This is a genomic window from Nocardia sp. NPDC058499, assembly GCF_042719915.1.
GTDB lineage: Bacteria > Actinomycetota > Actinomycetes > Mycobacteriales > Mycobacteriaceae > Nocardia.
The window spans coordinates 1-113,298 of the sequence record NZ_JBHXMZ010000006.1 but is presented as its reverse complement, the minus strand read 5'-3'; the positions used below and the strand labels follow the sequence as shown (position 1 = coordinate 113,298).

General features: G+C 67.7%; 108 protein-coding genes, 2 pseudogenes and 1 riboswitch (1 of these 111 only partly in view). Of the genes and pseudogenes, 56 read left to right on the top strand and 54 right to left on the bottom strand.

Annotated features, from left to right (window positions below; all coding sequences use genetic code 11):
- Together ACFWPH_RS19525 and ACFWPH_RS19520 are read right to left on the bottom strand one after the other, a co-directional pair.
- Positions 1-1,175, bottom strand: the 5' portion of a protein-coding gene (locus ACFWPH_RS19525) for a glutaminase (protein ID WP_378752892.1). The gene continues 100 nt to the left of window position 1, outside the view; 1,175 of the gene's 1,275 nt are visible here — the first part of the coding sequence; the start codon lies at positions 1,173-1,175; its stop codon lies beyond the left edge, outside the window.
- A gap of 23 nt (positions 1,176-1,198) precedes the next feature.
- Entirely contained in the window at positions 1,199-1,417 is a 219-nt protein-coding gene (locus ACFWPH_RS19520; protein ID WP_378752890.1) for a hypothetical protein, read from the bottom strand.
- Here ACFWPH_RS19520 and ACFWPH_RS19515 point away from each other — a divergent pair.
- Complete coding sequence (locus ACFWPH_RS19515; protein ID WP_378752888.1) at positions 1,416-1,823, top strand: hypothetical protein; 408 nt, start codon at positions 1,416-1,418, stop codon at positions 1,821-1,823. The genes ACFWPH_RS19520 and ACFWPH_RS19515 overlap by 2 nt on opposite strands.
- A 104-nt stretch (positions 1,824-1,927) precedes the next feature.
- On the opposite strand, the gene ACFWPH_RS19510 is transcribed toward ACFWPH_RS19515, so the two are convergent.
- The 3 genes and pseudogenes from ACFWPH_RS19510 to ACFWPH_RS19500 form a co-directional block, all read right to left on the bottom strand.
- The gene (locus tag ACFWPH_RS19510) at positions 1,928-2,692 is read right to left on the bottom strand and encodes an enoyl-CoA hydratase/isomerase family protein (protein WP_378752887.1); all 765 of its coding nucleotides are present in this window, start codon (positions 2,690-2,692) and stop codon (positions 1,928-1,930) included.
- Positions 2,692-3,960 carry an acetyl-CoA hydrolase/transferase family protein gene (locus tag ACFWPH_RS19505; RefSeq protein WP_378752885.1) on the bottom strand — a complete coding sequence of 423 codons (1,269 nt, stop codon included), beginning with the start codon at positions 3,958-3,960 and terminating at the stop codon, positions 2,692-2,694. The genes ACFWPH_RS19510 and ACFWPH_RS19505 overlap by 1 nt, the downstream gene beginning before the upstream one ends.
- Positions 3,961-4,346: 386 nt before the next feature.
- Positions 4,347-5,468: pseudogene (locus tag ACFWPH_RS19500) on the bottom strand (CaiB/BaiF CoA transferase family protein); the annotation flags it as partial.
- An 81-nt stretch (positions 5,469-5,549) separates the two neighbouring features.
- Here ACFWPH_RS19500 and ACFWPH_RS19495 point away from each other — a divergent pair.
- The 6 genes from ACFWPH_RS19495 (at position 5,550) to ACFWPH_RS19470 (ending at position 13,321) form a co-directional block, all read left to right on the top strand.
- On the top strand, positions 5,550-7,100 hold the full coding sequence (locus tag ACFWPH_RS19495) for a class I adenylate-forming enzyme family protein (protein WP_378752883.1): 1,551 nt from the start codon (positions 5,550-5,552) through the stop codon (positions 7,098-7,100).
- 314 nt (positions 7,101-7,414) lie between these two features.
- Positions 7,415-8,167, top strand: coding sequence for an SDR family NAD(P)-dependent oxidoreductase (locus ACFWPH_RS19490; RefSeq protein ID WP_378752881.1), 753 nt, complete (start codon positions 7,415-7,417; stop codon positions 8,165-8,167).
- Positions 8,168-8,337: 170 nt separating this feature from the next.
- A complete protein-coding gene (locus tag ACFWPH_RS19485) occupies positions 8,338-9,321 on the top strand; it encodes an MDR family oxidoreductase (RefSeq protein ID WP_378752879.1) in 984 nt (327 codons plus the stop codon).
- 13 nt (positions 9,322-9,334) lie between these two features.
- Positions 9,335-10,528 (top strand): MaoC family dehydratase N-terminal domain-containing protein, encoded by a 1,194-nt coding sequence (locus tag ACFWPH_RS19480; RefSeq protein ID WP_378752877.1) that lies wholly within the window; start codon positions 9,335-9,337, stop codon positions 10,526-10,528.
- A gap of 220 nt (positions 10,529-10,748) precedes the next feature.
- Positions 10,749-12,446 carry a class I adenylate-forming enzyme family protein gene (locus ACFWPH_RS19475; protein ID WP_378752875.1) on the top strand — a complete coding sequence of 566 codons (1,698 nt, stop codon included), beginning with the start codon at positions 10,749-10,751 and terminating at the stop codon, positions 12,444-12,446.
- A 158-nt stretch (positions 12,447-12,604) separates the two neighbouring features.
- Positions 12,605-13,321, top strand: a complete 717-nt coding sequence (locus tag ACFWPH_RS19470) for a histidine phosphatase family protein (RefSeq protein WP_378752873.1) — start codon at positions 12,605-12,607, stop codon at positions 13,319-13,321.
- Between the two features lie 145 nt (positions 13,322-13,466).
- Here ACFWPH_RS19470 and ACFWPH_RS19465 read toward each other — a convergent pair whose 3' ends face one another.
- From ACFWPH_RS19465 to ACFWPH_RS19440, 6 genes are all read right to left on the bottom strand, one after another.
- Complete coding sequence (locus ACFWPH_RS19465) at positions 13,467-14,579, bottom strand: acyl-CoA dehydrogenase family protein (protein WP_378752871.1); 1,113 nt, start codon at positions 14,577-14,579, stop codon at positions 13,467-13,469.
- Complete coding sequence (locus ACFWPH_RS19460; protein ID WP_378752869.1) at positions 14,576-15,781, bottom strand: acyl-CoA dehydrogenase family protein; 1,206 nt, start codon at positions 15,779-15,781, stop codon at positions 14,576-14,578. The genes ACFWPH_RS19465 and ACFWPH_RS19460 overlap by 4 nt, the downstream gene beginning before the upstream one ends.
- A 1-nt stretch (position 15,782) precedes the next feature.
- Entirely contained in the window at positions 15,783-16,562 is a 780-nt protein-coding gene (locus ACFWPH_RS19455) for an enoyl-CoA hydratase/isomerase family protein (protein ID WP_378752867.1), read from the bottom strand.
- Between the two features lie 5 nt (positions 16,563-16,567).
- Positions 16,568-17,512 carry an acyl-CoA dehydrogenase family protein gene (locus ACFWPH_RS19450; protein WP_378753522.1) on the bottom strand — a complete coding sequence of 315 codons (945 nt, stop codon included), beginning with the start codon at positions 17,510-17,512 and terminating at the stop codon, positions 16,568-16,570.
- A 565-nt stretch (positions 17,513-18,077) separates the two neighbouring features.
- Positions 18,078-19,298, bottom strand: a complete 1,221-nt coding sequence (locus tag ACFWPH_RS19445; protein ID WP_378752865.1) for an acyl-CoA dehydrogenase family protein — start codon at positions 19,296-19,298, stop codon at positions 18,078-18,080.
- 60 nt (positions 19,299-19,358) lie between these two features.
- Positions 19,359-20,006 (bottom strand): TetR/AcrR family transcriptional regulator, encoded by a 648-nt coding sequence (locus ACFWPH_RS19440; RefSeq protein ID WP_378752863.1) that lies wholly within the window; start codon positions 20,004-20,006, stop codon positions 19,359-19,361.
- 36 nt (positions 20,007-20,042) lie between these two features.
- Between ACFWPH_RS19440 and ACFWPH_RS19435 the strand changes: the two genes are divergently transcribed.
- The 6 genes from ACFWPH_RS19435 to ACFWPH_RS19410 all read left to right on the top strand — a co-directional run bounded on the left by ACFWPH_RS19435 (position 20,043) and on the right by ACFWPH_RS19410 (position 26,126).
- Complete coding sequence (locus ACFWPH_RS19435; protein ID WP_378752861.1) at positions 20,043-21,344, top strand: acyl-CoA dehydrogenase family protein; 1,302 nt, start codon at positions 20,043-20,045, stop codon at positions 21,342-21,344.
- Positions 21,341-22,357, top strand: a complete 1,017-nt coding sequence (locus tag ACFWPH_RS19430; RefSeq protein ID WP_378752859.1) for a phosphotransferase family protein — start codon at positions 21,341-21,343, stop codon at positions 22,355-22,357. Before ACFWPH_RS19435 ends, ACFWPH_RS19430 begins: the two co-directional genes overlap by 4 nt.
- A complete protein-coding gene (locus ACFWPH_RS19425) occupies positions 22,354-23,130 on the top strand; it encodes an enoyl-CoA hydratase-related protein (RefSeq protein ID WP_378752857.1) in 777 nt (258 codons plus the stop codon). The genes ACFWPH_RS19430 and ACFWPH_RS19425 overlap by 4 nt, the downstream gene beginning before the upstream one ends.
- The gene (locus ACFWPH_RS19420; protein WP_378752855.1) at positions 23,115-24,104 is read left to right on the top strand and encodes an NADPH:quinone oxidoreductase family protein; all 990 of its coding nucleotides are present in this window, start codon (positions 23,115-23,117) and stop codon (positions 24,102-24,104) included. Before ACFWPH_RS19425 ends, ACFWPH_RS19420 begins: the two co-directional genes overlap by 16 nt.
- Positions 24,105-24,371: 267 nt before the next feature.
- A complete protein-coding gene (locus ACFWPH_RS19415; protein ID WP_378752853.1) occupies positions 24,372-25,358 on the top strand; it encodes a hypothetical protein in 987 nt (328 codons plus the stop codon).
- Between the two features lie 204 nt (positions 25,359-25,562).
- On the top strand, positions 25,563-26,126 hold the full coding sequence (locus ACFWPH_RS19410; protein ID WP_378752851.1) for a dihydrofolate reductase family protein: 564 nt from the start codon (positions 25,563-25,565) through the stop codon (positions 26,124-26,126).
- A 115-nt stretch (positions 26,127-26,241) separates the two neighbouring features.
- On the opposite strand, the gene ACFWPH_RS19405 is transcribed toward ACFWPH_RS19410, so the two are convergent.
- Together ACFWPH_RS19405 and ACFWPH_RS19400 are read right to left on the bottom strand one after the other, a co-directional pair.
- A complete protein-coding gene (locus ACFWPH_RS19405) occupies positions 26,242-26,535 on the bottom strand; it encodes a hypothetical protein (RefSeq protein ID WP_378752849.1) in 294 nt (97 codons plus the stop codon).
- Positions 26,498-27,394, bottom strand: a complete 897-nt coding sequence (locus ACFWPH_RS19400; protein ID WP_378752847.1) for a bile acid:sodium symporter family protein — start codon at positions 27,392-27,394, stop codon at positions 26,498-26,500. The genes ACFWPH_RS19405 and ACFWPH_RS19400 overlap by 38 nt, the downstream gene beginning before the upstream one ends.
- A 220-nt stretch (positions 27,395-27,614) precedes the next feature.
- Positions 27,615-27,773: riboswitch (FMN riboswitch) on the top strand.
- A 75-nt stretch (positions 27,774-27,848) separates the two neighbouring features.
- On the opposite strand from ACFWPH_RS19400, the gene ACFWPH_RS19395 reads away from it, so the two are divergent.
- Positions 27,849-28,298, top strand: coding sequence for a 6,7-dimethyl-8-ribityllumazine synthase (locus ACFWPH_RS19395; RefSeq protein WP_378752845.1), 450 nt, complete (start codon positions 27,849-27,851; stop codon positions 28,296-28,298).
- On the opposite strand, the gene ACFWPH_RS19390 is transcribed toward ACFWPH_RS19395, so the two are convergent.
- The 5 genes from ACFWPH_RS19390 to ACFWPH_RS19370 all read right to left on the bottom strand — a co-directional run bounded on the left by ACFWPH_RS19390 (position 28,271) and on the right by ACFWPH_RS19370 (position 34,780).
- Positions 28,271-29,734, bottom strand: a complete 1,464-nt coding sequence (locus tag ACFWPH_RS19390) for an adenylate/guanylate cyclase domain-containing protein (RefSeq protein WP_378753520.1) — start codon at positions 29,732-29,734, stop codon at positions 28,271-28,273. The genes ACFWPH_RS19395 and ACFWPH_RS19390 overlap by 28 nt on opposite strands.
- A 305-nt stretch (positions 29,735-30,039) precedes the next feature.
- The gene (locus ACFWPH_RS19385; RefSeq protein ID WP_378752844.1) at positions 30,040-30,756 is read right to left on the bottom strand and encodes an ABC transporter ATP-binding protein; all 717 of its coding nucleotides are present in this window, start codon (positions 30,754-30,756) and stop codon (positions 30,040-30,042) included.
- Positions 30,749-31,522, bottom strand: a complete 774-nt coding sequence (locus tag ACFWPH_RS19380) for an ABC transporter ATP-binding protein (RefSeq protein WP_378752843.1) — start codon at positions 31,520-31,522, stop codon at positions 30,749-30,751. Before ACFWPH_RS19380 ends, ACFWPH_RS19385 begins: the two co-directional genes overlap by 8 nt.
- On the bottom strand, positions 31,519-33,513 hold the full coding sequence (locus tag ACFWPH_RS19375; protein WP_378752841.1) for an ABC transporter permease: 1,995 nt from the start codon (positions 33,511-33,513) through the stop codon (positions 31,519-31,521). The genes ACFWPH_RS19380 and ACFWPH_RS19375 overlap by 4 nt, the downstream gene beginning before the upstream one ends.
- A 19-nt stretch (positions 33,514-33,532) precedes the next feature.
- Positions 33,533-34,780 (bottom strand): ABC transporter substrate-binding protein, encoded by a 1,248-nt coding sequence (locus ACFWPH_RS19370; RefSeq protein ID WP_378752839.1) that lies wholly within the window; start codon positions 34,778-34,780, stop codon positions 33,533-33,535.
- A 291-nt stretch (positions 34,781-35,071) separates the two neighbouring features.
- Here ACFWPH_RS19370 and poxB point away from each other — a divergent pair, with 291 nt between their 5' ends.
- Positions 35,072-36,811 carry a ubiquinone-dependent pyruvate dehydrogenase gene (gene poxB / locus ACFWPH_RS19365; RefSeq protein WP_378752837.1) on the top strand — a complete coding sequence of 580 codons (1,740 nt, stop codon included), beginning with the start codon at positions 35,072-35,074 and terminating at the stop codon, positions 36,809-36,811.
- A gap of 155 nt (positions 36,812-36,966) precedes the next feature.
- Here the strand turns inward: poxB and ACFWPH_RS19360 are convergent, their stop codons facing one another.
- From ACFWPH_RS19360 to ACFWPH_RS19305, 12 genes are all read right to left on the bottom strand, one after another.
- The gene (locus ACFWPH_RS19360) at positions 36,967-37,590 is read right to left on the bottom strand and encodes a hypothetical protein (protein WP_378752836.1); all 624 of its coding nucleotides are present in this window, start codon (positions 37,588-37,590) and stop codon (positions 36,967-36,969) included.
- 94 nt (positions 37,591-37,684) lie between these two features.
- A complete protein-coding gene (locus ACFWPH_RS19355; protein ID WP_378752834.1) occupies positions 37,685-38,833 on the bottom strand; it encodes an acyl-CoA dehydrogenase family protein in 1,149 nt (382 codons plus the stop codon).
- 7 nt (positions 38,834-38,840) lie between these two features.
- The gene (locus ACFWPH_RS19350) at positions 38,841-40,004 is read right to left on the bottom strand and encodes a thiolase family protein (protein WP_378752832.1); all 1,164 of its coding nucleotides are present in this window, start codon (positions 40,002-40,004) and stop codon (positions 38,841-38,843) included.
- A gap of 234 nt (positions 40,005-40,238) precedes the next feature.
- Positions 40,239-41,084, bottom strand: a complete 846-nt coding sequence (locus ACFWPH_RS19345; protein WP_378753518.1) for an enoyl-CoA hydratase/isomerase family protein — start codon at positions 41,082-41,084, stop codon at positions 40,239-40,241.
- A gap of 5 nt (positions 41,085-41,089) precedes the next feature.
- Complete coding sequence (locus ACFWPH_RS19340; RefSeq protein WP_378752830.1) at positions 41,090-42,325, bottom strand: CaiB/BaiF CoA transferase family protein; 1,236 nt, start codon at positions 42,323-42,325, stop codon at positions 41,090-41,092.
- Complete coding sequence (locus tag ACFWPH_RS19335; protein ID WP_378752828.1) at positions 42,325-43,092, bottom strand: SDR family NAD(P)-dependent oxidoreductase; 768 nt, start codon at positions 43,090-43,092, stop codon at positions 42,325-42,327. Before ACFWPH_RS19335 ends, ACFWPH_RS19340 begins: the two co-directional genes overlap by 1 nt.
- Entirely contained in the window at positions 43,092-44,258 is a 1,167-nt protein-coding gene (locus tag ACFWPH_RS19330) for an acyl-CoA dehydrogenase family protein (protein WP_378753516.1), read from the bottom strand. Before ACFWPH_RS19330 ends, ACFWPH_RS19335 begins: the two co-directional genes overlap by 1 nt.
- A 144-nt stretch (positions 44,259-44,402) precedes the next feature.
- Positions 44,403-44,780 (bottom strand): hypothetical protein, encoded by a 378-nt coding sequence (locus ACFWPH_RS19325; RefSeq protein ID WP_378752826.1) that lies wholly within the window; start codon positions 44,778-44,780, stop codon positions 44,403-44,405.
- Positions 44,777-45,484, bottom strand: a complete 708-nt coding sequence (locus ACFWPH_RS19320; protein ID WP_378752824.1) for an ABC transporter ATP-binding protein — start codon at positions 45,482-45,484, stop codon at positions 44,777-44,779. The genes ACFWPH_RS19325 and ACFWPH_RS19320 overlap by 4 nt, the downstream gene beginning before the upstream one ends.
- Entirely contained in the window at positions 45,481-46,194 is a 714-nt protein-coding gene (locus ACFWPH_RS19315; RefSeq protein ID WP_378752822.1) for an ABC transporter ATP-binding protein, read from the bottom strand. Before ACFWPH_RS19315 ends, ACFWPH_RS19320 begins: the two co-directional genes overlap by 4 nt.
- Positions 46,172-48,298 carry an ABC transporter permease gene (locus ACFWPH_RS19310; protein ID WP_378752820.1) on the bottom strand — a complete coding sequence of 709 codons (2,127 nt, stop codon included), beginning with the start codon at positions 48,296-48,298 and terminating at the stop codon, positions 46,172-46,174. Before ACFWPH_RS19310 ends, ACFWPH_RS19315 begins: the two co-directional genes overlap by 23 nt.
- Before the next feature lie 6 nt (positions 48,299-48,304).
- Positions 48,305-49,678, bottom strand: coding sequence for an ABC transporter substrate-binding protein (locus tag ACFWPH_RS19305; RefSeq protein WP_378752818.1), 1,374 nt, complete (start codon positions 49,676-49,678; stop codon positions 48,305-48,307).
- 337 nt (positions 49,679-50,015) lie between these two features.
- Between ACFWPH_RS19305 and ACFWPH_RS19300 the strand changes: the two genes are divergently transcribed.
- The 7 genes from ACFWPH_RS19300 (at position 50,016) to ACFWPH_RS19270 (ending at position 55,950) form a co-directional block, all read left to right on the top strand.
- On the top strand, positions 50,016-50,546 hold the full coding sequence (locus ACFWPH_RS19300) for a carboxymuconolactone decarboxylase family protein (RefSeq protein ID WP_280416949.1): 531 nt from the start codon (positions 50,016-50,018) through the stop codon (positions 50,544-50,546).
- Positions 50,547-50,550: 4 nt separating this feature from the next.
- The gene (locus tag ACFWPH_RS19295) at positions 50,551-51,813 is read left to right on the top strand and encodes an aromatic ring-hydroxylating dioxygenase subunit alpha (RefSeq protein WP_378752815.1); all 1,263 of its coding nucleotides are present in this window, start codon (positions 50,551-50,553) and stop codon (positions 51,811-51,813) included.
- Positions 51,803-52,144, top strand: a complete 342-nt coding sequence (locus ACFWPH_RS19290; RefSeq protein WP_033245729.1) for a hypothetical protein — start codon at positions 51,803-51,805, stop codon at positions 52,142-52,144. The genes ACFWPH_RS19295 and ACFWPH_RS19290 overlap by 11 nt, the downstream gene beginning before the upstream one ends.
- Positions 52,145-52,146: 2 nt before the next feature.
- Positions 52,147-53,385 (top strand): amidohydrolase family protein, encoded by a 1,239-nt coding sequence (locus ACFWPH_RS19285; protein ID WP_378752813.1) that lies wholly within the window; start codon positions 52,147-52,149, stop codon positions 53,383-53,385.
- Complete coding sequence (locus ACFWPH_RS19280; RefSeq protein WP_033245731.1) at positions 53,369-53,785, top strand: nuclear transport factor 2 family protein; 417 nt, start codon at positions 53,369-53,371, stop codon at positions 53,783-53,785. The genes ACFWPH_RS19285 and ACFWPH_RS19280 overlap by 17 nt, the downstream gene beginning before the upstream one ends.
- Positions 53,786-53,931: 146 nt before the next feature.
- Complete coding sequence (locus ACFWPH_RS19275) at positions 53,932-55,047, top strand: acyl-CoA dehydrogenase family protein (protein ID WP_378752811.1); 1,116 nt, start codon at positions 53,932-53,934, stop codon at positions 55,045-55,047.
- 3 nt (positions 55,048-55,050) lie between these two features.
- Complete coding sequence (locus ACFWPH_RS19270) at positions 55,051-55,950, top strand: acyl-CoA dehydrogenase family protein (protein ID WP_378752809.1); 900 nt, start codon at positions 55,051-55,053, stop codon at positions 55,948-55,950.
- Positions 55,951-56,015: 65 nt separating this feature from the next.
- Here the strand turns inward: ACFWPH_RS19270 and ACFWPH_RS19265 are convergent, their stop codons facing one another.
- The 4 genes from ACFWPH_RS19265 to ACFWPH_RS19250 form a co-directional block, all read right to left on the bottom strand.
- A complete protein-coding gene (locus tag ACFWPH_RS19265) occupies positions 56,016-56,564 on the bottom strand; it encodes a hypothetical protein (protein ID WP_378752807.1) in 549 nt (182 codons plus the stop codon).
- Between the two features lie 328 nt (positions 56,565-56,892).
- Positions 56,893-57,402, bottom strand: a complete 510-nt coding sequence (locus ACFWPH_RS19260) for a hypothetical protein (RefSeq protein ID WP_378752805.1) — start codon at positions 57,400-57,402, stop codon at positions 56,893-56,895.
- A gap of 191 nt (positions 57,403-57,593) precedes the next feature.
- Positions 57,594-58,382 carry an enoyl-CoA hydratase gene (locus tag ACFWPH_RS19255; protein WP_378752804.1) on the bottom strand — a complete coding sequence of 263 codons (789 nt, stop codon included), beginning with the start codon at positions 58,380-58,382 and terminating at the stop codon, positions 57,594-57,596.
- A gap of 141 nt (positions 58,383-58,523) precedes the next feature.
- Positions 58,524-59,522, bottom strand: a complete 999-nt coding sequence (locus tag ACFWPH_RS19250) for an acyl-CoA dehydrogenase family protein (RefSeq protein ID WP_378752802.1) — start codon at positions 59,520-59,522, stop codon at positions 58,524-58,526.
- A gap of 185 nt (positions 59,523-59,707) precedes the next feature.
- Between ACFWPH_RS19250 and ACFWPH_RS19245 the strand changes: the two genes are divergently transcribed.
- The 9 genes and pseudogenes from ACFWPH_RS19245 to ACFWPH_RS19205 all read left to right on the top strand — a co-directional run bounded on the left by ACFWPH_RS19245 (position 59,708) and on the right by ACFWPH_RS19205 (position 68,779).
- Positions 59,708-60,364: a TetR/AcrR family transcriptional regulator gene (locus tag ACFWPH_RS19245; protein ID WP_378752800.1), complete on the top strand. Its 657-nt coding sequence runs from the start codon at positions 59,708-59,710 to the stop codon at positions 60,362-60,364.
- 48 nt (positions 60,365-60,412) lie between these two features.
- A complete protein-coding gene (locus ACFWPH_RS19240) occupies positions 60,413-61,267 on the top strand; it encodes an acyl-CoA thioesterase (RefSeq protein WP_378752798.1) in 855 nt (284 codons plus the stop codon).
- A gap of 31 nt (positions 61,268-61,298) precedes the next feature.
- The gene (locus ACFWPH_RS19235; protein WP_378752796.1) at positions 61,299-62,360 is read left to right on the top strand and encodes a dihydrodipicolinate reductase; all 1,062 of its coding nucleotides are present in this window, start codon (positions 61,299-61,301) and stop codon (positions 62,358-62,360) included.
- Positions 62,361-62,363: 3 nt separating this feature from the next.
- Positions 62,364-62,798 (top strand): nuclear transport factor 2 family protein, encoded by a 435-nt coding sequence (locus tag ACFWPH_RS19230; RefSeq protein ID WP_378752795.1) that lies wholly within the window; start codon positions 62,364-62,366, stop codon positions 62,796-62,798.
- A gap of 383 nt (positions 62,799-63,181) precedes the next feature.
- Positions 63,182-63,244, top strand: a pseudogene (locus tag ACFWPH_RS19225) (twin-arginine translocation signal domain-containing protein); the annotation flags it as partial.
- Between the two features lie 54 nt (positions 63,245-63,298).
- Positions 63,299-64,285, top strand: a complete 987-nt coding sequence (locus ACFWPH_RS19220) for an amidohydrolase family protein (RefSeq protein ID WP_378753514.1) — start codon at positions 63,299-63,301, stop codon at positions 64,283-64,285.
- Between the two features lie 41 nt (positions 64,286-64,326).
- A complete protein-coding gene (locus tag ACFWPH_RS19215) occupies positions 64,327-65,550 on the top strand; it encodes an FAD-dependent oxidoreductase (protein ID WP_378752793.1) in 1,224 nt (407 codons plus the stop codon).
- A 60-nt stretch (positions 65,551-65,610) separates the two neighbouring features.
- Positions 65,611-67,047 (top strand): FAD-binding oxidoreductase, encoded by a 1,437-nt coding sequence (locus ACFWPH_RS19210; RefSeq protein ID WP_378752791.1) that lies wholly within the window; start codon positions 65,611-65,613, stop codon positions 67,045-67,047.
- 37 nt (positions 67,048-67,084) lie between these two features.
- Positions 67,085-68,779 (top strand): CocE/NonD family hydrolase, encoded by a 1,695-nt coding sequence (locus ACFWPH_RS19205; protein ID WP_378752789.1) that lies wholly within the window; start codon positions 67,085-67,087, stop codon positions 68,777-68,779.
- Here the strand turns inward: ACFWPH_RS19205 and ACFWPH_RS19200 are convergent, their stop codons facing one another.
- The 3 genes from ACFWPH_RS19200 to ACFWPH_RS19190 form a co-directional block, all read right to left on the bottom strand.
- Complete coding sequence (locus ACFWPH_RS19200; RefSeq protein WP_378752787.1) at positions 68,780-69,685, bottom strand: AsnC family transcriptional regulator; 906 nt, start codon at positions 69,683-69,685, stop codon at positions 68,780-68,782.
- 356 nt (positions 69,686-70,041) lie between these two features.
- Complete coding sequence (meaB, locus tag ACFWPH_RS19195; protein ID WP_378753512.1) at positions 70,042-70,956, bottom strand: methylmalonyl Co-A mutase-associated GTPase MeaB; 915 nt, start codon at positions 70,954-70,956, stop codon at positions 70,042-70,044.
- A gap of 286 nt (positions 70,957-71,242) precedes the next feature.
- A complete protein-coding gene (locus tag ACFWPH_RS19190; protein WP_378752785.1) occupies positions 71,243-72,391 on the bottom strand; it encodes a thiolase family protein in 1,149 nt (382 codons plus the stop codon).
- 100 nt (positions 72,392-72,491) lie between these two features.
- Between ACFWPH_RS19190 and ACFWPH_RS19185 the strand changes: the two genes are divergently transcribed.
- The 3 genes from ACFWPH_RS19185 (at position 72,492) to ACFWPH_RS19175 (ending at position 74,847) form a co-directional block, all read left to right on the top strand.
- Positions 72,492-73,256: an SDR family NAD(P)-dependent oxidoreductase gene (locus ACFWPH_RS19185; protein ID WP_378752783.1), complete on the top strand. Its 765-nt coding sequence runs from the start codon at positions 72,492-72,494 to the stop codon at positions 73,254-73,256.
- A complete protein-coding gene (locus tag ACFWPH_RS19180; RefSeq protein ID WP_378752781.1) occupies positions 73,253-74,146 on the top strand; it encodes an SDR family NAD(P)-dependent oxidoreductase in 894 nt (297 codons plus the stop codon). Before ACFWPH_RS19185 ends, ACFWPH_RS19180 begins: the two co-directional genes overlap by 4 nt.
- A 191-nt stretch (positions 74,147-74,337) precedes the next feature.
- Complete coding sequence (locus tag ACFWPH_RS19175; RefSeq protein WP_378752779.1) at positions 74,338-74,847, top strand: pyridoxamine 5'-phosphate oxidase family protein; 510 nt, start codon at positions 74,338-74,340, stop codon at positions 74,845-74,847.
- Positions 74,848-75,251: 404 nt separating this feature from the next.
- Here the strand turns inward: ACFWPH_RS19175 and ACFWPH_RS19170 are convergent, their stop codons facing one another.
- Genes ACFWPH_RS19170 through ACFWPH_RS19155 form a run of 4 tightly spaced genes read right to left on the bottom strand, consistent with a single transcriptional unit; the run spans position 75,252 to position 79,490 of the window.
- Positions 75,252-76,019 carry an enoyl-CoA hydratase/isomerase family protein gene (locus tag ACFWPH_RS19170; protein ID WP_378752777.1) on the bottom strand — a complete coding sequence of 256 codons (768 nt, stop codon included), beginning with the start codon at positions 76,017-76,019 and terminating at the stop codon, positions 75,252-75,254.
- Between the two features lies 1 nt (position 76,020).
- Positions 76,021-77,109 carry an acyl-CoA dehydrogenase family protein gene (locus tag ACFWPH_RS19165; protein ID WP_378752775.1) on the bottom strand — a complete coding sequence of 363 codons (1,089 nt, stop codon included), beginning with the start codon at positions 77,107-77,109 and terminating at the stop codon, positions 76,021-76,023.
- On the bottom strand, positions 77,096-78,001 hold the full coding sequence (locus tag ACFWPH_RS19160; protein ID WP_378752773.1) for an acyl-CoA dehydrogenase family protein: 906 nt from the start codon (positions 77,999-78,001) through the stop codon (positions 77,096-77,098). The genes ACFWPH_RS19165 and ACFWPH_RS19160 overlap by 14 nt, the downstream gene beginning before the upstream one ends.
- Entirely contained in the window at positions 77,979-79,490 is a 1,512-nt protein-coding gene (locus tag ACFWPH_RS19155) for a class I adenylate-forming enzyme family protein (RefSeq protein ID WP_378752771.1), read from the bottom strand. Before ACFWPH_RS19155 ends, ACFWPH_RS19160 begins: the two co-directional genes overlap by 23 nt.
- 100 nt (positions 79,491-79,590) lie before the next feature.
- Here ACFWPH_RS19155 and ACFWPH_RS19150 point away from each other — a divergent pair, with 100 nt between their 5' ends.
- A complete protein-coding gene (locus ACFWPH_RS19150) occupies positions 79,591-80,658 on the top strand; it encodes a 2Fe-2S iron-sulfur cluster-binding protein (RefSeq protein WP_378752769.1) in 1,068 nt (355 codons plus the stop codon).
- A 131-nt stretch (positions 80,659-80,789) separates the two neighbouring features.
- Here ACFWPH_RS19150 and ACFWPH_RS19145 read toward each other — a convergent pair whose 3' ends face one another.
- Both ACFWPH_RS19145 and ACFWPH_RS19140 read right to left on the bottom strand, forming a co-directional pair.
- Positions 80,790-81,308, bottom strand: coding sequence for a DUF1772 domain-containing protein (locus ACFWPH_RS19145; protein WP_378752767.1), 519 nt, complete (start codon positions 81,306-81,308; stop codon positions 80,790-80,792).
- A 93-nt stretch (positions 81,309-81,401) separates the two neighbouring features.
- A complete protein-coding gene (locus ACFWPH_RS19140) occupies positions 81,402-82,496 on the bottom strand; it encodes a PQQ-dependent sugar dehydrogenase (protein WP_378752766.1) in 1,095 nt (364 codons plus the stop codon).
- A gap of 280 nt (positions 82,497-82,776) precedes the next feature.
- Here ACFWPH_RS19140 and ACFWPH_RS19135 point away from each other — a divergent pair, with 280 nt between their 5' ends.
- The 11 genes from ACFWPH_RS19135 (at position 82,777) to ACFWPH_RS19085 (ending at position 94,099) form a co-directional block, all read left to right on the top strand.
- The gene (locus ACFWPH_RS19135; RefSeq protein WP_378752764.1) at positions 82,777-83,562 is read left to right on the top strand and encodes a GntR family transcriptional regulator; all 786 of its coding nucleotides are present in this window, start codon (positions 82,777-82,779) and stop codon (positions 83,560-83,562) included.
- Between the two features lie 2 nt (positions 83,563-83,564).
- Positions 83,565-84,002 carry a phosphonate C-P lyase system protein PhnG gene (locus ACFWPH_RS19130; RefSeq protein WP_378752762.1) on the top strand — a complete coding sequence of 146 codons (438 nt, stop codon included), beginning with the start codon at positions 83,565-83,567 and terminating at the stop codon, positions 84,000-84,002.
- Positions 83,999-84,598 (top strand): phosphonate C-P lyase system protein PhnH, encoded by a 600-nt coding sequence (gene phnH / locus ACFWPH_RS19125; RefSeq protein ID WP_378752760.1) that lies wholly within the window; start codon positions 83,999-84,001, stop codon positions 84,596-84,598. The genes ACFWPH_RS19130 and phnH overlap by 4 nt, the downstream gene beginning before the upstream one ends.
- A 1-nt stretch (position 84,599) precedes the next feature.
- Positions 84,600-85,712: a carbon-phosphorus lyase complex subunit PhnI gene (locus tag ACFWPH_RS19120; RefSeq protein ID WP_378752758.1), complete on the top strand. Its 1,113-nt coding sequence runs from the start codon at positions 84,600-84,602 to the stop codon at positions 85,710-85,712.
- Positions 85,712-87,556, top strand: a complete 1,845-nt coding sequence (locus ACFWPH_RS19115; RefSeq protein WP_378752756.1) for an alpha-D-ribose 1-methylphosphonate 5-phosphate C-P-lyase PhnJ — start codon at positions 85,712-85,714, stop codon at positions 87,554-87,556. Before ACFWPH_RS19120 ends, ACFWPH_RS19115 begins: the two co-directional genes overlap by 1 nt.
- 5 nt (positions 87,557-87,561) lie before the next feature.
- Positions 87,562-88,299: a phosphonate C-P lyase system protein PhnL gene (locus ACFWPH_RS19110; RefSeq protein ID WP_378752755.1), complete on the top strand. Its 738-nt coding sequence runs from the start codon at positions 87,562-87,564 to the stop codon at positions 88,297-88,299.
- The gene (locus tag ACFWPH_RS19105; protein WP_378752753.1) at positions 88,296-89,525 is read left to right on the top strand and encodes an alpha-D-ribose 1-methylphosphonate 5-triphosphate diphosphatase; all 1,230 of its coding nucleotides are present in this window, start codon (positions 88,296-88,298) and stop codon (positions 89,523-89,525) included. The genes ACFWPH_RS19110 and ACFWPH_RS19105 overlap by 4 nt, the downstream gene beginning before the upstream one ends.
- Before the next feature lie 198 nt (positions 89,526-89,723).
- Positions 89,724-90,680 (top strand): phosphate/phosphite/phosphonate ABC transporter substrate-binding protein, encoded by a 957-nt coding sequence (locus ACFWPH_RS19100; protein ID WP_378752751.1) that lies wholly within the window; start codon positions 89,724-89,726, stop codon positions 90,678-90,680.
- Between the two features lie 50 nt (positions 90,681-90,730).
- Complete coding sequence (gene phnC, locus ACFWPH_RS19095) at positions 90,731-91,552, top strand: phosphonate ABC transporter ATP-binding protein (RefSeq protein ID WP_378752749.1); 822 nt, start codon at positions 90,731-90,733, stop codon at positions 91,550-91,552.
- Positions 91,553-91,558: 6 nt separating this feature from the next.
- A complete protein-coding gene (phnE, locus tag ACFWPH_RS19090) occupies positions 91,559-93,268 on the top strand; it encodes a phosphonate ABC transporter, permease protein PhnE (RefSeq protein WP_378752747.1) in 1,710 nt (569 codons plus the stop codon).
- Between the two features lie 21 nt (positions 93,269-93,289).
- Complete coding sequence (locus tag ACFWPH_RS19085) at positions 93,290-94,099, top strand: inositol monophosphatase family protein (RefSeq protein WP_378752745.1); 810 nt, start codon at positions 93,290-93,292, stop codon at positions 94,097-94,099.
- A gap of 226 nt (positions 94,100-94,325) precedes the next feature.
- Here ACFWPH_RS19085 and ACFWPH_RS19080 read toward each other — a convergent pair whose 3' ends face one another.
- The 3 genes from ACFWPH_RS19080 to ACFWPH_RS19070 are packed head-to-tail and all read right to left on the bottom strand — an operon-like array spanning position 94,326 to position 96,542.
- Positions 94,326-94,835 carry a carboxymuconolactone decarboxylase family protein gene (locus ACFWPH_RS19080; protein WP_378752743.1) on the bottom strand — a complete coding sequence of 170 codons (510 nt, stop codon included), beginning with the start codon at positions 94,833-94,835 and terminating at the stop codon, positions 94,326-94,328.
- 49 nt (positions 94,836-94,884) lie between these two features.
- Positions 94,885-95,328, bottom strand: coding sequence for a DoxX family protein (locus ACFWPH_RS19075; RefSeq protein WP_378752741.1), 444 nt, complete (start codon positions 95,326-95,328; stop codon positions 94,885-94,887).
- 41 nt (positions 95,329-95,369) lie between these two features.
- Positions 95,370-96,542, bottom strand: a complete 1,173-nt coding sequence (locus ACFWPH_RS19070) for a serine hydrolase domain-containing protein (protein WP_378752739.1) — start codon at positions 96,540-96,542, stop codon at positions 95,370-95,372.
- A 279-nt stretch (positions 96,543-96,821) separates the two neighbouring features.
- Between ACFWPH_RS19070 and ACFWPH_RS19065 the strand changes: the two genes are divergently transcribed.
- From ACFWPH_RS19065 to ACFWPH_RS19055, 3 genes are all read left to right on the top strand, one after another.
- Complete coding sequence (locus ACFWPH_RS19065; RefSeq protein ID WP_378752737.1) at positions 96,822-97,697, top strand: sigma-70 family RNA polymerase sigma factor; 876 nt, start codon at positions 96,822-96,824, stop codon at positions 97,695-97,697.
- Between the two features lie 188 nt (positions 97,698-97,885).
- Complete coding sequence (locus tag ACFWPH_RS19060) at positions 97,886-98,545, top strand: GAP family protein (RefSeq protein WP_378752735.1); 660 nt, start codon at positions 97,886-97,888, stop codon at positions 98,543-98,545.
- Positions 98,546-98,616: 71 nt separating this feature from the next.
- Positions 98,617-99,267 carry a Uma2 family endonuclease gene (locus tag ACFWPH_RS19055; RefSeq protein ID WP_378752733.1) on the top strand — a complete coding sequence of 217 codons (651 nt, stop codon included), beginning with the start codon at positions 98,617-98,619 and terminating at the stop codon, positions 99,265-99,267.
- 77 nt (positions 99,268-99,344) lie between these two features.
- On the opposite strand, the gene ACFWPH_RS19050 is transcribed toward ACFWPH_RS19055, so the two are convergent.
- On the bottom strand, positions 99,345-99,692 hold the full coding sequence (locus ACFWPH_RS19050) for a DUF6463 family protein (RefSeq protein ID WP_378752731.1): 348 nt from the start codon (positions 99,690-99,692) through the stop codon (positions 99,345-99,347).
- Positions 99,693-99,721: 29 nt separating this feature from the next.
- Between ACFWPH_RS19050 and ACFWPH_RS19045 the strand changes: the two genes are divergently transcribed.
- The 3 genes from ACFWPH_RS19045 to ACFWPH_RS19035 all read left to right on the top strand — a co-directional run bounded on the left by ACFWPH_RS19045 (position 99,722) and on the right by ACFWPH_RS19035 (position 101,681).
- Positions 99,722-100,327 (top strand): TetR/AcrR family transcriptional regulator, encoded by a 606-nt coding sequence (locus ACFWPH_RS19045; RefSeq protein ID WP_378752729.1) that lies wholly within the window; start codon positions 99,722-99,724, stop codon positions 100,325-100,327.
- A gap of 78 nt (positions 100,328-100,405) precedes the next feature.
- Positions 100,406-101,293, top strand: a complete 888-nt coding sequence (locus tag ACFWPH_RS19040; RefSeq protein ID WP_378752727.1) for a MerR family transcriptional regulator — start codon at positions 100,406-100,408, stop codon at positions 101,291-101,293.
- Between the two features lie 223 nt (positions 101,294-101,516).
- On the top strand, positions 101,517-101,681 hold the full coding sequence (locus tag ACFWPH_RS19035; RefSeq protein WP_378752725.1) for an alpha/beta fold hydrolase: 165 nt from the start codon (positions 101,517-101,519) through the stop codon (positions 101,679-101,681).
- A gap of 164 nt (positions 101,682-101,845) precedes the next feature.
- On the opposite strand, the gene ACFWPH_RS19030 is transcribed toward ACFWPH_RS19035, so the two are convergent.
- The 3 genes from ACFWPH_RS19030 to ACFWPH_RS19020 form a co-directional block, all read right to left on the bottom strand.
- Positions 101,846-102,778 carry an aldo/keto reductase gene (locus ACFWPH_RS19030; RefSeq protein ID WP_378752723.1) on the bottom strand — a complete coding sequence of 311 codons (933 nt, stop codon included), beginning with the start codon at positions 102,776-102,778 and terminating at the stop codon, positions 101,846-101,848.
- A gap of 104 nt (positions 102,779-102,882) precedes the next feature.
- Complete coding sequence (locus ACFWPH_RS19025) at positions 102,883-103,089, bottom strand: DUF397 domain-containing protein (RefSeq protein ID WP_378752721.1); 207 nt, start codon at positions 103,087-103,089, stop codon at positions 102,883-102,885.
- Positions 103,086-103,970, bottom strand: a complete 885-nt coding sequence (locus ACFWPH_RS19020; RefSeq protein WP_378752719.1) for a helix-turn-helix domain-containing protein — start codon at positions 103,968-103,970, stop codon at positions 103,086-103,088. The genes ACFWPH_RS19025 and ACFWPH_RS19020 overlap by 4 nt, the downstream gene beginning before the upstream one ends.
- Positions 103,971-104,309: 339 nt before the next feature.
- Between ACFWPH_RS19020 and ACFWPH_RS19015 the strand changes: the two genes are divergently transcribed.
- Positions 104,310-104,453, top strand: a complete 144-nt coding sequence (locus tag ACFWPH_RS19015; protein ID WP_231508744.1) for a hypothetical protein — start codon at positions 104,310-104,312, stop codon at positions 104,451-104,453.
- A 165-nt stretch (positions 104,454-104,618) separates the two neighbouring features.
- Complete coding sequence (locus ACFWPH_RS19010) at positions 104,619-104,807, top strand: hypothetical protein (RefSeq protein WP_378752717.1); 189 nt, start codon at positions 104,619-104,621, stop codon at positions 104,805-104,807.
- 181 nt (positions 104,808-104,988) lie between these two features.
- Here ACFWPH_RS19010 and ACFWPH_RS19005 read toward each other — a convergent pair whose 3' ends face one another.
- The 4 genes from ACFWPH_RS19005 to ACFWPH_RS18990 form a co-directional block, all read right to left on the bottom strand.
- Positions 104,989-105,750 carry an ESX secretion-associated protein EspG gene (locus ACFWPH_RS19005; RefSeq protein ID WP_378752715.1) on the bottom strand — a complete coding sequence of 254 codons (762 nt, stop codon included), beginning with the start codon at positions 105,748-105,750 and terminating at the stop codon, positions 104,989-104,991.
- A gap of 87 nt (positions 105,751-105,837) precedes the next feature.
- Entirely contained in the window at positions 105,838-107,013 is a 1,176-nt protein-coding gene (locus ACFWPH_RS19000; RefSeq protein ID WP_378752713.1) for a hypothetical protein, read from the bottom strand.
- A gap of 43 nt (positions 107,014-107,056) precedes the next feature.
- Entirely contained in the window at positions 107,057-107,554 is a 498-nt protein-coding gene (locus ACFWPH_RS18995) for a hypothetical protein (protein ID WP_378752711.1), read from the bottom strand.
- Positions 107,555-107,605: 51 nt separating this feature from the next.
- Complete coding sequence (locus ACFWPH_RS18990; protein ID WP_378752709.1) at positions 107,606-108,175, bottom strand: DUF3558 domain-containing protein; 570 nt, start codon at positions 108,173-108,175, stop codon at positions 107,606-107,608.
- Positions 108,176-108,598: 423 nt separating this feature from the next.
- Between ACFWPH_RS18990 and ACFWPH_RS18985 the strand changes: the two genes are divergently transcribed.
- Entirely contained in the window at positions 108,599-112,627 is a 4,029-nt protein-coding gene (locus ACFWPH_RS18985; RefSeq protein ID WP_378752707.1) for a toxin glutamine deamidase domain-containing protein, read from the top strand.
- 57 nt (positions 112,628-112,684) lie between these two features.
- A complete protein-coding gene (locus ACFWPH_RS18980; protein WP_378752705.1) occupies positions 112,685-113,206 on the top strand; it encodes a hypothetical protein in 522 nt (173 codons plus the stop codon).
- Positions 113,207-113,298: the final 92 nt, after the last annotated feature.

Genomic DNA, 113,298 nt, shown 5'->3' with positions numbered 1-113,298 from the left:
TCGTGTCCATCCAGCGTGAGCCGCCGCACGACCTCCAGCAGCATGCGCCGCCCCACGTCGTCGATCGAATAGACCATCGTGAGATCCAAAGCCACCCTGGCTTCTGCGGGCGCGGTGTCCACGGCCTCTCGAACTACTCTCTCGGCTGCGGCAAAGCCGATCCCGCCCTGCAGTTGGAGGACTCGGATCGCCTCCGGTCCACGGCCGGCGACGTGGTTCGACCGCACGACCGCGCGCGCCGCGGCCGGGACCTCCATCACGTGCAGACCCATATCGGCGGAAAACCGTTCGAACAGCGACACTCCGCGAACGCTGTTCCCGTGGCGGTCCAATCGTGGTGAGAACGTGGCGATGCCGATCTGGCCGGGCAACGCGCCGATCAGGCCCCCGGCCACCCCGCTTTTCGCCGGAATGCCGACCTGTGTCGCCCAGTCACCGGCCGCGTCGTACATTCCGCAGGTGGACATGACGCTCAGCACCTGACGCACCACCGGTTCGGGTATCACTCGCTCACCCGAGAGTGGATTGATCCCGCGGTTGGCCAGCGTCGCGGCCATCACGGCCAGGTCTCGCGTGGTGACGAGCACGGAGCACTGGCGGGTGTAGCCGTCGACGACGGCCCGCGGATCCTCGGTGAGGATGTCGTAGCTGCGAAGCATATGCGCGATGGCGAGATTGCGGTGCGCGTGCTCCAGCTCCGACGCGCACACCGCCTCGTCCATCGTCAGCCGGCGGCCGGCAAACGCCGAAAGGCCGCCCACAACCCGCTCCACGCGCTCGGCCGGAGTCAGTCCCGCCGGGCCGGCCAGCGCATGCACGGTGATCGCGCCGGCGTTGATCATGGGGTTGTAGGGGCGCCCGGTATCGCCCTCGAGGGCGATCTGGTTGAACGCCTCCCCCGACGGCTCGACATCGACTTTGGCGAGCACCGGGCCGAAACCGCGATCGGCCAGTGCCAGCGCGTAGGCGAACGGCTTGGAGATCGACTGGATCGTGAACTCGGTATCGATATCGCCGGCGCCGTAAACCACACCGTCGACGGTGGCGAAGACCGCGCCGAGGCGGTCGGGATCCGCAGCCGCGAGTTCGGGGATATAGCCCGCCGGCTCTCCGGAGGTGTCCGGCTCGACATCTCCGAGTGCCTCGGTCAGGTAGTCGGGAACGACCGATCGCATTCGTGCTCCTCCCTGCAGGCGTATCACCGAGCAGATCTCATGCCCGCTCCGGGTAGCGCGCGTGACCAGGTCTCCACCGAACCGACATACAGCGACCCGCTCTCCACCTCGGCGTCGAATTGTTCCCGGCGCAGCGGCGGCCGGCCGCGCAACGCGCCGATGCGGTCGTGGATTTCCCGGCACCCGGGGTAGAACAGCTCTTGTGCCTCGCCGTCGGTCGCGGCGATCCATACTCGGACCATGCATTCTCTACGCGCGGCAGTCCGGGACCTGGTGGATCGTTCGATCGAGGTCGGCGGCAGCACCGGGCACGGCACGGTGGTGATAAGCGCCGGTCCCGGCACCGTCCAATGGCTTGCCGAGTCCCGAGGCGTTTTCCATATCGAAGTCGTCGATCCCGCGGGGCCGCTGCGCCGAACGTTGTACCAGCGGTTGCGCCGCGGTAACCCCGCCGGGCCGACCGGGTTCACCGAGCGGGAACTTGCATTGCTGGCCGAACTGGGGTTCGTCACGGGCGAGGTGACCTACGAAATGCGCCCCGACGAGGCCGGACTCGACCCCGAGCAGATCCTGTACGTCCTCACCACTGTGCTGCACGATATTTTCCGGGTCCGCGACGCCGAGGGCTTCACGGCCGAGGTTTTCTGATTCTCAGCCGCTGCAACCCGGCCAGTGCCGCGCGCTCGTCGAAGCATGCTCCCGAGCGCGACCAGTTCAGGCGTCGTAGGGCAGCAGCGTGAAATGGCAGTTCATCACCCCGTCCAGCGCGGCTTCCGTTTTTCCGCGAACGCGGCGGGGCCTTCCTGGGCATCGGCGCTGCGGTAGGCGCGGGACGCGGCGTGCCGGGCCGCCGCCGAGGCCGCCGAGCGGCCCATCTCGGTTGCCAGCATGACGGTTTCCCGGGCCGCGCGCACCGACAGTGGCGCGCCGGCCAGGATCCGGCCGGCCAGGTCGAGCGCGGTATCGAGCAGTTCGCCGGGTTCGGCGAGCCGGTTGACCAGCCCGATCTCGTAGGCGCGCTGGGCGGTGATCGGGTCGCCGGTGAGCAGGATTTCCATCATGATCCGCTGCGGGATCATATGGATCAGCGGCGCGGCCCAGGGAGAGCTTCGGCCCACCTTCACCTCGGTGACCGCGAAGGTGGCGGTGGTACTGGCCACGCACAGATCGCAGGCCTGGGCGATCATCCAGCCGCCCGCGAAGGCGGCGCCGTTGACCGCGGCGATGGTCGGTTTGGACAGTTCGATGGTGTCGTAGGGCAGCGGGAACATATCGCGGGGTGGCTCACCCATGCGGGTCTCCACCATCTCCGCGAGATCCCCGCCCGCGCAGAAGGCTTTGCGGCCGGCTCCGGTGAGGATCGCGATCCGCAGGGCCGGGTCGTGTTCGAAGCGGTCCCAGGCGTCGAACAGGCCGGTCCGGATATCTTTGTCGAGGCAGTTGCGGCGGTCCGGGCGGTTCAGGGTGATGACCGCGATCCCGTCGGGCCGGGCGTCGAAGAGTACGGCGTCGGTCATCAGAATCCTCTGCGCTGGATCTCGAAAGCGGCCCGGTCCAGGTCTTCCCGGAAATCCGGGTGGGCGATGGCGATCAGCCGGCGGGTGCGTTCGGGCAGCGGGCAGCCGGTGAGTTCGGCGGCACCGAATTCGGTGACGATCACATCCACATCGCTGCGCGCGGTGGTCACCGGACCGGACAGCCGGCCGGTGATCCGGCTGACCGTGCCGCCTTTCGCGGTAGCGGGCAGCGCGATCACGGCGTGCCCGCCGCGGGAGCGGGCGCCGGCGCGGACGAAATCCACCTGGCCGCCGGTGCCGCCCAGGTACGCCGATCCGCTCTGTTCGGCGTTCACCTGACCGGTGAGGTCGACTTCCATCGCGGAGTTGAGGGTGACCAGTCCGTCGAGCCGAGCGAGGATCGCCGCGTCGTGGGTGTAGGAGGTGGGACATAACCGCAGTCCCGGATTACGGTCGGCGAAACGGTAGAGCCGGTCGGTGCCGATGAGGGCGCCGGTAACCGTCACCCCAGGATCGATCGGCTTGCGCGCGTTGGTGACGGCACCGGCTTCGATCAGGTCGACCACACCGTCACCGACCATTCCGGAATGGACACCCAGGTCCCGGCGGTCGGTGAGTAGGCGCAGGACTGCGTCGGGGACGGCACCGACGCCCACCTGGAGTACGGCACCGTCCTCGATGTAGGAGGCGACGTATTTCGCGATCTTTTCATCGGTGGGGCCGATCGCGGCGGGCGGGACCTGTACCGGGCTGCGCGAAACCCGGACCGCGCAATCGATCTCCTCGGCCCGCAGCCCTTCGCCGAGCGTGTACGGCACATGCTCGTTGACCTCGGCGATCACCACCCGCGCCCGGTCCACCGCGGCCCGGGTATGGTCCCCGATCAGCCCGAAACTGTGCCGCCCGTTCTCGTCGGCAGGACTGACCTGCACGAAAGCCACGTCGCAGCCGAGGGTTCCGGCCTCGATCATCGGGCCCACCCGGCCGACATGGCACGGGATGATGCCGAGCCGGTGTGCCCGGGTGAGGGTGCGCAGCGAACCGATGGCCCCCATACTCGACAGCGCGAACGATTCGGTGGATTCCGGCGTGAAGATGCCCGAGAAACTGGTGGCGACGAAAGCCGACAGTCCCCCGATCTCGCGTCCCTGCGCGATCAGTGCCTCGATCAGTGTGCTCGGTTCCCCGCATGCCTGACCGATCACGATCCGGTCGCCCGGCCGCAGGTATCGGCGCAGCTCCAGCTCACCGGCCTCGATCGTGTTCACCGGCGCTCCCCTCGGTCCGCCGGTACGGCCTGCGTACCGGCCGGCCGGTGCGCGCCCTCCCCTTTCGCCTCTCCCGCAGTTCTCGGAAGGGACGGCGAGGATCCCACCGAGCCGGGCTTCGGGGCCCCTCCTGGATCGCCGGTCTCGGCAGAACCAGCCGGCGCCGGAGAAACCCCGGCACGCGCGGGATCGGGCGACCCGGCCGGTCCGGCACACACGGCGGCACCGGACAGCGCCGGCGCCCCGGCGGCGGTACCCGTCGAATCGTGGGCGTGCCCGGGCTCCTCTGCCCGGCCGGTAAGCGGGTACGAGTCTGTCCTGTCGGCGCGTGCCGGCCATCCGGCCCGCACCGATTCGGCCGATACCGGAGCCCCGGTACCGCCGCCCATGACCTCCGGAGTGTGCTCGCCGAGCCGGGGGGCGGGCCCGGCAACCCGGCCCGGGGTACGGGAGAACCACGTGGGTGGTCCGGGGAAACGCACCGGGCCGGTATGTGTCTCGACTGTTTCGAAGAAGCCGGTGGCAGTCAGTTGCGGGTTGTCGAGTAGTTCGTCGAGGGTGTTCACGGGGGCAGCCGGGATATCGAGGGAGTTCAGCAGGTCCAGCCATTGCGCGGTGGTGCGGCCGCGGAAGGTTTCGCGGAGGTGCGCGTAGACGGTGCCGATCCGGGCGGCGCGCTGCGCGAGGGTCGCGAATTCCGGGCCCGCCCAGGGCGGGTCGACCGCGGCGATGAAGGCGTTCCACTGTTTGTCGTTGTAGACCAGTGCGGAGATATAGCCGTCGGCGGTGCGGTACGGGGTGCGTTCACTCGTGACCGCACGCGGGTAGGCGGCGGTGCCGAGCGGCGGGTCGAACAGGGCGCCGTTGGAGTGTTCCACCAGCATGAACGCGGCCATGGTCTCGAACATGGCCACTTCGACCTCCTGCCCTTCGCCGGTGCGTTCGCGGTGGAACAGCGCCATCATCGTCGCGTAGAGGGCGGTCATTCCCGCGACCTTGTCGGCCATGATCGTGCCGACGTACCCCGGTTCGCCGGTGAGCATCTGCTGCACGTACGGCACACCGCATTCGGCCTGGATGGTGTCGTCGTAGGCGGTGCGGTCGGCGTCGGGGCCGCGGCGGCCGTAGCCGTAGCAGTTGGTGTAGACGATGCCCGGGTTCACCTCCGCCACCTGTTCGTAGCCGAAGCCCAGTGCGGTGACGGCTCTTCCGCGCATGGAGTGGATGAACACGTCGGCGTCGGCGATCAGTTCGCGTAGCGCCGCCTTGTTCGACTCCGCACGCAGATCGAGGACCACACTGCGTTTGCCACGGTTCACGTTCACGAAGACCCCGCCCATCCCCTCCTCGGGGCCCACCGAGATGTAGCGGGTGTTGTCTCCGGCCGGGGGTTCCACTTTGATCACATCGGCACCCATATCGGCCATGATCTGGGTGCAGTAGGGACCCATCACCATGGCGGTCAGATCGATGACCCGGACCCCGGCCAGCGGCCCTGTGTGCTGCATATGCCCTACCTTCACCGGGCCGCGCGAAGAAATCGACGGCTATCTGATGAATCTTTGTAAGGATAGTGATATCAAGTACAGGTGCCCATTTTCAATGGCGAGAACGACGTTTCCGGCGACGGAGGTTCCGCGACCCGCGGCGCGGTCCCGCTACCCGCGTCCATCGCGGCGGTGCTGCGACCGGCTCTGGCCGCGCATCCGGACGCCCCCGCGATCGAGGCGGCGTCAGGCATCTGGACCTACCGTGAACTCGACGGACACGCCGATGCCGCCGCGGCCGCACTGTGGTCGCTCGGCGTGCGCCCCGGCGATCGGGTGGCGGCCTGCCTGCCCAACGACCTCGATATCGTCGCCGCCTTCCACGGTGCCCAGCGGATCGGCGCGATCTGGGCGGGTATCGGTGAGGCGATGGCGGCAGCCGAACAGCAGTACCTGCACGACCTGATCGAACCGAAGGTCGTCCTGGCGGGCCCACGCTGCCGGCTCGATACACCGGCCCGGGTGGATACCGCCCGGTGGGCGGCAGCTCAGCGCGGGCCCGCCGCGCCCGCTGTCGACACCGTGCTCGACGCACCCGCCGGGATCGCATTCACCAGCGGAACGTCCGGGCGGCCGAAGGCGGTCGTGCACAGTCAGCGCAATATGCTGTTGCCCGGCGCGGTGCTGGTCGCGACCCGGCAATGGGGACCGGATCTGCGTAAAGGCGATAGCTTCCCGCTGACGATCCTCAACATGATCGTCTTGTCGACACTGCTCACCGCCCAGGCGGGCGGCTGCGCCGTGATCATGGATCGCCGGGATCTGGCCGGGGTCGCCGAGTGGATCGCCACCCGGAAGGTGACGGTCTGGAACGGGGCACCCGCCCAGCTGCACGATCTGGCCGCCCATCCGGAACTGGATCTGAGTTCGCTGCGCGAGGTGTGGAGCGGCGGCAGCGATACCCCGGACCGGCTCCGCGAGGCCTTCGCCGCCGCGCACGGGCTGGTCCCGCGGGTGACCTACGGGCTCACCGAGGCGCCGACCGTGGTCTCGATCGACCCACCCGGCGCGGACTGGACTCCGCGAACGAGCGGCACGGTGCTGCCACACTATGACGTCGCGGCCTACGACGACGACGGAAACCGGCTTCCGCCGGGCGAAATCGGCGAACTCCGGCTGTCCGCACGAACCGGGGGACCGTGGGCGGACATGTGGCGCCCACTGCTCGGTCACTGGACCGGCGGCGGAATCGAACCATCGCCCGAGGGGCCCGTCGCCACCGGCGATATCGGTACGGTCGATTCGGACGGCCGGCTCACCCTGCTGGACCGTAAGAAGATGGTGATCATCCGCGGGAGTGCCAATATCTATCCACTCGAGGTGGAGCGGGTCCTGGACACACATCCCGCGGTGGGCAGATCCGCGGTCTGCGGGGTACCGCACGAAAGACTCGGCCAGCAGGTCGCGGCAGTGGTCCAGACGAACGGAGCGGCCGTGGATTTCACCGAACTCGCCGAATACTGCCGGCGCGAACTCGCCGGTTACAAGGTGCCGGAGGTATGGGCTGCGGTCGAAGCGCTACCCACCAACGCCATGGGCAAGGTCGTGCGCACGCGACTGCCCGAACTGATTTCCCGCGCGGGCACCGCATGAGCACGCCGGGGCCGGACGCATCAGCGCAGCCGCAGCGGGCAGGGCCCCCGGACCTGCCTCGGCACCACGGTATGAGCGAGCCGGAACCGGCGACGCCGCAGCGTCCACCATCGCTTTCGCCCAGCTCTCGCACAGCCGAAATAAGCGAAGCAGGTCGAGGGTCGACAGCGCGGCGGCGCGATGCACGGCCCTCACGCAGGCCCGTAGTACCCGGGCAGCGGAAGTCGGGTCCGGAACCAGCCGGGTCCGGTGGCCGACCGGAGCACGCACCGATATCTGGTGAACACACTGCTGTCGACGCGTATACGGCGACATTGCCGTCGTTCGAGTTGGGTGGGCGGGTCGCCATCGTGACCGGCGCTTCGTCCGGGCTCGGGGCGGCGGTGAGCCGGGCGCTGGCCGCGCTCGGCGCACGGGTCGCGGTGGTGGCGCGGCGGCGGGATCGGCTCGACGCGCTGGCCGGGGAAATCGGGGGAATCGCTTGCAGCGGTGACCTTTCGGATCCGGCGGCGATCGCGGAGATCGTCCCGGAGATCGCCAGCCGGTTGGGACCACCGGAGATCATGATCAATGCCGCGGGAAACCGATTCGGCGCCGAACGCGCGGAATCCGAACCGCTCGACGATATCCGGCGCACCCTCGACCTCAACCTTGTGGCGCCGCTGCTGCTGGCTCAGCAGGTTTTCCCGTATATGCGTGAACTCGGCCGCGGATCCATCGTGAATATCTCCTCGATCAGCGGGCGAGTGGGTGTGCCGGGCATTCCGCAGGCCTCCTATGCCGCGAGCAAAGCTGGATTGTCCGGACTCACTGCCGAACTCGCCGTTCAGTGGGCCCGGCATTCGATCCGGGTGAATACGGTGGCGCCGGGGTTCTTCCGCAGCGAGATCACCGGCAGCCTGTACGACAGTGACCGGGGTGCCGAATACCTGCGGCGCAATATTCCGTTGCCCATCGAAGGGACCGCCGAGGACATGGTCGGCGCGGTGGTCTGGCTGGCCGGCGATGCGGGTCGCTATGTCACCGGGCAGACCATCGTCGTCGACGGCGGGTGGACGGCGCACTGACCACCGGACCGGGTGTTGACAGCAATAACCGCGGCTGGAAATATGATTCTTATATTCGGAGAATTAAATTCTCCAACCGTGCGGACCGGCACCCGTCCACCGAACCGTTGCCGTTCGAGATGCTGGAACGGCACATATCCCGAACGGATCGAGGAAGGACCACATCACCGATGTTCTCCGCAATTGTCATCAACAAGGGCGAAGCCGGCCCCCAGGTCGAACTCACCAGTGTGGACGACGACCGCTTGCCCGAGGGCGACGTCGAAATCGAGGTGGCCTACTCCACCCTCAACTACAAGGACGCGCTCGCGATCACCGGCGCCTCCCCCGTGGTGCGCAAGTTCCCGATGGTTCCCGGTATCGATCTCGCCGGCACGGTGACCGCGAGCAGCCACTCCCGGTGGTCCGCCGGTGACAAGGTCGTCCTGAACGGCTGGGGCGTCGGCGAAACCCATTGGGGTGGCCTCGCCCAGCGTGCCCGGCTGGACGGCGATTGGCTGATTCCGCTGCCCGGCGAATTCACCGAGCGGCAAGCCATGGCGATCGGCACCGCGGGCTACACCGCCGCGCTGTGCGTGGACGCACTGCTGAACCACGGCCTCGCCCCGGACGCCGGCGAAATCCTGGTGACCGGCGCGACCGGCGGGGTCGGCAGTGTCGCCATCGCCCTGCTCACCAAGGCCGGCTTCACCGTCGCCGCCGCCACCGGCAAGGCCGACGAGCACGCCTACCTGAAGCAGCTCGGTGCGACCACGGTGGTGGACCGCGCCGACTTCGCCGAGAAGGGCAAACCGCTGCAGAAGGAACGCTGGGCCGGTGTCGTCGACACCGCCGGCAGTCACACCCTCGCCAATGCCACCGCGCAAACCCGCTACGGCGGTGCGGTGGCTGCCTGCGGCCTCGCCCAGGGCATGGATTTCCCGGCGTCGGTCGCCCCGTTCATCCTGCGCGGCGTTGCGCTGCTGGGCGTGGACAGTGTGATGGCGCCCCTCCAGAAACGACTCGACGCCTGGGCCCGCCTGGCCCGCGATCTGGACCCCACCGTGCTCGATTCGATCGCCCGGGAGATCTCCCTCGGCGAATCGATCGAGGCGGCCGGTGGTTTCATCGCGGGCACCGTCCGCGGCCGCATAGTCGTCGATGTGAACCGCTGAGCAGGAGTTTCTCGTGACCAAGAAGGCGACCCAACCGACCGTCGAACTCGACCTGAGCGATGTCGACCACCGTGTCGGCAAACCCATCGGCGGCGGACAACTGTGGGATCCGTGCAGCACCTCCGATATCCGCCGCTGGGTGATGGCGATGGACTACCCGAACCCGCTGCACTGGGATCAGGAGTTCGCCCGCGAATCCCGTTACGGCGGGCTCGTCGCGCCGCAGTCGATCGCGGTCGCCCTCGATTACGGTCACGGTGCGGCACCGGCCTGCGTGGGGCATATCCCCAACAGCCACCTCATCTTCGGCGGCGAGGAGTGGTGGTTCTACGGGTGCCCCGTGCGGCCCGGTGACCAGTTGTTCCAGGATCGGCGGTTCCACGACTACAAGGTCGCCGAAACGAAATTCGCCGGGCCCACCATGTTCTCCCGCGGCGATACCGTCCACCGCAACCAGCACGGGGTACTCGTCGCCAAGGAACGGTCGACCGCGATCCGCTACCTCGCCGAGGAAGCGAACAAACGCGGGATGTACGAGAACCAGCTCGGCGAGATCAAGAAATGGACGGCCGCCGAACTCGCCGAAGTCGACGCCCTGCGCACGGAATGGCTGATGTCGAACCGGCTCGGCGTCTCCCCGCATTTCGACGAGGTGAAGGTCGGCGACAAACTGCCGCGCCGGGTGATCGGCCCGCACAGTATCGCCAGCTTCACCACCGAATACCGGGCCTTCCTGTTCAACATCTGGGGCACCTTCCGGTGGACGGCGCCCGCAGGTATCGAGGATCCGTGGGTCTACCAGGATCCCGGCTGGACCGAGGGGTTCGGCTTCGACGAAGAAGGCGCGAAGATCGATCCGCGATTGCGCGACGGCCTGTATGTCGGGCCGTCCCGCGGCCATATCGACGCCGACAAGGCCGGTGATGTGGGGATGGCACGCGCCTACGGGTACGGGGCCACCATGGGCGGCTGGTGCACGGACTATCTGGCCTACTGGGCGGGCAACGACGGCATGGTCCGGCACACCAAGGCCGATTTCCGAGGGCCCGCCTTCGAAGGCGATGTCACCTACTTCGACGCCGAAATCGTGGACAAGACACCAGAATCGACCTGGGGCGTGCCGCTGGTCCAGGTGAAGCTGAAGCTCACCAACCAGGACGGCGGGATGCTGGTCTCCTGCACTGCCGAGGTCGAGCTACCGCTGTAACGCAGCCGCCGCGGGGCGCGTCGGTCCCAGCGCCCCGTGCAAACCCGATAACAGACGACGCGAGCGCCGGATCGCATGCTGTGCGATACGGACGACACCGGGAACGGACCGCACGCCCGGACCACAACGGCACAGAACGACGGGCCGGCGCGATCCGGTTGCCGGCCCCCAGCACCATTTGTGCGCCGCGTGCGGAGCACCATCAGAGAGGACGCCGGCGATGAGCACCGGGACCCAGAACACTCCCGCCCCGGCGATTGTCGCGGGTCCGCCCCTGACCGAGGAACCCGGCCTGGGCACGCTCACTCTCCCGGGATTCCTCCGGGAGGTCACCGGCTCCTACACCGATCGCACCGCGCTGATCTCCCCCGCCGACGGCGTCGAATGGACCTACACCGGCCTGTGGGACCGGGCGAACGAGGTCGCGCGGGCGCTGCGGGCGTGCGGGGTCGGGAAGGACAGCCGCGTCGGTGTGCTGATGACCAACCGCGCCGAATGGCTCGCGGCGGTTTTCGGTACCTCGCTGGCGGGCGGGGTCGCGGTGGCGCTGAGTACGTTCTCCACACCACCCGAGCTCGATCATCTGCTCCGGATCTCCGGGGTGTCGGTGCTGCTGTTCGAACGCCGCGTCGCGAAAACAGATTTCGGCGAGGTACTCACCGGCCTGGAACCACAGCTCGGCACCGCCGGTCCCGGCGCGGTCGCCTCGACCGAATATCCTTTCCTGCGCTATCTGGCGGCGGTCGGGGAACCGGTGCCGGCGACAGCTATCGAGAGCTGGGACGATTTCCTCGCACACGCTGCGGACACCGATCCCGCGCTGATCGCCGCGACCGCCGCGACCGTGCAGCCCAGTGACACCGCGGTACTGTTCTTCTCCTCCGGCACCACCAGCAAACCGAAAGGTATCCGCAGCGCACACCGCGGGGTCACGATCCAGCTGTGGCGGTTCCGGCGGATGTTCGGTTTCGGCCCGGACGACGAGGTGCGTTGCTGGACCGCCAACGGTTTTTTCTGGTCCGGCAATTTCGGCCAGGCGCTGGGCGCCACCCTCGCCGCCGGTGGCACCCTGGTCCTGCAGTCGATGTTCGATGCCGAGGAAGCCCTCGAGCTGATGCAGGCGCAGCGGGTGACGTTCCCCGTTTCCTGGCCGCACCAGCACGCCCAGCTCCAGGGCGCCCCCAACTGGAACACCGTGGACCTGAGCAGCCTGCGTTTCGTCGACCGCGACCTCCCGCTGGCCACCCATCCCACCATCGACAGCGACTGGACCGAACCCGGGCACGCCTACGGCAATACCGAAACCTTCACCATCACCACGTGTTTCCCGGCCCGCACCCCCGAGGAAACGATCGCCGGTAGCAGCGGTATGCCGTTACCCGGCGTGACGGTGAAGATCAGCGACCCCCTCACCGGCACGATTCTGAACAGGGACGAGCACGGCGAGATCTGCGTCAAAGGGCCTACCCTCATGCTCGGCTACGTGGGCACACCCCTCGACGAAACCCTCGACGACGAAGGCTATTTCCACACCGGCGACGGCGGGTACCTCGACGACGAAGGCCGCCTCTACTGGAAAGGCCGGCTCACCGATATCATCAAGACCGGCGGCGCGAACGTCTCCCCACTCGAAGTAGACGAGGTACTCGCCCGATATCCCGGCGTGAAAATCGGCCGCACCGTAGGCGTCCCCCACGAAACCCTGGGCGAAATGGTCGTAGCCTGCGTCGTCCCGCACACCGGCCACACCCTCGACGCCGCCGCGATCCGCGACCACCTGCGCGTCCAACTCGCCAGCTACAAGGTCCCCCGCGAAATCCTGTTCTTCACCGAAGCCGACCTCTCGCTCAGCTCCAGCGCCAAGATCAAATCCAGCGATCTGAGGCTGCTGGCAGCACAGCAACTCGCCGCACGGTAAACAGGTCGCGCTCGTACGGGCCGTCGGTGCCCTGCGGTAGCGCCGAGGTGCCATTCAGCGGGAGAGCATCTTGGGATCTTCTCGCGCGAACCATAGCGTGCCGGTTCCGGCCACTGTCAGCATCCGATGTGGCCGGCGTCCATCCTGGAGGAGTCCCTGTGTATCTGATCAAATCCCGCCTGTCCGCGATGATCGGAGCGATCATCGCGGCGATGGCGATCCTCGCCGCCGGCAGCGGCAGCGCGGTCGCCGCACCGCAGACCGGTGAAATGTTCCTCACCTTCATCCGCCACGGCGAATCGGCCGGCAATGCTTCCGGCCTGATCGACACATCCACTCCCGGCCCCGAACTGACCGACAAGGGCTGGGCCCAAGCGGAAGCGGTTGCCGGGTACCTGTCCGATTGCAAATTCGACGGTATCTACGCATCGAAGATGATCCGGACCCAGCAGACGGCGCAGCCGACCTCGGACCAGTGTGACAGCCCAGTAACCGTCGAGCCTGGTCTCCACGAAATCGAGGCCGGCATCTACGAGGGCAAACCGGAGCACGAGGCCGGCCAGGGCTACTTCGAAGCACCGATCCAGTGGATCCAGGGCAATCTGGACGCCCGCATCCCCGGTTCGATCAACGGTCACGAGTTCAAGAAGCGCATGGACGATTCCATCCAGGACATCCAGAACCGCGGCAGCAAGCGTCCGATGATCTTCTCGCACGGCGGTGCCATCATGGTCTGGACAATGCTCTCCGTCTCCGACCCGGACCTGAGCAAACTGCAGAACGACCCGTTGCAGAACACCAGCCGGGTGGTTGTGAAGGGCACTCCGGAGAAGGGCTGGCGGCTCGTCTCCTGGGACGGCACCCCGATCGGCTGAACCGGACAGGCTGTCCCCCGACCCTCTGTGCGGGCGGTCGGGGGACATCGCCGGTAGTCCGGGGCGCCCCCAAGGCCGCGGGGAACCGGATCCAGTGGGCAGGCGTCTTATCGGCACCCTGTGTTGTTGTCGTGTCCCGGCGGCGTCACCGATATCGAGCGCCGAGTTCGCGGCGGTGGTCGGCGGGTGAGCCGTACAGGGACCGGTTGAGGGTGGCGCGTTTGAGGTAGCGGTGGATTCCGCTTTCCCAGGTGTAACCGATCCCGCCGTGCAGCTGCATCGCGGCACCGGCGATCCGGACCGCGGCTTCGCCGGTGAACGATTTCGCCATGCTCACCGCACGGCTGCTGTCCGGGTCGCCGGTGGTCACGGCGGTCAATGCGGTGGTGACCAGTTGCCGGGCGATGGTCGACTCCACCAGCATGTCGGCACAGGCGTGTTTTACCGCTTGGAAGGATCCGATCGGGCGGCCGAACTGTTCGCGGACCCGGGTGTAGCCGACGGTCGCATCCAGCATGGCGGCCGCGAGGCCCAGGCTGTCGCAGGCCACCGCAAGGGCCGCGCGGTCGTAGAGAAGTCGCAGGGGGTGCGGTGCACCGGGCGGGAACGGGACGAACGATTGCGGCGCCAAGGCCACGTCCAGGGCGGTGACCTTGCCGAGTGAGCGGGTTTCGTCGACCACCGGCAGCTCGGTGATCTCCAGTCCCGCGGCACCGGGTTCGACCAGGGCGACACCGAGGGCACCGCCGGGGGCACGGGCAGGAATCAGCAATACCGTGGCCGCGGGCGCGTCGAGGACGAAATCCGCTGTTCCCGACAGCAGGGTCGCCTTACCGGTTTGGACCAATTCGAAGGTGGGTACTATGCCTCCGGTGCCGGCACAAGCCGTTTCGCCGCCGGCCGCCGGCACCGTGTTTCCCGCGAGTACCGCCACGGGGCGCGCAGTTCCCGCGACGGTTTCGCACAGTACGACGTCGCGGCGGGTAGTCGGTTCCAGTGAGCACAGGGTGCCGATACCCGCCGCGGCGACGGCGGGATACGGGGTACGGGCCGCCGCCCGGCCGATCTCTTCCAGCAGGACCGCGGTCTCGGTGAATGTTGCTGCGGTGCCGTCGAATTCTTCCGGCACCTCGAGCCCCGCCCACCCCGCGCGGGCCACCGCGGACCATTCGACCGCCGCCTCGCCGGTCTTGCCGAGCAGCTCCCGCGCCACGGTGCGCAGTTCGTCGTGGAATTCGGCGAAATCGTCGCTCATCATGCTCCCGCCGGTTCCCTGGGTAGCCCCAGCCCGCGTTCACCGATGATCGTGCGCTGGATTTCGCTGCTGCCACCGGGGATCGTCCATTCCCAGGAGCCGACGAAATCCAGGATCCAGGCGCCGGATTCCCAGCCACCCGACATCGGTTTGCGCAGGACGGTCTGGCCCGGCAGCCCACTGATTTCGGCACCGAAATCGGTCATCCGCTGCAGGAGTTCGCTGTAGTACAGCTTGACGATGGAGGCGTCGGCGGGGCCGACGGTGCCGGCGTCGTGGCGTTCGACCAGGTCACGGCACAGGGCGCGGAGGCCGGTCAGCTCGGTTTCCAGCCGGGCCAGCCGGTCGGTCGTCCGGGGATCGTCGAGGGCGGACCGGCCGAGGGCGCCGGATTTCCGGCATTCCTCGACCAACCAGCCGAACCCCGCATTACCGAGGCGTTCCGCGAGTTCCAGCATGGTGAGACCGCGTTCGGCGCCGAGGGTCTGTTGTGCCAGCTGCCAGCCGCGGTTTTCGGCGCCGAGCAGGTTCGCGGCGGGGATCCGCACGTCGTCGAGGAAGATCTCGCAGAAATGCGATTCACCGGTGGCCTGCCGGATGGGCCGGACGTCGACCCCGGGGCTGCGCATATCCATCAGGAAATAAGAGATGCCTTTGCGTTTGGGGGCCTCCGGGTCGGTGCGGGCCAGCAGCAGGCACCAATCGGCGTATTGGGCGCCGCTGGCCCATACCTTCTGGCCGGTGACCAGGTAGTCGTCGCCGTCGCGCCGGGCGGCGGTGCGTAACGCGGCCAGATCGGAGCCCGCGCCCGGTTCGGAGAATCCCTGCACCCAGAGTTCGCCGTCGAGGATCGCGGGCAGATGCCGCTGCCGTTGCTCTGCGGTGCCGCCGGCCAGCAGGGTGGCAGCCGCGTGGTGGATGGCGACGAACGCCAGCACCAGCCGGGGGGCGTCGTGCGCGGCGAGTTCCTGGTACAGGACGATCTGTTCGGGAATCGGCATACCGCCGCCGTATTCGCGGGGCCAGTGCGGGACGGCGTAGCCGGCGGTGCGCAGTTCCTGGAACCAGGTCTGCTGGAAGTCGACGAATTCGGCGTCGGTGGCGCCGGTTTGGGCGGTGCGCCATTCGGTGGGAACGTGCGTGCGGCACCAATCCCGCACGCTGGCACGAAAATCCGCGAGAGCGGTGGAGGTTTCGGCGCCCACGTTATCGCCGCGCCCGTTCGCGCAGGGCCTCGAGGCGCTCCCGGTGTTCCGGGGATTGCATAGTGACCACTTCGGCCGCGAATCCGGCTTGCAGCGGGCCGGCCAGAGCCTGCGAGAGATACATGTTCACCACCCGTTTGGTGCTGCTCAGCGCGTTCTGCGGTTGATTCGCCAGGCGCTCGGCGAGACGGTTCGCGGCCGGGAGCAGATCGTCGGCGGGCACCATCCGGCTGGCCAGCCCGAGTTCCACCGCCGTGGCGGCGTCGATCCGGTCACCGGTGTAGAGGTATTCGCGGGTGCGCAGAATCGGGGTCAGCAGCGGCCAGAACGCGGCGCCGCCGTCGCCGGCCACCAAACCGACCGCCACATGCGGGTCGGCGAGATGGGCGCGGTCGGAGATGAGGACGATATCGGAGAGGATGGCGATACTGGCACCCAACCCGACCGCCGGGCCGTTGACCGCGGCGATCACCGGCAGCGGGCAGCGCAGCAGTTCCTCGATGATCTCCGCGCCTTCGCGGATGCTTTCGTCGCGGGCCACCGGATCGTCGAGGAACGAGGTGATCCAGTCCAGGTCGCCACCGGCGCTGAACGCCCGGCCCGCCCCGGTCAGGATCACCACCCGGGCTTCGGTATCGGCCGCCAGCTGCCGCCACACCTGGGCCAGCGCCCGATGCAGGTCGGCGTTCACCGCGTTCAGCTCGGCCGGCCGGTTGATGGTGACGGTGCGGATCGGTCCGGCACCGGTGACGGTGAGGACCTCCGGCAGGTCGTATCGCATAGGTCTCACACCCCCATCGGGTCGGAGAACAGGCCGGCCAGCCCGCGGCGGCCGATCCGGCCGGTCAACGCCTGCTCGGTGCCGACGGCGGCGAACGGCAGGCGCCGCAACGGAAGACTGTAGCGGGACAGCCAGGACAGCGTGGTCTCATCGCAGAACCCGGCCGCGCCGTGCAGCTGATGCGCCACCCGGAACACGATATCGGCCGCCTCGATCGCGGCCAGGCGTAAGGCGAGGGCATCGTCGAGCGCTTCGGGACGCCCGGATTGGATGCTCCACAGGGCGTACCGGGCGAGCAGGTCGACTCCCCGCCGCTCGACCTCGGCATCGGTGAGCTGGAATTGCACACCCTGGAATTCGGCCAGTGGGCGCCCGAACTGTTCGCGGAGCCGCACATGCGCCCGGGTCAGCTCGAGGGCCCGGTCCAGCATGCCCAGCAGAGTCCAGCACGGAAGTGTCAACGCGAGCGCAAGGTCCGCGGTGCCGTCCCCTGCCACGGGCCGGACGGCCAGCGGGACGACGAACGCCGACTCCCGCGCGGACTGCGCGGTCCCGGACGGGGTCGCCACTCCGCGCCCCCCCGCCATCGATACGGTCGCCCACCGGAGGCCGGTACCCAGCACCGGGCCCGCGGGTTCCGGCCCGGCCACCACGATCAACCCGTCGTAACCCGGCTCGTCCGGCCGCGCCAGCCGCTCCGCCACCGGGTACGGCGCCGCCCAGTACCCGGCGGCCCGGCATACCGCCGCGGCCGCCTCGAGCTCCACCGGGTCACGCCGCGGTGCCAGCTCCCAGACACCGAGTCCGCCGAGCACCGGCTCCACCAGCTCGCCTCGGCTGCTCGGTGCCCGTTCCGCCCGCTGCACGAGTTCATCGCCGCCGGCCGCGCCGAGCGCCCCCACCACTTCGCGACCGAATTCCCTTGCCTCCGCGCGCAATTCTATTTGCAGCTCGTGGTCCGCGCGCGCCGAGGTATGGCTGCGATCCGCGATTGTTGCGCCCCCGGAGCGGGAGTCGCCGGAGGGCATATCTCCTCGACTGGGTGTACTCACGCTGTCCTCCTCCGCCGGACGCGGTATCCCTGCCGGTTGTGGGCAGCTCGCGCGTCCTCCTGCGTTGTCCGCATCCGCTCGGGCCGCGAACGATACTCCGCCCCACCCCGAACCCGGACCCGGTGCCGATTCGATCGCCCGGACCCGGAACCCGGGCCCCGACCGGCCACCGCATCGTGTGCCGCCTGCCTGTCGCAATACCCGCACCCGGCCGCATCGACGGGGCCACCCGTGACCGGGTTCCCACCCGACGCCGCGGGCCGTGATGTTTCCGTTCCCGGGTCGGCGGACCTCATCGCGGGCGCAGCCGGACGAGACTGCGGCGGGCAGTCTTCGGTGCACCGAGGCTGCCCGGCGGCAGAAGCCGGAATGGCTACACGCGTCGACAGCCGGGCCCGGTGGGCCGGCTCCGCGCAGTCTGGCGGCCGCGCCACGGTATCGGTTGCCGCGGCAGGTGAACCACTCACGACCGGGCCTGTCCGGTGACCGGACCGGCGTTGTTCGCCCGACCGGACCGTCCCGCGGCAGTCCCCCTCGCGGGGTCTGCGAGCAGTTCCCGCGCCAGCAGGATGCGCTGCACCTCGATACTGCCGGACGCCACGGTGGCGGCATTCGCGTAGCGCCAGTGATCGTGCACGGCGCGCTGAAACCGCCGACTGTCGTCCGTATCGCCGGGTACGGTCGCGGCCAATTCCACCAGCACTTCGGCGCTTTCCTGGTCGAGCCGGGTCACCGCGATCCGATAGGCCGCCGCATCCCCCGGCGCGACTGTGCCCGAATTCTGCAGCGCGAGCACCTGATAGGCCAGCAACCGAGCCCGGCGGCAGCGCATCAGCATGCGCGCCCAGCGGCCACGCAGCGTCTCCGGGATTCCGTCCCAGTGTTCGCCGAGAACCTCTGGCGCGGCGTGCAGGAGCCGTTCACAGCGGGCGTAGCGGGCGATACCGACCCGTTCGAAGGCCAGCACCTCCTGGACCACCGACCAGCCGTTGTCCACTTCGCCCAGCACGTCGGCCTCGGTCGCCCGGACACCGTCGAAGAACACTTCGTTGAGGTGATGTGGCCCGAGCATTGCGTCGATGGGCCGGACGGTGATTCCCGGATCGGACATCGGCAGCAGGAAAACGGTGAGCCCCTGCTGTTTACGACCTTCGTGGGAGGTCCGGGCCAGCAGGAAACACCATTGCGCCATGGTGGCGTAGGAGGTCCAGATCTTCTGCCCGGAGATGGACCAGCCGTCCCCGTCGCGCCGGGCGGTGGTGCGCAGCGAGGCGAGATCGGAGCCGGCCTCGGGCTCACTGAATCCCTGACACCAGATGACCTCCCCGCGCGCGATCGGCGGAAGATGTTTGCGTTGCTGTTCGGGTGTTCCGTGCCGCATGATGGTCGGCCCGACCCAGTTCACGCCCATATATTGCGCGCCGCGCGGTTCGTGCTGCGCCCACATCTCCTCGCGCACGACGGTCTGCTCCCAGATCGAGGCACCGCGCCCACCGAACTCCTGCGGCCAGGCCAGGCACAGCAGACCGCGTTCGGCCAGCGTGGCACAGAAGCGCTGAGCGACAGCGAGATCCGCGGGATCATCGGTGAAGGCACCCAGATAGCCGGCGGGGACCTCGTCGGCGATCAACCGGCGTAGCTCGCCGCGGAGCTCCCCGGCGGTTGCACCCATCGTGAAGTCCATGGGCGTACATTACGTCAATCCTAACAAGGATTGCAATGTTTACCGGGTTGCGTTAGACCGCTATCGAGCCTCAGCGGCGGCCACCGAGAGACAGAATCCGGCCAATCGCTCGACTTCCTCCGGTGTCGGCTCGGTGTTCGACCACAGATACTCCGACAACTTGCCGACGATTGCGTAGGCCACCAGCCCCGCACAGAGCTCCGGCTCCCCCACCCCGAGACTTTCGAACGGCTCGTACAGCAGGACCGCGAGTCGTTGCGGCGCCGAACCGGCCTGCCCCGACACCAGGTCCACGCCGAGCGCACCGGTCTGACACAACACCGCCCGGGTATCGGCCGCGCTCGCCGGTTCCGCCTGCGCCAGGATCGCCGCCACCCAGCTCCGCACCCGGCGCTCCGGACCCGATTCCTTCGACATCCGATGCGCGACATAGTCCGCGAGCCGTTCCGCCCCGTCCGCCAGCACGGCCGCCATCAGCGCATCCTTCGACCGGAAATGCCGATAGAAGGCGTCGTTGGACAGTCCGGCGGCGGCGACGATATCGGCGACCCGCGGGCGCACATTCGGACCACCCTTCCGCACCTGATCGAGCGCGGCATCGAGGAGCCGGCGGATCTCGCCGGCGTATCCGGCCTCCCGTTCGGCCACCGCCTTCCGGGCAATCCGCCCGACCAGCCCCGACTCCGGAAGAATTGCATTCTTGTCCACAAGAAGGATATTCTCACCGAACGAGAGGAGTCGCAAATGGCATGGGATTTCGAGACCGAACCCGACTTCCAGGCGAAGCTGGACTGGGCCGATACCTTCGTCCGGGACGAGGTCGAACCCCTGGATCTGGTGTGGCCGCATCAACAATTCGTCCCCCTCGCGGGCGCCCGCCGAGCGGCGATAGATCCGCTCAAACAGCGCGTGCGCGAACAAGGCCTGTGGGCGACCCACCTCGGCCCGGAACTGGGCGGTCAGGGGTACGGGCAGCTGAAACTGGCGCTGCTCAACGAGATCCTGGGCCGCAGTCCGTGGGCGCCCATCGTTTTCGGCTGCCAGGCCCCCGATACCGGTAACGCCGAGATCATCGCCCACTACGGCACCGAAACCCAGAAGCAGCGGTACCTGCAGCCGCTGCTCGACGGCGAACTGTTCTCCTGCTATTCGATGACCGAACCGCATGCCGGCGCGGACCCCACCCTGTTCCGCACCCGCGCCGAACGCGACGGCGACGACTGGGTGATCAACGGCCGGAAGTTCTTCTCCTCCAACGCCCGTACCGCATCGTTCCTGATCGTCATGGCGGTGACGAATCCCGACGTCAGCCCCTACAAGGGGATGTCGATGTTCCTGGTGCCCGCCGATACTCCCGGTATCGAGATCGAACGCAATATCGGACTGGCCGGTGAACCGCTGAACGACGGCTCCCACGCCCTCATCCACTACAACAACGTCCGGGTACCCGCCGAATCGCTGCTCGGCGGCGAAGGCCAGGCGTTCGTCATCGCCCAGACCCGGCTCGGCGGCGGCCGGATCCACCACGCCATGCGCACGATCGGACTCGCCCAGAAGGCCGTCGATATGATGTGCGAACGCGCGCTGAGCCGGGAAACCGCGGGCAGCCGGCTCTCGGATAAACAGTTCGTCCAAGGCTATATCGCCGATTCCTACGCCCAGCTGAAACAGTTCCGGCTGCTGGTACTCCACACGGCGTGGGAGATCGACAAGTACAACGACTACAAGAAGGTCCGCAAGGATATCGCCGCGGTGAAGGTCGTGATGCCCGCCGTTCTGCACGATATCGCCTGGCGGGCCATGCAGATCCACGGCGCTCTCGGCACCACCAACGAGATGCCGTTCTTCACCATGATCCACGGCGCCGGGGTGATGGGACTGGCGGACGGGCCCACCGAGGTCCACAAGATGACCGTCGCCAAGCAGGTGCTGCGCGACTACCGGCCCAGCGACGACGACTGGCCGACCGAATGGATACCTCGGCGACTCGCGTCCGCCCGCGCCAAATACGCCGATTACCTGGACAACGAGGCAGACAGCCTATGATCGACTTCACGCCACTGGCGAACTGGATGGACGAATCCGGGCTTCCCGGCAGAGGCGAACCGTTACAGACCCGGTTGCTGTCCGGCGGAACACAGAACGAGATCTACGAGATCACCCGCGGCGAACACCGGTGCGTACTGCGCATTCCGCCCGTGCACGCACCCGCCGACCGGGACAAGGGCATCCTACGGGAATGGCGGATCATCGAGGCCTTGGACGGCACCGATGTACCGCATACTCCTGCGGTGGCCGTATGCACCGATACCGCCGTGCTCGGCCGCACCTTCTACCTGATGGGATTCGTGGACGGCTGGTCGCCGATGGATCATCGCCGGGTCTGGCCGGCGCCCTTCGATACCGACCCCGCCGCCCGCGCCGGACTGGCCTACCAGCTCGCCGAGGGTATCGCCCTGCTGTCCACCGTGGATTGGCGCGACCGGGGCCTGCACGACCTGGGCCGGCCGGACGGCTTCCACGAACGCCAGGTCACCCGGTGGACCGGCTTCTTCGACCGGATCAAGGGCCGCGAACTCGACGGGATGGACACCGCGACCCGCTGGCTGCGCGCACACCGCCCGCTCGACTACCGCCCCGGCCTCATGCACGGCGACTACCAGTTCGCCAATGTCATGTATCGCGACGGCGCACCCGCCCGGCTGGCGGCGATCGTGGACTGGGAGATGGGCACCGTCGGCGATCCGAAACTGGACCTGGCGTGGATGGTGCAGAGCTGGCCCGCCGACACCTCCGTACCGGACGATTCCGGGTATGTGGATATGCGCGATATGCCCTCGCGCGATCAGGTGGTGGCGCATTATGCGGAGGTGTCCGGACGCCAGGTCGATGATCTCGACTACTACCTGGTACTCGCCAAATGGAAACTCGCCATCGTGCTGGAACAGGGTTTCCAGCGCGCGGGCGATGATGTGAAACTGCAATCCTTCGGCCCGATCGTCCCCGAACTCATGCGCTCGGCCGCCGAACTCGCCGAAACAACGGAGTACCGCATATGAGCGATGACGAATTCCTGGTCGAATCCCGCGGTGCGGTCACCGTTCTCACCCTGAACCGGCCGCAGGCTCGTAATGCGCTGAACGGAAACCTCATCGCCGGAATCGGCGCCACCGTGCTCGAGGCCGAGCAGAATCCGGAGATCCGGGCGCTGGTACTCACCGCGGCCGGTGAGAAGGCGTTCTGCTCGGGTATGGATCTGCGAGCCTTTTCCGGCGGCGAGGATGTGGGGTTCAGCGATACCCCGGAAAACCGTGCCTTCCAGCGCCTCACTCGCGGCAAGGTAGAAGTTCCGGTGATCGGCGCCGCCAACGGCACCGCGGTCGGCGGCGGCCTGGAACTCCTACTGGGCTGCGACCTCATCGTTGCCGCCGAAACGGCGAAGTTCGGGCTCCCCGAGACGCAGCGCGGCCTCTTCCCCGGCGGTGGTGGCACCTATATCGCCGAACGCATTCCGCTCGGCATCGCGTTGCAACTCACCCTGACCGGCGAATACATCACCGCCGCCCGCGGCTACGAGATCGGTCTGTTCAATGCGGTGACACCGCCCGACCGGGTACTCGAGACCGCGCTCGGGTTCGCCGGTCGCATTGCCGCCAACGGCCCACTCGGCGTGGCCGCGTGCAAGGAACTCGTTCGGCTGTCGGTCACCGACCAGAGCAGGGCGGACGAGCGGCTGCGGCATTGGCAGAGCGTTGTTTTCGGCAGCGCGGACGCCAAGGAAGGGGCTCTGGCGTTCATGGAGAAACGAGAACCGGTGTGGCAAGGGAAGTGATCGGTGTCCGGGCGGTGGTGTGCCCCGAATACGGCGCACCGGACGTGCTTCGGATCGAGAGCCGGCCCGTGCCCGTACCCGGCGCCGGGCAGGCTCGGGTTCGCGTACGCGCCGCCGCCGTCAACTTCCCGGATGTGCTGCTGATCGCGGGCAAATACCAGGTCGGTGTGCCGACGCCATTCATTCCGGGCAGTGAATTCGCCGGGGAGATCGTCGCATTGGGACCGGATTGCGAGGAATGGACGGTCGGCGACCGCGTCACCGGAACCGGTCTGTACGGCGCCTTCGCCGACCAGATCGTGGTCAGTGCCGCCACGCTCACGCCGGTCCCCGGGGGCGTGGACGATCACACTGCCGCCGCCTTCGGCGTCGCCCACCGCACCGCATACCACGCTCTGCGGTCGGTGGCCCGCGTCCAGGCGGGCGATACCGTGATCGTCCTCGGCGCCGGCGGCGGGGTCGGGCTGGCGGCGGTGCAGCTGGCGGTTTCCCTCGGCGCGGAGGTCGTCGCCGTGGCGTCCTCGGCGGCGAAACTCGCCACCGCCCACTCATACGGCGCACATCATCTGATCGATCATCGCCCCGGCGGACTCCGCGACGCCCTGCGTGCCGCGGTGCCCGACGGCGCCACCGCGGTCCTCGATCCGGTGGGCGGCGTGTTGTCCGAACCCGCTCTCCGTTCACTGGCCCCCGGCGGCCGTTTCGTCACCATCGGCTACGCCTCCGGCACCGTCCCCCGCATACCGCTGAATCTGGTCCTGATCAAGGGAGTGACCATAGCGGGGTTTCAATTCGGGAACATCGCAGCGGACGAGTTCGACCGCAACGAACGAGAACTGACCGAATTACTGACCTCTGGACGGGTGCAGCCGCATATCGGCGGGGTGTTCCCGCTGGAGCGCGCGGCGGCGGCGCTGCGCGAACTCGCCGATGGTTACGCGGTCGGCAAGATAGTACTCGATCCGAGCCTCTGAACTGCTCCTCCGCTTCCTGCGCCATGAGTATCTACGCTCGGAGCTGCCGGTATCCCGCGAATACCGCTGGCCCACTTGCGATTCTACTGAACGGGTCTTGCCACCGGGGGACACTGGACCCAATACTGAGGGTGTACCGAGAGGGGGCCGCCCATCATGCTCGACAATCAGCCGGGGTTTCGGTCAGCCCATGGCACGCGGCAACGGAGTGCGGGCCGGCAGGCGACGGTGGCTCCACGCGGCACGGACGGGCCGGGGACGACGACAGTGCCCGAATCGATGCGGCCGCACGCCGAAGCGCGCACAGCGCCGGCGACTGTGCGGACAGCGGTCTACTTCATGCTGGCCGGCGCCCTGGTCACACTCTTATGGGCCGGGCTCGGTTTCTTCGACAGCCACCTCGCCCAGGATCCGATAGCCCTGCTGTTCAGCGTCCTCTCGGCCATAGCCCAGGCGGGACTGTGGATCTGGATCGCACTGGCCAGTGAAGCGGGCAAGAAATGGGCCCGAATCACCGCAACGGTGTTGTTCGCGCTCGTCGCCGTCCTTTTCATCGCCGGACTCGTTCTGATCGCCCTGCTCACCACCTCGGTTCCGGTCATGGGAATCGATGGGTCTCCCGCGGCACGTATCGCCGCGAACACCGTCCTGGTCGGGCTCGGCCTCGGTGCGGTGATCGCACTATGGCATCCGAACTCGACCGATCATTTCGCTGCGATTGCGCCGGTACGCGGGAACGCGCCTGGTTCGTGGCCGGTAGCCGGCAACCATCCGACGTATCCGTCGCCCGAAACAATTCCGCGGACGGTGCGGAGGGCAGTCCGCCTGATGCAGGCGGGCGCGGCACTCACTGTCCTCATCGCAGTGGTCGGATTCGTCGACGACACCGCTGTGCTGGAAGCCCCCGGCGAACCCGGCACAGGACTCGGCGACTCCGGGAGCAGCCCCGTTTTCCTGGAAGACATAATCGCCACGGTAGCGACAACGGCCATCCAGGCCGGGTTGTGGCTCTGGATCGCCGCGCAGTGCAGGGCAGGTAAGGGCTGGGCGCGGATCAGCGGCACGATCTTCTTCGCCATCAACCTGGTGGCCTTCACCGGACTCACAGCGGTTGCGCTGCTGACCGGTATCGGGCTCTCGGTCACGGTCTCGGTGCTCAATATCGGCATCGTCGGCCTGGGTCTGGCCGCGGTCATCGCACTGTGGCATAGAAATTCTGGCGGCCACTTCTCTCGCGCCAGCACAACCAGATAGCAAGGCCCAGTGGGCTTCGTCTCCGCACCGGACCCTCCACTACGAATTCCGGCTCGCCGCAGGGCCCATATCTGGCCCGGTGCAGACCGATGAATTCGGCTTCATTGTCTCGTCCGAACGAGAGGAAGGCCGCCGGCCTCCCGAACCGGCGGCGCGCACCTCGACCGCCGCCGCGCCCAGCCGGTGCGACGCGAAGGAGCTGATATGGGCAAGGTCACCTGGGGATTCACTTGTTCGATCGACGGATTCATCGCCGGACCCGGGCACGATATGAGCTGGCTCTCCGAAACCGAACCGTCCAGCGCCGGCACCACGGAGCGACTGGCCGCTGAAGTCGGTGTGATCATCTCGGGCCGGGCCGGCTACGACGCGGCGATCGCCCAGCGCGATGAACGCGACGAGTTGACATCCGCGGCATACGGCGGTGCATGGTCGGGAACCGAATTCATCCTCACTCACCGCCCGGAAGAGCTGGCCGATGATCCGTCGGTCGTCGCCATGAACTGCGATATCGGGGAAGCCATCCGCCGCGCCCAGGATATCGCCGGCGACCGGGATATCCAGATCATCAGCGCCGATATCGCCCGCCAGGCACTCGAACACGATCTCATCGACGAGTTGCAGGTTTTCGTCGCCCCGGTCTTCCTCGGCGACGGCACCCGGATCTTCGATGTCCCCGGCGGGCGCCGGATCGACTGGGAACTGGTCGAAATCTACGACCACAGCCCGCGCAGTTTCGGCCGCGCCTACCGCCCGAAAAAGCGCTGATAGTCCACATCGGCCGCCGGCGCGGCAACCGCCCGGAGGACGTGCCCCGCTCAGCGGCGGCCCACACTGGACGGCGCCGAAGGTCGTCGACCCGGCGCCGTCGTATTTGCGGGGATCAGATCAATCCGGCCAGCTGGTCGAGGCGGCGCAGGCTTTCGGGTTCGGGTGGGACACCGAACATAGTGACCTGCAGTGGCCGGTCCGCACGTTCGCGCAGCTCGGTGATCCGGGCCGGTAGGTTGTCGGTGCCGCGGCCGTAGAGAGGCATCCAGCCGTCGCCGAAGTCGAAAACGCGGTCGACGATGGTCGGGCCGGCGCCGCCGACCAGGACCGGCGGATGGGGAGTGCGGACCGTGAACTCGGATACGAGCCTATCGAGGAGGCGCGACCCCAGCAGGCACCGAGGCACGGCGGGCACGGTGGGATCTGGCGAACAGGACAGCGGCGATCGACGCGGGAATGTTCATGAGGAATCCGTACAGGCCGGCCGGAACGGCCATCGTTTCGTTGCCGAGCACTGTGGTCGCGATCGTGATGGCCAGCGCGGCATTGTGCACGCCGATCTCCATTCCGGCGGCCACGGCGTCGGCGGGTTCCACACCGAAGGCCCGGGGCACCAGATAGCCGACGAGCAGGCTGCAGACACACAGAAGCAGGGCGATCAGGCCCAGATCGCCGAAATGATCGGTGACGGTATCGAATTCGGAGAGCAGTGCGGCGGCCACGACGAACACGAGTACACCGGCGGCCGCGATTTTCACCGTGGACTGCCGCCGGCCCGACCAATCCGGGTAGCGCCGGCGCACCCACATACCCACCGCCACCGGAACCAGGACCAGGGCGAAGACCTGAACGAACTTCGCGGGATGGAAGTCGATCGCCGCGCTGTCGTCCAGGAACACCGCATAGGAGACGGCGACCACGAGGGGCAACGTGATCACGGCGAGCACGGAGTTGATCGCCGTCAGCGTGATGTTCAGGGCGACGTTACCGCCGGCTATATGGCTGAACAGGTTCGCCGAGGTGCCGCCGGGCGACGCCACCAGCAGCATCATTCCGACCGCGAGCACCCCGTCCACTCCGAACAGGTGGATCAGGCCGAAACAGATCAGTGGCAGGACGACGAGCTGACAGACCAGCGCGATCACCGCGGTTTTCGGGTACTTGACGACCCTGGTGAAGTCGTCGGTCGTCAAGGTCAGCCCGAGGCCGAACATCACGATCCCGAGCGCGAGCGGCAACGCCACCGCGAAAAGGGTGGAACCCATGGGCGTCCTTCCGACGGCCGAGGCATACCCGCGCCGCGGGCGGCATCGACCTGGGCCTCGCACCGGGAGCGGTACCCGGTGCTGAGGCGATCATCAGTACGGTCGCCTTATATTTTGTCGATAGCCGTCATCGGCGCAAGCCGACGAACCTCGGGGCAGACAGGCGATCACCAGGGGTGCTGTAGCCGCCACCGCGGGGCATTGTTAGAGTCCGCGCTGTACACGTTCTCAGGGCGGGGTGGAACTCCCCACCGGCGGTAATGGCATCCGGGCCGATCCGGAGGCACGAGCCCGCGAGCGCCACCATTCGTGGTGGGTCGAGCAGATTCCGGTGCGATCCCGGAGCCGACGGTCACAGTCCGGATGAAAGAGAACGCGGCAGCGGAGTGCCCGGGCACGGGCCGCTCCTGTTCGCGTTGCCATGCCCTGGGTGACATAGCGAAGAGGAGTAATTATGTCGCCCACCTCGAACCGCATCGCGCTCGTCGCCGCGCGCTGGCACGCCGATATCGTCGATCGCGCGGTGGAGTCCTGCCGGTCCGGGCTCGCCGGGCACGGGTTCACCGAGGTCGATGTGATCGCAGTGCCCGGGGCGTTCGAGATCCCGCTGCGTATCAAACGGCTGGCCGCCACCGGCCGGTACGCCGCGCTCGCCGGCTGCGCCCTGGTGGTCGACGGCGGTATCTACCGGCACGATTTCGTTGCCTCGACCGTGGTGGATGCGCTCATGCGGATCCAGCTCGAGGCCGATGTCCCGGTGTTCTCGGCGGTGCTGACCCCGCATCACTTCCACGAGCACAGCGAGCATCTGACGTACTTCACGCGGCATTTCGAGACCAAGGGCGCGGAGCTGGCCGCTGCCATCGCGGCCACGGTTCAGCTGGATGCCGTCGAAGCCCGCTGAACGGGGCGGGCGAGCCGGGTCGGGGTGAGCCGGCCGCGCAGCGTCACCGATTCGCCGAGCTGCCAGTGCCCGGCTTCGGTGGCCGCTGCCGCGGTGACCGTTTTGGCCGAGGTGAGCAGCAGGGAATCCTGTTTGGCCAGTTCGCAGAGCCGGGCGGCTTCGTTGACGGCATCACCGATCACCGTGAATTCGTAGCGCTGCCGGGCGCCGACATTACCCGCGACGACCCGGCCCTCGGCGATACCGATCGCCGCCTCGAATTCCGTGCCGGCGGTATCGAGCCTGGCGCGGATGGCGCGGCCACATGCCAATGCCGCGCCCGCGGCGTCGGACAGCTGGGCGGGTGTGCCGAACACGGCCAGCGCCGCGTCGCCTTCGAATTTGTTGAGCAGGCCGCCGTGCTTTTCCACCTCGTCCACCACCACGTCGAAGAACCGGTTGAGGATCGCGACCATCTCGGGTGCGGTCAGGGTCGCGGCCATGGTGGTGGAGCCGACGATATCGATGAACAGTGCCGCGGCCTCGACCTCGGCACCACCGAGCACGGGCTTGCCGGCCAGTGCGGCGTTGGCGACCTCGCGCCCGACATGCCTGCCGAACAGGTCCCTGATCTCTTCGCGTTCGCGAAGCCCGCCGACCATATTGTTGAACCCGCTCTGTAGTTCACCCAGTTCGGTGCCGTCGTAGACCGCGAGCGTGAGATCGAATTCGCCCCGCTCCACCTCCCGCATCGCCCGGCGGACACCACTGATCGGGGCGACGGTCGCGGCCAATGTCTGGGTCATCAGCAGGAAGCCGATCACGAGGGCCGCACCGCCGAGCGACAGTACGCATACCGCCAGCCGGGTGATACTCACATCGTCGGTGGTCAGGGCGACCACCGCCACCACCATCAGACCCGCCACCGGCAGACCCGAACCGACCAGCCACATCAACAGCGAGCGCCCGAAGACACCGATTCCGCTGCGGGCGCGCGAGCTTCTCGCCGACAGCACCCGCGAGGTCACCGGACGCAACGCGAACTCGATGATCAGATACGTACTCGCACAGACCACGATCGCGCTGAACGTGATGCCGAACGCCACCTTGGGGATCAACCCGGGGTCGGCGACTCCGGCCAGCAGCGTGAGCACCACCACTCCCCCGAACCACAGCAACGCCTGCATACGCACCAGCCGCCGCGGCACCGCCGCAGCGGCTGCCTGCTGCTCCTCGGTGGGCACGGTCTCGGGTTCGAGTGCCCAGCCCAGTGCGCCCAGCCCCCGGGCGGTCCCCCACCACACACCGATCAGGACGGCGACGGCCGCGTACACCGGAGCCGCGACCGCGTCGATCAGGACCATCTTCTCGGTGAACACGGACGGCCCGGGCAGCACGAAACCGATCAGCGTGATCGATACGAATACACCGGCCAGGTTGGCCAGCACAATCGGCACTGTCAACAGCAGTTGGATACGAAGCCGCCGAATTCCCGCGGCTTCCTCCTCCCGCCCGAGTAGCCGCGACCCCCATGGTGCCGCCGCGAGTGGGTCGTTGCTCCGCGGCATGCTCTGCCCGCCCTTTCCGGATCCACGCGTACCGAGTGCCGGGTAGACCGCTGCACCCGAGTCAGGCATACCACGCCCTCGGCGTCCCTCACGATCTTCCGGCGTAGCGATTCCTTTGCTCGGCGGGACCGGACGGTCGAATGCCGAACAGTTGGCAGATCGGCGCCCCGGAACCCGACCGGGCTCGAGGCGCGTTATGCGGTGGCGCCGTCGAAGTAGGCCGCCGTCAGCTTCTCGCGGTCGGTGACCAATTGCCCGGCCTCGCCGGACAGCACCACCCGGCCGTGGTTGAGCACGATCGCGCGGTCGGATACGGCGAGCGCGAGGTCCACGTGCTGTTCCACCAGCAAGACCGCGATACCTTCCGCGCGGGCCAGTTCGCGGAGCGCGGGCAGGATGCTCTGGACGACCATCGGCGCCAGCCCCAGACTCATCTCGTCGACCATGAGGACTTTCGGACGCGAAACCAGTGCCGCGGCGATGGCCAGCATCTGTTGTTCGCCACCGGACAGGAGCCCGGCCTTGCGCGGGCGCAACTCCGCGAGCGCGGGGAATCGCTCGAGTACCGCCTTTTCCCGGGCCGGGTCGGGTTTCGGTGTGGCGAGACGCAGATGTTCCTGGACCGTCAACGGCGGGAAAAGGCCGCGATCGTCGGGGACCAGGCGCATTCCCCGGCGAGCCGTCCGGTAAGGCCGCCGATGATCGACCGGGGCACCGAGTACCGACGCCCGGCCGCTGATCAGGGGAAGCAGTCCGGCGAGCGCGAGCAGTGTCGTGGTTTTGCCGGCACCGTTCGGGCCGAGCAGGGTCAGCACTTCACCGGCGGATACCGTGAGATCGATCCCCTGCACCGCGGGTATTCCGTTGTATCCGGCGGCGAGTTCGCGGGCGACGAGCACAGCATCAGACATCTGCCTGCTCCTTCGGCGCGCCGAGGTAGGCCGCGACCACGGCCGGATCCACCCGCGCCTCGGCCGGTGTTCCCGAGAAGATGATGCGGCCGAATTCCATAACGTAGATCCGGTCGCATACCCCGAGCACAAGCGATATGTCGTGGTCGATCAGCAGTACACCCGGACCGCGCTCGGCGACGCCGCGGATCCGTTCGGCGAAATCGCCGCTCTCCTGACTGTCGAGCCCCGCGGCGGGTTCGTCCAGCAGCAGGACACGGCAGTCGCCGACCAGGGCCCGCGCGACTCCTGCCAGTTTCTGCTGTCCCAGTGACAGGTCCCGGGCCGCGGTGGCGCCCATATCGTCCAGGCCGACCGCGCGCAGCGCCTCGGTGACGGCGGGGTCGACACGGTTACGGCGCCTCCCGAACAGATCGGTCAGCAGCGTCGTGAAACCACCGGGACGTAGTGCGGCCGTGACATTCTCGACGACGCTGAGATTTCCGAACAGCTCACCCGACTGCCATGTCCGGGCCAGTCCCGCGCGGCGTCTGCGGTGCGGGGCGAGGTGGGTCATTTCGGCTCCGTCGAGGGTTACGGTGCCGGCGGAGCCGGTGAATCCTGTGATCGCGTCGACGAACGAGGTCTTACCGGCGCCGTTGGGTCCGATAAGACCCACGATCTCCCGAGGTTTCACCGTCAGGGAGACATTGTGGTTCGCGACCACTCCCCCGTATCGGACGGTCAGATTCTCCGTCACCAGCCCCGTCCCGGTTCGATCGGTCATGCCCGAACCACCGCCTCTCCGGTTTTCTCCGCGGTCTGCGACCTGTCCGCGCGCCGTACAGGTCTACGGCGGGCCCGCAGCCGATCGGCGGCCCGCCCGGCCTCGCCCGCCATACCGATCGGGTTGAGGATGGCGGTCAGGATCAGCGCGATACCGGAGATCAGCGCGTAGTAGTCGCCGAGTTCGAGCACCTCATGTACCAGCACATAGAGGATTCCGAGTGGTCCGAGGATCCCGGCGATGGCAGCTCCGCTGAAGGAGGTGATACCACCGAGGTAGGCTACGGCGAGCAGCTGCAGCCCCACGAATACCGTGAACGATTCGGCGGACAGCTGACCGGCGCTGTAGCCGATCAGGCATCCGGCCAGGCCGGCGATGAATGCCGAGAGCCCGAACCCGAGCAGCTTCGTCCGCCGCACATCAATACCCACCGACGCGGCGGCACGTTCGTTCGCCCGCACCGCGAGGAATGTACGGCCGGTATCGCCCGAAGCGATCCGGAGGAAAGCCCAGACGACGACAGCGGCCATCGCGAGCACCATCAACGAGAACGGCAGACGGGCGATCTCACTACCCTCGCGGACACCGAGGTTCAGCCCGAACAGAGTCGGGTTCGCGATCGGATTCCCCGAGGCCGGCGTCAGACTGTAGTTGTTGAACACGAACCGCTCGATGGCCAGCGCGGCCGCGATGGTGACAATGGCGAGTTGCGCCCCACGGATCCGGAATGCCGGTAGGGCGACCAGCATCCCGAGGAACGCCGCGACCAGGGCACTGAGCAGCACCGCGAGCACCATCGGCATATTCCAGTCGGTCGTCAGTTTGGACAGGGTGAACCCCGCCGCGCCGGCGAACGCGGTCTGCGCCAGCGAGATCTGCCCCAGGTAACCGGTGACCACCACATACGACAGTGCGAGCAGCATCAGGATCACCGAGTAGGTGAGACCGAAACGGTAGGTGTTCGAGGCCACCGCCAGCAGGACCCCCATGACCACGATCAGGGCGGCCGCCGGAACAGGACGGAACGCCGGAATTCTGACGTCCGGCAACTCGAGCGTCTGCAGTGCGCCGCGGGACGGCAGCCGGCTGCCGAATACGAGCAGGATCACGATGACCACCACGAACGGCACCACCTGATCCAGTCCCGACGCCGCCCACACCGGCCACCACTCCTTGCCGGTGAAAAGGTTCACCAGAGATTGGAAGGCGCCGAGAACCAATGCGGCGACCGCGATCACCCCGACCGATTCCATCCGGGCGACCAGCAGCACCGCCAGCGCCGGCACGACCAGGAGTGTGTAGTTCAGCGGATTGAGTCCGGTCAGGCTCGAGCCGAGCATCACTCCGAGCGTGCCGACCACTGCGGCTCCGACAGTGGCGATCGCCGCCAGCCGGTCCGGGGCGAAGCCGAGCAAGGTGGCGCCGCGTTCGTTCGCCGCCGCCGCGCGCGTCGCCGCGCCTAGCCGGGTGAACCGGAAATATGCCCAGATCAGCACCGATGTGGCCACCATGAGCGCCGCCATGATCAGTTCGGCGGAGGACAGGCGGGTCCCGAACAGGTGCAGCGAACCCGACGGGATCAGTTCGTCGACGGGAATATTGTTCGGCCCGAACCGGATCACCACCAGCGCCTGCATCGTGAGCATCAAGGCGACCGAGACCACCACCTGCGCCAGCGCCGGGGCGTGGCGCACCGGGCGGAAAACCAGATAGTGCGTGATCACCCCGACCGCGACCGCCGACAGCAGTCCGAGCGATATGGCCACCCACATCGCGGGCGGTTCCGGGAAGCGCACGCTGCCGATCGGCAGCACCAGCGTGCCGTCCCGGCCGAGCTGGGCGAAAACATACGCGCCCCACATCGCGGTGGCACCTTGCGCGAAGTTGATGATGCCGGTCGCCCGATAGACGAGCAGCAAGCCGTTCGCGAGGCCGATGTAGACGGCGCCGAGCCCCAGACCGAGCACGACGAACTGCAGATACGTATCCATCGGGGTACTCCGCCGGCGATCAGGGTTGCGGTAAAGCGGCCAGGTCCAGATCGACGTAGCCGGCCTCGTCCACCGGGGCGAGGGTGCCGTCGTCCTGGACCTCGAAGAAGATCGCCTGGGCGTTGCAGGTGGTCGCGATACCGGGCCATTGTTTGCCGTCGCAGGTCACGGTCGGGCCCGCGAACGATTCGAAATCGGTGACCTTCTCGAATGTGGCGGTCACCGACTCTTTCGTGATCTCACCTTCCGGCGCCGCGTTGAGGATATTCGCGATATTCACCAGCGCGGCGAAGGTGTACAGCGAGCGTGACGACAGTTCCTCACCGTGCCCGACTGCCTGCATGGATTTTTCGAAGACGTCGAGCTCTTCCTGGACCTTCGGCGGCGCCGAATCCTTCGCGAGCGGGACCCACAGCCGCGGCTGGGTCACGATACCCGCGCCCTGCGCACCCATCTGCTCGATGAACTGGGAACACGAGCCCGCCAGGATCATGCCCTCGAACCCCTGCCGCCGCAGCGCCGTGAACAGATCCGTGCAGGCATCTTCGGGGAGCGCGATCACACCGGCGACATCCGGTTCGTCCGAGACCTGGGTGGCCGCGATGACATTGAGGTTCGCGCCCGCGGCAGGCGGATACTGCACCTTGATCTCGATGCCGAGATTGTCGGCGATAGGCCTGATCAGGTCGTCCACATACGCATGGCTGGTCGGTGATTCGTTGACCGCCAGCGACGCCGATTTCTTACCCTTCGAATCGAACAGCGTCATACTGCTCAGCGAAGCGAACGATACCGGGCCGGTGAAATAGAAGGCTTTGCCGTAGCCGGCCTGGTCGGCCAGGAAGGACCCGGCCAGGGTGCCGATGATCGGGATATCCGCCGACCCCAGGATCGGGACCGCCGCGCCCATACTCTGGTCCACCGCGTCGATGACCAGCGGAACCTGTTTCGAGACGAACCCGTTCGCGCAGTTGATCGATGTTTCCGGGCTGCCGTCGCCGCTGCACACATCGACCTCGATGGGCCGGCCGTGCACACCACCGAGGACCTCGTTGATGTAGTACTCGGCCGCCTCGATCCCGAACCCGGTCTGCGGATACGCGGTGGCACCTTTCAGCGGCGCCTGCGCGCCGACGACGATCGGGTCGCCGGTGGCTTCGGTCCCACTGAGTCCGGTGTCCCCACCGGAACCACCACATGCCGAAAGAACAAGGACCGCGGCGATTCCCAGCGCGCCCATCGGAAAGAACTTCTTCACGTCTGCCATCCATCATCGACATTGCCGCGTTTCCGATTCCCGGATGTTGCCCAGGGCGTGAACATGTGTACCGGCCGCAGCCGGACCGACCGGATCACGAACCGACGGACACACCGATCCCCTCGGGGAACGACAGCGGAAAACACCTGGCTGCCAAGCCTTTCCGGCCTCAGTAGCCGGGCCCGCAGCGTGACCCACATTACATTAATCCTAGTAAGGATAACAAGGATTGCCGCCTGTTTTCCGATACGCGGGTGCGACCTCACCGATGATCACGCTCGCCGCGCGTAGGGTCGCGCCATGGCGACTGTTGCTCAACACATGATCTCTGCCTTGCAGGTCAGCGGAGTCAGCCGCGTGTACGGGTTGCCCGGTGACAGCTTGAACGGATTCACCGACGCGATACGGCGCTCGGACGGCACTATCACCTGGGAGCACGTCCGGCACGAGGAGGCCGCCGCGTTCGCCGCGACAGCGGATGCCGCGCTCACGGGCCGGCTCGCCGTCTGCGCCGGGAGCTGCGGGCCCGGCAACCTCCACCTCATCAACGGGCTCTACGACGCGCAACGCACCAGGGTTCCGGTGCTGGCCGTCGCCGCGCATATCCCGATCGCCGAGATCGGCTCCGGCTACTTCCAGGAAACCCACCCGGAAGAGTTGTTCCGCGAGTGCAGCGTCTACTGCGAGCTCGTCAGCAACCCGCAATCGGCCCCACGAATCGTGGAGATGGCAATGCGGGCGGCCGTGGAAGAACGCGGCGTCGCCGTCGTGGTGATCCCTGGGGAGGTATTCCAGAGCCGGCTGTCCGACGATCGATGGAGCACCAGGCCGGTACTGCCCTCCCGGTCGGTCCACCGGCCGGACGACACCACACTGCGCCGGGCCGCCGACATCCTGAACACCGGGTCGCGGGTGACGATCCTCGGCGGGGCCGGGACCGCGGGCGCCCACGACGAGGTCATGGAGTTGGCCGCTGCGCTGCAATCCCCGGTCGTGCACGCATTCCGCGGTAAGGAATACCTGGAGTACGACAACCCGTACGACGTGGGAATGACCGGGTTGCTCGGATACGCCTCGGGATACAAGGCGATCAAAGAAGCCGACGTACTGCTGATGCTGGGTACCGATTTCCCGTATACGCAGTTCTATCCGGAAGACGCCGCGGTCATCCAGGTCGATATCCGCGGCAGCCACCTCGGGCGGCGCACTCCGGTCGACGTCGGCATGGTGGGCAGTGTGCGGGACACCGCCGAGGCGCTACTACCGCTGCTCTCCCGGAAAACCGACCGGGCGCACCTGGACCGGTCGCTGCGGCATTATCGGCGCACCCGCAAATCGCTGGACGAACTCGCGGTCGACGATCGGGGCCGCACCCCTATCCGGCCGGAATACGTTGCCGGTGCGGTGAACCGGTCGGCCACCGACGACGCCGTGTTCACCTTCGATGTGGGGTCGCCGACGACCTGGGCGGCGCGCTACCTGACTATGAACGGGCAGCGACGGCTGACCGGTTCGTTCACCCACGGCACGATGGCCTGCGCGCTGCCCCATGCGATCGGTGCGCAGACCGCCTACCCCGGGCGGCAGGTGATCGCCCTCGCCGGGGACGGCGGATTGACGATGCTGTTCGGCGAGCTGCTCACGCTGGTGCAGAACGACCTACCGGTCAAGGTGATCGTGTTCAACAACTCGTCACTGAACTTCGTGGAGCTGGAGATGAAAGCGGCCGGGGTGGTGAACTTCGGTACCGGCCTGGACAATCCCGACTTCGGCGCCGTCGCCCGCGCGATGGGAATATGGGGCCGCCGGGTCGAACAACCGGGCGATCTGGAGCCCGCGATCGCGGAGGCGCTGGCCCACGACGGGCCCGCACTCGTCGATGTCGTCGTGGCACGGCAGGAATTGACGATCCCACCGGCCGTCTCGACGGAGCAGGCCAAGGGCTTCACCCTCTACGCCATCCGCACCATCCTCGCCGGCCGGGGCGACGAACTGCTCGACCTGGTCACCACCAACGTCGCCCGGCGCATCCTCGACTAGGCGACACGCGAACGCAGCGGCAACCGGCCCGAGCCGGCGTATGCCCGGGCCGTGTGCCGGTGTGCCGCCGGGAATTTCTGCCCCGGCGCGCAACAGTGAACCAGCTGTAACCACGACCTCGATCGAACCGATCCGAAGCCGCGATGATCCGCGGGTCAGACCGCCCGGATCAGCGCCTGGCGACCCCGCAGGTCCGCCAGCAGCACCTCGCCGCTATGGAAGGTTTCGAGGTCTTCGTCCGCGCGCTCCGGGATCCCCGCCGCGCCGAGCGCGCAGCGTTTGAACGCCCGGGCGGCGGTGCTCAACCGGTGGTGTGCCGAGGAAACCCGGCAGGTGAGTTCGTCGGGTAGGTCGTCACCCCAGACCGCCAGTTCGGACAGTCCCTTGTCCAGGCAGTCGATGGCCCCTCGGCGGACCCATTCGTTGGTGACGAACACGTCAGGGGCCAGCAGGACGCTCTCCGGCCACGTGGCGTGCACCGGGGACGCGAGGGCGGTGGTCAGGTCCAGGACGGTGGCGCCGAGGATCTCCAGGGGGCGGACGTCGTCGTGTTCGGTGAGGACGGCGACCACTTCCCAGCCGCCCATCATCCGGTCGAAGATGAAACCGCCCGCGTACTGGACCGCGTCGACGGTATTCGGTGCGACGATCGCGAGCCGGTGCCGCAGGGGGTGGCGGCGGGCGTGCGCGCGGACGAGATCGACCGGATGTAGGCCCGCGCGGACGCCGCACTCGGTGCCGACGAGGCAATCGACCTGCTCATCCCGTGGACCGATCACCGGGTACTCCGTTCGATAAACCAACTGCTGAAACAGTAGGGTCGAACACGCCTCTGTGATGTGGATCTCACCGAAATATCCAGTGTGCTATACATCACAAACCGAGGTCTTTGGCAATGATAACTTTCATGACCTCGCTGGTACCCGCGTAGATGCGGGCCACGCGGGCATCGGTGTAGAGCCGGGCGATCGGATACTCCATCATGTAGCCGTAGCCGCCGAACAATTGCAGGCAGCGGTCCACGATGCGGGCCTGCGTTTCGGTGGCGAACAGTTTCACCCGGGCGGCGTCCGCGCCCGAGAGCTGCCGGTCCACCAGATCCAGCACCGCCCGGTCCACCATGGTCTGCGCGGCCTCGACCTCTGCGGACATGGCGGCGAGCTCGAATTTGGTGTTCTGGAACGACGCCACAGGAGTCCCGAAAGCCTTGCGTTCGCGCACATATTCGATGGTCGCGGCCACCGCGGCCCGGGCCTGCGCCACCGACCCAACGGCCACCGTCATCCGTTCCTGCGGCAGATTGTGGCCCAGATAGCCGAAGGCGACGCCTTCCTCCCCCAGCCGGTTGGCCACCGGCACCCGTACATCGGTGAACGACAACTCCACCGTGTCCTGGACCTTGCAGCCCATCTTGTCCAGTACCCGGCCGCGTTCGAAGCCGGGCATCCCGTTTTCGACGACGAGCAGGGTGAGCCCGGCGCGCCGGTTCGCGGGGTCGGTAGCGGTCCGCGCGACCACGATCACCAGATCGGCGAGCAGTCCGCCGGTGATGAAGGTTTTCGCACCGTTGAGGATGTAGTGGTCGCCGTCGCGGACCGCGGTGGTGCGGATACCGGCCAGGTCGGAGCCGGTGCCGGGTTCGGTCATGGCGATGGCGGTGAGCAGGCTGCCGTCGGCCAGGCCGGGGAACCAGCGGGCCCGCTGATCGCGGTCGGCATATTCGAGGAAATACGGCAGGATCACATCCAGCTGGGTGCGAACCGTACCGAGAGTGACCAGCGCCCGCTGCGCCTCCTCCTGCAGCACCACGTTGTACCGGTAGTCCCGGGTGCCCATACCGCCGTATTCCTCGGGGAGGGCCGTGCCGAGCAATCCGAGTCCGCCGAGCCGTCGGAACACCTCACGCGGCATCTGCCCCTGTTTCTCCCAGGCGGGATAATTCGGGACGACTTCCTTTTCGATGAACTCCCGCGCGAGGTCCCGGAAGGCCTCGTGGTCGGGACTGAACAGATCGCGACGCATATTCTTCCTAAGTAATCAGTTCCACGACGGTGGCGTTGGCCGTACCGCCGCCCTCACACATGGTTTGCAGGCCGTAGCGAATCCCGTTGTCGCGCATGTGATGCAGCATCCGGGTCATCAGCACGGCACCGGAGGCGCCGAGCGGATGGCCGAGTGCGATCGCGCCGCCGAGCGGATTGACGAGGTCGGGGTCGGCCCCCGTTTCGGCGAGCCAGGCCAGCGGAACGGGGGCGAATGCCTCGTTCACTTCGAACGCCCCGATATCGGCGAGTGCCAGGCCGGACTTGCGCAGCACCTTCTCGGTGGCCGGAATCGGGCCGGTGAGCATGAGTACCGGGTCGGCACCGGCCACCGCGCCGGCACGATAGCGGGCAAGTGGGCGCAGACCCAGCTGGGTCGCCAGATCGGCCGTGGTGATCAGCAGGGCGGCGGCGCCGTCGGAGATCTGCGAGGAGTTACCGGCGTGGATGACACCGTCGTCCTGAAACGCCGGCTGCAGGTTCGCCAGTTTCTCCGCGCTGGTGCCGCGCCGGATCCCTTCATCGGCGCTGACCACACCGCCCTCGGTGAATTCGCCGGCCGCAGCTGTGACCTCGACGATCTGCTCGTCGAACGCGCCACGATCCTGAGCCGCGGCGGCCAGTTCATGTGACCGCGCCGAGTATTCGTCGACAACAGTGCGGCCGAATCCCCATTTCGCGGAGATCAGTTCGGCGGATATGCCTTGGTTGAAGGAGAAATCGTCGTACCGCGACAGCACGGCCGGGCCGTACGGCTGACCCGTGGCCCGCGCGGCGCCGAGCGGGACCCGGCTCATCACCTCGACGCCCCCGGCCACGACCACATCCTGCTGCCCCGACATCACCGCCTGCGCGGCGAAGTCCAGCGCCTGCTGACTCGACCCGCACGCCCGGTTCACCGTCGTCCCCGGGATGGATTCCGGCCACCCCGCCGCCAGGACGGCGTACCGGCCGATATTGCTCGACTGATCACCGACCTGGGAGACACAACCCCACACGACATCGTCGATGAGCTGCGGACTCACCCCGGTCCGCACGACCAACTCCCGCAACACCACCGCGGACAGGTCCGCGGCATGCATCGCGGACAATCCGCCCTTCCGTTTGCCGACCGGTGTACGCACCGCACCGGCGATCACTACTTCCCGCATCTACCCACTCCGTTCCGAGACGTCCCTGCCGTCGCTGTCATACCCTGCGCGCCGGCGACACATCCCTGTCAACCGGCTTGTTCGCCGCTGCCCATCATCGCGAACCGGCGAGCCGCACGCCCGCACCTCCGGCCGGACAGCTCGGTACCGCCCGCTGATCGTGAATCCTGCTCCGGCACGCAACCGGGCGGCGATACCCGGAGGTCTCCCGCAGGCAATGGCACATCTCGGCAACTACTCATCCCCTCGACCCCTGCCGGCCTTCGCTTCCCCTACGTCGCTGTTCCCTGCGGGCGGCAGGGACCAGGCGCCGGTGAACCCGGGTGCGCGTTTCTCGGCAAAGGCCGCATAGGCCTCGGGGGCGTCGGCGGTGGCGAAATTGACGCCCTGAGCGCGGGATTCACCGGCGAGCGCCTCCCGGAGCGTCGCGTCGGCACCTTCGTTGAGCAGTGCCTTGGTCTGGGCGAGCGCGACCGGCGGTCCAGCCGCCAGCCGGGCGGCGAGATCCTCGGTGAACCCGTCGATCTCGTCGGCGGGGACGATCCAGGTGACCAGCCCGAGTGCTTCGGCGCGGGCGGCGTCGATGGTTTCGGCCAGCAGGGCGAGGCGTTTCGCCTGCTGTAACCCGACCAGTTTCGGCAGCAGCCAGGAACCGCCCAGGTCGAGCGAGAGGCCGCGCCGGGCGAAGATCTGCGCGAAAGTCGCGTCCGGGGTGGCCACTACGAGATCGCAGCCCAGTGCCAGGTTCCAGCCGGCACCGACCGCCACCCCGGTCACCATGGCGACGGTCGGGGTCGGCAGTTCGTGCAGCTGCAGGGCCAGATCGCTGAAGATCCGCATTTTGTCCATCGGGTGCCGGGCATCGGGCACCGAGATATCGGCACCGGAGCAGAAGGCACCGCCGGCGCCGGTGAGCACCAGGGCACGTACCGACCGGTCCATGCCGGTATCGCGCAGGACGTCCGCCAGCTCACGCCACATGGCCCAGGTCATCGCGTTCTTGCGGTGTGGCCGGTTGAGGGTGACGGTCCGGATACCGTCGCGATCTGCGACGAGCAGTTCACCGGCACCGTTGCCCACGGCGTTCACGACCGATTCCGTTCGTCCGCCACGGCACCGTATTCGGGACCGATCACCCGCGCCGCCCGCAGTTCGGCGATGTCCGCCGCTGTCCGGCCCAGCTCCCGCAGGACCGCGTCGGTGTGTTCGCCGAGACCGGGTACCGCACCCATCGGCGGTTCGAAACCGTCCACGACGGCCGGTGGCAGCAGCGCCGGGATCGGTCCACCCGGGCTGTCGATATCGCGCCAGCGATCGCGAGCGGAGAGCTGCGGATGGTCGAGGATATCGGTGGTGGTGTTGTAGCGGGAGTTGCCGATTCCGGCGTCGTCGGCGGCTTTCTGCACCTCGGCGAGGGTGTGCCGGGCGCACCAGGCGCCGATCGCTTCGTCGAGGTCGCGGCGGTTGCGCACCCGGTCGGAGTTCGTGCCGAACCGGGGGTCCTCGGCCAGATCGGCGCGGCCGAGGATATCGCGCGCCAGCCGTTGCCATTCGCGATCGTTGGTGGTGCCCAGCACGACCGTCTGCCCGTCGCCGGTGGCGTGGGCGCCGTAGGGGGCGACCGCGGGTGAACTCATCCCGAGCGGCTGCTGTTCGACACCGGAATGCCGGGTGTAGTTCAAGTGGTAGCCCATCATCTCGGCCATGGTGTCGAACAGGCTGAGGCTGATGGCGCCGCCGGCCGGGCCGGTGTCCCGGTAGCGCCCGCACAGGGTCGCCAGAATCGACAGCGCCGCATACAGTCCCGTGGTCACATCGGCCACGGGTGGCCCCGGTTTCGCGGGTTCACCGGGGCGGCCGGTCACCGCGCATACCCCCGACTCGGCTTGGACGAGCAGATCGTAGGCGCGTTTGTGCGAGAGCGGTCCTCCGGCGCCGAAACCGTCGATTTCCAGGGCGATCAGCCGCGGATACCGTTCGGCGAGGGCGGCGGGTGCCAACCCGAGGCGCGTGGTGGCGCCGGGCGCGAGATTCGATACCAGTACATCGGCGCGGGCCAGCAGTTCGTGCAGGATCTGCAGGCCGCGTTCGGATTTCAGGTCCAGGGTCACCGATTCCTTGCCGCGGTTCACCCAGACGAAATGCGCGGCCTGCCCGGCCACCACATCGTCGTAGTGCCGGGCGAAATCCCCGCCCACCGGGTTCTCCACCTTGATCACCCGGGCCCCGAAATCGGCGAGGGTACGGGTGCACATGGGCGCCGAAACAGCCTGTTCCAGCGCCACCACCAGTACCCCGGCCAGCGGACCGGCGGCCGGCATCACATCACCATGCCGCCGTCGACCGGCAGCACCTGGCCGGTGACGAAGGACGCCGCATCGGAAGCCAGGAACACGAATGCCCCGGCCACTTCGTCGGGTTCGGCCCAGCGGCGCAGCGGGATACGGTTGATCATCTGCTCCGCGAATTTCTCGTCGGTGCGGATGGTTTCGGTCATCGGCGTGGCGGCCAGCGGAGCCAGCGCGTTCACCAGGATGTTCTTGCGGGCCAGTTCGCGGGCCAGCGATTTGGTGACCCCGATGATCCCGGCCTTGGCTGCGGAATAGTTCACCTGCCCCAATGTCCCGGTGAGCCCCGCGGAGGAGGTGACGTTGATGATGCGCCCGGTACCGTCCGTGGCGAGATACGGCAGTGCGGCCTGACTGCAGTTGAAGGTTCCCAGCACGTGCACATCGAAGATCTTGCGCATCGATTCCGGGGTCGTTTTCGGGAACATGGCCGGCGCGGTGATCCCGGCATTGTTCACCACGATATGTATTCTCCCGCCGCCCAGTTCGGCCGTTTGCCCGGCGGCCGCGGCCGCGGATTCCGGGTCCGCGACATTCAGCGCGCAGGCCCGCGCGGTCCCGCCGTCGGCGCTGATCTTCTCCGCGACCGTTCCCGCCGCGGCACCGTCGAGATCGGTGACCAGCACCGCCGCGCCGTGCGCGGCCAGTGCCCGCGCCACGGCCGAACCGATACCGCCGGCGGCACCGGTGACCAGTGCCGCGCGGCCGGTCAGATCGAATAGTCCGTTCTTCGCTGCCATCAGTAACTCCTCGGCATTCCCAACACGTGCGACCCCAGATAGTTGAGGATCATTTCCTGACTGATCGGTGCGATCCGCATCACGCGCGACTCCCGGAAGTACCGGGAGATGTGATACTCCTCCGAATACCCCATCCCGCCGTGCGTCTGCATGGCGCGGTCCGCCGCTTCGAAACCGGCTTCGGCGCACAGATATTTGGCGGTATTGGCCTCCCGGCCACAGGGTTTGCCCTGGTCGTACAACCAGGTCGCTTTCCGCAGCACCAACTCGGCCGCGTCCAGCCGGGCCAGCGAATCGGCCAGCGGGAACTGGATTCCCTGATTCTTGCCGATGGGCCGCCCGAAAACTTCGCGCTCGTTGGCGTAGCGCACCGCGCGATCCAATGCGACCCGCCCGATCCCGAGCGCTTCGGCCGCGATCAGCATCCGCTCGGGATTCAGGCCGTCGAGCAGATATTCGAACCCGCGGCCCTCCTCCCCGACCCGGTCTTCCACCGGGATCCGCAGATCGTCGATGAACAGTTCGTTCGACGAGACCGCATTGCGGCCCATCTTCGGAATCGGCCGGATATCGACGTGGTCGCGGTCGAGATCGGTGAGGAACAGCGTCATCCCGCTGGTCTTCTTCTCGACGTCGTCGTACTTCTGGGTGCGGGTGAGCAGCAGGATCTTCTCGGATTCCAGCGCTTTGGAGATCCAGACTTTGCGGCCGTTGACCACGTAGTGGTCGCCGTCGCGGCGGGCGAAGGTGGTGATCCGGCTGGTGTCCAGCCCGGCGCCCGGTTCGGTGACGCCGAAGCAGACATGCAGCTCACCGCGTGCGACCCGCGGCAGGGTGCGCTGTTTCAGTTCTTCCGAACCGTGCACGATCACCGGCTGCATACCGAAGAGCGACAGGTGGATCGCGGTGGCGGCGTTCATCCCGCCACCGGATCGGGAGACCTGTTCGGCCAGGATCGAGGCCTCGGTGATTCCGAGTCCGTGACCGCCGTACTCCTCGGGAATGCAGATACCCAGCCAGCCGCCGTCGGCGATGGCGCGATAGAACTCGGTGGGGAACTGGTGATCCCGGTCCTTCTCCATCCAGTACTGATCGTCGAATTTCCGGGCCAGTTCGGCCACCGAATCGCGGATCAGCCGCTGATCCTCGGACAGTTCGAAACTCATACCGTCGGACACATCAACTCCTCTCGTTCGCCGCCGTGCGGCCGGGGGACCGTTCGGATTCGAGCAGGTCCCCGCCGTCGTTCAGATCGACTCACCTGGGCAAAGGTTCGTCGCCGCCGACCCGGGGCAGGCCCATGCCGGCGTTCACCGCTGTGGCACTGCGACCTCCCCGAGTTCCTGGTCCGGCCCACCGGGCAGCCGGCCCGCGAGCTGGGCCAGGTCATACGACTGCCGCGCCATCCAGTACCGCAGCACTCCGGTCAGCGAGTACCGCAGGAAGAGCGCCGCCCCCACGATGCTCAGCGCGACACCGGCCAGCGCGATGATGATCGCGTCGCGCTGCACCAGTGCGTCGGAAGTGTTGTTGGACATCAGATAGCCCAGCACGATCACCACCGGGCCGAGGATCAGCAACGCGACACCGACCCGCAGCCACAGACCACCGCGGCCCGCGGCGGGATCGGGGATCTTCAGCTCCGCGAGTTCGGCGACGAAACGGTCCGCACGTGTGGATTCGGTCATGAGGAACTTCCTAGGTAGAGAGTGGCCAATTGGTTGCGGAGCCCGAGATCGGGCGGGCCCTGGTGTTCGATGCGGCCGCGGACGAGTACCGCGGCGGTATCGGCGATATCGAGTACCGCGGCGGCGAATTGTTCGACGATCAGTACCGCCACGCCCTGGCGGGCGATTTCGGCGACCTGTTCGTACAGCCGTTCCACCACCAGTGGCGCGAGCCCCATGGACAGTTCGTCGAGCAGCAGTACGGCCGGGTCGGTGGCCAGGCCGCGGGCCAGTGCCAGCATCTGCTGTTCGCCACCGGAGAGTGTGCCCGCGGTCTGCCCGGCCCGCTGCGCCAGGATCGGGAACCGCGCGAACGCGATATCTTCGATCTCGGCGACCGGGCGGCCCGTGAACGACATCATCAGCAGGTTGTCGCGGACGGTGAGGTTGGGGAAGATGCCCCGGCCCTCGGGGATCAGGCAGACACCGGCGCGGGCGAGGTCGCGGGGGTCGACTCCGTTGACCGTGCGCCCGCCGAGCCGTAGTTCGCCGTCGGCGATCGGCTGTACTCCGGCCGCCACCTTCAGCGTGGTGGTCTTACCGGCGCCGTTGGGTCCCAGCAGCGCGACCACTTCGCCGGCCCGCACACTCAGGTCGACACCGTGCAGGACGGTGATCGCGTCGTAGGCGGCGCGAATTCCGGTCAATTCCAGTAGTGCGGTCACGAGTCCCCCAGATAGGCCGCCAGGACCTGTTCGTCGCGGCGGATCACCTCGGGCGATCCATTGGCGATCACACTGCCGAGGTCGAGGACGTAGACCTGGTCGCAGACGCTCATCACCAACCCCATATCGTGCTCGACCAGCACCACCGCGGTGCCGTCCGCGGCCACCGAGCGCAGCAGTTCGGCGAAGCGATCGGTTTCCGCACTGTCCTGCCCGGCGGCGGGTTCATCGAGCAGCAGCAGCGTGGGCCGCACCGCGAGTGCGCGGCCGACCTCGACCAGCCGGGCCAGCCCGGTGGGCAGTGAATCGGCCAGATCGCCGGCGCGTTCGCCGAGACCCAGCCGGTCGATGATCTCGTCGACGACCTTGTCCGCCTGGCGCCGCCGCGGGCCGAGTTCCGCGGCGACCAGCAGGTTGTCGCGGACCGAGAGCCGGCCGAACAGTTCGAGCCGCTGGAAGGTCCGCGCCATTCCGCGCCGAGCCCGCCGCGCCGGGTCGAGCCGGGTGATATCGCGGCCGGCCAACCGGACCCGCCCGCCCGTGGGCCGCCGCAATCCGCAGATCACGTCGAACAGCGTGCTCTTGCCTGCCCCGTTCGGCCCGATCAATCCGGTGACCTCGCCCGCTTCGGCCTGTAGTCCGGCGCCGTCGAGGGCACGCCGGCCACCGAAGGTGACGGTGATATCGCTAACGTCCAGCAGTGATGGCATGATCGAGCACCTCCTTGTCCTCGGGCCGCCACGGCCGTTTCACGCCCCACCATTCGACGGGCACATCCGGTTCTCCGGCGTCGGCACGCTGTTCGCGGTTGTTCGACCGGATGCGGATCGCGAAGACCGCGAGGAACGAGCCCCAGAAGAACATCCAGCCGTCGATCACCCCGGCCAGCCGCACCAGCCACAGCGTCACCGGTACGGCGACCATCAGCACCAGCGTCATCCGGTTGCGGATCGCCGCCTCGAATCCCTCCCGGATACGGGCGACCGCACCGTGGCTCACCACACCGCCGCCGAAGGCGATACCGGCCAGCGCCGGAAGGACGTGGATGAGGTTCTCGGTCGACGGGAACAGCACCGGGATCGCGAGCATCGGCCCATAGAGTGCGACACCCACGAACAGGCCGTTGCCCAGCGCCCCGAGCCCGGCGAACACCGCTACCAGGAAGATCGGCAGACCGGCCACGAAATTGAACTGTTCGGGGGTCACCGAACCCATCTGCATCCCGAACAGGGCACCACCGAGCCCGGCCAGCCCGGCGCTCAGCGCGAAAACCGCCACCTTGGCGCGCAGCAGGTTACCGCCGAGGGTGGCGTAGGCGGCTTCACTGTCGCGCAATGCGATGAGCCGGCGGCCGAACCGGCCGCGTCGCAGGGCCGCCACACCGAGCGTCGCCACCGCCAGGCAGACAGCAGCGAAAACGGTGATACTCGCGGCGGTATCGAGCCGCAGCCCGAACAGGTTCGGCCCGAACACCTCCACCGAACCCTGGTCGAAGAACGAGATCTCCACACCCGCGATCTCGAAGGACGGGAGGGTGAAGATCCACCGATCGAGCACCACCGCGAAGGCGGCGGTTCCCAGCGCCAGATAGACACCCGACAGGCGTAGTGCCGGAATCGCGATCAACGTACCGGCCAGCGCCGCGATCGCCACGGCCGCGAACAGACCCCATAGTTCACCGTCCGGGGCGAGTTGCCCGTAGGCGATCGCCCCGATACCCGCCATGCTCAGCTGGCACAGCGAAATCTGTCCTGCATACCCGGACAGCGGTACGAACGACAAGGCGATGACACCGAAGGCGAACATCGGCCCGTAGGCGATGAGATCGCTTTCCCCGAGCGTGGTGGCGACGATCAGGCCGAGGATCACGATCACCGCTGCGAAGAACAGCGCACCGCTGCGCGACGGTGTGGGTACCGGGCTGAGTTTGCGGTCGCGGCCGCGCAATCGGCCGTGCGGGAACAGCAGCAGCGCCGCGAACAACAGCAGCGCGGGCGCCGCGAGCCGCAGGCCGGGCAGGTATTCGTTCTGCGGCAGGTACCCGGTCAGGTAGCTCTCCATCAGACCCACCACGATCGCGCCGAGGAAGGTCATGGGCAGGCTGCGCAACCGCCCGAAAATCGCCGCGGTGTAGGCACTGACGATCAGCAGCGAGAGCGTGGACGCGTCCAGCGAGACCGTGGGCGCGATGAGAATGCCGCCCACCGCGGCCAATTCGATCCCCAGGATCCAGGCGACCCGGTTGGCGCGGACCGGGTCGGCGCCGGTGAGCCCGGCCAGGGCCCGGTCGTCGACGGTGGCCCGCATCTCCGCACCCGTCCGGGTGTTGAACAGCAGTACCCGCAGCGCCACCGCGACCGCGATCGCCACCAGCATGGTCAGTGCCTGATGCCAGGTGACGGTGGCGGCACCGAGCCGGATCGGTTCGGTATCGGCGAAGAAGGTGGGTAGCGTACGCGCCTGCATCGGATCCCAGATCCAGCGCGCGGTGGCGATGAGGCCGCTGAGCAGCGCGACCGTCATCACCAGTTTTTCCGCGTCGCCCAAGCCCTGCACGGCCCGCAGCGCCCGTTCGACGAGCAGCCCGGACAGCGGCGCCAGCACCAGCAGCACGATCGCCAGCGCGACCGGTACGGGTACACCCCAGCCGGCGGTGAGCTGCCAGTAGGAGAAGGCCGCCATCATTCCGGCCGCGCCGTGCGCGAAATTGAAGATTCCGGTGGTCGTATGGGTGAGCACCAGACCGCTGCCGATCACGGCGTAGACGGCCGCGGTGCTCAGCCCGACGATCCCGAAGGCGAGGAATTGATCCATGGTCGGTTACTTGACGTCCGCCATGGTCTTGCCCACATCGGCGAGTGTCATCGGCTCGCCGTAGTCACCGGTGTACCGGTAGGGCGGGGTACCGCAGCGGAACAGGCCCTCGTTCGCGCCGAATTCGGGGGCCTTCCAGCCTTCGGGGGTGGCCTGCATGACGTTGAAACAGTTCGGCGCCGGATCCTTCGCGGACAGATCGTTCGGGCTGTGCAGCCCGCCACCGGTCCACTCGGTCTCCTTCTTCGCAGTATCCACCACGCAGGTGCGGGTGAGTTCGGAGCCGCAGGCACTCGCGGCTTTCGCGAACAGCAACCAGGCCGAGAACGCGCGGATCGCGGGCAGGCTGATCACCGCGTCCGGTGCGTACTGCTCGTACAGCTTCTGCAGTTGCTGCATGGCCGGTGATTCGTCGGCCAGCTGCGGCGGGACCACGCCGCCGAGATCCACGATATTGTTCTGGAAGCCGGCCGAGCGGCCCAGTAGTTCGATGTAATCGGGCCGGAAAGCGTTGTTGGTGGGGTCGATCCAGTCCAGCTTGTAATCCATCGAGGTCAGTTTCTCCTCGAGTTTGGCCAGCGGCCCGTCCTCGCCGATGAAGATGAGGCCACGTACCCCGCTGTTCTTGATGGCCTGGGCGTAGGGTGTCCAGTCGGTCACCCCGCCCACCGGATACAGCTGGTTGTAGACCACCTTCGCGCCCATCGCGTTCAGGGATTCGACGGCCTTGTCACCGAGCACCTTGGTCACCGGCGAATCGCCGTTGATGATCCCGATCGCACCGGCGGATTCCGGATAGGCCTCTTTGGTCAGCCACTGGCGCGAGGCGTTGTAGGGGTCGTAGTGGGCGTAGGTGCTCTGCGAGGCGATCACCTGCAGATCCGTGCCGAGGTTGGGCTGCTGGGAGATCTGCGCGGGGAAGTCCGGCAGGGTGCATTCCAGCCGTTCCTTCACCCCGAGCCCGTCCAGTCCGGCGCCACCACCGACGAGCGCGAAATCGGTGCGGCAGGCTTCCACCATCTTCTGGCGGACCGCCATCACTTTCGAGTCGTGGATTTCGGTGGTGATGGTGCGGCCGTTGATCCCGCCGGCCGCGTTGCACCAGGAGGTGAACACTTTCGCGGCGTCGACGAATTCGGGGTTCTTGGAGTAGCCGACATCGGTGAAGACCCCGGCGGTGATCTCGCTGTCGGTGACTCCCTGCGTGGGCGATCCCGAGGCGTCACCGTCGCCGCAGACACCGGTCAGGTCGCCGAAATCGGCGACGACCTTGTCGCCGGAAGAGGAATTCTCGGTTTCGCTACCACTACGTCCTGAGCAGCCGGCGGTGGCGAGTAACGCCACCGCTATCAGGACGGCGGCTGTTCTCTTCGGTCTCACGATGGTCCTTTCTGAGCTGACCCCCATCGGCCAGCCGATCGTGACCGGGCGAGCGGCCCGCCCGTACACCGAGTTCGAGTCGGACACCCTGGCCGATCGACCGCCGTACCCAGCTCTCGGTGAATGAAAACTAGCTTCTCACTTATCGAGAATCAATATCCTCTTTTTCGGGTACACATCCCGATGGGCAACCCTGTCGTCCACGACAAGGTCGGTCAGGGAGGTCGCGACAGCAGGCTTACCACCTGTCGATACACCTTCACGTTGACTATCCGGGCAGCTCGTGGAAACCTGTTATCCGAAAGCGAGAATACCATTCTCATCGAGAGGAGGCGCGATGCGAGTACCGCCGCTACCCGCGGACCGATGGGACGAGGACGTCGACGACGCGCTACGCGTCATGCTGCCGCGTAGGTTGCGCAACCCGGAGTCGGCGAGCAACGCCCTGTCGACACTCGTCCGGCATCCCGCGCTGACCAAGGCCTTCCTCACCTTGAACGTCCACCTGCTGTTCCGTTCCCCGCTACCGGCCCGCCTGCGCGAAATCGCCATCCTGCGGGTGGCGCACCTGCGGGACTGTGTCTACGAGTGGAACCACCATCGCGAAGCCGCGCTCGCGGAGGGAATCACCGCCGACGAGATCGCCGGGGTCGCCCGGGGCGAGGCCGCCGACGCCCTCGACCGGCTGATCCTGCGCACCGTCGACGAACTCGACGAGAAATCGAACCTGTCCGACGCCACCTGGGACGGACTGTGTGCGCATCTCGACGAGCACCAGCGGATGGATCTGATCTTCACCATCGGCACCTACAACACGCTTGCCGCGGCCTTCAACACCTTCGGCATCCGTTCCGAGTACGAGAGGTAATCCCTTGGCACACTTCAACAAACCGGCGGCTGGTAGCTGGACCGAACACTACCCGGATCTGGGCACCGAGCCGGTCGACTACTCCGATTCCATCGATCCGCAGTTCTATGAGGACGAGCGCGAAGCGATCTTCAAGAAGACCTGGCTCAATGTCGGCCGTGTGGAACGGCTGCCGCGCAAGGGTAGTTACTTCACCAAGGAACTCTCCGCCGCCGGCACCTCGCTGATCATCGTGCGCGGTAACGACAACGAGATCCACGCCTACCACAACGTCTGCCGCCACCGCGGTAACAAACTCGTCTGGGACGATTACCCCAACGAGGAGACCTCGGGCTTCTGCAAACAGTTCACCTGCAAATACCACGCCTGGCGCTACAGCCTCGAGGGTGAGCTGACCTTCGTCCAGCAGGAGAAGGAATTCTTCGGCCTCGACCGCGCCGATTACGGGCTGAAAGATGTGCGGTGCGAGGTGTGGGAGGGGTTCATCTTCATCAACCTCGACCACGACGCCGAACCGCTGACCACCTTCCTCGGTCCGATGATCAAGGGGCTGGAGGGTTATCCGTTCCACGAGATGACCGAGGTGTTCAGCTACAAGGCCGAGGTCGGCAGTAACTGGAAACTGTTCATCGACGCCTTCGCCGAGTTCTACCACGCGCCGATCCTGCATATGAAGCAGGCGGTGAAGGACGAGGCCGACAAACTCGCCGGCTACGGCTACGAGGCCCTGCACTACGACCTGCAGCCGCCGCATTCGATGATCTCGTCGTGGGGCGGGATGGCCCCGCCCAAGGACCTGAACATGGTCAAACCGATCGAGCGCATCCTGCGCAGCGGACTGTTCGGCCCGTGGGACCGCCCAGATATCGAGGGCCTGGACCCGCTGCCCGTGGGGATCAACCCCGCCGGCCACCGGGCCTGGGGTGTGGACGAATTCGAGATCTGGCCGAACTTCTCGCTGCTGTTCTGGGCGCCGGGCTGGTATCTCACCTACCACTACTGGCCGACCGCGGTGGACCGGCACATCTTCGAGGCCAACCTGTACTTCGTGCCCGCGAAGACGGCTCGGGAGCGGCTGGCCCAGGAGCTGGCCGGCGTGACCTTCAAGGAGTACGCGCTGCAGGACGCGAACACCCTCGAGGCGACCCAGACGATGATCGCGACCCGCACCGTCACCGATTTCCCGCTCAACGATCAGGAGATCCTGCTCCGCCACCTGCACAAGACCGCGCAGAAGAAAGTCGAGGAATACCGCAATGGCAACTGAGGACACACAAGCGCTGCCCGCTGAATTCGCCGATCTGGCACGCTTCGCGGACTGGATCCTGCCCACCGAACCCGAGCGGTACGCCAAACGGCTGGCCTCCACGATGCCGGAGATGCAGGACTTCTACGACGCCGGGATGGCGCGGCTCGAGGATGCCATCGCCTACTGCGACCGGTTCGACCTCGACGATCTGCCCGACGAGGCCCGCAACCTGTTCCATCTGATGCAGTCGCTGGTGATGGCGTCGTTCCCGGTGGAGGTCTGGAAGCAGCCGCGGGTACCCGACAGCGGCGCGGCCTACCTGGACATCGTGCGCGAGCCGGTGGTGTAGCCATGGTGACACTGCGGGCCGCCGGGCTACTCGATGTGGACTCCGGCGAAATCGTGCGGCCCGGCATTCTGCACATCGACGGGGACCGGATCGTCGGTGTCGGAGGTGTCGGTGCCGGGGCGGGGGTGGGAGAAAGCGCGGGTGAGGTCATCGAGCTCGGTGATCTCGTCCTGCTGCCGGGGTTGATGGATATGGAGGTCAACCTCCTGATGGGCGGCCGGGGCGAAACCGGGCTGAGCTCCTCGGTCCAGGACGACCCGCCGCTGCGGATGCTGCGCGCCGTCGGCAATGCGCGACGCACCCTGCGGGCCGGGTTCACCACCGTGCGCAACCTCGGCCTGTTCGTCAAAACCGGCGGCTACCTGCTGGACGTGGCGCTCGGTAAGGCCATCGACGCCGGCTGGATCGATGGTCCGCGGATCGTGCCGGCCGGCCATGCCATCACCCCCACCGGCGGGCATCTCGACCCCACCATGTTCTCGGCCTTCGCCCCCGATGTACTGAAACTGACCCTCGAAGAAGGCATCGCCAACGGCGTCGACGAGGTACGTAAAGCGGTGCGTTACCAGATCAAACACGGCGCCCAGCTGATCAAGGTCTGCGTATCCGGTGGCGTCATGTCGCTGACGGGAGCCCCCGGCGCGCAGCATTATTCGACCGAGGAACTGCGGGCGATCGTCGACGAGGCGCACCGGCGCGGGCTGCGGGTGGCCGCGCACACCCACGGGGCCGAAGCCGTGAAAGAGGCCGTCGGGGCCGGAATCGACTGTATCGAACACGGTTTCCTGATCGACGACGAAGCCATCGACCTCATGGTCCGGGAGGGCACCTATATGGTGCCGACCACGCGTCTGGCCGATGCCATGGACGTCTCCAAGGCGGCACCGGAACTGCAGGCCAAGGCGGCCGAGATGTTCCCGCGCGCCCGGACCTCGGTGAAAGCCGCCTTCGACGCGGGCGTGAAGATCGCCGTCGGCACCGACGCGCCGGCGATCCCACACGGCCGCAACGCCGACGAGCTGGTGGCCCTGGTCGAGCGAGGCCTCGATCCGCTGTCGGTGTTGCGGGCGGCGACGGTCGTCGCGGCCGAGCTCATCCAGGTCTCCGACCGCGGCCGGCTCGCCGAGGGGCTGCTCGCCGATGTGATCGGGGTACCCGGTGATCCGCTGGCCGATATCACCGTCACCCAGCAGGTGAAGTTCGTGATGAAAGGCGGGAAGGTCTATGGCGGCAAACGATGACCTGATCGAAATCCAGCAGCTGCTCGCCCGTTACGCGGTCACCATCACCAAAGGTGATATCGACGGCCTGATCGGTGTATTCACCCCCGACGGCAGCTACAGCGCGTTCGGCGACACCTACACCCTCGACGTGTTCCCCGAACTCGTCGACGCCGCACCGAAGGGCCTGTTCCTCACCGGGACACCGCTGATCGAACTGGACGGCGATACCGGTACCGGCACGCAGCCGCTGTGTTTCGTGGAGCAGTCGACCCACGATATGCGGATCGGGTACTACACCGATACCTACCGGCGCACCGACAAGGGCTGGCGACTGGCCACCCGCGCGATGACCTTCATCCGGCGCAGCGGTATCCACGATTCCGGTATCCCACACGCCTTCGAGCGGCCCTCGGCATGAGTGAGTCAGGGCCGGAGGCGGTAGCGAAGCGTCACCACGCAGGCCCCTCGCTCATGCCCGATGGACACAGCATGAGCGAGTCAGGCTCGGAGGCGGTAGCGAAGCGTCACCACGCAGAGCCCTCGCTCATGCCCGATGGACACAGCATGAGCGAGTCAGGGCCGGAGGCGGTAGCCGAGGTCGGGGAGTTCCGGTCGCGGGTGCGGGCGTGGCTGGACGACAACGACCTCTCCCCCGGACCCGAACCCGGTTTCGACGCGCAGGTCGCGCAGCTGGGCCGGGTCCGGCGGGCGTTGTACGAGGCCGGTTGGATGCGTTACGGATGGCCGGAGTCCGTCGGCGGGCTCGGCGGGCCGGCGCTGCTGCGGGCGGTGCTCGGCGAAGAGGTCGCGAGCCGTGACCTGGCCGAGCCGGGGATCTATTCCATGGTGGAGGTGCTGGCCCCCACCATGATCTCCTATGCCCGCCCGGAGTTGGCCGCCGAGATGGTGCCGCGGCTGCTGGACGGCACTGAACAGTGGTGCCAGGGTTTCTCCGAGCCGGGTTCCGGTTCGGACCTGGCCTCGTTGCGGACCCGCGCCGAACCACGCGGCGACCGGTGGGTGATCAACGGGCAGAAGGTGTGGACCAGCCTCGCGCAGTTCGCGTCCCGCTGTGTCCTGCTGACCCGCACCGGTCCGGGGCACGACGGGATCACCGCGTTCTTCGTCGATATGGATACCCCGGGGATCACCGTCCGGCCGTTGCGCACCATGCACGGGTTCGACGAATTCGCCGAGGTCTTCTTCGACGATGTGGTGGTCGACGAGGCACGTATGCTGGGCCGTCCCGGTGACGGCTGGCGGGTCGCGATGGATCTGCTGCCCTACGAGCGGTCCACCTGCTTCTGGCATCGGATCGCGCATCTGTTCACCCGGCTCGACCGCCTCCTCGACCAGACCGCGCACGCCGACGACGCGGATCTCGGTGCCGCCTATCTGGCCTTGCACACCGTGCGGTGCCGGTCGCGCGCCACCCAGCAGCGCCTGGCCGGCGGCGCCGTTCTCGGCCCGGACACCTCGATCGACAAGGTGCTGCTGGCCACCGCCGAACAGCAACTCTTCGATACCGCCCGCGATCTGCTGCCCGGCGAGATCGAGCTCGCCGATTCCGAATGGCGCCCGGAATTCCTGTATTCCCGCGCGGCGACCATCTACGGCGGTACCGCCGAGATCCAGCGCAATATCATTGCCCGCCGCCTGCTCGACCTGGGAAAGGAGTGAGCGGTGGACACCGACGAACAAACTCTGCTCACCGATACGCTGCGTAAGACGATGGCAGCGGCCGGCGGTGCGGAGCTCTATCCAGCGCTGCGTGAGCTCGGCTGGTACGAGCTGCTCACCGACAGCGCCGAGATCGCCGTGCCGCTCGCCTTCCGGTTGCTCGGTGAGACCGGCACCCACGCGCCGTTGATCAACGATGTGCTGGCGTACGCGGCAGGCCGCCCGTTCGGCGAACCGATACCGCTGCCGTTCACCGGCGGCCGCTGGGTTCTCTGGACGGAACAGAGCGGTTCGGGCCCGGCCGCCGGCGTCACGCCGGAGCCACGGTACCGCGCCGAGCCGACGGTTCTGCTCGATCCCGAACTACCACTGTCCGTCCTCGGCGCGGCCGCCGAATCGCCCGCCGCCGAGCCCGTTCCACTCGCCCAGGCGCGCCGTGCATTGAGCTGGTGGCTGACCGGTTCCGCGCGGGCCGTGCTCGCACTGGCACGCCGTCACGCGCTCGAACGGGTGCAGTTCGGCAAACCCGTCGCGGGCTTCCAGGCGGTCCGGCACCGGCTGGCCGAAACCCTGGTCGCCATCGAGGGAGCCGAGGCTGCCCTCGCGGTCGGACCATCCGATGCGCACCATCCGGCCCACCCCGCCGGCGCTGTGCCGCAGCACTACGATTGCCTCGCCGCCGCGCTCGCCAAGGCCGCCGCCGGCCGCGCGGCGCTCGTGGCCGCGCGCCACTGCCAGCAGGTGCTGGGCGGGACAGGTTTCACGGCCGAGCACGAATTCCACCGCCACTATCGGCGGATCCTCGTGCTGGACGGATTACTCGGTAGCTCACGCGACCTCACCCGCGAGGCCGGTGCAATACTGCGCGAGCGGGGGTACGCCCCGCGGCTGGCACATCTGTAAAGAACGCCGTATCGAACTTTTTCACTCATCGCACACCGGGCGCAGGGATCACCGGCGGGCTTCCGTTACGCGCATGCCTGGGACATCCCTCCGGAAATCGTGACCAGGCCGCACATGGTGGTGGCGGAGATCTTCCAGCCGTTCGTCTCCCGCACCGCGTGACCGATCTGGTTGCTCACCACCGGGTTACCGGAAATGTTCAAGGTGAAACGTAATTCGGCGTGCGCCGGGTCGAGTACCACCACATCGGCGATCTCCACCGTGGTGAGCGCGGTCCGGATATGGTTTGCCATTCCGGCGATTTCGGTTTCGAAATCCGTCCCGCGTTCCACCAGCGCCATCCGGTCCGCGGTGGCGGTCGCGGGCGCGAAAAACGCTTGGTAGACACCGGTTATCGCCGCGGCGGCGGCGGCCGGTGAATCCGAGGTGGCAACACCGGCCTGGGGGCTCGCCGCCCCGGGGCCGGCGGCGACTTCGGTGGCGGGCGCCGCCGTCGTCGGTAGGACATAGCAGTTGTCGGGCCCGAAGAAGTTGCCGCAACCCGTGATCGCGCTCAGCGAGAGCGCGATTCCACAGGTAGCGGCAGTTCGCGCTACCCGGTGTCTTCGTGACATCGGTTCGTCTTTCTGGAGAGTGATGATCGGCGCCCGCGGAAACCGCGTTCTACGGACGCCGCGGGGAGTTTAGCCCGACACCACCTTGGGTATAACCGGTTTCGTCGATTTTGACGGATACCTATCCGGTTAAATTGCTACGCCGCGGTCAGCGGTGTTCCATACCCCGAAACCCGTTCCGCACCAGGCCGTTCCGGACGGAAAGTTTGCGCGCCGGGCTTGCCGCATGCGGTGGCAGTAACCGGAGAAGACGTCGTATCGATACTGCGCAACCGATACGACGCCTTCGCCTTCCGGGTCACCGTGAAAGTGCGACCGCGCGAAAAGATCAGCCGCAGGCGGGGACCACTTCACCCGTACCCTGGACCGCGAGCAGCGCGCAGAAGGTCATCGCGGCCACCTTCCAGGTGTCCCCCTCTTTGATCGCCTGCCCGGACTGATCCGGCAGCACCGGATTTCCGCCCAGCAGCAGGGTGTAGGTCACGTCGGCGGTCTTATCGTCCACAACCTCCACGGCCGATACGGTCACGCTCGTCCCCTGGGCGCGCGGGTCGGCGGCCATTCCCTCGAGGAAGGGCTTGAATTCTTCCCCTTTCTCGACCAGTCCCGCCCGGGTCGCCGGAGCGGCTTTACCGTCGAAGAAGGTGACGAAAGCGTCGGTGACCGCTTTCTCGGTCTCCGGCGCGGCCGCGGCGGGCGCGGCGGAACTGGTGACGGCCGGCGTGGAGGTGGACGCGGCCGCGTCATCTCCGGAATCGCCACAGCCCATCACGGCCGTGGCGGTCAGCGCCACCAGGCCGAAAAGAGTGGTGGCACGCCGGATTCTGCTGGAACGCATGGCGGAAACCTTTCCGATGGACGTTCGGGAATTCTTGTCCATCCGGGGAAATTCGAAAACGGGTTCCGGGCGGTCGTCATTCGGTTACGCTGCCCGTGTCGAAAGAATCCCTGACCGCCGGTTCCGCTCGGCGTCACTTCTTCGATACGGGGTGCCGGCACCGCGGCGAACGGTGCCCGCACCCCGTTTCGCTACTTCATATTCGTCTTCATCTGATCCAGATCCACCAGAATCGGGTAACCGCTCACACTGAGCGCGTTTCCGTGCCCGGTGGAATGGATATCGAATACCGATTGGATCGCGGCGTAGAAGCCCTGCACATCCATGGTCTGGTTCACCGCACGCTTGGCCTGGCGCAACCCGAACGGTGGCATCTTCGCGATCTGGCCGGCCAGTTCCGTGGTCTTGGCCGGCAGCTCCTCGAGCGGCACCACCATATTGACCATCCCGGCCTGCTCGGCCTCCTGGGCCGTGACCGGGCGGCCGGTGAACAGGATCTCCTTGGCCTTGCGGTGTCCGAGTTCCCAGGTATGACCGTGGTATTCGACGCCGCCGATCCCCATCATCGCCACCGGATCCGAGAACAGCGCATTGTCCGCGGCGACGATCAGATCACACGGCCAGCACAGCATGAGCCCGCCCGCGATACAGCGCCCCTGGACGGCCGCGATCGAGGGTTTGGGCACATTACGCCACCGCAGTGTGTATTCCAGATACCGGCGGCTCTCGGTCCGATAGATCCAGTCGAGGGTGATCTTTTCCGGTTTGGGCCAGCTGTCGTCCTTGAGGTCGTGCCCCGCCGAGAAATGTTTTCCGGCCGCATTCAAAACGATCACCACGGCATCGTCGTCATCGGCGGCACGAGTCCACGCGGCATCCAGTTCGTCCAGCAGCGCGGAATTCTGGGCATTCGCCGCTTCGGGCCGGTTCAGTGTGATCGTCGCGACCTTATCGGCGACGGAATAGTCGATATAAGACAAAACAGTGCTCCTCGGTTCCGGGGTACACCGGGTGCACACCCGGTGCTCGTATTCCGTTTGCTGCGCCGCCCCGCTGCCTGCTGGGCACCCCGGCCGCGCCGGCGACCGGCATCCGGGCGCGCGCTCTCATCGTGTCGCCGGTCAGCGATGGGCGGCGAGATATTCGTGTGCCACCACCGCCCGGTGTGTGGCCGCGCCACCGAACAGCAGTTCACCGGCCTTGGCCCGTTTGATCGCGAACTGCAGATCGTTCTCCCAGGTGAATCCCATGGCACCGAACAGCTGCACACCGTGCCGGAACACCACCGACTGACATTCCCCCGCTGCGGCCTTGGCCATCGCCGCCGCCATGGTGCGGCGCGGATCGTTTTCCGCCAGGCACAGGGCCGCGAAGTAGCCGAGGGCGCGCGCTCGTTCGATGGCCAGATGCATATCGGCGGCCTTGTGCTGGACCGCCTGGAACGCCCCGATAGCGGTATCGAACTGCCGGCGGGTACGCACATGGTCCAGCACCAGGTTGAGGATGCGCTGGCAGGCGCCCACCGTCGTCAGCGCGAGGCCGGTCAGCGCCAGTTGCCGGGCGCGTTCGGGATCGGCGCCGGTGCGATCGGCATCGGTGACCCGCACCCCGTCGAAGGTGACCTCCGCGATATGCAGTACCGGATCGAAAACCTCGACCCGCCGGGTGGTGACGGTATGCGCGGGTACGACGAACACCCCGGCCGTGGTGACCACCGCGAGCCGGTCGCAGCGGTCGCCGTCGAGCACCTGGCCGGCCGTACCGTGCAGCAGCCAGCCGGCACCGTCGCGGACCGCGGTGACTCCGTCGAAGATCGCGGCACCGGTTCCTTCCGGGGTGCCGAAAGCGCCTGCCAGCGGCGCAAACTGGGTCATCGTGGCGAGGTAGGGTGTCGGATCGGTGGCCCGCCCGAGTCCTTCGAGCACGATCCCGAGCTCCACGGTCGCCGCCGGCTCCACGAGTTCGGTCCAGCCGAGTTCGGCATAGGTTTTCCACAACCGGCCTGGATCGGCCCCCGCGTCCACGATCTCCCGGATCACCGAGGCGGGGCATTCCTTGGCGGTGACCTCGCGGACCGTATCCCGCAGCAGCCGTTGGTCGGCATCGAACTCGAAGAGCATCCGGACTGCCTCCTGTTGGGCGGGGTTGCGTTACGTTCAGGAGAATAGCATTCTCTTGAGATGAAATTAATAGTCTCCTCAATGGCGCGAACACCGGACGTGCCTGCCCGGACATGGGACGTTCTCCGGTACAGTGCACCCATGTTCTCCTCATATGGGATCGATGGGATCGGATGGGCCGGCCGGTGACCGCCCCGAGCGAAGAGCCCGCCTGGAAGCAGCGTGCGGTAGAGCGCTCGATCCGCACCGCGAAGCTGCGGGCCGAACAGCGCGTGCAGCGATTCCTCGATGCCGCCCAGGCGATCATCACCGAAAAGGGCACCACGGATTTCACGGTCCAGGAGGTCGTGGATCGGTCGAAACAGTCGCTGCGCAGCTTCTACCTGCAGTTCGACGGAAAGCACGAACTGCTGCTGGCATTGTTCGAAGATGCCCTGAGCCGCACCGCGGACCAGATCCGCGCCGCCACCGCAGGTAAGGACAACGCCCTGGACCGGCTGCAGCTCGCCGTGGAACTCCTCTACGAACTGAGCCGCCCGGACCCCACCGCGCAGCGCCCGCTGTTCACCGACTTCGCCCCGCAGTTGCTGGTCAGCCATCCGTCCCAGGTGAAGGTCGCGCATACGCCGCTGCTGGCGCTGTTCACCGAGCTCATGGTCGACGCCGACAAGGACGGCCTGCTGCGCGAGGAACTCAATCCGCGCCGGATGGCCGCCATGGTGATGCAGACGGTGATGTTCACTGCCCAGTCCAACGGCGGAATCGACGACGAGACGGCCTATCCGATCTCGGCCGAGGAGATCTGGGAGTTCTGCGCCAAGGGGTTCGCCCGCGGCATCTAGGCGAGAATAGCGTTCTCCAAATTCGAGATACAGGTTTACACTCATTGTATGCCCGATCTCTGGACCGACCTTCTCGCCTGTATGGATCTGCGCCTGCGTCCCACCGCACCGCAGGCCGACGACGACACCGAGGCACCCGCACCCGACCCCCAGGCCACCCTGTCGGTATTCGAGGGCCCCAATCAGCAGCTGGAATACCATCGACTCTTCGGTGGTCAGCTGCTGGCACAGTTCCTGCGCGCCGCGGTTTTCGCCTGCCCGGACAAAACGGTGAAATCCGTCCACGTCATCTTCGCCCGCGAGGGTAAGAGCGACGCCCCGGTCTATTACGTGGTGCAGCCACAGCATCGCGGGCGCTCGTTCGCCACCCTCACCGTCGTCGCCCGGCAGAAGGGCGATGTGATCGCCACCGCGCTGCTGTCCATGACCGCACTCGAGGACGGGCGGGAGAATCAGGAAATCGGCGCGACGCCACCGGTTCCGGGCCCCGAGCACACCGTCGATATCGGCCTGATCCCCTGGGAAACCCGTTCCCTCACCGACCTCGGCGACAAGTCCGCCGGCCCGGCCGAGTACGACCTGTGGATGCGCACGCCCGAGGTCGGCGCGGAACTCGCCCCCGGGCTGGTGTCCTATGCCACCGATCTCAATGTCATCGGCACCGTCCTGCGCCCGATCGAAGGTTTCGACCACAGCGGCAACGGCACCGAATTCACCTCCGCCACCACCTCGCACACGCTGTGGTTCCACCGCCCTTTCCGTAGTGACGACTGGTTGCTGTTACGGCACGAGGGCCTGGTCATGGCACACGGCCGCGCCTACGGTCGTGGTGACGTCCTCACCGCGGACGGCACCCTGGTGGCCTCCTTCGCGCAGGAAGCCCTGCTGCGTTTCCGGCCCTGAATCAACCGGCCCGCACGACGATAGGCAAACGATGCGCCCCTCTCCCCTTTCTGCCCCGGCCGGATCGTTGCGGGTCGCCCAATGGTCCACCGGTACCATCGGCGCCCGGGCCCTGCGCGCGATCGTCGACCACCCGGAACTGGTTCTGGCAGGCGTGTATTCGCACAGCCCCGCTAAACAGGGTCGTGATGCGGCCGAATTGTGCGGATCACCGGACCCCACCGGGGTCCGCGCAACCGGCGATATCGGTGAAATCCTGCGCGACACGCCGGACTGCGTGCTCTACATGCCACAGGCCTGCGATATCGACGAAGTCTGCCGGATACTCACCGCCGGCGTGAATATCGTGACCACCGCCGGTGTCTTCCACCATCCCGGCAGTATGGATCCCGCGGCCCGGGCGCGAGTGGAGGCGGCGTGCACAACCGGCGGCACCTCGATCCACAGCACGGGCAGTAGTCCGGGCTTCATCACCGAAGCCGTTCCCTTGGTGCTCGCCTCGATCCAACGGCAGCTCGACGTGCTCACCATCCAGGAATACGCCGATCTCTCCCAGCGGAACTCGCCGGCCATCCTATTCGACGTCATGGGATTCGGCGGCCCCCCTGGCGATTTCGCCCAGCTGCGGCTGGACCATCTGCGCAACAGCTTCGGCCCGTCACTGCGGTTGCTCGCCGACGGAATCGGCCTACCGCTCGACAAGGTGTCCGCCACGGGCGAGGTCGCCACCGCGGCACGCACCTTCGATATCGCCGCCGGCACGATCCCGCGGGGAACGGTTGCCGCACAACGGATCACGATCTCCGGCACACACAAGGGCCGGACCGTCCTGCGTTTCCAGGCCATCTGGCATTGCGGCGCACAGGCCGAAACCGGCTGGGAGATGCGGCCCACCGGCTGGCATATCGGCGTCGAAGGCGACGCACCCCTCGAAATCGATATGGTCTTCCCGTTCCCGCTCGATCAGATGGCCGAGCACTCCCCCGCCTACACCGCGAATCGGGCCGTCAACGCCGTCCGCTACGTCTGCGCGGCCACCCCCGGTATCCGCACCGTCCTCGACCTGCCCCCGATCACCGCAACCCTGGGATGATCCATGAACGACTACGAAGCGATCCGCGCCCTCAAGGCCCGCTATTTCCGGCTGATGGATACCAAGGACTGGTCCGGTTTCCGGGAACTGTTCTGCGACGATGTCGTCATCGACGTCACCGGATCGGGTGGCGAAGTGATCACCGGCGCCGACGAATTCCTGACCTTCCTCACTCCCCGGATCGGTGACGCGATCACCGTCCACCACGGCCACACACCGGAGATCGAACTACTCTCCGAGACCGAGGCCACCGGTATCTGGGCCATGGAAGACCGGCTCACCTTCCCCGACGGCACCCGGCTGCACGGCTTCGGCCACTACCACGAAACCTACGCCAAGACCGACGGCCGGTGGCGTATCCGCTCCCAGCGCCTCACTCGCCTCCACATGGATTTCACACCTGCCCAGGCGGCCCCGCCGGGCGGCACTGCCGAATGAAGTCTCTGAGGCGCTGATCCGGTTCGGCACTGCCGCCGGCGGAATCCGCGCGGTCTTCGGGCCGGGCACCGGCCCGCCTCGCCACCGCGCGGCGGCTGCTCGACGAGGGCGCGCAGGTGGTGATCACCGGCCGCGATATCGACAGACTCGATGCCGCCGTGCGGAAACCGGCCGGTGGCGGCCGGCGCCCCGGGGCGAGCCTCCGTGCCCGCTGTTGCGGATATCTGCGCGAAATCTCTAGTTTGTGTCGTTCATGGCGCACATACGAGTTTCGGTGACGGATTCCGGCAAATACTGGCTGCTCGGTCCCGCAGCTCTTTGAATGGTCGAGGCACGACAACTCCACCGGGAATCGTTGTCGGATCACGACCGAGAGGAGTGCCATGGCAACGTCTCGACGAAGTTTCCTCGCGGCGGCTGCGGCCATCGGTGCGGTGGCTGTTGCCGCCTGTACAGACAACGGCCCCTCCGGGGGCTCGGGAGCGGGAGAGGAGGAACAGATGGGAAACGGCACACCGGTTGTGGACAGTCACGCCCACATCTATCCGGCCCGTTATCTGGACAAGCTGGAGGAGATAGGTGTCTCCCCGGATACCACTGCGATAGCGCGGAATATGCGCGCGAGTACCGAGCCGGACGAAATGGACGCCCGGATCCGGATGATGGACACCGCGGGCGTCGATATCCAGGTCTTGTCGGCCACCCCACAGGTGCCACTCGTCGCGAACGCGACCGGCGCCGCCGAGGCCACGCGCATGGTCAACGACATCTATCGGCAAGTGATCGAAGACCACCCCGGGAGGTTCCTCGCGTACGGGGCGATCCCGTTGAATCACCCGGACAAGAGCCTGGAAGAGATCCGCTACTGCCTCGACGAGCTCGGCTTCGCCGGTATCGCGATCAACACGGTGCTCGACGATCCGCGGGCCGCGATCACCGACGACCTTTACCGGCCCGTGTTCGAAGAGCTCAACCGCCGCGGCAGCATCCTCTACGTTCATCCGACCGGCGCCGGCGCCCATTCGCCGCCGATATCGGAGCACGGACTCGAGTGGGTCAACGGTGCCCCGGTGGAAGATGCGATCGCCACCCTGCAGCTGCTGCAGGCCGGCTATCCGGCTCGATATCCCGGTCTGCGGTTCCACATCGCGCATCTGGGCGGGGACCTGCCGTTCCTCTCGCAGCGCATCGAGGACAACTATGAAGACTGGGGCTCGTTTCCTGAGTCACCGGCGGAAACGTTGCGCCACATGTGGTTCGACGCCGCGAACTTCTCCGGCGGGTCCCTGCGGCTCTCGGCCGAGGTCTTCGACCCGGAGAAAATCTTGGCGGGCTCGGACTACCCGTACTTCCAAGACGACAAGTACACCCGTGCCATCACCTACATCCGCGACGCCGGGCTGCCCGCCGACCTGACGCAGCGGATTCTCTCCGGAAACGCGAAGGAGCTGTACGGGTCCGCGCTCCGGCCCCGCCCCGCCGGATAGGACGGCAGGTTCCGGACAGTCACCAGAAAGGAGAGACGGCGATGACCGACACAACAGACACCGACGTCGTCATCGCGGGAGCCGGCATCGCCGGACTCACCGCCGCCCTCGCGCTCCATGCCCGTGGCCTGCGGGTGACGGTGCTGGAGGCCGCCGCGCAGCTCCAGCCTCTCGGCGTCGGCATCAACTTGCAGCCTGCGGCCGCCGACGCGCTCGGCGAGCTCGGCCTGCGCGATGACCTGGCGTCTTTCGCCATCCCCACCTCGCAGTCGCTGTACCTCACCCAGGACGGTGTCGAACTGGCGCGCCGCAGTTTCGGTGGCACGGTTCAGCAGTTCTCCGTGCACCGCGGACAGCTCCAGATGATGCTGTACACCGCCGCCACCGCGCGGCTCCCCGAGGGCTCGATCATCACCGGGGCCCGGGTGGAGTCGGCCCGTGACAAAGGAAGCAGCGTCACCGTCCGCACCACCGGCGGGGACGAGTACACCGGATCTGCCGTACTCGCGGCCGATGGGGTGCATTCACCGCTGCGCGCCCAGCTGCACCCGGGCGCGGACCCGTACCTGTCGGAGGGTACGACGATGTACCGCGGCACCTGCGACGCCGACGAACCGTTCCTGGACGGCCGGTCGATGGTGCTGGTCTACGGGGCGAACGCGACCCGGTTCCTGACCTACCCGATCTCCCGCGAGGCGGAGTCGGCGGGACGGTCGCTGATCAACTGGGTCGCGATGGTACCCGGACACACGGCTACGGAACTCGACGACGACGGTATCCGGAATGTACCGACCGTCGCCGCGGACGTCGTCGGGCTGGTCCGTGGCTGGGGGTTCACCTGGCTCGATATCGAGGGCCTCGTCGCCGCCTCCGACGACGTGCTCGAATACCCGATGGTGGATCGCGAACCACTGGACTCGTGGGGACAGGGCCGGGTCACGCTGCTCGGCGACGCCGCGCACCCGATGTACCCCATCGGCGCCAACGGCGGATCGCAGGCCATCCTCGATGCGGTGAGCCTCGCCCGGCATCTGGCTCCCACTCCGGGCGACGGCCCGGCCGGCGGCGTCCCGGCCGCCCTGCGCGCCTACGAGAACGAGCGCCGACCGGTCACGACCTCCGTCTCGCTGGCCAATCGCAGGCTCAACGCCACCGAGCGCGGTATCGCGGCCAAAAGCGCCGACGAGCTCCGGGAGATGTCGGAAACCGGCGAATTCAACCGGATTCAGGAAGCGTACGCACGCGGCGACTTCGACGCGGTCTGACCACTCGGCGCACCGATCACACCACTGCCCGACTCGCCGCACTGCGGGAAGGAAATACCGATGAGCATCGAAACCACGACCCCCGAGCCGACCGGCAGCACCGCCGGGGCCGCTCCCGAGCTCGTCCGGGAGCTGACGGACCTGTTACCCGGCGGGGCTGTCGTCACCGACGCCGATATCGTCGCCGGCTACCGGCAGGACCGGACTATGGACCCGTCCGCGGGGACTCCGCTGGCGGTGGTGCGCGCAAGGACCGAGGACGACGTGTGTGCCGTGCTGCGCTTCGCCTCGAAGCACCGGGTCCCGGTGGTTCCGCGGGGAGCGGGGAGCAGTGTGGTCGGCGGGTCGACGGCGGTCGACGGGGCGATCACCCTCAGCGTGGAAATGCTCGACGATATCTCCGTCGACCGGGAGGCGATGACTGCCGTGGTCGGGCCGGGGGCGGTCAACGATGCTGTCAGCGCGGCCGCGGCTGCCGAAGGACTGTTCTATCCACCGGACCCGACCTCATCGGATTTCTGTTCCGTCGGCGGCAACGTGGCGACGAACTCCGGCGGCGCCAACGGCTACAAGTACGGTTCGACCCGCGACTACGTCCTCGGCCTGAGAGTCGTGCTCGCCGATGGGTCCCTCGTCGAGATCGGCGGCGGGGCACCGAAATCGTCCACGGGGCTACCGCTGGCCGGGCTGTTCGTCGGCTCCGAGGGCACCCTCGGTGTGATCACGCAGGTGACATTGCGGCTGCTGCCGGCTCCGTCGGCGCGGCACACCCTGGCGGCGTTCTTCGCCGGCCACGATGCCGCCTTCGACGCCGCCGCGGCCATCGCGCACCGGATGCGTCCGAGTGAGCTGGTCATCCTGGACAGGCCCGCGCTCGAGGTGGCCGAAAGCATGCTGCACATGGGCCTGGAGTCCGATACCCGGGCTGTTCTCTATGGTTACTCCGACGCCGGCCCCGGTGCCGAAGGAGAGATCGCGCTCATGGCGGATATCTGCCGCGAGCACGGTGCACCCGAGGTGTTCACCACCGACGACCCTGGCCAGGGCGACATGGTGAGCCGGCCCCGGACCGCCTTCTTCGAGGTACTCGAGGGCAGCTGCGCGATGGTCGTGGAGGACTACGTCCTGCCCGCCGGAGCACTCGGCGGGTTCCTGTCCACCGTGCACGATGTGGCGGCGCAGACTGGTCAACAGATCCTCACCTACGCCTATCCTGCCGACGGCGTGGTCCACCCGGTCATCACTTTCGACCCTGCCGATGGAGAGTCGGCGGGACGGGCGTTCGGCGTCCGGGCCCGGCTGACCGAGGCCGTCGCCGGACTCGGCGGGGCGATAGCCGCCGAATACGGCATCGGCGCGGATAAGCGACAAGCCGTGGCCGACGCCTCGGATGCGGGCGCGGCGGCGCTGCAGCGGCGTGTCAAGGAACTGTTCGACCCGGCGGGGATTCTCAACCCACGGGCTCTGCTGCCTCTCGACCCGTCCACGCGGTCCTGACCCGACGGCCTCGGTACCGAGAGGAAACAGCACAACCATGCAGATCGAACGAGACGCCGTCTTCGTCACCGCGGACGGGGAGACGCTGCGGGCCGATATCTACCGCCCCGACGAGCTTCCGGCGCCGGTGATACTCCAGCGCACCCCCTACACGAAGGACTGGCACACCGAGCTGGGCGAGCGCCTCGCCGCCGCCGGGTATATCGGGATCATTCAGGATGTCCGCGGGCAGAACGCTTCCAGCGGTGAGTGGGCTCCGTTCGTCCACGAAGCCGGCGACGGTGCCGCGGCGGTCGAGTGGGCAGCCCGGATCGACGGGTCCACCGGTGAGGTCGCGATGATCGGCAGTTCCTACGCCGCCACCTGCGCACTTCAGGCCGCCTCCCGGCGCCCGGAGTCACTCGTTGCCGTCGTCGCGGCCGAGACCCCGGCCGACTACTACGACGATATGGTCTATCCCGGCGGTGCCTTCGCACTGGCCTTCGTCGAAACGTGGCTGACGCGCAACGTCGCCAATTCCGCCGCCGGGCGCCTACCGGACGGGGACGAGATCCAGAAACTGATGAACGACGTCTACACCGGCGCTATGGACAGCGCATTCCGGTTCGCCCCACCCGCCGCGCTCCCGGCGCTGCTCCCGGACCGCAAGGATGTCGCGCCGTACTTCGCGGACTGGCTGGGACCGCATCGCACCCGCACTCCGTATTGGGACGATATCTCGCTGCGGCCGGTGCTGGCCGATATCGAGGTTCCGGTGCTCAACATCGGCGGTTGGTACGACATCTTCGTGTCCGGTACGACCGAGAACCACCGGCGGCTCACCGCGGCGGGACGCGAATCGCGCCTGCTCCTGGGGCCGTGGAGCCACAACATGTGGGGGCGTTCCCTCAACGGCACGGACTTCGGGCCCGATGCCGAGTTCGACTACCCGGCCGAGGCGATCGCGTGGGTCGACCGCTGTCTCGGAACTCGCCGCGACGGCAATCCCGGCAGCACTCGCCGGGGCGGCGGTCCCGGCAGCAAGGGACGGCGATTCGATACGCCGGTGCGCTTCTTCACCGGCGGCGACAACTCCTGGCATGAGGCGAACCAATGGCCCCCTGCCGACGCCGTCACCATCGAACTGCCGCTCCGGGCAGACGGTGGTCTCGGGGGACAGCCCGGGGCACCGGCCGAGGTGGGGTTCCGCTCCGACCCGGCCGACCCGGTCCCGGCCCAGGGCGGGCACAGCTGCTGCTACCAGCCCCAATCGCCGATGGGGCCGGCGGACCAACGCAGCGTCGAAGCACGCAACGATGTCCTCTCGTTCACCACGGAAACCTCGGACGAACCGTGGACCGTCGCCGGCCCGGTGGAAGTCGCCCTCACCCTCACCGCGGATGTCGTGGACACCGATATGACCGCGGTACTCACCGATGTCGGCCCGGACGCCGCCTCGGTGAACCTGACCGAGGGTGTGCTGCGCGCGAGTCACCGCCACGGCAGCGCCGCACCGGTCGCCTTGGTCCCGGGGCAGCCTGCGGCCCTGCGGATCAAGCTGCATCCCATCGCGCACACCGTGCTGCCGGGCCACCGGCTGCGGCTCAACCTCGCCGGCAGTCTGTTCCCGACGTACGAGCGCAACACCAACACCGGCCGGCAGGACATTGCGCTGTCCGAGGCAACGGTCGCGCATATCAGCGTGCACACGGGTGGAGACAGCGGCTCGACGCTGATCGTGCGGCGCCGGTAGTCAGCGTGCGCCGCGCTTGAGCGCACGGCTCATGGGTACGACCTCCTGTGAAACGACCCCGCATCCGGCCAGTTCGCCGTCGACGAACGTGACCACGTCCTGATAACGGGGAAGAACCACGTTGAGCGCGAGGCTGAACCGGCCCGAGGTCGCCGCCACGAACCGGCAGTACGGGTGCCGGCTGAGCTTCTCGGCCAACTGGCCCAGTTGTCCCGGGGCCATGGTGATCCAGATCATCGTATCCACCCCGAGGCCCTGCACCGCGGGATCGATCTCCACCTCGTAGTAGAGGGTTCCGGACTCGACGAGGCGGCGCGTACGGCGCGCCACCGTCGCCGGGTCGACCCCCGCACTCGCGGCGATAACGCTGTTCGACCGGCGGCCGTCGACCCTGAGCGCGGCGATGACGGCCCGGTCGACGTCATCGAGCCGATACTTCGGCCATTCCACGGCGGCCTGCCCGTGCACAGTCCAGACCTCGAGCAGCTGCATCGACTCGATGCCCCGAACCCTCGGGTCGTCGGTGACACCACTGAGCACCGGATCGCCGGGCCCCGGAGACGAGACGAGGCCCCACACCACCTGATCGCCCGCCGTGGACGTGCGGACCCACCGCGACCGAGGTTGCCGGGCAAGGGCCTTGCTGAGCCTGCTCGCATGGGCGGTATCGCTCCACGTCCGGATCAGCCAGCCGACACCGCCCTCGAAACCCGGCAGGGTCCGGGCCACGATCCGGATGAGGCCGAGCTCCACCAGCCGCCGGTAGCGCCGCGCCACCGTACGCTCGCCCACCCCCAGCCGCTCGGCCAAGGTCGCGTAGGTGGCCACCGGGTCCCGGTCGAGCTCCTGGACCAGCCGCACATCGGCTTCCGTGACAGTGACGGTCGTGCCTGCGCCGGTCACCACGCCGTGTAGCCGAGTGGAGCCGGAAGGCAGCGGTTTCCGGCGCCGAACGAATCCTGCCGGTGCCGGAGCGGACCAGGCCGGAGAAGGCTGCGGCATCGGTGGCGCAGGGACAACTTCGTTCCGGAGTGGCAGGACATGCCGCCAAGATACTCGGCCCGCAGGTGACCACACGTTCGGCGAGCAATCCCCCCGGCTGTGTCCGCGGAACCTGTAACGGGATACATCCATGCCGGTGGGCCCGCAGGACCAGCGCGCCGTTCAACACTGCGAACACATCGAAAACAGGTCCGGGCGCAGGAGCATTCACATACTCCATCGTCGGGCACATACCTCTCGATCCGCGGTTGTGGCGGTTCTCAGCCTGCGGCAACGTCTTCCACGTGCGCTGTGGGCTCCTGCCGCTGCTGCGCGGATCTCGGGGAGAGGAGTTCCGCGGCGGTGTACGGATCGCAGCGGCCGGCGGCGACGGCCTCGGCGAGGGTAGTGAGGTCGGGGTGGGAACGCAGTCTTGTGTAGACCAGCGACAGGATCTGTGACCGGGCCCGGGCGGCCCGCCGGGCGGGGGTATCGGCGCGGTGGTGAGCGTCGACGGCCGCGACCAATTCGGGTATCCCGGTGCCGTCCGCGGCGACCGCGGTGAGGATGGGCGCCGCGGATTCGGCGCGCAATTCACGGACGGTCTGATCGGCGCCGGGGCGGTCGGCCTTGTTCACCACCAGCAGATCGGCGACCTCGAGCAGTCCGGCCTTCGCCGCCTGCACCGCGTCACCGGCACCCGGTGTGAGGACCACGATAGTGGGGTCGGCCACGGCGGCGATCTCGATCTCCGATTGGCCGACGCCGACCGATTCGATGACCACGAGGTCGTAGGCCAGCGCGGCCAGTAATCGGATCGCCGCCGGTACCGCCGCCGAAAGCCCACCCAGATGCCCGCGCGTGGCCATGGAGCGGATGAGCACCTGCGGGTCGTCGATATGGGCGGCCATCCGGATCCGGTCGCCGAGCAGGGCGCCGCCGCTGTACGGGGAGGACGGGTCCACTGCCAGCACGGCCACCCGCAACCCTTGCGATCGGTAGGCCGTGACCACCGCGGCGATGGTGGTGGATTTACCGGCGCCCGGGGGCCCGGTGAACCCGACCACCCGGACCGTCGCTGGCTCGAGGAGCCCCAATACCTCGTCGCGACGCTCGCCTTCGATCAGCGTGAGCAGCCGGCCCGCCGCGCGCACCGATCCGGCCCGCGCGGCGGCGATCAACGCCGTCGGCTCCATGGCGCCGATTCCGGCGCTATGCGGTTCGGCACTGTCTCGGCCTGGATTCTGCACTCCTTCACTCCTCCACGTCGCTCCGCGCTGTGGCAGCCAGAAAGGCCAGACGTTCGGCGGCACCCGGATCCTGCATCCGGCCGCAATCGCCTGTCTCCGTTGCCGTGCCGGACGGGTTCGGGCGCCGGTTCCCCGGAACGGCCGCGGCCAGTCCGGGGACCGCGTTGTCTCGGTCCACGAACCACGGTGCCGAGGTCCACGAACCGGGGCGCCGAGGTCCGGGGCCGAGCCGTCACGGAGCGGCGACCTCGAGCACGGTCGCCGCACCCATACCACCACCGGCGCACATCGCCACGATCGCGAGTCCACCACCGCGGCGGCGCAACTCGTGAATGGTCGTGACGATCATGCGGGCCCCCGTGGCGGCCACCGGATGCCCCAGCGAGCAGCCGCTGCCGTTCACGTTCACCAGGTCCGGGTTCAGGTCCAGGGCGCGTACGGCCGCGATGGGCACCGAGGCGAAGGCTTCGTTGATCTCGAAGAGTTTCACATCGCTCAGCGAGATCCCGGCCTTGTGCGCGGCCTTGGTGATCGCTTCGATCGGGGCGAGACCGGTATCGGCGGGGTCGACGCCCACCGAGGCCCAGGATCGGATGGTGGCCAGGGCCGGCAGACCCAGTTCGTCGCTGGCGACGGTGAGCAGTGCGGCGCCGTCGTTGGCGCCGGCCGCATTGCCCGCGGTGATCGAGAACCCTTCGATTTCCGGGTGCAGGACCTTCAGCGAGGCCAGTTTCTCCATGGTGGTGGAACGGCGGGGATGCTCGTCCACGGCGAACTGGCCGAACGGGGTGTCGATCGGCACGACTTCGTCGTCGAATCGGCCCTCGTCGATCGCCGCGACGGCATTGCGGTGCGAACGCAGCGCCCAGGCGTCCAACTCCTCGCGGGTGATCCCGGATTTCACCGCGGCGTTCCAGCCCACGGTGATCGACATATCGAGGTTCGGAGCGTCGGGGCGATCCGGATGCGAGGGCGAGGTCCACGGATCCACCCATTCGTCCGGGCCCACCCGGAATCGCGCCCTGGGCCCGGTGGAATCGGCGTTGACACCGCCCGCCAGCACCAGCCGGTCCATTCCGGCCCGGATTCCTGCCGCCGCGGTCTGCACGGCCGCCATCCCGGCCGCGCAGTGCCGGTTGTGCGCCAGGCCCGGTACGCCGCTGAGCCCGGCGGTGATCGCGGCGTGCCGGGCGATCACACCGCCGCCGTAGCGGCCCTCCCCGAGGATCAGGTCGTCGACCGGAGCATCGGTTTCCAGCTGTTTTGTCGTCGCTTCGACCACGTGATGGGCGAGGTCGAAGGCGGTGGTTTCGCGCAGGGTTCCCTTCACGGCGGTACCGATCGGGGTACGCAGCGCGGATACGATCACGGCTTCGGGCATCAGTTCACTCCAGTTTCCGCCACGTCGACGATCTTGCCGATATACATGAGAATAGTATTCTCTCAATCTGAGAGCGATAATCGCAAGAGAGGGTAGCGCTATGCAGATCCAGGGAAGTTCGGCGATTGTCGTCGGCGGTACGGGCGGGCTCGGCGAGGCGACCGTCCGGCGGCTCCACGCCGCCGGAGCCAAAGTGGTCGTCGCCGATGTCGCTGACGACAAAGGCAAGGAGCTCGTCGGCGAGCTCGGTATCCGGTACGTCCACACCGACGCCACCAGCGAAGAGTCGGTCCAGGCGGCCATCGAGGAAGCGAAATCCCTCGGCCCGCTGCGTATCTCCGTCGACACCCACGGCGGCCCCGCCAGCGGCGGGCGACTGGTGGGCAAGGACGGCTCCCCCCTGGCGCTCGACGGATTCCGCACCACCATCGAGTTCTACCTGACCGCGGTTTTCAACGTCATGCGACTGTCCGCCGCGGCGATCGCCGAATCCGAACCCACCGAGGAAGGTTCGCGCGGCGTCATCGTGAACACCGCCTCCGTCGCGGGCTACGAAGGCCAGATCGGGCAGCTCCCCTACTCGGCCGCCAAAGGTGGCGTTATCGGGATGACCCTGGTCGCGGCCCGGGACCTGTCCCCGCTGGGCATCCGCGTCGTCACCATCGCACCCGGCACCTTCAACACCCCCGCCTACGGCAAGGCCGCCGACCAGCTGGAACAGTACTGGTCGCCGCAGATCCCGTTCCCGAAGCGGATGGGCCGCTCGCCGGAGTACGGGCAGCTGGTGCAGTCCATCGTGGAGAACGACTATCTCAACGGCGAGGTCATCCGCCTCGACGGTGCCCTGCGGTTCCCACCGAAGTGAGTACCGGACGACCTGGCCACGGCGAGATCGATGCAGGGGCCGAGGCACCGTCGAGGTCCGCCCGTACCGGCCACGGCGCGCCGGTCCGAAGCAGCACAACAGGGCCGAACGGTCCGCACCGGGCCACCTCTCCGGTTACGAACAACGGTCCGCTCGAGGGCAAGGTCGCGTTCGTCGCCGGCGCCAGCCGCGGGATCGGCGCCGCGATCGCCGAGACCCTGGCGCAGCAGGGTGCGGCCGTCGCGGTGGCCGCCCGGTCGGAGGAGTCCGGGCGGGTCGCGGGAACGATCCATGAAGTGGCCGCGCGAATCGAAGCCGCGGGCGGGCGTGCACTCGCGGTGCCCTGCGATGTGACCCGCGAGGGTTCGGTACGCGAGGCGGTATCCGCGACCGTTGCCGAATTCGGCGGTATCGATATCCTCGTCGCGAACGCCGGCGTGCTGTGGCTGGGCCCGGTGGAGAGCACCCCACTCAAACGCTGGCAGTTATGCCTGGACGTCAATCTGACCGGAGTTTTTCTGGTAACCCGCGAGGTGATCCCGCATATCCGGGCTCGCGGTGGCGGCGCACTGATCGCTGTCACCACCACAGGTGTAAATATGACCGATCGCGGCTCCAACGCCTACTGGGTATCAAAGGCCGCGGCGGAACGCCTCTATCTCGGGCTGGCCGCGGATCTACGGCCGGACAATATCGCGGTGAACTGTCTCAGCCCGTCGCGCGTCGTACTCACCGAAGGCTGGCGTGCGTCGGGCGGCGGCGATATCCCGGCCGAGATGGTGGAACCGCCCGAGACGATGGGCCGGGCCGCGGCCCTGCTCGCCGCGCAGAACGCCACCGGGATCACCGGCACGATCCAACGCTCGGAGTCGCTACTCGCCACCCGCTGAGGACGCGGACGAGGTCGACCGGCCGGCGTTCGACCGCACTGTTCAACGCACCGGCGCCGGTCGGCCGCGCCACACCCTTGCCGCCGGGCTCCGCATTCCGGGCGCCGAATTCGGTGGCGGCACGATCCCCGCCGATGAGATTCCGGCCCGGGATCGGTCTGTAGATGTACCCGACCGTGTGGAGGTACATCATGCCGATCGACACCATCAATCTGGACGGCTACGGAAACGCCCCGCTGCCGTGGTCGCGGGCCGCCGATGCGCTGGCGAACTATGTGGCCGACCCGGGGTCCACCGCGTTCCTCAGCACTTGCTGCCCGGACGGCCGCCCGCATACGAACGGTATCGGCGCCGTGTGGATGGACGGCGGGTTCTATTTCGTGAGCGGGCCGTCCACCCGTAAGTCCCGGAATCTTGCCGCGCAACCGTACTGCACCGTTACGGCCCAGCTCGAGGGTATCGATGTGGTGGCCGAGGGCACGGCCGTGATCGTCACCGACCCCGCCACCCTGGAGCGTGTCGCCGCCTACTATCGCGAGCACGGGTGGCCGGTCGAGGTCCAGGGCGAGGCCTTCACCGCGCCGTTCAACGCGCCGAGCGCAGGCCCGCCGCCCTGGCACCTCTATTACCTGGCGCCACGCTCGGTGGTAGGGGTCGCCACCGCGGAACCCCACGGAGCCACCCGCTGGAACCTGCTCTGATTCCAGCGTTCCGCATGCTCCCCTGGTGTTCCACGGGCCACGGGCGGCGCCCATATCCGGGAGCACACCGATCACTGTGCCGGTTCGGTGAGATCGAAGCACCGCAGCCGGTCGGCGTCGACGAGATCGTCCGCGGAGCCCCTGGTATCGATGTTCGACGCGCAGCTCGCCCGGACCCCGGACACGCCCGCGCCAACGTTCGGGGACGACGCCGGCCGGCGTGCTCGGCGCCGGCCGAGGCCGGCTGACCTTCCGGTATTCCATGAGGTCCAGCCGAGTCCCTGCGATGACGCTTGTCGTATGTGGGTCGGCGGTGTCAGGCAGATCGAGCACGCCGGAGACATGCGTCGCGCCGCGGCCGGCGGCCGACCTACGGCCGATCGCGTTGGTGGGGGTGCCGGACGCTACTTCTTCCCCGCGGTGAGCCGGGTGATCGTGGTGTGGAAATCGTCGGTCTGGAAGGACTGGTACTCCGCGGTGAGCGCGTAGTCCAGGGAGGTGAGCACGGCCTTCTCCAACTGCATGTTCAATACCCGCTTGGTGGCCTCGACAGCCTGGCGGGGCATTTCCGCGATCCGTTTCGCGCAGGCCAGTGCCTCGGCCATCGGATCGGTGACCACGTGGTTGGCCAGCCCCATCTCCCGGGCGCGTTCGGCGGGGATACGGGCACCGGTGAGGGCGTATTCCTTCGCCAGCAACAGGCTGGTGTGCAGCGGCCAGGTCAGCGGGCCCCCGTCGGCGGCGACCAGGCCCACTTGAACGTGCGGATCGGCGAGATAGGCGCTTTCGGCCAGGTAGACGATATCGCTGAGCGAGACCAGACTGCAGCCCAGACCGACGGCGGGACCGTTGACCGCGGTCACCACCGGGACCCGGCAGCGGGCCATCCCGAGGACGATATCGCGGCCGTGCGCAATGGTCTTCTCGCGCAGTACCGTATCCCGGCCGAGCTCTTCGAGATAGCTGAAATCACCGCCCGCCGAGAACGCCTTTCCGGCACCGGTGAGCACCACGGCCCGCACTTCGGGGTCCTCGGACAGCCGCGGCCACAGCCGCGCCAGCCCGGTGTGCAGGGCATCGTTCACGGCATTGAGCGCGTCCGGCCGGTTCAGGGTGACGATACGCAGCGCGCCGTCGGCCCGGACGTCGATTTCCGGTGGCATATCGTACATTTCAGACTCCCAATCCGAGGATGCGTGCGGCGATGATGTTCTTCTGGATCTGCGAGGTCCCGCCCATCACGCTCTGCGCGCGGCTGTACAGGTAGGAACCGAACATCTCCTGGTCGCCGGTTCCGGCGACGGTGAGGGCGGCATGCCCGACCGCTTGGTCGACCCAGGTCATGAGCAGTTTGTCGAGGGAGCCCTGCGGACCGTGGGTGACGCCGTCGAGCTGTTCGGACAGACGGCGGCGCACGTGTAGCCGCAGCATCTCCGATTGCACCGCGGCCCAGGCCAGTTCGTCTGGCGTCCGGCCTTCCACCCGGGAGGCCAGCTGCCGCACCAGTTTTCCGTACCGTGCGGCATACCCCAGGGTGGCGGGTTCGCGTTCGTGCCCGACCACGGTCATCGCGAGTTTCCAGCCTTCGCCGGGCGCACCCACCATCTGGTCGGCGGGGACGCGCGCGCCGTCGAACAACACCTGGCCGAACTCGGTCGTCACACCGCTCATCATCTCCAGCGGCCGCTGCTGCACACCGGGTTGTTTCATGGTGATGACGAACGCCGAGATGCCTTTGTGCCGGGGCGCTTCCGGGTCGGTGCGGGCCAGCAGCAGACACCAGTCGGCGATATCGGAATAGCTGGTCCAGATCTTGTGCCCGTGGATCACGTACTCGTCGCCCTCGCGGGTGGCGGTGGTGGTGAGTGAGGCGAGGTCCGATCCGGCGCCCGGTTCGCTGAATCCCTGGCACCAGCGCTGGCTGCCGTCGATCATGCCGGGCAGGAACCGGCGGCACAGTTCGGGGCTCGCGTGCCGGCCCAGCCCTTGGATCAGATAGCCCAGGCTCGGTCGCGGCGGTGCGCCCGCGATGGCCAGTTCTTCGTCCAGGATCACGTCGTAGACCGGTGGCAGATCCTGTCCGCCGTACTCGCGCGGCCAGGACAATCCGAAGAATCCGGCCCGGTACAACTCGGCATGCCATTCGCCCTGCCGCGCCCAGTACTCGTCGCCTGAGGTGGGGTACTTACCCGCTACACCGGCGAGCCAGTCGCGCAGCTGCTGCCGGAACGCTGCTTCTTCCGGGGAATCACGATAGTCCAAGACCGGCCTCCTCCAGGCGTACGGGAAACAGTTCGGTGGACACCAGGGCCCGCCGCAGATACACGTGGGCCAGGCATTCCCAGGTGTTGCCGATTCCGCCGTGCACCTGGATGGCGGTTTCGCAGACGGTGCGGGTGGCGCGGGCGGCGTAGATCTTGGCGATCCGGGCCGCGCGCAGCGCCTCGGCCGGGTCGAGGTCGTCGACGGCCCAGGCGGCATGCCACAGCACGCTGATCGACCCCTCGATCAGGGCCTCGCTTTCGGCCAGCAGATGTGCCACCGCTTGGTAGGAGCCGATCGAATTGCCGTATTGCTCCCGCATTTTCGCGTACTCCACCGCGAGCCGCTGCGCACCGCGCGCCGTACCGACCAGATCGGCGCAGGTGATGGTGAGCGCCAGCGCCTGCCAGCGGTCGCGGTGGGCGTCGGAGATATCCCCGCGCGGCTCCCACGGGCCGGCGGCGGCGGCGGTACCGCGGGTGAGGTCGGCGCCGGGGAGAGAATCACCGACCGATCCGGCCAGCAGCCGGCCGTCCGCCAGTTTCAGCACCCGGTCGCTACCGCGGGCGTCGATCGCGTTCCCCTCCACCGCGATCGTCCACCGCGCCGTATCGCCGTCGGACCGGCCGTGCAGATCATCGGCGAGTACCGGCCCGAGTAGCGCGACATCCACCAGCCCGCGCCCGAATTCCTCGGCGACCAGCGCCACCTCGACCCCGGAGGCGCCGTCGGACCGCAGTTCCCGGAACCCGGTCGCCGCCACCGCGTCGTCGAGCCGGGCCCGGCGTTTCTCGTCGGCCAGGTCGAGGACCGATCCGGGCCCCAGCTCGTCGGCCAGTTTCGCGGCCGCGTCCCGGAGTTGCCGCTGTTCACTCGTCAGCCGGACGTCCATAACGCTCCTTCAGCACTCGCCGCAGTACCTTGCCGGACGGCAGGCGCGGGATTTCGTCGACGAACAGCACATGTCGCAACCGCTTGTAGCCGGCCAGCCGCTGTTCGACCGTGGCCATGAGTTCGCCGGCCGTCACGGGCGCGGCGGTCGCGACCGCGGCCACGATCGCCTCCCCGTTCGCACCGTCGGGGACACCGAACACCGCACAATCCGATACCGCGTCGTGGCCGTGCAGGACGGTTTCGATCTCGGCGGGCGCCACCTGGAAACCGCGGACCTTGATCATTTCCTTGGACCGGTCGGTGAGCCGCAACCAGCCGCCGGCGTCCAGATTCCCGACATCACCGGTGCGGTACCAGCCGTCGTCGAACGCGGCCGCGGTCGCGGATTCGGGCAGATACCCGGCCATCACCGACGCCGCGCGCAGCTGGATTTCGCCGTCTTCGCCCGGGGCGACCGGTTTGCCGTCGTCCAGCGATACCACCCGCACATCGACCCCGGGCACCGCCTTGCCCACACTGTCCAACCGTGGCGCGTCGAGCGGACTGCACGCGATCACCGGCAACTCACTCGCCCCGTACGCGGGGAGCCAGGTGACGCCGGTCCGGCGGGTCACGGTTTCGGCGACGCTGGCCGTCACCGGCGTCGCGCCCCACATGATGTAGCGCAGCGAGGACAGGTCGTAGGACTCCAGGTCCGGATACTGCGCCATGGCCAAGGCGATCGGCGCGACCGCCATCTCGATGGTGATCCGGTCGGATTGGATATGCGCGAGCACTTTCTGCAGGTCGAACCGGCGATGCAACCGCACCCAGCAGCCGGTTTCGAGGGCGGTGACGATATTGAGGATGCCGAGGATATGCGAGGGCGGGGTCGCGACCTGGATCCGATCGCCGGGGCCCAGCCCGAGCGCGTCCTGCCAGTGCCGCACCGCCGCCGCGAAGGACCCGTGCGTATGTCGCACCGCCTTGGGCAAACCGGTGGTGCCCGAACTGAATACGAGGACGGCGTCGGTGGCGGGATCGGGAGTGACGAATGTGCGCGTGACGGCGGGCAGCGGATCGTCCAGCGACACCATCTCGCTGAGGCCGGCGAGTACCGGATGATCGCCGACGGCGTGGCGGGCGCCGGTGATCTCGAGCGCGTGTGCGACCTCGGTGTCCTTCCAGGCCGGGCTCAGCAGCACCACGGCAGCCCCCAGCCGCCAGATTGCCAGCACCGCGGTGACGAATTCGGGCCGGTTGGACGACATCAACGCCACCCGCTCGCCGGACCGGACCCCACGCGCCGCCAGTGCCTCGGCCAGGCCGTCGGCCATGGCGTCCAGATCGGAGCGGGTGTACTCGTTTTCCTCGAACGCAAGGACGGTGGGCTCCGTTCGCCTTGCCGACGCTGCCGCCCCGGACACATCCGCGGGCGCGGCAGCCGCCTCGCCACCTGCGGGCGCTGTGGGCTCGGGCACCCCCGCGGGCACTGTGGCCTCACTCATCTGCCGCCCCCGATCCGAAAGCACTTCATCGCTGTTCCTATCCGAATTTGAGAATACTATTCTCGCTTGGATAGAATCTTAATACCAGAAGGAGGCGACCATGGCGAGACCACCGATGTTCCGGCGCGCGAAGGTGACCCGGATCGTCAAGGAAACACCCGACACCCGCACCTTCGTGCTGGAACCGGAGGACGGGCCGTTCTCCTATCAGGCCGGGCAGTTCTGCACCTTCAAGGTCACCGTCGACGGCAAACCGCTGTTCCGGTCGTACTCGATGTCCAGCGCCCCCGAAACCGATACCGAGTTCATGACCACGGTGAAACGCGTACCCGGCGGGGCGGTGTCGAACTGGATGCACGACAACCTCAGCGAGGGCGACGAGGTCGAACTGACCGTGCCCACCGGCCGGTTCTGCCTGCGTGAAGGCGATGCCCCGGTGCTCGGTTTCTCCGGCGGCAGCGGTATCACCCCGATCATCTCGCTGGCCAAGAGCACCCTGGCGAGCACCGGCCGTACGGTCCGGCTGCTGTGCGCCGACCGCGACCGCTCTTCGGCCATCTTCGAAGCCGCGCTGGACGAACTGGTGGCGAAGTATCCGGACCGGTTGACCGTCATCCGGCACCGCGACGACGAACACGGGTACGTGGACGCGGCGAAAGTCCTGGAATTCGTCGGCGAGAACGCCGCCGGCGATGCCTATATCTGCGGCCCCGAACCGTTCATGGAACTGGTGGAGAACGCACTCCCCGGGCCGGGGCGCGTCTTCTCGGAACGCTTCGGTGGCGCCGCCCCCGCGAAACCCGTACCACCCACCTCGGCACCAGCCGCCGAACCTCCGGCCACACAGGCGGTTTCGTCCCCCGCAGCGCCGACGCCCGATCCCGCGGCCACCGAAGAGGGCACAGTCACCATCTTCATCAACCGGAAGAAGAAATCCGTCCCCCGCCGCGACGGCGAAACCCTCCTCGAAAGCGCCCGCCGCGCCGGCCTGACTCCCCCGTTCTCCTGCGAATCCGGTAACTGCGCCACCTGCATGGCCAAACTCACCGAAGGCAAGGCCACCATGCGCGTCAACGACGCCCTCACCGACGACGATCTCGACGAGGGCTACATCCTCACCTGCCAGGCCGTACCCGATACCCCGTCGGTGACCGTCCGCTACGAATAGCGTTCCCCGGCGCCAGAGGGAGCACCGCCGGACCACTGCGGACAGTCGTCACGGACGGCACGAATCCGGCCACCGCACCCACGGAATACGCCGCAACGCGCGTCGATCCGCGCCGGACTACCGGCATGCGGTCAACCGGCCGCCTGCACCCGTCCCCACTGCACCAGCGCCCACGCCAGGCAACCGAACGCCACCCCGCTCGTCACCACGCGGACGTAATTCCACGTCACCCACCGCGCCTCGTCGAACGCCGCGCGCACCCCCGCCGGATCCGCCATCTCCGCCGGCGCACCGGCAGCTTTCAGCGCGTCGTTGAGCGGCAGATGCACCGCCACGGTGACCACGACCGCCACCAGGTAGAGCACCGCCGCGGCCGCCGTCCACAGGAGAACCGACGATCGCCCCTGGCCGAGTTGCAGCAGCGCCGCCGCCACCGACAGGACGAGCGCCCCCATGAAGGCCGCCAGGAACAAGGGGTTCACGATCGCCCGGTCCATGGCCTGAAACGAGCCGATGAAACTCCGGTCGTCCGTCGACCGCAACCCGGGCATGACCGCCAGCGCGTAGGTGCCGAACACACCCGCCATGAAACCGGTGGCCACGGTCGCCGCCACCAGCACCGTCGCACGTACCCCATCCAGCATTCCCATACCTCGTCCGAGTAGCTCGATGCCTCGCCGGAGGCAGCCCCCACGAGATCCGCGAGTGGACAAGGGCTACCGTACCGGTCTCCCCCGACGGGATCAGGTTCCGAATTGCACGCGCAGGATACGGTCGTCGCCGGGGGCGGGGTCGCCGCGACCGTCGGTGTTGTTCGTCAGCACCCACAGCGAACCGCCGGGGGTGGTGGTGACATCGCGTAGACGCCCGTACTCACCGACGAGGTATTCGGTCGAGGTGCCGGGGTCGTCGAGCGGGATCTGCCGCAGCCGCTCGCCGCGCAGGTTCGCAAGGTAGAGGGCGTCGCCGCTGATCGCCATACCGCTGGGGCTCGATTCGTCCGGCCGCCACTGCTGAACGGGGTCGATGAAACCCGCACGGCCGGCAATGCCCTCGACCTCGGGCCAGCCGTAGTTACCGCCGGGTTCGATCACGTTGAGTTCGTCCCAGGTGTCCTGCCCGAACTCGCTTGCGTAGAGCGTGCCATCCGCGGACCACGCGAGCCCCTGGGGGTTGCGGTGGCCGTAACTGTAGACCCGCGAGCCAGGGAACGGGTTGTCCGCGGGCGCCCGCCCGTCCGGAGTCATCCGCAGGATCTTGCCGGTAGGCGCGTCGCGGTCCTGCGCGCTGCGGCGGTCGCCGGCGTCGCCGACGGTGACATACAGCATCCCGTCGGGGCCGAAGGCGATCCGGCCACCGTTGTGGAACCGAGCGGCCGGAATGCCGTCCACCAGCGTTTCACCGCGGCCGAGGCCGAGACTGCCGGGGTCTCCCGTGAGTTCGAAGCGTTCGAGACGGTTCTCGCTGCCGGCCGTGTAATACGTGAAGAGATACCGGTCGCGCACGGCGATACCCAGCAAGCCGCCCTCGCCCGACGGTGCGGCGCCCGCGACGACGCCGACCTCGCGCGGATTTCCGCCGGCATCGAGTTCGAGAACGCGCGCCGAATCCCGTTCGCTCACGAGCGCGGTGTCCTCGAAGAACGTGACCGACCAGGGGGCGGCGAGGTCGGTGGTGACAGTGGTGATTGTCCCGTCGGGCGAGGTCGCAGGCGAGGAAGCCGGGACTTCGGCCGATATGGGACCCGCAGGATCGGTGTCCGGGCCGGGCGTGCACGCGGCCACCGCACCGGCAACCAGAACCGGACCGATGAACCGGGTGAATCGCCGCCCGGTCATCGCCCTCCACCCATTCCGGCGTCGTGGACCGATAGTCCGTCCGGTGCGCTCGGGGCGTACCCCGGGCACGCGGATCGTCCGATCGAGCCGGTTCGGTCTCTCGGTTCCATGACTTCGAGGCTACGACCAGGGCTCGGTATCTACCGGATTTCCGGCAGGGCCGGGGATGCGATATCCCCGGCCCGATGCCGGACAACTTGCGGCGCTGTTCAGCTGCGTTTGTCGGACGGTTACCGGTTGTGCAGTTGTCCGTACAACTCGGCAGCCGACAGTAAACGGCATGACGCACCAGCGGTACCGCGCTATCGCCGATGAACTCGCGGCGGAGATCGCGGCGATGGCGCCAGGGTCGAAGGTCGACAGCGAGCATTCGCTGATGCGGCGATTCGGGGTCGGCCGGGCCGCCGCGAGGGCGGCGGTGCAGGAGCTCGAGCGGCGCCTGCAAGTTCGGCGGGTGCAGGGCGCGGGCACCTTCGTCACCAAACGCATCGACTATGTCATTTCGCGGGACCGGCCGCCTTCCTGGCACCGGACGGTACGGGAAGCCGGCGGGGTCCCCCGGTCTGTTCTGCTCGACCACGCCGTCGCGCCACTGCCCGCCGATTGCGCCGCGCTCCTCGAGCTCCCGGCGGGCGAATTCGCGCACCGAATGCTGCGGATGAGCTACATCGACGGTGTCGTATCCGGCACCGGCGTGGAGTGGATCGTGCGGGACACCGTCCCCGACCTCGCCCTCACGATGCGGGTCGAGGAGTCGCTCGACGAGGTGCTGCGGGAGGTCGGCGGTGTGCACTCGGTACGTGCCTGGTGCCGGGCGGCGTTCGACATCCCATCGGAGGACGTGCAGGAACGTCTCGGCCTGGGCTCCTCGGTGCCCGTCTGGGTCGTCGAGAGCGTGAACCGTGCAGAGGAGACGGGGTTGCCCCTCATGTACAGCAAGTCCTGGATGCGCGGAGACGCGGTCCGGGTGGTCATGGAGATCGGGACAACCCAGGGGCCTTGCCGCCGCTGCGAGGCCGGCCCGGAACCTGCCGAATCGAACACTCACAGCAGAGAGGACGCGTGACGATGCCAGCAGAGGTACACAGTCGCGAGCGGGCCACCGAGCTCCTCGCCGCCGCCGGGGAGGAGGACCTGGTCGCCCTGGCCGATGCATGCCTTTCCGGCGGTGCGGAGTTCGCGGTCCTGCTGGCACCGGAGGTCGGCACGATCGCCGCGCAGGTACGCGAACCCATCGCCCACGACCGGTTCCTGCTCGGCGATGTCCTGGCTTGCCGCGCCGAGGTCAGTCTCGGCGGCCGGCGTGGGTGGGCGATCCGCCTGGGAGACAACCGGATCGCCACACTCGCGGCCGCGGTGTGCGATGCCGAACTGGCCGCCGGCGGACCCACCGCGCCGCAGATCCGCGAACTGTGTGTCCGCGTCGAGCGGGAGCAGCAACTGTCCGACCACGAAGAGTGGGCCGCACTGGCGCCCACCGTTGTCCGATTCGAGGAGTTGACGTGACGAGCCCCGACACGGTCGCCGTACTCGGCGTACCCCTGGACGCGCGGACGGCGCAGACGGTCTACCGGGCGGTGCTGGACGCGCTGTCCCGCCCGGGATCCGTCCGGCAGCTGCCGGAATCCCTGTATCCCGCGGCGCTGCTGCCGGTTCTGGCGCTGGCCGACCTGGAGACCGGCGTCCACGTGGTCGAACCGGCCGGCGACGAGTGGGCGCCGCTCGCCGCCGTGGCGACCGGGGCGCCGGCGCGGGAAGTGAGCGAGGCGAAGTATGTCGTCGTCCTCGATCCCTCCGTCGCGGCGGATGCGGTGCGTGCCGCCACCGCCGGGACCGCGCAGAGTCCCGAGACGGGAGCGACCGTCGTGATCGCGGTCGACGCTGTCGCGGGCGGCACCCCGGTGCGGCTCGCCGGCCCCGGCGTGGCCACCGAGACCGAATTCGCGCCGGCCGGAGCCGATCCGGCGGTCTGGGCGGCGCGCGCGACCAGGATCACGGGCTTTCCCGCCGGGGTGGATCTGCTCTTCGTCGGCCGGGACGGACGCCTCGTCGGTGTACCACGCACCGCGGCAGTGACTTTCGAAACCGTGGAGGTGAACTGATATGGGTTATTCCGGAGCACGCGGCGGGCTCGACGCGATCCTCGCCGCCGAGAACCTCGTACGGGGTGCGCGCGACCACGCACCCGCCGACTGGCTGACCACCGAGCAGATCACCGGCCGGATGCGCCTGGCCGTCGACCGGGTGATGGGCGAGGGCAGCCTCTATCACGAGGAAACGGCCGCTGATGCGCTGCGCCAGGCCGAGGGCGACGTCATCGAGGCAACGCACCTCGTGCGGGCCCACCAGTCGACGATGCCGCGGCTGGCGACGAGTGAACCGATCGACCCCGACGAGATGGTGGTGCTGCGACGCATCGTCCCCGCGCATCGCACCCCGGACGGACCCCAGTTGCTCGGCCGTACCAGCGATTACACCGGACGGCTACTCGACCGCGGCCCGGACCGGTCCGCCACGGTGGTGGCCGGCGCCGAGCACCGCGACCGGCTGGACCGGCATCCACGCCGGTTCTCGGAGTGGTTGCGCGACCAGGACCTGCTGGTGGACAACCGCCCGGCACCGGAGGACGCCCCGACCGAACCGTTCGACCTCGCGCGCCACCCCGCTCGACCGCCTGCGCCCCGCTCCGCGGTGCTGGCGAGCATGGCCCGCGCGGAGACCGGATCGTTGATCGGCACCTGGTACCGCTCCATCCGCGGCACCGAGGGCAACCTCCACGAGGTCACCCTCGGTGAGGTGCGGCACGGCCGTCTCCCGCTGCGGGTCCGGCATCCGCATACCGGGAATCCCGTTGTTGCCGGACATATCCGAGCCTCCGAATGCGAGGCCATCGAGGATCTCGACGGGCCCGAGGAGGATCGCAGCCGGTTCGACGTCGGCTACGGATTGTGCTTCGGGCACAACGAACGCAAGGCGATCGCGATGGCGAACCTGGATATCGCGTGCCGCCGCTTCGGCGACCGGGAAGGGCTCGAGCAGGTGCTGCTGCTCACCACCGACGGCCTCGATTCGTGTGGCTTCCTCGAACACCTCAAGCTCCCGCACTACGTCACGTTCCGCTCGATGATCGACCGCAAGCGGGCCGTCCGCGGCGTGGACGGACAGCTCGACGCCGTCGCCGAACGGAACGCCGAACCCATCGGAAGGACTTGCTGATGAGCATCGCGCCCACCACCCCCGCGCGTAGCACCGCCACGGTGCTCGGCGAGATCGAGGCCACCGCGGATGTGCGGGGCATCCTCGACGAGGGGTCGAAGCGGGAGATCCGCCGCGCGACCCTCGCCGCCGTCTGCATCCCCGGCTACCAGGTGCCGTTCGGATCCAGGGAGATGCCCGTCGCCCGTGGATGGGGTTCCGGCGGACTGCAGATCACCCTCGGCCTGCTCGGCGGCGACGATGTCGTGAAGGTGATCGATCAGGGCGACGACGACGGCGTCAACGCCACCAACCTGCGCCGGCTGATCGTCGCCAGCGAGCGGTGCGAGCAGACGCAGGACACCCGCGAGTCGTCGGTGGTGCAGAGCCGGCACCGCATCCCGGAGGAACCGCTGGCCGGCGGACAGACGCTCGTACTGCAGGTTCCCGTCGCGGAACCGCTGCGCGGCGTGCAGAAATCGGTGCGCGAATGCGCCCGGATGCACGCCGAGGCCGACTACTCGATGATGTGGGTCAGCCTGTACGAGGATCTGGTGCGCAACGGCGTCATCACCAAGACCACCGGGTACCCGGTGCTTGTCGACGGCCGGTACGTCATGGCGACCACCCCGATCCCGCGCTGGGATGTGCCGCGGCTCCACGATGCCGCGCACCTCACCCTGTTCGGAGCGGGACGCGAGAAGCGGATCTACGCCGTCCCGCCGTACACCAGGGTGGAACCCCTCACCTTCGACGACGTACCGTACGAGGTCGAGGGCGACGGCGAAACACACTGTGCACGTTGCGGTTCCACGGACACGTTCTTGGTGGAGGCGCCGGGTGACCGTAAGGCCTGCAGTGATGTCGAATGGTGCACACGAACCATCGACGGTGATGTGGACTCCGCCGGGCACCGGGCGGCCGCGCCGCTGCGTTTCCTGCCCGACCCGGCCCGCCGTGTGCGGTCCGCGATCGTCGCGGACCGGCCGCGGCAGGCGGCGGCTCCCCGGCCGGTGCCCGCGACCGCGGCGGGCTGGACGCTCGCCGCGCGCGGCGTCGGCAAGGTGCACGGCCCCGGCGGCGCCGACGCCGTACCGGGCACCGGTCCGGACGCAGGCACTGCGATAAGCCCGCGCACGGGCGCGGTCGTGGCGGCCTGGGATGTCAGCTTCGATGTCGCACCGGGCGAGGCACTCGGCCTGATCGGCGAGTCGGGGTCGGGCAAGTCGACCGTGCTGCGCTGCCTCGTCGGTGAGGAGCACGCCACCGCAGGCGCGATGTACCTGACCACCGTGGCGGACGGGCGCCGCAACGTGTTCGAGCTGGACGACACCGAGCGGCGTGCGTTGCGCGTCGACACGCTCGGCCTGGTCCACCAGAATCCCTCCGACGGCCTGACGATGGGGGTGTCGGCGGGCGGCAATATCGCCGAGCGGCTCACCGCCGCGGGCTGGCGGAAATACCACGAGATCCGGGACCGGGCAGCGTATCTGCTCGAGCAGGTCGAGGTGCCGCTGGACCGCATGGACGACCCCGTCCGGACCTTCTCCGGCGGTATGCGGCAGCGGGTGCAGATCGCGAAGGCCCTCGCCACCGATCCGCGGGTGCTGCTCCTCGACGAACCGACCACCGGGCTCGACGCGTCGGTTGCCGCCGGAGTACTCGACCTGCTGCGCAAACTCCTCGCGGAGCGCGATACCGCCGCCGTGGTGGTCAGCCACGACTTCGCGGTTATCGAGGCGCTGACGGACCGGAGCCTGGTGATGAATATCGGCCGGGTCGTCGAGACCGGTCTCACCGATCAGCTGTTCCAGGACCCACACCACCCGTACACCCAGCGGCTCGTCGCCGCGGCGAGAAGGTGATCACGATGACGAACAACGTCCTGTCAGTCCGAAATCTCCGAAAAACCTTCACCCTGCACACGATCGACGGTCGCACCGTCACTTCGCTGCACGGGGTCGATCTCGACGTCGCCGCCGGCGAGCACGTCGCCTTGGCCGGTCCGAGCGGGGCGGGCAAGTCGAGCCTGTTGCGGTGTGTGCACCGCAGCTACCTGCCGGACTCGGGCACCGTCACCCTCGCCACCGATACCGGTCCCGTGGAACTCACCGTGCTGCCCGACCGCGAGATGGCGCGCCTGCGCGGCCGCGAACTGGGCTACGTATCGCAGTTCCTGTCGGCGCCACCGCGGACCGGGCCGATGGAGGTGGTCGCCGCCGCAGGCCGCAGGCGCGGTATGGATAGCGGTGACGCACGGGACGCGGCCGCCGAATCGCTGCGCCGGCTGGCCCTCGACGAAGTGCTGTGGGACGTCGACTGCAGTGTCCTGTCCGGTGGCGAACGGCAGCGAGTGAACATCGCTGCGGGAACGGTGAATCCGCCGCGGCTGCTCCTGCTCGACGAGCCGGTGTCGGCGCTGGATCCCGTGAACCGGGAGCGGGCGCTGGAGCTCATCGCTTCGCTCTCCGCCCGGGGCGTGGCGGTGCTGGCGGTGTTCCACGACCTCGACGCGATGCACCGGCTCGCGTCACGGGTCATCCGGTTCCACGAGGGCCGGGTCGCCGCCGCGGGTAGCGCGGCCGAGGTGCTGGGGGTGGCGGCATGAGTGCCCCCACTCCGGTCCGCCGGCCAGCCTGGTCGCTCGGACGCACTCCCGCCGACTTCGTTCTCGGGCACGTCCGGGCGGTGCTGCCCGGCGGCATCCTCGACGACGCTCGGGTGGTGGTCCGCGACGGCCGGATCGCCGAGGTGGGGCCCGCCCGGCCGGGCGGCGCGGTCGACGTCGACGGTGACGGTCTGTTCTGCCTGCCCGGACTGGTCGACGTGCACTCGGACGGACTCGAGCGCGAGCGGCTGCCCCGGCCGGGCGCCGAACTGCCGTGGCTGTTCTCGATGATGTCGTTCGAGGGAAAGCTGCGCGCCGCGGGTATCACCACCGTCTTCCACGGAGCGTCCTTCTCGGACCGGGAGTCCGCGGCGAGTCAGCGCAGCGTTCACGTGGCCCAGCAGATGTGCGAGGCCATCGAGGAGTGGAACACCCGTGACGATGTGGGCCGGCTGGTCGATCACCGGGTCCTGCACCGGCTCGACGTCCGCTCGGCCAAGGGCCTCGCGGCGCTGCGCGCACATCTCGACATCAGGTCGGCGGCCGGTGTCTACAACGCGGGAGTTCCGGCAGTGATCTCGCACGAAGACCACACCCCGGGCATCGGGCAGTACGCGGACCGTACCTTCTTCGAACGCTACGTCGCCGAGACGAGGGGAATCTCGCGGCAAGACGCCCGCGCCCACGTCGACGACGTCATTCGCACCAGGGAGGAGAGTCTCCCGGTGCGGGAAGAAGCGATGGACTGGCTTGCCGGCCGGTCCGCGGCGGGCCTCGCACGGATCTTCGGGCACGATCCGGAGTCGGCGATCGAGATCGCCGACCTCGCGCGGCGCGGCGGCGCGGTGGCGGAGTTCCCCACGACCGAGGAGGCCGCCCGGGAGGCCCGCGCCCGCGGTATGTCGATCGTCATGGGCGGACCCAACGTCCTGCGCGGCGGTTCGCATTCGGGCAACGTTTCCGCGGCGCAGCTCGCGAGGCTCGGCCTGGTCACGGCGCTGGCCTCCGACTACCTGCCCTCCTCCCTGCTCGGGGCGGCGTTCGCACTGGCCGAGCGGCAACTCCTGCCGCTGCACGACGCGGTGGCACTGGTCACCAGCGGTCCCGCGACAGCCGTCGGACTCGTCGACCGCGGCAGCCTCGAGGCGGGACAGCGCGCCGACCTGGTGCTCGTGGGACTCGAGCATGCCTGCCCGGTGGTCCGGTCGGTGGTCCGCGCCGGCTGAAAGCGCCGTTGCGCCGGCAGACAAGTGGCCGGACCTGCCCATGTCCGTTTTGTTCCGGTTCATCCGAGGTTGCCGCCCGATTCGCCGGGGGCGGAAAACCTGGGGGCAGGTCGCGCGGACACCGCCGTCTCGCAGGCCACAGCGACTTCCCGCCGTACCGATCGACCCCTCGCGGACCCGAACAAGGAAACGACAGATATGGGATTCACCCTCCAGCGCTCGTTCGGAACGGCCGCGCTCGCCGCGACCACCCTCCTCCTCGCGGCATGCGGTTCCAGCGCCGCCGGGGACACCGAGAGCGGGATCTCGGGCTCCGGCGATCCCGAGACCCTGGTGTTCGCCTCCATCCCCTCCGAGGAGTCGAACAGTCTCCAGCAGGACTACGCGCTGATCGCCGATGTGATCGAGAAGGAGACCGGACGCCCGGTCGAGCTCCAGAACGCCACCGACTACGCCGCCGTGATCGAGGCCCAGCGCGCCGGCAAGGTACAGATCGCCGCCTACGGTCCCTTCTCCTACGTCACCGCCCGGGACACCGGTGTGGCGACGACGCCGATCGCGGCGCTCGTCGACGCGCCGGACGAGGAGCCCGGCTACCAGGCGTACGGGATAGTCGAGGCGGGCTCCCCGATCCGGACTCTCGCCGATTTCCGCGGCAAGAAGGTCTGCTTCGTCGATCCCGCCTCCACCTCGGGATACCTCTACCCGAGTGCGGGCCTGAAGGAGGCGGGCATCGACCCGGTCACCGATATCACCCCCGTCTTCGCCGGCGGCCACGACGCCGCGGTGCTCGCGGTTGTCAGCGGTCAGTGCGACGCCGGCTTCGCCTACGACTCGATGGTGGAACAGACCATGCCGTCGAAAGGACAGATCCAGCAGGGCGATGTGGAGATTGTCTGGAAGTCGGAGATCATCGCCGGGTCGCCGGTGGCGATCAGCGACTCCCTCTCCCCCGAACTGAAAGAGCAGATCACCACCATCTTCCGGACGCAGCTGAACCGTCCCGCACTGGTCGAGAAGGGCTACTGCACCGATGAGGAGTCCTGCGATCTGCCCGAGAACACCGAATACGGCTATGCCGCCGTGGACGACGCCACCTTCGACGGAGTCCGCAAAGTCTGCGAGATCACGCGGGCCGCGGCCTGCAAGCAGTGACGGCCCGCCCGCAGAAGTCCCGGCGTACACCACCTTCCAGGGAGACAGCCATGACCTACACCGACAACGGGGTCCTAGCCCATTCGATCGACCGCATCCTCACCCCCACCATCGCTCTCACCGAGGTGGTGAAGGACTTCGGCCCGCAGGTGCGCGCACTCGACCGGGTCTCGTTGACGGTGTATCCCGGCGAGGTGGTGACACTGCTCGGCTTGTCCGGCAGCGGAAAGTCGACGCTGCTGCGCCTTCTCGACGGGCTGCACCTGCCGACGTCGGGAACCGTGTCCGTCCTCGGCACAGACGTCGGGGCGGCGCGCGGCCGCCGGCTCCGTGCGTTGCGCCGGCAGGTGGGATTCGTCTTCCAGCAATTCCATCTGGTCGGCTCGATGTCCGCTCTGGAGAACGTCTGCACCGGGGCCCTCGGATCTCTCCGTGGGCCCCGGTTCGGTCTGCCCACCTATCCGCGGGCCGTCCGGCTCGCCGCAATGGAACAACTCGACCGGGTCGGACTGGCCGACCAGGCATTCCAACGCGCCGACACCCTCTCCGGCGGGCAGCAACAGCGCGTCGCGGTCGCGCGGGCCCTGGTCCAGAAGCCCCGTATCCTGCTCGCGGACGAGCCCGTGGCCTCCCTCGACCCGGAATCGTCGGCCCAGGTGATGGAGCTGATCTCGCGGGTCGCGGCCGAGGACGACCTCACCGTGCTGTGCAGCCTCCACCAGGTGGAACTGGCACTGGCCTGGGGGCACCGCCTCGTCGGGCTCCGGGGCGGCGCCGTCGTCCTGGACCAGGCGGTCTCCGCGATAGACCGGAGCGAGGCCATGTCCATCTACTCCTCTGTCGCTGCCGCGCCCGCAGCGCAACTGGTCTGATCGCCGGTGGCCGTCCTCGTTCCACCGCGCCGCACCGGCACCTCGCCGCGCACCCTACGGCCGCCGTCGCGCACCGGCATCGCGGTCTCCACTGTGCTGCTGATCTGGCTCGCGCTATCCGTGTGGTCGGTCGCCGCGCTGAAAATCAATATCGCGACCATCGCCGACAGCATCGGCAACGCCACCGATTTCATCGCGCGGATCTTCCCGCTCGACTTCCCTCCGCTCGGCGATATTCTCGTCATGACGGGCCAGACGCTGGCGATCGTCACCTGCGCCACGGCGCTCTCGGTGGTGCTGAGCTTCGGTATCGCACTACTCGCCGCCCGCAACACCACGCCCGGCACGCCGCTGCGATGGTCCGCCCGCGCCGTTGTCGTCGTCACCCGGGCCATCCCCGAAATCGTGCTCGCGATCCTGTTCCTGCGGATGTTCGGACTGGGCGGGCTCGCAGGCATTCTGGCGATGGGCATCCACTCGATCGGCATGGTCGGCAAGATGTACGCCGACGCCATCGAGGACACCGGCAGCGGCCCGCGCGACGCCCTGCGGTCCGCGGGCGCCACCTGGTGGCAGCAGATCAGCGGCGCCGTGGTTCCGCAGGCGATGCCCGCATTCGTCGCGACCGCGCTGCACCGATTCGATATCAACCTCCGCGCCTCGGTGATTCTCGGATACGTCGGCGTCGCCGGTATCGGCATGGAACTGTCGCTCGCCATGCGCACCCTCGACTACCAGCGGGGCATGGCGCTCGCACTCTTCGTGGTCGTGCTGTGCATCGTCGTCGAACTGCTGTCGGGGGCACTGCGTTCCGCGCTCCTCGGCAGGAATTCCGACCGCGGCAAGCCGTGGTGGCGGCGCATCGGCCGGTCGCCCTGGGTGACGGACGGCCCGGCGCGGCGGGCCCCCGGTATCCGCCGGCCCGACGGGTCGTTCCGCATCTCGCCGCCGTGGACCCCGGAACGGATCCGGACCGCCGTCTACGGTGCGCTCGCCGTGGTCACGTTGAGCGTCGCGGTGCTCGCATCCGGAATAGACGTCACGCGGATGGCCGACGGACTTGGCGCCACGGGTGACACCCTGGCGTTGTTCTTCCCGCCCGGCACCGGCGGTATCTGGGACGAACTGGTCACGGAACTGCTGGTGACGGTCCAGATCGCCCTGGCGGCAACCCTCTTGGGCCTCGTGGTGGCGGTCCCGGTCGGAATCCTCGCCGCCCGCAACGTCGCTCCCACCGCGGGGGTCGCCCGATTCTTCCGCATCACCATCGTGGTGATCCGCGGCATTCCGGACCTGATCATCGCGATCATCTTCATCGTCGTCACCGGGCTCGGCGCCACCGCCGGCGCGCTCGCCCTCTCGCTCGGTGCCGTCGGACTGCTCGGCAAACTGGTCGCCGACTCGCTGGAGGAAACCGATATCCGCGTACAGCAGGCCGTCCTGGCGGGCGGCTCGACACACACCCAGACGTTCGTCGCGTCGACCCTGCGGCAGTCGGCCCCCGCGCTGGTCGCACACCTGTTCTACCAGCTGGACGTCAATATCCGCGCCGCCACAATGCTCGGCGTGGTCGGCGCCGGCGGTATCGGCTTCTACCTGATGAACGCCGCCCGCGTCATGCAGTTCGAGGTCGTCACCACGATCGTGCTCATGGTGTTCGCCGTCGTCATGCTGGTCGAGGGCATCGCCATATGGATGCGCCGCGCGATGTCCTGACAACCCATCCGATTCGAGAGAGTGAGTATCACCGTGACACTGGCCGCCGATATCGCGCATCGGGCCCATCCGGCGTTGAACGCCACCGCGGACGCCGCCCTCAGCGCCTACCGCACCGCGCTCGCCACCTACTCGCGAGAGCAGCTCCGCGCCGTCGAAAGCGACGGCGCCGACGGCACGCCCACCATGTTCGTCGATGTGGTGGTCGAGGACGCCATCGTCGCGGCCGCCACCGCCGCCGGCGTCAATGTGCTGTCCGAGGAACGCGGCTGGGTCGATATCGGTTCGGCGGTGAGCCTGGTGGTGGACCCCGTCGACGGGTCCGCGAACGCGGCGGCGGGCGTCCCCCTGTCCTGCTTCAGTGCCGCCGTCGTCGTGGACGGCGAGTTCACCGAGGCCCTCACCTGCTGGTTGCACACCGGCCAGCGGTGGTGGGCGTCCCGCGACCACTCCCCCTACCGCACGAGCGGATGCCGCCGGGCCGGCGACGCCGCGGTGTCGATCCTGCGCCCGCACGCCCGCAACTGGGACGCCTGGGAGCGGGTGGCACGCACGGCGACCCGGATCCGGATCCTCAGCTGCAGCACCCTGGACGCGGCGTTCGTCGCCGACGGGTCCGTCGACGCCTTCCTCGACGCCGGAAGCGACACCCACCGGCTCATGGATATCGCCGCTGCGGTGGTGCAGGTGACCGCCTCCGGCGGCGTCGTCCTCGACGCCTACGGCCGGCCCATCGAGTTCGACACCGACCTCACCCGCCGCTGGAGCGGGATCGTCGCGGCGACACCCGAACTGGGCCACGAACTCCAGGCACTCGTCGCCGCCTCGTGAACTTTCTGATCCTCCACCTGTGCGCCCGGCGAATACCTCCGTGCCGGCCGGCTGCAAGTTGTCGAGGGCCGTGTTCCCCCCGTTCGAAGTGCTGATCGAGCGGGGCACTGAGAGCTCAGCAGTATCGCGGGGACGCTCCCGCCGAGTCCGACCGAGTCGGTATGAGCACGCACACAGGGCCGGGACAATGGTTGCCCCGGCCCTGTCGCCGGTGAGTTCCGGCCTGTCAGGCCTGCACAGCGGTCCACTGTTCGGCCGGCGACCGGCCGGGCAGAGGTTTGCCGATGAGGGCCAGCGGGACGAAGAAGTTCACTTGGCCGATGGCCATCGCAAGGGTCGCCAGCGCAGTGTCGTCGTAGTGGCCGGCAGCGCGGGCGTACAGGTCGCCGGGCACCCGTTCACCGTGCGGTGCCGGTTGCAATACCGCCTCCACCAGGGCCAGCGCGACCCGTTCGGCCTCGGTGAAATAGGGGGCGTCGCGCCAGGTCGCCACCGCGGCGATACGTTCCTCGGATTCCCCGGCGGCGCGCAGGTTCCCGGCGTGCAGGATGGCCAGGTAGGTGCTGCCGACGAGTTGTCCGGCGCGCAGCTGGACCAGGCCGATCGTGGTGCGTGGCACCGCACCGTTGCCGGTGGCCTTGAACAGTGCGGCGCCGACCTCGCCCAGTGCCGGGACGAGCTGCTGCGGATTCGGCAGGCGGGAGGTATCGGACTGCTCGGTGGTGTTCGCGTTCATAACTGTTCGTTTCCTTATCTGTTGTGGTGAATCCGTGGTGGTGGACCGGTCAGGCGGGTAGGGGGCGCCGGTTCCCGCCCAGTGCTCGCAGCGCGGTAGTCGTCGACGTGCCCTGCGGCAGCCAGGCGCGGGCGGCGAAGGTACAGGCGGCGAAGGCCAGCGGCATGGCCCATTTGTCCGGGCCGTCGCCGGCGGCGAGATGGGAGGTGGCAGCGCCGCCGTACACGAAGACCAGTCCGGCGTAGGCCCATTCCTTGGTGCGGGGGTGGCCGGGGGTGAGGATTGCGGCGAGCGCGGCGGTTTTGGCGACGCCGAGCATCGTGGCGAAGTACATCGGGTAGCCGAGATGGTCGAACGAGTCGCGGACGTAGGAGATCCGGGCGAGGTCCCAGTAGGCGCCGACGGCGGTTTCGGCCAGAACGGCCGCCACGGGAACCCAGCGCGCGAGCTTCAGGCCGCGGGACTTCAGCAGCGAAGTGGTGCGAGTGGACATGGTTGTACTACTCCTCGACAGTCGGGGAAAGGGTGGAGGTGTCAGGCAGCCGCTGCGAGACCGGTTTCGGTCGCCGCGCGGTGGATGACTGCTGCCAGCCGGGCGTTTTCGGGTGCGTTGAAAGCGAAGGCGGCGCGGCGGCGGGTGTAGCCGTAGGTGAGACCGCTGTGCGGGTCGGCGAACCCGTCCGACCCGGCGGATCCGGTGTGCCCGAACGCATGCGCGCCGAGGAACGGATACAGCAGGCTCTTGGCCTCGAAGCCCAGTGCGTACGGTGCGCGGTCGCCCCGTACCAGATCGGTTCCGCTGGAATGGATCGCGGAGATGGTGGCTATCGTGTCCAGGGTCAGCAGCGGTTCCCGGCCGTCGATACCGGTGACAGCCGCCGCATACATTGCGGCCAGCCCGTTCGCACTGCCGACACCGCCGGCCGAGGCTTGGCCGAGCCGGCGCAGGGCCGGGTCGTTGGGTAGTGCCATGACGTCGGCGGCGGTGAAGCCGCGGGCGTTGAGGTTGTAGGAGATCCCGGCCATACCGTGCGGATTCGGCGAGTTCGCGGCGAACGCGGCCGCCATCTCCGGGCTCGCCCGCCAGGGGCGGATCGGCAGGTACCGGTGATCCAGTTCCGCGGGCAGGCCCAGATACACGTCCAACCCGTAGGGGGCACGAATACGCTGCTCGAACAGCTCCTGAACGGTACTGCCGGTCACGGCGCGCACCACCTGGCCGACGATGGCGTAGGTGACGAACCCGCCGTAACCGTGCACCGTGCCCGGTTCGAAATACGGCCGCTGCCCCACCAGCCGTTCGGCGATGATCTGTTCGTCGGCCAGTTCGGCGACGGTGAAACCGCCGTCGGCGCCGATGACGCCGCAGCGGTGCACGAGGACGTCGCGGACTGTGATCCGCTGTTTACCCGCGGCGGCGAACCGCCGCCAATAGTGGGCGACCGGGCGGTCGATATCGAGCACACCGTCCTGGATCAGCAAGGCGATCACCAGGCCCGCGGCCCCCTTGGACGTCGAGTGCAGGCCGGTCAGTGTGGAGGCGGTGACCTCCGGGCCCGCCCACAGGTCGACGACCCGCCGGCCGCGGACACAGGCGGCCAGCTGCGCACCGGACTCCCCGTTCTCCTCGGCGACGACAGCGGCGAACTCACGGCGGACATCTTCGTATCCGTCGGCGACGGTTCCGTGCACTTCGATCGGCTCCATGGTCTTCGTTCCCTTCGGTGGCTGGAGTAGAGCGGCCCGCGTGACGCCGAGTGTTCGGCCGCCACGGTTCGTGGTCTGCCGCATTGACGCACGGCGCAACGACAACGTGACCGCCATGGCCGAAACCACTGGTAGAAGCCTGTTGCGGAGGTACGCCACGGTCGGGAGAGCAGCCGCGTCGCTGCCCGGTACGTGCCCGGCGGCGGGGGCGAGAAAAGATGCGGTCACGTTGACAGCCGCCGCTCCGTCATCGATACAGGACGAATCGAGGAGGACCCCGTGCACGACGACCAGTTCCTGGCCGACCGTTTCGAAGAGCACCGCACCCACCTGCGGGCGGTCGCCTACCGCATGCTCGGCTCGCTCACCGAAGCCGACGACGCGGTGCAGGAGACCTGGCTGCGCCTGGCCCGCACCGACACCTCCGACGTCGGAAATCTGGGCGGCTGGCTGACCACGGTCGCCGGACGCGTCTGCCTGGATATGCTCCGCAGCCGTAAGACCCGCCACGAGGAACCCTTCGAGGCCGAGCACCTACCCGACCCGGTGATCGTCAGCGAGTCGGCGCTCGACCCGGAACACGAAGCGGTGCTGGCAGATTCGGTCGGCCTGGCACTACTGGTCGTGCTGGAATCGTTGAGCCCGGCCGAACGGCTCGCCTTCGTCCTGCACGACATGTTCGCCATGCCCTACGAGCAGATCGCGCCCATCGTCGACCGCACCCCGCAAACGGCGAAGAAACTCGCCAGCCAGGCGCGCCGCCGCGTGCAGGGGGCCACCCCGAACCCGGACCTGCCCCGGCAACGCCGCATCGTCGATGCCTTCCTCACCGCCGCCCGCGGCGGCGACTTCGACGAACTACTCCGCCTCCTCGACCCCGATGTCGTTCTGCGCGCCGACGCGGGGGAAACGATGCGCGTGATCCGCGGCGCCACCGCCGTCGCCGGCCAGGCCGAAACCTTCCGGCGCATGGCCACCACCTGCACCATTCACCCCGCTGTGGTCAACGGCAGCGCCGGCCTGGTCAACACCCTCGACGGCAATCCGTTCTCCGTGCTCGGCTTCACCGTCGCCGGCGACCGCATCACCGCCATCGATATCCTCGCCGACGCTGTCCGCCTCACCCGCCTCGACCTCACCGCGGTCCTCGGCTGACCCGGCACCCGAAACCCGCCGGATGGTACTCGGTGGCCTGGTTCGCCGAGCTGCACCCGATGCCACCACCCCGCGCGGGTGAGGAACGGTGCCCGGCGCAGCGCCCCGGGTCACGATGCGTCAACGACACGGGATCACACCAGCGCAGCTCGAGCCGTGGACCGCGGTCGTGTCCTACTGTCCAGCAGATGGGCACTGTGATCGGTGATCTGCTCCCGCTGGCGGTCGGGGTGGCGCTCTCCCCCATCCCGATCATGGCCGCGATTCTGATGATCCTGTCGGCCAACGCGAACAGGACCGGGCGCGGGTTCGCGCTCGGCTGGGTCGCCGGTATCGCGGTCGCTACCGTGATCGTGGTGCTGCTGGCCGGGCCGCTGGGCGGATCAGGTGATCGGGAACCGTCGGCGGCGGGCGCGTGGGTGAAGATCGTGCTGGGGATACTGCTGTTGGGGTTGGCCGCGGCGCAGTGGCGGTCGCGCTCCGATACCGCGATACCCGGCTGGATGAGCGCCATCGACACACTTACTGTGCGGCGGGCAGCCGAATTGGGCGCGCTGCTCTCCGCGGTGAACCCGAAGAACCTGTTGCTGTGCCTGTCGGCCGGCGTGGTGATCGGGTCGAGCGGCACCAGCGTCGGCGGGCAGGTGGTCGCTGTCATCGTGTTCACGGTGCTGGCCGCCTCCAGCGTGCTGTTTGTGATCCTCGGCTACACCCTGGCCGCCGACCGGCTGCGCGCCCCGCTGGACCGGGTACGGGCGTGGTTGCAGGACAACAACCACGTGATGATGGCGATCGTTCTGGTGGTCATGGGCGCAGTTGTCGTAGGGAAGGGAATCGGCGGCCTGTGAACACGAGGCTCCCGGTGTTTCGAATCGCTACACAGCTGCTCGGCGGCCTGTTCTCCGCATACGATTGACCCATGTCCTCGCCTCGGATCCAGAAGCCCGACCTCCCCGAATACATGACCTGGGAGGAACTGGAGCGTCTACCCGACGAGATCGCGGAACAAATCGAACTCTGGGATGGACGTGTGGTGTGGGTGCGGCGCGGACCTCGCGAACACCAAAAGTTCACTCGTCGACTGGTGAACGAGATCGAGCGCTGTTCACGCGTGGACATGTCCACGCGTCCCGAACAGTGCTGGGAGGTCGAGTCCGAAACCAACGTTTTTCTGGGAACGAGTGGAAAGTCGGATTTCCTTACTCCGGACTTCCTCGTGCACCGGTGCATTCCCTCCTACCAGGATGTTCGAGCCGCCGATACGGTGCTGGTCGGCGAGGTGTTGTCACCATCCAATACACAAACCGATATCGAGGCCAAGAAGAGCCGGTACGCCGCCGCAGGCATCGTCTGGTATTGGGAAGTAACTCTTCAACGGGATGTCAGCGCCATCGCCAAGATCCGGGCGTACGGGCTGGAAACCGGCGTCGCCACGCTGCCCGAAGGCGTCCGCCCGCTGCACCGATCCGATTACCGACTGGTCGGCGAATGGACACCCGCGGACGAGGCAGGAGTGGAGTTCGGATACCCCTTCCCGATCGACATTCCCTGGGCCTCCCTCGCATTCTGAGCCGCCGCTCCGTCCCGGCGTCCACCCGAATTACGTGCTCACCTCCCCGCCGCGCCGTGCCCGGCAGACCGTGCCCCTCAGGTCGCGGCGCGAGCCATCGCATGGCGTTTGCTCCGGCCGACCACTCCGAATGCGAGGGGCAGGAGCAGGCTGAGAAAACCGGAGACGGGCATGTAGATCAACCCGAAACCGGCCAGGACCGCGAGGGCGGCGAGGATCGGCGCGGTGACGAATCCGCGGGCTCGCTCGACCTCGAGCACCGCGATCCCCAAACCGACGGCGAGGACACCGAATGCGGTGAACCAGAAGGACAGTTCGGAGTCCTGGTCCTGCGTCGCCCAGACGACGATCCCCATGGCGGTATGCACCGACCCGATGAACACGAGCAGGCCGCCGACCACCGGAACCCTAGTTTTTGAATCCATATTCTAAAACTATGTCCTAAACTTACCCGGTGGCAAGACCCAGGCGCTTCACCGATGATCAGGTCCTCGACGCAGCCCGCGACCTGCTCGCCGACCCCGCGATCACCCGGCCGGGTATCGCCGCCATCAGCGCCGCCTCCGGCGTGCACACCGGATCGATCTACGTACGTTTCGCCTCCCGCGACGAACTGCTCGCCCGCCTGTGGCACCGCTCGATCCGCCGCTTCCAGACCGGCCTCATCGACGCCCTGTCCGGTCCGGACCCACTACTCGCCGCCGCGGCGTACCTGCCGCGCTATTGCCGCGAGCACCCCACGGAGGCGCGGGCGATGAAGATGTTCCACCGCGACGAACTGCTCGATACCGGACCGGACGACCTCAGGGCCGCGATCGCCACCGTCAACGACGAGATGAATACCGCCATACGCGATGCCGTGATCGCGGAGTTCGGCGTCGCCGACGAATTCGGTATGACGGTCGCCGCCGCCGCGATCAAAGCCATCCCCTACGGCCTCGTCCGCGACTACATCGCGCGCGCCGCCCCGATCCCGGCGTGGGTCGACGATATCGCCGCCACCGCGTCCACCGCCGTCGTTCGCGAGTTCGGCCGGCGCGCCGCCGCCCACCAGCTCTGATTCCGCACCGTCGGCACCGGCCGGACCGCGACTACCAGGGCTTGACCTTCCACCGGCTGGAAGGTTCACGCTGTACTCGTGACCGACCGCGACACCTTGTTCACCATCGGGCAGCTGGCACAGCGCACCGGCCTCGACGCCAGGACCATCCGGTTCTGGTCGGATGCGGGCCTGGTGCCGCCCACCACCCGCAGCCCCGCCGGCTACCGGCTGTACGACGCCGAAGCCGTCGCCCGGCTCGAACTGGTCCACACGCTGCGCGAACTGGACCTCGATACGGCCACCGTGCGCGCGGTGGCGGAACGGCAGTCCAGTCTGGCGGACGTGGCGGCCGCGCACGTACGAGCGTTGGACGCCGAGATCCGCACGCTGCGGGTGCGGCGCGCGGTCCTGTGGTCGGTCGCACACCGCAACAGCACCACCGAGGAGTTGAGAATCATGCACGAACTCGCCACCCTGTCCGCCGCCGAACGCCAGCGGATCATCGACGATTTCGTCGACGAAGCATTCGCGGGTATCGAACCGGACGCCCCCGGCGCCCATATCGCCACCGGTATGCGATCGATGCCCGCGACCCTGCCCGACGACCCGTCACCCGAACAGGTCGACGCCTGGATCGAACTGGCCGAACTGGTCCGCGACCAGGGTTTCCGGGAGCGCTGCCGGGAAATGGCGGTCACCGGCGCCCGCAACGAGACGCAGATCCCGGAGGTGGACATGAGCGCCGGAGCCACCGCCGTCGAGGCCGATATCGCGCCCGGGTCCACGGAAGCGGCCGGCATACTCGACCGAGCGGTTCCGGCGGGCACCGACCGGGCCGCCCTCGCGGATCAACTGGCCACATTCACCGATCGCCGAGTCGAGCGTTACTGGTCGCTGCTCGGCATCATCAACGGCTGGCCCGCCCGGCCCGCGATGGTCCCGGGCGCCGAATGGCTCATCGCCGCGCTGCGGGCCCACGCATAACGGGCCCTGCTGCACAGTGCGCTCTTCTCGGACTTCGCCGGTGGGGGCAGGCGGTCGTCTCGTACCGACGGGCAGAATGGCGACACCAGATCCCACTGTCCAACCCCGGCGCCGCGGTCGCCGGGGGGACAGGCCGAGTAGCGGTGAGTTCGGGCGAGGTGACTCGACCCGAGGCTCGTCCGGCGGCTTCCGCACGCTACGCGCCGGCCAGGGTGAGGCCGTCGTGATGTTGCACGGCACCAGCGGTCATGGCGATGTGCCGGAGGCGCAGCGGATGCACGAGTCGATCCCCGGATCGAACCTGGAGATCTTCCCCGAATGCGGACACTGGCCCCAGCACGAGCACTCGGGCCGTTTCAACGATCTCGCGCTGAAGTTCCTCATGTGACAGGCGGCCCCACCCCGCCGGCACCAGCGATTTCTCGCCTAGGTGCCGGCGGAGGCCGGGGTCCTGGATCGATCGCCCAGGGCGGCGGTCATCGCACACGCCCTATCCGCTTCGGTGCGCCGCAGCCGCCTCGAACGCACTCGTAGGCCACGGTTCGCAGTCCGCTAGACGTATGCCTTCTCGACCGCGGCGAGTTCCTCCGGACTCAGGCGCCAGGTGGCGGCATCGACATTCGCCGCGATCTGCTCCGGAGTGGTCGCGCCGGCGATGACCGACGAGACACCGGGCTGCGCGAGCAGCCAGCAGATGGCCAGCTCCAAGATGGTGTGTCCCTGGTCCTTCGCTATCGCACTCAACCGGTCGACCAGGGCGAAATTCGCATCGGTTGCGTCACCGGCGAGGCGCGGCACCTCGGCCATACGTGACCCCGCCGGAAACTCCGTGCCCGCGGTGTACTTTCCCGTCAGCAGGCCGGACGCGAGCGGGAAGTACGGGATGATGCCCAGGTCGAACCGCTCGCACGCCGGGACGATTTCGTCCTCCACAGCCCGCTTCACCAGGCTCCATTCCACCTGACTACCACTGAAGCGAGTCACGCCGAGGTTCGCCGCGAGGTGATGGGCATCCGCTATCTGCCAGCCGGCGAGGTTCGAGGAGGCGATATAGCGAACCTTGCCCTGACGCACCAGATCGTCCAGCGCCGCGAGAGTCTCCTCGATCGGCGTTCGCGGATCGGGAAAATGCAGGTAGTACAGGTCGATATAGTCGGTGCCGAGCCGCCGCAGACTCTCCTCACACTCGCGAACGACATTACGTCGTGACCCCGTCGCCTGATCCGGCCCGGCCGGTTTCGGACCACCGAATTTCGTCGCGAGAACGACCTCCGGCCGACGAGCCCCGAGCGCAGCCCCCAGGTACTCCTCCGAAGTGCCCTGCCCGTACATTTGCGCGGTATCGAACAGTGTGACGCCCAGGTCGAGCGCCCGGTGCACCACCGCGGCCGACTGCTGTCGATCGATCCGCATCCCGAAGTTGTTGCATCCCAGACCGAGTGCCGACACGGTCAGGCCACTGCGCCCGAACTGGCGATATTCCACGATCACGTTCTCCTATTCGCAGTTCCGCAACATGCGTCCTGGACAGAATGACGAACCCCGCCCCGGGCGGTATTCCCGGGGCGGGGTCATCTCGTCGATGGGGCTCAGGAAGCCGGCTCGAGCCCGTCGTCGACAGCGGCCGTGAACGCATCCCACGCTTCCGGACCGAACACCAAGGCCGGGCCGGTAGGGTTCTTCGAATCCCGCACACCTACCATTCCGCTGCGCAGGTGGGCAACCTCGACGCATTCGTTGCCACTGGCGCTACGGGTGCTCTTGAACCACGCTGCTCCGGATAGGTCGATGCTCATGACCGGTACTCCCTCGCCGTCGCCTCGATGAGGCGCTGTGTGTCTCGTTCGTCCAATGCTACGTGCAGAATGGACGACCGAGCCGCCTGATACTGAGCAATCTCGCTCGGCTTATCCAAGTACAGCGCCCCTGTGAACCCCTCTACGTACACCACGGGCGGTTCGGTCAACGCTGCATTCATGTGGTCGAGGAAGACCAAGTAGACGAAATGCTTCGCCGTCAACCCGAGGTGCCCCGGGGCACCGAACGGTACGATCCTCAGCGAGACCTGCGGCAGCGCACACATCTCAGCAAGATGGTCCAGCTGATCTGCCATGACGTCGGGGCCTCCGACGGGCTGCCGGAGTACCGACTCACTCAGCGTGAGCTCCACGCTGAATTCCGATGCGTCGTGCAATCTCTCCTGACGACGCTGAAGCAGGGCGAGCTCACTGCCGATATCGATCGACCTTCCGAGCGGCTCCGCAATCTCCCACAGTGCACGTCGGTAGGCCGGAGTCTGAAGCAACCCCGGCACAATCATGGTCTGCCAGGCGAAGACCTTGCGCGCAGCCTGTTCCAGGCCGAGGTACATCTGTGCCTCAGGAACCACTGCGTCGGCCATCGAATGCCACCACCCGTCCTTCCGGGATTCGTCGACGAGCCAGAGAAGTTCGCGGCGGTCATCGGCGCTCGCTTCGTAGGTATCACAAAGCGCGTTGATGACCATTTTCTTGGTCTCGCTGTTGCGCCCGGTCTCCAACCGCCACAAGGTTTGCGCGCCCATCTCGCACCTGCGAGCCGCATGCGCACGGGTCAACCCGGCCAGCTCGCGCATTTCACGCAAGCGGCGGCCGAGTACGCGGCGCGGCAGGGTCGGTGGGTTCGGTTCGATCGACATAGGGGTGTCGCCTTTCGTTAGCGTTACTCGGGGTTATGTCATGTCGAATGGAACAGTCGAACAGCTTGGAATTACCGATCCATTCGGATCAAATCCATTGTGTGCCCGAATCTTACGAAGATCTCCACATTTTCGGAAGTGGATGTTCTACTGAACACACACCCGCCCTGGCAGAAACCTCCACCGTGGAAGTTCCCTCCGGGCCGGACTGTCGCAAACGAGTCAGAACTTTCCGGAAACCCACCCCGGAAACCCCGCGATCCGACCACCACACCCCGATTTTGCGAGGCGACCATGATATTCGGCCTACCGGTGACAGATCATCGGCGCATACCGGTGATGACCATTTCCCACGCCCATCTCGTCATGCAAGCACATATCGACTGCCCACTCACCGCCTGCCCGCTGAAACAGCAGGCCAGAGACCGGTTGATCGAGGAACGCCGCCTCGTCCCCGGAGACCGGGAGTTCCTGGGCTATTGACCGAGTTCACCGAGGAACCCCCGAAGAAAGAAATACTCCCGAACCGGATTCCCGGTGGATTTCCCATTCCGGATGCTCCGAAATGGAACGCCCCGGTAGATATCGCATCCCTTATCCGAATCGCCCACGCCCTGCACCAATGGCAACCACCCGACCGGAGCCACCGTGACCGATGAAACGGAACACCACTCTCTTTCGTACGGCACCCTCGCGGACCGCGCCCGCGAGGGCGGCTACCGACTGATCCGCGACCCCCACGAGCCACCGAACTGGGCTCTACTCGACGCGGCAGACGGCGAATATCTTCACTCCGCAACAAATCTCGACGAGATCGCGCGGTACCTCGATGACTGACCCGACACACGGCACTTATGCGCCGGAGGCCCGCCGAACTCGGCTTTACGCCGGTGACCCGCGACCGGCGCCATCCCGAACCTGGCACAATCAATCGTCCCCCCGAGAGCAACCGCGTCGACGAACGCCCCTGTTTTGCACTGGGAGACAGCCGATCACCGTCCAGGGCACCAGAGGCGCGTCACCAGACTTCCGCTTCCTCCTCACGGAGGCGACGCAGGGAACGGTCGATCCATTCGGCGAATCCTGCCGCGAAATCCTGAGACCCGGCCGGACGCACACTGACATGTTCGCGGGTCCGTTTTTCCAAATAACGCCCGTCGCCGGTGATGTCGTACCACCGAAACCCGTACCACGGCTTCGGCCGATCCAGGATCGAACCCACTCGCAATCCGGCATTCCCGCCACCGTCGGCGGGCCGCTTCGCCAGGCGCCGATACTGCTCGCCGGGCCCTCGTCGCATCGACTGCTGCTCCGCACGGTTCGGCGTGAGATCGTCGATATGAAAGGTGCCCGGCGCTTCCCGTCCAGACGCACACTTCGGCAGCAGCCCGGCCAGCCGTTGCGGGAGTTGCTCGGCGGCGAACAACTGGGCGTGCACCGAACCGTCGACACCGTCGATCGCCGACTGCGCCAGCACCACCCCATGGCGTGGTGTCTGTGCACCGACCACACGGTATTCGCGCACCCCGCCCTTGTCGGTCGCGCTCGATCCGCCCATGATTTCGATCCGCAGATCACCGTCGGACAGTGTGTGCAGGGCGAGCCGGATCAGCTCGTGCTCGTCGCGGTCGTACCGCGCCCGCACCGCCGCAGCATGCGCCTCGTACGGATTTCGGGTCTTGTATCGGCTCAGATAGCGCAGCGGGCGTGGGAACCGGTCGATTCCGTCGCGATACCAGAGCGCGGCGAAATCATCCGGCTCCCAAATCCATTTGCTCATTGTCGCTGCGTATTTCCTCGATTTGTCACGGCGATGGACGCCCCGCGCCCGGCAGAGTTCTCCGAAACAGGCGCAGTGGCGGATGGGTCAGGCGTCCTGTGGGGGTTGCGCGGCCGGCGCTTCGCCACCGAGCACGCCCCCGGGGATCGTGGGTGCCTGTTCGCCGAGCAGTTCTTCGGTGTTCTCGGCGTTGATCAGGTAGTCGGGGGTTTGGCGGCTGTCATCGTCCTGCCCCTGCTGCCCACGACCGGCTGCGCCCGGCGACATCATGCCGGGCATACCGCTACGCGGGGCGCCGGAATTCGGCGCGGCCGTAGTCGACCCCGCCGGAACGGGCGCGCCTGCGGTATTCGGCGTCCCGGGCACCGTCCGTCCTGGTTCTCCTGCAGTCACCGGACTACCGCTGGGCGAGCCAGGCGACCCGGGGGTGCCCAGTCCGGGAGTGGTCCCGCTGGGCACGGTGGTAGTACTCGGCGTCGTAGGTGCCGGACTCTCGGTGGTGGACGGTGTCGTATTCGCGGGCGCCGTCTCACCTGGCTGTTCGGTGCCTGTCGGCTGCTCGGTCCCCGGCTCCTCGCCGGGCTCTTCGGCGCCGGGTTCTTCGCCGGTCGGGTTCTCCCCCGCGGGTCCACCGGTATCCGGCCCGCCGGGGTTGCCGCCCGGGCCGCTGGTCGTACCGCCCGGGCCAGGCTGATCGCCGTTGCCGATCGGCAGGTCGGTGTGCAGTGGCTGCGTCGGATTCACGGGCACCGGAAGTACGGGAATCAGGCCATCTGCCTGCACAAATCCCGACAAATAGTCATCCCGCATAACTTGCCGGGCCGCTTCCTCGGTGTCAGTGCGTTCGTTGTCGAACCAGAGGAGGGTCCACTCGTCCGGGTGCCACCCACCCTTCTTCTCGACCACTTCGGGAAGGTTGGTCTGGGTGCGCATGATCGATACCACGGAGTTCTCGACCTGAACGGACAGAGCGTGCAGCGCAGGCACCAGCTCCTCGGCTCGGGTGGCGTAGTTGTCGATGGCCTGGCGAGCTTGCTCCGCGGCCGCCCCTTCCCAGGCCGCAGCGCTGGACCGACGGATCCGCGAGGCGAACACCGTGACACCGTTCTCCCACTGGGTGGCGATGTCTCCGTACTGCTCCGATGCCCTCATTCCGTGATCCCCCGGCGCCAGCGGTTTGAATGCGCCATTGATCTCCGGGTGGGAAAACCCGTTGGGTTCCTCGGGATCACCGATCTTCGGACCCTCGTTCTGGAAGGTCATCGTGCCCCCTGAATCGAACAAGCTGAACTATTACGCGGTCTCATCACACCCCCGGCGGGATCGGGAACGCGGGCGGCAGTTGCAACGGCACGGATGGCGGCGCACCCGCCATCAACTCGTTGTATCGCGCGGCGAAGGCGTCATCGGTTTCCATGTAACGCTGCGCGACCGCGCGGTGCAGCTCCTGGATATCCACCACGATCTGGTAATGCTGTTCAAGGATCGCAAAAACATCGTTGCCGTCTTCGGATTCCTTGGCCTTGCGCCGGAATCGCCCCACGAGGGTATTTGCCGAGTGGAGGTCTTCATTGCCCTCACCGATATCCCACCGCTCACGCTTCCAGATCTCCTCAGCAACGCGCTGCAACTCTTGGATCAGCAGTTTGAACCCCTCACAGTCCCGCTCCATGTAGACGAACTCTTCGGCATTCACCCGGATCGCGTCACCCGGTGCACCTGCTCCGAGATTCACCGACAACCGGCCTTCCCGGGCCTCGGTCAGCAGATCCCCGAGCGGCCGGGGCGGAGTATCCTCACTCACAGCCAGCCCCCTCCCTAATTCCGATCAACTCCATATCGCCCAGCTAATCGTTCACTCATCCGGAATCAACGGGGCAACTTTTTCCGCCAAGCCGAACGCAAGACCACAGGTGTCCAGATGCCCGGTCTTGGCACGCGAACTCGGGTTACTCATCGACAGTTCGAGACTCCCTTCGGCCATCTCCACATAAAAGGTGCAGGATTCCCGCACATCGGAGGCGTCGACGGCATCCACTGCCATAGACGGCCGGCCGTCCACGGTGTATTCGTTCCGGACGGAGAATTCCTCGTTGTCCCGCACCACGTCCAGCGTGAGATTCGTCGTCGTAATCCCCACCGCATAGCTGTCCGGAGCCACATAGCTGCAACCCCGCCATTTGATCCCCTGCGCCCCATCAACGTTCGCATCGGTCACCCCGCGACGCAGATCCTCGGACGCCAGAATCTCCTGCGGAATATCGGTGCACGGATCAAACGAAGACGGCGCCTCCGCCGCAATCGGCAACCCGGTCGTCGTGGTCACCGGCGTAGCCGTGCCCTCACCATCGGTCCCACACCCTGCGACCAACAGCGCAATACCCGCGCCACACACCATCGCCCGAATCGACCGAACAGCGGTCATCTCAAACCTCCCGACACCGGTAGTCCAGTACATCGAACGGGAACCGGCCGGCCCCCCGCGTCCCGGCGACCCTATCACCCCTGTACAGACCCGCACCGGTTCCCAGCCCACGCAGAGCTACCCGCCGGACCAGGCCCCACAGGGTTCAGCCAACGCCTGGCGTTTCGGCAGGGCAGGCAAGGGCCCCGGATACCGGCGCGGTACGTACTCCAACGAGCCCTCGGGAGCGGGTGGCACAATCTGGGCGGTTCGATCTCATCCGGAAAATTTTCCGGATCGGTGGAACCGGGTGGTGTCCAGCGGCGTCGGTTATGGGTGATGGTTCTGTTGTCGAAGTGGAGGGGGCCGACGGTGCGCCGCTCATTTACGCAGGTAGAGCGCCATGCCACTCAGCCGGCCGCGCTTTCGGGCGGAGTGTGCTGAATGGGTATCGAAATCCCCGAAGCGTTGCAGTGGGTCGCGAAGTACGTCGTCGGGGCCGGTGATTGGCCCGAAGGCGACGAAACCGCCATGCGACGGGTCGAATCGGCTTGGACGCAGCTGGCAACCGATCTGCAGGAAATAGGCCCGGACGCCAACCACGCGATCGACCAGGTCCTCGCCGCCATCGAAGGTGATACCGCCCAGGCCATCAGCGACCGCTGGACCGAACTCGGTCACGGTAAAGGCGCCTTCGACGGCCTGATCAAACATATCGAAACCCTCGGTGACGAAATCGGGGACGGTGCCGCCGATATCGAGCACACCAAACTGGTGGTCATCGCGAGTTTGGCGATCTTCGCCGTCGAGATGGCGGCACTGCTGGCTGTGGCGTCGACCGGTGTCGGGGCGCCGGCGGCCGGAGCCAGAGCGGCGGCTTCGCAGACCATCACACGTATCGCGATTCGTACGGCCATCAAACAATTGCTGCAGCGGATGGCGACGAAGGCGGCGATGAAGGCCGCGGCCCGGGCGGCGGTCCGCGGTGCGTGGGCCGCGGCGCTCGAGGAGACCGCGCTGGATCTGGGCATCAAGGCCGTCCAGGTCGCGACCGGCCGCCGCGACGAGATCTCGACCGAGGACCTGACCGAGGCGGGCAAGAACGCGTTGACCGCGGCGGCCACCGGCGCGGTGACCGGTGCGATGGGCCCCGACGGGTTGACCACCCGGGATGTGCCCGGCGGCCCGGAAGGCGGGAACCCGCTGGCAAACGCCGCCGCGGACGCGGCGAAGGAAACGGTGGCCGGGGTCGCGGGTGAGGTCGCGGGGGAAGCCACCGATGCCGCGTTGAACGATCGGGAGTTCAGTCTCGAAGAGGCGTTGTCCCCGGAGAACCTGTCCTCGGCCGCATCGGCCGGGGTGCAGCGAGGCACGGAAACGCTCGGCGAGAACAACTCCAGCGATACCGGCAACAGCAACGACAACGACAACGAGAATACCGACGACCAGAATCCGCAGGAAAGCGAAAACCCGCCCGGCGACGACCCCGAATCCCAGCCCCAAGGCCAGAATCAGTCCCAAGGCCAACAGAATCCGCCGCAGGAGCAGCAGCCCAGCCAATCACAGTCACCCAACGGCCAGCCATCGAGCCCGGACGGTCCCGCCCAAACCCAGTCGGCCTCCTCCGGTCAGCAACCGCAAGACCAGCCATCCGACACCGGCCAACAGCCACAGGGCCAGCCCACCGACACCGGCCAACAGCCCGCCAGTGAGCAACCGAGCCAGAACGACACCCCTTCCCCGCCTCCGACCGACACCCCTGAGCAGGGTTCTCCGTCGAACGAGGCACCGACGGCTCCAGAAACGCAACAGCCGCCCCAACCCGAGTCCCCACAGCCGACCGACACCGGCTCCCAGGAAACACCACAGCCCCATCCGACCGACACCGGCTCACCGACTGCACCGCAGCCGTCCCCTGACACCGGCACACCCGAATCCCCCGACACCGGCACACCGCAGTCGCCCGACGCGGGAACTTCGCAGCCATCACAAACCCCTGACCCACAACAGTCGCCGCTACCCGGCACCGAAAACCAATCCGGCACCCAAACGCCCGCGCCACCCACCCAGGACACGGCCGCACCCCAGCAGCCCACGTCCAGCCTGAACCTGTCCCCCGACGCGCCCCCACAACAGCCGACCTCCAGCCTCAACCTCGGTCCCGAAACCGGTGCCCCCACCACTCCCGGCACACCGGGCACCTCCGAAACCTCGCCCGGGCAAGCTCCAACCACCCCACCGGGCACCACCACCCCCACACCCCCACCGACGGCAGGTACGCCCACCTCGCCACCCACGACCCAACATCAATCCGAAACCGCCACCCCACCAACTGCTCCGGGCGAAGCAACGCCAGCCGGCGCACCCAACGCCCCATCCCCCACCACCGGCTCTCAGCAACCCCCGGCCAACACCCCGGAATCCACCCCAACCGCCACCTCCGCCGCGTCCACCGCATCCCCCACACTGCCGCCTCCCGGCCCGGTCGCACCTCCAAGCGCCCCGTCCGACACCCCGCGCACCGCAACCTCACCGGACCCAGCAACCGGCAGCCCCTCGGGCACCACACCCGCCGGAAGCCCCCGAAACCAGCCCCGCGCCACCACCCCGCAACGACCCGGCGAAACCACGCCGACCGAGGGCACACGCCCACAAACCCCAGAAACCTCCGCCCCTCCGTCCGGCCCCATCACCCCGGGCTACGACTACAACATCTACGACCCCGCCAACCACGCCCGCTTCCTCGCCGACTTCTCCCGGCCTCCCATACCTACCCGCGCGACCAACACCGGACCCACACCCGACCGAGACTCATCGACCCCGAATCGCGCCCCAACGACCGAAGACCCGTCGACGTCGCCGAACCGGGCCGATAACCCCACATCGACCCGGAGCACGAACACACCCACACGCGACGGACCACATACCGACCGACCCACATCAACCACCCCGGCACAGACACCACACGGAACTGTCACCGATCCCGGCCGGGCGAACTCCTCCCGCCCGAACGCACCACGGCCCACCGATCCGATCTGGAACTCACCACACCAAACTCACACAACACCTCCGAGGACGCCGACTACTCAACCACCGAACCCGCACACCCCGACCCGCACGAACCCGGCCAACACACCCCCGACCAGCCGCCCGAACCCGCACGCACCCAACAATCCCCGGCCGACTGTTACCGACCAGCGGCCGGATAACCCTCATTTCGCGCCTCCTCCCGCCCAACGCCCCCACCACGGCGCGCCCCCACAGGACCCGAACCGCGGTCAGCCAACGCCCCCGGCACCTCGACGCAGCCCATCCCCGATGGATCAGGTCAGGGCACTCCGCGAGCACTACCGCACCCAACCCCCTCTCGGGAACCGCAGTACCGGCGTCCCAGCCCATGGCACCCGCTACACCAACAACCGCCCGTCGTACACCACCACCCAACATCGCCTTCCCAACGGCGAAACCCTCCACATCGCCACCGTCCGTGTCCACCTGAGCACCCACCCCCACACCAGCCCCGACGAAGTTCGGCAGATCATCCGCTCCGCCGAAGACGCCGCCGACCGTGCTTTCAACACCGGACCCCAACTACTTTCGGGCGACAGGCTCATGGTCGACGTCGTCTTCACCACCGACCCCGCCGACGCCCACCTGAGCGTCAACAACAATTACGGCGACAACCGCAACCAGAACACCTGGTCGCCACAAGATTCACCGGCACAACGAGCCGACAGCTTGCGCATGCACATGGGCCTGATGCCCACCATGGACAGCAGCCCGCTGAATTCCGACGACCTGCGCCAGATCAGCAACGACATCGCCCTGGCCAACACCGAGCCTCGGTTCAGCAACCCATCCGACACACGGATCGAGGGGCCACAACGACTAGCCGAACTCGAAGACCCCCGGCACCAGACCCGTGTCGAAGATTGCCTCCGCGACGGGAATCGCTACACCGTCGGCGCCGACCCACGCACCCACCCTTACGGTCAACGCATCAACGACGGCGGCCCCACTGTGCCCGGCCGGAGCAACAACTGCCTCGACTGCGCGCTATCGGCGCTGTCATCCTTCTTCGGCAACCCACAGGTTTCCGCGCCCCGATTCGCCGACACCCTGCCCGACGGAAGCCTGGACACCCGCGGCGGCGAGCGGGGCGGCCCCGAACGCGCCGCCCAATGGCTCGGCAGCAACTGGTCGGCCTTCGTCAACTCGAGCACGATGCCGATACCCGACCAATTCCGAGCACTACACGATCTCGTCAACAGCTCTGGCCCGGGCTCAGCAGCCCTCGTGGGCAACTACTGGCACGCACGCGACGAGAACGGGAACCTTCAGTACGACCAGTACGGAAACCCCGTCATCGCCGGCGGCCACGCCACGGTAATCGTCTTCCCCCGGGGGCCACCGGCCCCGTCTGGTGGGATCCCCAATCCGGAGAAACCTCCGACACACCACCCCAGTCCCTGACTCAGAACTCCTGCCACCTTCAGTTCATCCCCATCGATTCCCCCGGAGGCCTGTCCCATGCCGGAACCCCTGGAAACACCGCAGCAAGTCCGACAGTATCTGGCCACAGCCCTCAACTTGTCGCGGCAGTTCCAAGTCCTGCCGACGCAGTACGGCTGGGCATGCCGGGAAGTCCTGACCCGGGAGGAAATCCAGAACGGGCAAGCGATGGGCCTGGGGAGCTACGTGGTGAACCGGCAAACCGCAGTGATCACAGCCCACACGAGCATGCCCCTGGAAGTGATCGCCCAACAATACGACCAGGCGATCCGGACCGGACAACAAGTCCAGGGCTACCAGATCTATCCTCCGACGTGGACCGTGGAAGCCCAGCTGATCGGGGAAACCCCGCAGGAGATCGTGTACCGAGTACAAGCGATATCACCGACGGATCCCCCGGCCGGCCCACCGATCGACCACCAACTGATGATCAACAAAACAACGCACCGCTACCGCACCAACGTGACGGTGATCCACGAAGCCTGCCGACAGATAGCAGGATGGGCGATCACCCAACACCAGAACTGGGGAACCTGGTGACCCGCTCCCCATGGATGCGACCAGCCGGAATTAGAGTCTCGTTGGCCCTGGTGAGGGCCAGAAGGGACGATAGGGACCATGGCTGGACGCAA

Excerpts from the sequence above, each read along its gene's own strand:
- ACFWPH_RS19515 (WP_378752888.1), top strand. The coding sequence starts at position 1,416 with ATGCATTCTCTACGCGCGGCAGTCCGGGACCTGGTGGATCGTTCGATC.
- ACFWPH_RS19520 (WP_378752890.1), bottom strand. The coding sequence starts at position 1,417 with ATGGTCCGAGTATGGATCGCCGCGACCGACGGCGAGGCACAAGAGCTG.
- ACFWPH_RS19510 (WP_378752887.1), bottom strand. The coding sequence starts at position 2,692 with ATGACCGACGCCGTACTCTTCGACGCCCGGCCCGACGGGATCGCGGTC.
- ACFWPH_RS19485 (WP_378752879.1), top strand. The coding sequence starts at position 8,338 with ATGTTCTCCGCAATTGTCATCAACAAGGGCGAAGCCGGCCCCCAGGTC.
- ACFWPH_RS19475 (WP_378752875.1), top strand. The coding sequence starts at position 10,749 with ATGAGCACCGGGACCCAGAACACTCCCGCCCCGGCGATTGTCGCGGGT.
- ACFWPH_RS19465 (WP_378752871.1), bottom strand. The coding sequence starts at position 14,579 with ATGATGAGCGACGATTTCGCCGAATTCCACGACGAACTGCGCACCGTG.
- ACFWPH_RS19455 (WP_378752867.1), bottom strand. The coding sequence starts at position 16,562 with ATGCGATACGACCTGCCGGAGGTCCTCACCGTCACCGGTGCCGGACCG.
- ACFWPH_RS19445 (WP_378752865.1), bottom strand. The coding sequence starts at position 19,298 with ATGGACTTCACGATGGGTGCAACCGCCGGGGAGCTCCGCGGCGAGCTA.
- ACFWPH_RS19435 (WP_378752861.1), top strand. The coding sequence starts at position 20,043 with ATGGCATGGGATTTCGAGACCGAACCCGACTTCCAGGCGAAGCTGGAC.
- ACFWPH_RS19430 (WP_378752859.1), top strand. The coding sequence starts at position 21,341 with ATGATCGACTTCACGCCACTGGCGAACTGGATGGACGAATCCGGGCTT.
- ACFWPH_RS19425 (WP_378752857.1), top strand. The coding sequence starts at position 22,354 with ATGAGCGATGACGAATTCCTGGTCGAATCCCGCGGTGCGGTCACCGTT.
- ACFWPH_RS19410 (WP_378752851.1), top strand. The coding sequence starts at position 25,563 with ATGGGCAAGGTCACCTGGGGATTCACTTGTTCGATCGACGGATTCATC.
- ACFWPH_RS19400 (WP_378752847.1), bottom strand. The coding sequence starts at position 27,394 with ATGGGTTCCACCCTTTTCGCGGTGGCGTTGCCGCTCGCGCTCGGGATC.
- ACFWPH_RS19395 (WP_378752845.1), top strand. The coding sequence starts at position 27,849 with ATGTCGCCCACCTCGAACCGCATCGCGCTCGTCGCCGCGCGCTGGCAC.
- ACFWPH_RS19385 (WP_378752844.1), bottom strand. The coding sequence starts at position 30,756 with ATGTCTGATGCTGTGCTCGTCGCCCGCGAACTCGCCGCCGGATACAAC.
- ACFWPH_RS19380 (WP_378752843.1), bottom strand. The coding sequence starts at position 31,522 with ATGACCGATCGAACCGGGACGGGGCTGGTGACGGAGAATCTGACCGTC.
- ACFWPH_RS19375 (WP_378752841.1), bottom strand. The coding sequence starts at position 33,513 with ATGGATACGTATCTGCAGTTCGTCGTGCTCGGTCTGGGGCTCGGCGCC.
- ACFWPH_RS19370 (WP_378752839.1), bottom strand. The coding sequence starts at position 34,780 with ATGGCAGACGTGAAGAAGTTCTTTCCGATGGGCGCGCTGGGAATCGCC.
- poxB (WP_378752837.1), top strand. The coding sequence starts at position 35,072 with ATGGCGACTGTTGCTCAACACATGATCTCTGCCTTGCAGGTCAGCGGA.
- ACFWPH_RS19355 (WP_378752834.1), bottom strand. The coding sequence starts at position 38,833 with ATGCGTCGCGATCTGTTCAGTCCCGACCACGAGGCCTTCCGGGACCTC.
- ACFWPH_RS19350 (WP_378752832.1), bottom strand. The coding sequence starts at position 40,004 with ATGCGGGAAGTAGTGATCGCCGGTGCGGTGCGTACACCGGTCGGCAAA.
- ACFWPH_RS19340 (WP_378752830.1), bottom strand. The coding sequence starts at position 42,325 with ATGCCGGCCGCCGGTCCGCTGGCCGGGGTACTGGTGGTGGCGCTGGAA.
- ACFWPH_RS19335 (WP_378752828.1), bottom strand. The coding sequence starts at position 43,092 with ATGGCAGCGAAGAACGGACTATTCGATCTGACCGGCCGCGCGGCACTG.
- ACFWPH_RS19330 (WP_378753516.1), bottom strand. The coding sequence starts at position 44,258 with ATGAGTTTCGAACTGTCCGAGGATCAGCGGCTGATCCGCGATTCGGTG.
- ACFWPH_RS19325 (WP_378752826.1), bottom strand. The coding sequence starts at position 44,780 with ATGACCGAATCCACACGTGCGGACCGTTTCGTCGCCGAACTCGCGGAG.
- ACFWPH_RS19315 (WP_378752822.1), bottom strand. The coding sequence starts at position 46,194 with ATGCCATCACTGCTGGACGTTAGCGATATCACCGTCACCTTCGGTGGC.
- ACFWPH_RS19310 (WP_378752820.1), bottom strand. The coding sequence starts at position 48,298 with ATGGATCAATTCCTCGCCTTCGGGATCGTCGGGCTGAGCACCGCGGCC.
- ACFWPH_RS19300 (WP_280416949.1), top strand. The coding sequence starts at position 50,016 with ATGCGAGTACCGCCGCTACCCGCGGACCGATGGGACGAGGACGTCGAC.
- ACFWPH_RS19290 (WP_033245729.1), top strand. The coding sequence starts at position 51,803 with ATGGCAACTGAGGACACACAAGCGCTGCCCGCTGAATTCGCCGATCTG.
- ACFWPH_RS19285 (WP_378752813.1), top strand. The coding sequence starts at position 52,147 with ATGGTGACACTGCGGGCCGCCGGGCTACTCGATGTGGACTCCGGCGAA.
- ACFWPH_RS19280 (WP_033245731.1), top strand. The coding sequence starts at position 53,369 with ATGGCGGCAAACGATGACCTGATCGAAATCCAGCAGCTGCTCGCCCGT.
- ACFWPH_RS19275 (WP_378752811.1), top strand. The coding sequence starts at position 53,932 with ATGAGCGAGTCAGGGCCGGAGGCGGTAGCCGAGGTCGGGGAGTTCCGG.
- ACFWPH_RS19265 (WP_378752807.1), bottom strand. The coding sequence starts at position 56,564 with ATGTCACGAAGACACCGGGTAGCGCGAACTGCCGCTACCTGTGGAATC.
- ACFWPH_RS19260 (WP_378752805.1), bottom strand. The coding sequence starts at position 57,402 with ATGCGTTCCAGCAGAATCCGGCGTGCCACCACTCTTTTCGGCCTGGTG.
- ACFWPH_RS19250 (WP_378752802.1), bottom strand. The coding sequence starts at position 59,522 with ATGCTCTTCGAGTTCGATGCCGACCAACGGCTGCTGCGGGATACGGTC.
- ACFWPH_RS19240 (WP_378752798.1), top strand. The coding sequence starts at position 60,413 with ATGCCCGATCTCTGGACCGACCTTCTCGCCTGTATGGATCTGCGCCTG.
- ACFWPH_RS19235 (WP_378752796.1), top strand. The coding sequence starts at position 61,299 with ATGCGCCCCTCTCCCCTTTCTGCCCCGGCCGGATCGTTGCGGGTCGCC.
- ACFWPH_RS19230 (WP_378752795.1), top strand. The coding sequence starts at position 62,364 with ATGAACGACTACGAAGCGATCCGCGCCCTCAAGGCCCGCTATTTCCGG.
- ACFWPH_RS19220 (WP_378753514.1), top strand. The coding sequence starts at position 63,299 with ATGGGAAACGGCACACCGGTTGTGGACAGTCACGCCCACATCTATCCG.
- ACFWPH_RS19215 (WP_378752793.1), top strand. The coding sequence starts at position 64,327 with ATGACCGACACAACAGACACCGACGTCGTCATCGCGGGAGCCGGCATC.
- ACFWPH_RS19210 (WP_378752791.1), top strand. The coding sequence starts at position 65,611 with ATGAGCATCGAAACCACGACCCCCGAGCCGACCGGCAGCACCGCCGGG.
- ACFWPH_RS19205 (WP_378752789.1), top strand. The coding sequence starts at position 67,085 with ATGCAGATCGAACGAGACGCCGTCTTCGTCACCGCGGACGGGGAGACG.
- meaB (WP_378753512.1), bottom strand. The coding sequence starts at position 70,956 with ATGGAGCCGACGGCGTTGATCGCCGCCGCGCGGGCCGGATCGGTGCGC.
- ACFWPH_RS19190 (WP_378752785.1), bottom strand. The coding sequence starts at position 72,391 with ATGCCCGAAGCCGTGATCGTATCCGCGCTGCGTACCCCGATCGGTACC.
- ACFWPH_RS19185 (WP_378752783.1), top strand. The coding sequence starts at position 72,492 with ATGCAGATCCAGGGAAGTTCGGCGATTGTCGTCGGCGGTACGGGCGGG.
- ACFWPH_RS19175 (WP_378752779.1), top strand. The coding sequence starts at position 74,338 with ATGCCGATCGACACCATCAATCTGGACGGCTACGGAAACGCCCCGCTG.
- ACFWPH_RS19170 (WP_378752777.1), bottom strand. The coding sequence starts at position 76,019 with ATGTACGATATGCCACCGGAAATCGACGTCCGGGCCGACGGCGCGCTG.
- ACFWPH_RS19160 (WP_378752773.1), bottom strand. The coding sequence starts at position 78,001 with ATGGACGTCCGGCTGACGAGTGAACAGCGGCAACTCCGGGACGCGGCC.
- ACFWPH_RS19155 (WP_378752771.1), bottom strand. The coding sequence starts at position 79,490 with ATGAGTGAGGCCACAGTGCCCGCGGGGGTGCCCGAGCCCACAGCGCCC.
- ACFWPH_RS19150 (WP_378752769.1), top strand. The coding sequence starts at position 79,591 with ATGGCGAGACCACCGATGTTCCGGCGCGCGAAGGTGACCCGGATCGTC.
- ACFWPH_RS19145 (WP_378752767.1), bottom strand. The coding sequence starts at position 81,308 with ATGGGAATGCTGGATGGGGTACGTGCGACGGTGCTGGTGGCGGCGACC.
- ACFWPH_RS19140 (WP_378752766.1), bottom strand. The coding sequence starts at position 82,496 with ATGACCGGGCGGCGATTCACCCGGTTCATCGGTCCGGTTCTGGTTGCC.
- ACFWPH_RS19135 (WP_378752764.1), top strand. The coding sequence starts at position 82,777 with ATGACGCACCAGCGGTACCGCGCTATCGCCGATGAACTCGCGGCGGAG.
- ACFWPH_RS19130 (WP_378752762.1), top strand. The coding sequence starts at position 83,565 with ATGCCAGCAGAGGTACACAGTCGCGAGCGGGCCACCGAGCTCCTCGCC.
- ACFWPH_RS19120 (WP_378752758.1), top strand. The coding sequence starts at position 84,600 with ATGGGTTATTCCGGAGCACGCGGCGGGCTCGACGCGATCCTCGCCGCC.
- ACFWPH_RS19115 (WP_378752756.1), top strand. The coding sequence starts at position 85,712 with ATGAGCATCGCGCCCACCACCCCCGCGCGTAGCACCGCCACGGTGCTC.
- ACFWPH_RS19110 (WP_378752755.1), top strand. The coding sequence starts at position 87,562 with ATGACGAACAACGTCCTGTCAGTCCGAAATCTCCGAAAAACCTTCACC.
- ACFWPH_RS19105 (WP_378752753.1), top strand. The coding sequence starts at position 88,296 with ATGAGTGCCCCCACTCCGGTCCGCCGGCCAGCCTGGTCGCTCGGACGC.
- ACFWPH_RS19100 (WP_378752751.1), top strand. The coding sequence starts at position 89,724 with ATGGGATTCACCCTCCAGCGCTCGTTCGGAACGGCCGCGCTCGCCGCG.
- phnC (WP_378752749.1), top strand. The coding sequence starts at position 90,731 with ATGACCTACACCGACAACGGGGTCCTAGCCCATTCGATCGACCGCATC.
- ACFWPH_RS19080 (WP_378752743.1), bottom strand. The coding sequence starts at position 94,835 with ATGAACGCGAACACCACCGAGCAGTCCGATACCTCCCGCCTGCCGAAT.
- ACFWPH_RS19075 (WP_378752741.1), bottom strand. The coding sequence starts at position 95,328 with ATGTCCACTCGCACCACTTCGCTGCTGAAGTCCCGCGGCCTGAAGCTC.
- ACFWPH_RS19070 (WP_378752739.1), bottom strand. The coding sequence starts at position 96,542 with ATGGAGCCGATCGAAGTGCACGGAACCGTCGCCGACGGATACGAAGAT.
- ACFWPH_RS19060 (WP_378752735.1), top strand. The coding sequence starts at position 97,886 with ATGGGCACTGTGATCGGTGATCTGCTCCCGCTGGCGGTCGGGGTGGCG.
- ACFWPH_RS19055 (WP_378752733.1), top strand. The coding sequence starts at position 98,617 with ATGTCCTCGCCTCGGATCCAGAAGCCCGACCTCCCCGAATACATGACC.
- ACFWPH_RS19050 (WP_378752731.1), bottom strand. The coding sequence starts at position 99,692 with ATGGATTCAAAAACTAGGGTTCCGGTGGTCGGCGGCCTGCTCGTGTTC.
- ACFWPH_RS19025 (WP_378752721.1), bottom strand. The coding sequence starts at position 103,089 with ATGAGCATCGACCTATCCGGAGCAGCGTGGTTCAAGAGCACCCGTAGC.
- ACFWPH_RS19020 (WP_378752719.1), bottom strand. The coding sequence starts at position 103,970 with ATGTCGATCGAACCGAACCCACCGACCCTGCCGCGCCGCGTACTCGGC.
- ACFWPH_RS19015 (WP_231508744.1), top strand. The coding sequence starts at position 104,310 with ATGACCATTTCCCACGCCCATCTCGTCATGCAAGCACATATCGACTGC.
- ACFWPH_RS19005 (WP_378752715.1), bottom strand. The coding sequence starts at position 105,750 with ATGAGCAAATGGATTTGGGAGCCGGATGATTTCGCCGCGCTCTGGTAT.
- ACFWPH_RS19000 (WP_378752713.1), bottom strand. The coding sequence starts at position 107,013 with ATGACCTTCCAGAACGAGGGTCCGAAGATCGGTGATCCCGAGGAACCC.
- ACFWPH_RS18990 (WP_378752709.1), bottom strand. The coding sequence starts at position 108,175 with ATGACCGCTGTTCGGTCGATTCGGGCGATGGTGTGTGGCGCGGGTATT.
- ACFWPH_RS18985 (WP_378752707.1), top strand. The coding sequence starts at position 108,599 with ATGGGTATCGAAATCCCCGAAGCGTTGCAGTGGGTCGCGAAGTACGTC.
- ACFWPH_RS18980 (WP_378752705.1), top strand. The coding sequence starts at position 112,685 with ATGCCGGAACCCCTGGAAACACCGCAGCAAGTCCGACAGTATCTGGCC.